Source organism: Hyperthermus butylicus DSM 5456 (assembly GCF_000015145.1).
Lineage (GTDB): Archaea > Thermoproteota > Thermoprotei_A > Sulfolobales > Pyrodictiaceae > Hyperthermus > Hyperthermus butylicus.
In genome coordinates, this window is record NC_008818.1 from 1032913 (window position 1) to 1148255 (window position 115343).

Below are 115343 nucleotides of genomic sequence, written 5' to 3' on the forward strand. Positions count from 1 at the left end.
TCATACAGAACATAGGCCTCTACCGGGGCAACCAGGTTGTACGCAGCTCTCCGCTCATAGTCTATGAGGCTCCGGGCACGAGGGGCCAGCTGCTAAACCGCACAGTCGTAAAGGATAGCGCGGACGAGGAGTTCCGTGGAAGACTCGAAGTGCGTAGAGGCGCTAAGGGCGCCACAGGCTTCATGAGTTGCAACACCTTGATAATAGGTGATAAGGCTAGGAGTGCAGCGATACCGGCTATAGCGAGTGAGGAAAGGGACTCAGAGCTATCCCACGAGGCTAGCGTCGGAAGGATAAGCTATGAGAAGCTCTACTACCTACAGCTAATGGGATTTGACGAGGAGGAAGCAACCTGGCTGATAGTGAGCGGGTTCTTCGACCCAGTGATAAAGAAGCTGCCCTTCGACATACAGATAGAGGTCAGAAAGATACTCGAGCTAGCAGTAAAAGGCCACTAGCATCAACCTCCCCCTTTTCCAAGCACAATACCGCGATACGATCCTCCCACCTCCTCTCACGTCGATAAGGAGCAGTAGTTGAGGTAGCTGGAGATCATAGTGTTGAGTCTCGTGGCTTGCAATGCTAGAAGAGCAAGTAATGACAAGTAATGGTGAAAACTCCAAGCTCCATGGAGCTTGGAGGCGTTAACCCAATAAAGCCCCCCAACACTGTTTGGGGAGAAACCGGAGCCAATAACCTGGGCCCGTAGCTCAGCCCGGCGGAGCGCCCGGCTGATAACCGGGAGGTCGGGGGTTCAAATCCCCCCGGGCCCACCACCCTCCTCCTCATCAATGCATGTTCCATAGTATTGCAGCATGCCCCTAAGTTCTCCGGGAAGTAAGAGGAGGATGCTTTGCATCAACCCCTTGTAGCTGGTCGGTGTTGTGTTTTAGAAACTAGCTTGGCTAGACTTGTCCAGCCCAGTTGGTTAGATCCCAAGTGACGAGTATGAGGTCCAATCCCCGGCATGTAGCTAGCTCCTGCTTCCGGGTCTCCGCGGGGGCCCTGATGCCATGTTATGGTGTTCGGCGTAGTGGACGGTGTAGTCTACCCGAAATTGTGGGGTAGAAGGCTGCCCGTGGCGGCTCGCCGAGGGCCTCTGCTAGGGCCCTGTATGCCTCCTCTATGCTTTCCTCGTCGTTGGGGTCTGCGTAGACTGCTAGCCTGGCGACCCTGCTGGGCTGTAGTCGAACCCCCGCAAGCCTTCCACCTGGTGCCCTCCATGCCCTGCTGGTTGCTCTCTCAGCAAGCCAGCGGAGGACCTTGCCGGCGGTCTGCTGGTCGAGGTACAGTATCCAAGCTCCGGCCCTACCGTTACCTTCCTCGTCCCTGGTGGCGACTGCTAGCTCGCCCTGCTCGTATGTGTAGGGGCCGCCCACGAGGAGCGACGCCAGCTCCTCCAGCTCCCCTAGGCAGGGGAGGCCCTCGCGCTCCAGCGCCAAGAGTACTATCCTCACGGGCTTCCTCTCGGCGGTTGCTAGGCCCCAGGCTAGCCCCCTCGCGACAGCGTCGAGGAAGCCTGGGGTGTATGCGGGCCTGTCGGTAGCCACGTGTATCGGCGCGGTGAAGGCGTAGGGGCGAAGTAGCAGGAAGCACGTGGCACAAGCGGGTAGGACATCCTCTAGTACGGCAGTGTTGTTGTCGAGCATCCATAGGCCAACAACATACTCTGCATCACCGCCGCATACACTGCAGCCACGGCCCAGGAAGCGGGCTACGACTCTGCGGAGCCCCGCGAGAGCCTCTTCCAGGCAGCTGCAGCCGCCGAGAAGGCCGCATGCAAGCCCGGAGTTCAGCTTGGCGAGAAACCAGGGCTCGGCAAGATAGAGCCAGGGTGGCATACCCGAAGCGAACACAACCCAGCCAGCATGGAGCAAGCCCTGGCCTCTATATGCTATGGCACTGGACATAGCGGGGCCCCCCGGGGGAGACATACTACCCATCCGCAATGGGGGCTAAGCCCTCTAACCCACAACACTCAGTATAGGCCGATAACCCCGGGCCAGCCAGGCTGAGGAGAGTAAGGGTGTGTGGAGCTAGACGGGGGCCGAGCCTCTGGGGCTGTGATGTGAACCCTTGTCTCCGAACCCCGCTATAATGGTTCTTCATGGTAGGTCTGGGATTGCTGGCTGGTCCCGCAGCATCTTGGGTACCGTGAACGCGTTGCGCAGGGCTAGTTCCAGCTTATCCCTCGTATCTATGAGGTATGTATAGTGAATGTTGAGTAGCCTAACGAGGCCCTTACCGGTCTCAGCTTGTATGCTTACTAGGAGCCTCTCAAACGGTCGCTGCCCACAGCCTCCATTATAGCCCTTATATCCTCGAAGGTGCCTAGCATCCTCCGCGTATACATGGTCTCCAGCGTCACCACGATGTCTGGAGCGGCTTCCAGCAGCTTCTTAATAACCTCCGCAGCTTGCTCTATATCCCGGTGATCCATCCACACCCTCCAGCCAATATGGAGGTTGAAGATCTCCGCGCCAGCCTCCCTAGCCTTCCTTACCGCGGCTACAAGCGCCTTAACCGTGCGCTCCTGTACCTCCGGCACTGTTGAAGCCACGTTATAGTATGGGGTGTGCGCGGTAACAGTGGTAAACGCCTTAGAAGCCAGCTCACGGTACTGCTAGAAGTACTCCATGCCGCGACTACGCCGGGAGAAGTCGTATGGTGGAATCTCAGTCAGCTTCATAGCCAGCGTTGCAGCTTTAACTAGGGTCGAGAGAGCATTATACGTATCCCAGTCGAAGAGTATCACGGCAACCAGCCCCACACAGCCTGGAACAGTAATAAAGGTAGTACCCTAGAGAACTAACCCTCCCGCCTTGACGTGTAGAACAGCACCAGAGCCGTAGCTCGCAGCACCCAAGACAGCGAGAAGGCCTACTCATACAGTCTACAACACTTGATACATGCTGCATTACAAACAAAAATAGGAGCCGGTACCCGCAACAATTACGAAGCCTTGTGCGACAACAGCAACCAGGCAGATAAGATAACCATGGAGAAGCTCATACTCACAATCAACACTATACACTGAATATTTGTAGCCAGCAAAAATAGGGAGAGTATGGTGCATGTCGAGCCGTGTAAACAAGCTCTCTATCCTACGCAACTGGTTTTCACACGAGTCTAGGAGCAGTGCTTCACGCTGAACCTCTCGAAGGCTGTGGCATCAGGAGCCCGTATAGCTTAGCAAGTCGTGCATAGCGTCCTTGATTGTAGTTTTCTGCTGCGAGACTCTTCCCTTCAGCGTTGCGAGGTTAACAGCTAGAACTACTCCAACGTGTCTGTTCCACATAGTTTCTTGGCGTTGTTTGAAGCTGGTTTATCTTTAACGGTTACAGTGATAACGTGCATTCGCTGATAAGTGCATGTGTTGTATCACTTGTTAATATCATGCTTGGAGGGTTTGTGCAAGCAACTCTTGGACTTTTTGATCTTGTGGAGTACTGCTTTTATGTCTCTGCGGCTGCGCAATGAGCCTAGCCTGGTACCGTGTCTCCCGGGCTGCAGCGTGTCCTGGATGTGATGGGTATGTCGGGGCTGGTTGCACTCAATATCCCCGAGGAGCCAGTTATGAGCGTTGTGGCAGTGCTCGGCGCTATACTCGGCATGGTGCTAGTACTCCCAATGGTGTCTAGGAAAGTGGAGGAGAACCTTGAACCATTCTTTCTCGTAATGGGCATAGTGGGCAGCATAGCCATATATCTAGCGGGTATTCTTCCTTCCGGCGAGGTTGGCGAGCTGGTTAAGCGTGCACTACTCACTCCAGTCATGCTGCACGGCATACCAATTGGTATAACTCAGGTCGTGCTATTGGCAGGTCTTGCATTCTACAAGTATCACGGCCCCATATATCGTGGTATTGGTAGGCTGCTAGAGAAGCTGGGTGTACGCGGCTTTCTATTAGTGATGGTAACCATTCTCGGGCTGGCAAGCAGCATAATATCGGTTATCGTGGCTGCTGTAATCTTCGCAGAAATCATGGCTGCACTTCCCCTCTCAAGGCAGAAAAGGGTAGAGGCCACGGTGCTGGCAGCGTTCGCTCTGGGGATGGGTGCAGCCCTAACACCGGTAGGCGAGCCTCTCGCCACTATAGCAGTGAGCAAGCTTTCCGGACCACCACACTATGCCGGCTTTGACTTCCTCTTGAAGCTCCTAGGTCCCTACATAATACCCGGCGTCGTGGCAGTCGCAGCCTATACTGCTGCACGCGTTACCCGAGGAGTAACCGAGCCAGTACATGGTATGGTGAAGAGCGTAGAGTACGCTGAGACCCTGCATGGCGTGATTCTGCGCGCGCTCCGAGTATACATATTCGTTGCAGCGCTAGAGCTACTGGGCACGAGCTTCATGCCACTCGTGGAATGGTACTTCACGAAGATACCATCCTACATACTGTACTGGATGAACATGATCTCAGCAGTGGTAGACAACGCTACATTGACAGCGGCAGAGATAGGACCATACCTGCACATAGACCAGATACAAGCAGCCCTCATGAGCCTAATAGTGTCTGGTGGCATGTTGATACCAGGCAACATACCCAACATAGTAGCCGCGAATAGGCTCAAGATAACCTCTAAGGAATGGGCGCGCATAGGGGTACCCTTCGGAGCAGTACTGCTAGTAATCTACTTCATACTACTATTTGGCTCGTCCATGCTGTAAACATAGGATCACTACATGTTGTCGTCCAACAGTAAAGTAGTAACAATTGGGAACGCTATGGTGGGAGGAGAGATAGGTTTGGCGTGCTTGAAAAACGGTGTAGAGCACTAAAAAGCTGCACGATGGTTTTTCACGAACTACTTGCAGACCAGCACATGGGTCTCAGTACGCCGTATAACGGTCTCGGCTGTTGTCCCTATTATCTCGTGGAGGCCGTTATTCCCGTTATGGGGGCCGATGAGCACTAGTGATGCGTTAAGCTTTTTCGCCTCCTCGACTATAGTCTTGCCCGGCTTCCCCTTGGCTAGTACATAGCTCGCCTTCACACCGTCAACCGCCAGGCTCTCTACAATCTCGGTCAGGCGTCGCGATACCTCGGATTCATCTTCGCCCTCCTCTAGCACGTGGAGAAGCACTACCTGCGCATTCGTCCTCCGAGCTATTTCTCTCGCCCTGCACACTATGGGTTCAACATATGAGCCAAAGTCTATGGCGGCCAGTATGGGGCCCCTAAATGGGTCATCAGGGGGCTGAAGCTTAACCTCTCCACCCTCCAGGCGGCTGTACGGTTTAGAAATGAATATAGGCCTATCAGCGACATGAACAAGCTCTTCAGCCGTACCCCCCAGCAGTATACGACGGATCCACCCCCGCCCTCTCGACGCAACCACGATATAATCTGCATTCATTCTCTGCGCAACCTCAGCAATCTTCTGGGCAGGCACACCCGCTTCAGGATCTACGACTTCAACATTGAACCCTTTGCTGCGCAGCTCAGCCGCGTAAGCCTCGAGCTTGCTTAGAGCCTCTCGTTCCATTTCCTCTCTGAGCCGGCCCACCAGATACCCGCTCGCAACGTGCTCCAGCACGTCTATGGGTATGATGTGCACCAGTGTTAGACGCTCAGTCCCAATCCGCCGAAGATGCGATAGCCATGGCACAAACAGGTCAGACACGCTTGAGAGGTCGAGGCCAACAACGGCATGCGCAAAACTACAGCTCTCCACTGCCAACCAGGATCCCTAAAACTTACCATTTAGCCGCTGGGAGGATAATAAGGGAACCCATACAATACCAACGTCTCAACAAGTTAGATGTTTTACTTTTGTGTTACGGTCTGCCGCTAGCCGCCCGTGATAGGGGAGGGTTTTCCAGCCCATAGTGTATAGTGTAGGGCGTGGAGGTATGGGGAAGATTTGGCGTTTCGGCAGTGTGGTCTCGAGAGGCTGCTGCGCAGGCTTGACGGTAGGGGGTATAGGGCTTACCGGGAGCTCAAGGGCTGCATTACGCGTGTAGATGGGTTCGAGATACGGGTTGTGCGTGTGCAACCGGACCCCTATGCTCCGCCAAGCGTAGTCCACGTAATGGGTAGGCTTGAGGCGCCAGACTGGGCCCTGGAGCACCCCGTAGCGCTGGCGGACTATCTCTACCGCCGGCTCTACCGTGCCCTACGCTCAGCAGCTGAGAGGATGGGAGAGGGCCGTAGCGGGTTCCTGAGCGTGCCTAGGCCGTCGCCGGTTATGCTGAGGCGCAGCGGGCTAGAAGTTAGCAGTGACGGGCGCTTCATTGCCCGTATCTGGGTTGGACTGCCGTCGAGGCGCCGCCGGGTACTCGGCAATGCCGCTATGGAGCTTCTCCTGGAGAAGATTCCAAGAGCGATTAGGCGTGTGGTGGAGGGGCTCGGGGGCCGAGATCTCGAGGAGCATATCCGGGTTTGGCGGTTGCAGGAGGAGCTGCGGTCGAGTCTTCCTCGCTACAGGCTCGTAGCATTTGTTGGCGACGGCAGCATATTGCCCAGGCGCTGCGGCACTTGCGAGGACCCTCTGCCCGGTGCTGTGCCCTTCGAGTCCCCTCCCAGCCTCCGAGTAGAGATAGAGACGAGTGTTGGCGCCGTTACGGGTATGGGTGTGCCCCGCGGCGTAACCGTTATCGCCGGCACAGCGTTCCACGGGAAGACAACACTACTAGAAGCGATACAGTACGGTATCTACAACCACGTGCCAGGCGATGGCAGGGAGAGGGTGGTCTCGCTACGCTCCACGGTTAAGGTTAGAGCTGAGGACGGTAGGTACGTGAGCTGCGTAGACATCTCAACCTTCATACACTCCCTCCCCGCGAGAATCGACACATCATGCTTTACAACCTGGGACGCGAGCGGCGCCACGAGCATGGCTGCAGCCGTCCAGGAGGCAGTGGAGGCTGGCGCTGAAGCGATACTGATTGACGAGGATACGTCGGCTACGAATCTCCTATTCTACGATGAGCGCTCAGCATCACTCATAAGGAGGAAGACAGTGACGACAATAGCTGAGCAGGCAAAGTCAATGTCTGAGAAGGGAGTCTCCCTAGTCATAGTTTCGAGCGGCTCAGCACCACTACTAGCGGCAGCCGACACCGTGGTCGTCATGGAGGACTACCGGCCCCGGGACGCAACCAGGGAGGCAAAACAGCTCGCCACGCAGCCCGGCGGGGCCGATTACAAGCCACCAAGCCCGCGGAGGCTCGTGGAGGCGCCGCGCCTCGAGAAGCCCAGGATACGGGAGACATGGCTCGTAGCCCGGAACCTGCCAAGCCCCCTCAACCTAGAGTCAAACGAGCAGCTGGTAGAGGAGGGTCAGCTCCGTCTACTGGCAGCCCTAGCTGCCAGGCTGCAAACTCTGAGAGGTATGACGTTGCGCGGGATAGCCGAGTGGCTGGACAAGACGCTGGAGGAGGAGGGGTTCGCTGGTCTCCTAGGCAGAGATATAGGCCCAGACTACGCCGAGGTAAGAGGACTAGACCTGGTCCACATGCTGAACCGGATACCAGGGGTAAGGATGGGAAAAACAATGTAGAGGGCGAGCACGCAGGGGATGGGACCCCTTCCGGCCCCCTCAGCCCTATCGGGTGGTGGCTAGGAGCCCCGCAAATACGGCAAAACCGGCAGAGACCGCAGGACTGCAACAGATCGCCAGCCGGCCCCGAGTTGCCGGAACCGGCACGGATCAAGGTGCCCACGGCATCTCGCAGCCGGTTCATGAGATGCTGGGGGAACCTAGCCGCCTCGCCCCACATAACCGCCCGCTGGAGGTGAAGGAGGGACAGCGGTCCCCCACTTGTTTATTCGGAGCTTGTTCCCGGTCCATCCTTATTACTATGTAGAAGTTCGTCCTCGGCTAGGACGCGCTTGGATGTCTGCACAGCCATAATGGCTAAAAGAGGTTTGCTGTGGCGACTGGAAGGAGTTCGTCGTTCTTCCTGGTAGAGTTTACTGATGGGATTCCGGGGGTCCCACCCGGGTAGCAGAGGGTTGAGAACCTATACTTATGCTTGTCGGTGGTTGAACTGTGGGCTCTCCTTCCCGGAGTGTTTCTTTGGGCTGTTCGGGCTCTAGTGGCGGGTAGGGTGTGAAGGCATAGCCAATCACTACCTTGTTATCGCCGGCTGGTTCTACTGAAGCAAGTCCATGGAGGGCGAGTAGCTGTAGTGCGTTGAAAACATTGTCCAGCGGGTGCTCCGAGCCACCAAATACTAGCTTTCCGTCACGGGCCTCTGCTTCAAGCACTAGGTAGCGGTAACCCTGCGGCATGCATGGCGGGTCGATGCTGCATGTGCCGGGCGTCTCCATGCATTGTTGTATCCTAGCACCCATCGATAACGCCTCCAGAACCCTGTAACCGTTACGGCCGAGTATTCTGTAGGCCCTCTCTACCGCTTCAGCAGCGGGGTCGGGTACGGCGTAGAATGCCTGGATTTCGCGTAGCTGCATTAGCCTCCACACAGCATGGTAGAGGCATGTGTAGGTCTCCAGGGGCGACCCCTTGCGCACCCGGTAGAAGCCATCCCCTACAAGCTCTAGGCCTAGCTCCACAAGCTCCCCGAGGACACCGTAGGATTCGAGATATTCCCCCAATGCAGCCCGGGAGCCTGCCAACAACATGGCCTCGCGGGAGTAGGGCGGCACAAGCCCAGCCAGGGCCTTGAGAGCTTCACCCAGAAGCTTGAGCCCCCACAAGGGGTCGTCGGTATCGACCTCGCCGGGCTCCCCAAGCGCAATGCCAAGCTGTCCAGCAAGCCTGGAGAGGAGTCCACGGATAGCCCCAAGCAGCACCAGGGGCCTGGTACTGCTAGCCCTTACCCTCACACCACGACCAGCAAGAGACAAGGGCACCCCGTCGGAGAGCCGTGCAGCCACTCTACGCGGCATAGATAGACCAAGCCCGAGCACATCGCGGTAGAACCTGGCAAGACTACCCCCAGGGTATGCATCGCCACGATAACTAGGCCGCAGCCCAGCCAGAAGCATGACCGTGACAGACTCGTCACTCAAAACCTCGCCGAGCTCGCGTCCTTCAAGACGTGAGGCGAGAAGCTCCCGGGTCTCAAGAAGCACGGCAATAGGCCGATAAGCCTCAACAACACCTCTCACAAGGAACTCGCGAAGCACAACCTGGCACCCCCGGGCATCAGCCACACTAGGGCTCCCCACAGCCCCCTGCACGGCTCGGCATTGCTACCCCTCATCACCGCGACAGTGGGGCCTCGGAGGCGGCAGGCCCGCTCACGGCCCCGCCCTGGGTGGCGGGGCTTAGGCACACTACCCCGACGATGTAGGCCACGTTGATCCCAGCACCTCACCGGCCCAGTCAGATAACAGACAAGCCAAGCCCTATATACCCGCAACACCAAGAGCTATCAACTATACTGAAATAAGACTCTACGAACACAGAACTAGGTGCTCTACATGCACTAAAATAGCAGAGATGGATGGGAACAACTTCGTTTAGGACAACAACTATAGAGTGGCTTGGGTGCTCAAGCCACGCCCGTTACCACAGCTACTCCGCGTTCTCTCGTGGAGCGTGCCCGCCGGGTGTCCGAGAAACCCGGGCTAGGCCTTGAAGAGTATGCGGTGGAGCTTCTAGTGCAGGGCCTAGATACCTGAGGATCGGGCCGGGGAGTACATTGAGGCACTGAGATCAGTAATAATGGATGGTGCAGGGTGTATAGTGCTAACCATGGAGTCTAGCTGTGAGGAAACCACAGGCCCATACAAAAAACGAGCAAAATCAGAGACCATGGGCCCCAACACTGCCGAAGATGATACGGAGCACCACACACTATACAAGACGGGGACTAGTAAGTGGAGGAGCAAATCAAACCACTAAATAGGTTCTATGCCTTGTTTGAAGCACACATTATACCCGATATGGGCCATATAATAAGAACCATGGATGATGCTGTCAACATTCTGCTGCCGGCACTGCTCTACCTTGAAAAGATGAGGGCTGAGCAGGAGAAAGCTGGGGTAAGCAAGAACAGCTAAGCACTGCACATTTTACTTGGCATTCGCATCGCCGGGAACAACGGCTTTTTCAGGCCTCTAAGCTGTTGGCTTTACATACTCTCGCCACGGCTAGTGGGCTGCTATTTGTCCTTGCTGCAAAGGACTTCAAAGTCTTGGCGTGCTTGGCGCGCGAGCTGCTCTATACCGTGCAACGTGTAGGTTTCCAGTTCGCGGCACAGCAGCCAGCACATACTAGGGTTGTCTGGGGCTACACCAGCCTCTACAATTATGACTGTGCTGTTGGAGAGGGGGTTCTTTGGCTGCCTAGTCCTAATAACCTCCCTCGTGTTTATGTGAGCATAAGCTGTAGCTGTGTATGCTGTTAGCCCAGAGCCTATGAGGGCTATCGTTGGCTGGGCTCGTAGCGGGTCGGTAGCCCTCGCGTAGCCCCTTACCTTACACCATCCAGTAATTGCTCTTGCAGCTCTCGCTGCTGCGTCAGGGTTGTAGGCTTGCACTAGGGATTCAAGATATCCGTCCCCATGTATTATCGTGGCGGCGTCTGCTACGCCGAGCCCGTATGCCTGGAGGCTCCACACCTGAAGCCATGTTAGCCAGGGCGCATCACCGGGGAGTATGACTGCTCTCGCACCAGCTTCTGCCGCGTGGCGTAGCGCGGTGTAGATGGCTACTGCTGGCCCCTCGCAGCCAGGTAGTGGGGGCTCGTCGTAGAGGCAGCTCGTCAGTTTCGCCAGGCTCATATACGTCCTGCAGCGTTCAACGCTCCTCGTCACCGCGTAGACCGCCGCTGCACCAGCCCGCCATGCCGCATCCGCCAAGCGTGCTATGGAGGCTACGCTGTCCACGAGCGCTGCAAGCTTATCCCCGCCGAAGCGGCGTCCCTCACCACCAGCGAGTATGTAGGCGTTGAAAAGAACCACGCTTGTTCCCCTAACTAGCATATCCTTGGCACTAGCTCGCCGCTCGGCGGCTCGACAATCCTAAACCCGCCAGCCATAGTCTTCGCTATCACTAGGCCCCGGTGGCGCTCCTGCCTTGGCACCCTGACCTCGCCTATGATTGTTGCCTCCTCGTACCCGAGACTCCTCATAAATTCGACAACCTCTTCTGCCATTAATGGGTCCACAGCTAGCACGGCAGCACCCTCACTCGCCAAAGCCAACGGATCGACGCCAAGCAGCTCTGCGTAAGCTCTAACCTGTTCCCTGACAGGTATCTTGGCCTCATCGATTGCTATTACCAGACCGTTCTTCTTAGCCCAGTCGTTGAGTAGCATCGCGAGACCACCCCGTGTGGGGTCGCCAGCAGCGTGTATGTAGTCGGCATACCGTTCTATGAGTGGTATCATTAGGTCTGTGAGGGGTTTAACATCGCTCTCAACCTCTAGCTTAAGCCCGATACCCTCACGGACCGAGAGTATTGCAGCACCATGGTCGCCAAGGTAGCCAGATACCACTATCTTATCGCCATCCCGTATCCTGGTATCCACTATGGGCTTCTCCGCCACCCCGACACCGGCCATTGTTATTATGACTCCGTCCAGGTCACCCTTTGGAACCACCTTGAAATCGCCACCTATTAGTGCAACCTTGTTAGCTGCAAGCGTTGAGGCTAGGCTCTCAAGTATCCTCGCCAGATCCTCTACCGGGAACCCCTCCTCAACGACAACAGCGTCAACCGCAGCGAGGGGCTTTGCCCCAGCCATGAGTAGGTCGTTGATAACACCGCTAGCAGCAAGTTTGCCCAGGTCGCCGCCAGGGAAGAATAGCGGTTTGACAGTGTAGGAGTCAACTGTGAATGCCAAGTATCGACCGTCGGGCAACGGTATCAACGCCGAGTCATCCAGGACATCGAGGCCCCAGCCACCCTCAACCCTCCACAGCTCCTCGGGCACCATCGGCCTGATAAGCTTCTCAACGATCTCTCCAGTCTCCCGTCCACCACTACCATGGGCCAGTGTTATGAATTTCCAGAGAACACGCCAGCTCTTACCCCTAGCCAAGTACATTCACCATAATAGATCTCCAGACAGCGGGGGCGGAAAACTTTTACCACGGCTAGAAAAATTAGAAGCATAGCAGTATATGCGATGATGCTGTGTCTGTTGAACGTTCAGCTAGGCTCTAAGCCCTTCAGCGACATCTAGCCCCTTATCTGGGCTGAAAACCTTCCGGGGTGTGTGCAGGTTTTGAAGCTGATCGACTCGTATGCCGTGCTTGAGAAGATTCGAGACTTGATATACAGCCTTCTAGAGGCCCGTGATAGGGCTATGGAGAATGGGTTGGAAGTTATACCTGTTCGCACTGCTACACCACTAGTACGCTATGGCTTTATCTCCATGCTTAAAGGGGGCGTAGTAATGGATGTAACCAATGAACAGCAAGCCGAGATAGCCGAAGATGCTGGTGCGGTTGGAGTCATGGTTCTAGACAAGCTTCCATATGATGTGAGGAAGGCGGGAGGCGTGGCTAGGACGGCTGACCTCAACGTTATACGAGCCGTTATGGAGACTATTACGATACCTGTTTCCGCCAAGTGTAGGATAGGCCACTACTGGGAGGCAAAGCTGCTTGAGGAGATAGGTGTCGACCTTATAGATGAGAGTGAAGTCCTCACACCTACTGATGAGAAGGCCCATATATGGAAGTGGGAATTCCGTGTCCCATTTGTCAACGGTGCAAGGTCTCTTCCGGAGGCTCTGAGAAGGATATGGGAAGGTGCCTCCATGATAAGGACTAAGGGTGAAGCTGGAACCGGTAATGTGGCCGAGGCAGTTAGGCACATGAAAGCTGTAAATCGCGACATAGCAGTGCTTAGAGGCTACTATAAAGCTGGGGATATCGAAGCCATAAGGCTCTACGCGAAGAGTAATAACGTTCCATTTGAGCTAGCCTTGCTAACAGCTAGGCTTGGCAGGCTTCCAGTGGTAAACTTTGCTGCCGGAGGGATAGCCACCCCTGCCGATGCTGCTCTAATGATGTGGCTTGGTGCAGACGGCGTCTTCGTGGGCTCAGGGATATTCAAGAGCCGTGATCCTGAACAGAGGGCACAAGCGATAGTCCTAGCGACGACATACTGGGACGACCCCGAGACTGTTGCGGAAGCCCAGTCGATGGTTTCAGAGAGGAACGCGATGCCGGGTATAGACATTACTAGGCTCAAGCCCGAAGAGCTGTTGCAGATTAGAGGTGAGTAGCCATGGTTGTAGTAGGTGTTCTCGCGCTGCAGGGGGACTGGATTGAGCATATAGAGCTTCTAAGAGAAATTGAAGGCGTTGAAGCCGTACCTGTTAAGACGGAGAAGCAGCTTGAAAGCATAGATGCGCTGATTATACCTGGCGGAGAGTCAACAACCATAGGAAGGCTCATAGAGCGTAGGGGACTCCTAGAGCCTCTACGGGACAGGATTAGGGCAGGCCTACCCGTACTTGGAACTTGTGCTGGAAGCATACTGCTAGCTAAAAAGGTTCGTGATAGGGTTGTAGGCCCCGTCGAGCAGCCCCTACTAGCTGTTATGGATATAGCTGTTCTACGTAACGCGTTTGGCAGACAGATGAACTCCTTCGAGGCAGAAGTGCACATTGAAGGTGTAGGTACTGTTCACGCAGCCTTCATAAGAGCACCAATAATTGAGGAGACATGGGGAGAGGCTAGACCCATAGCAAAGCTGAACCATCCCCTGCTGGGGGAAGTTACAGTAGCCGCTAGGCAAAAGGCAATAATCGCTACTGTATTCCACCCAGAGATAACAGGCGACAGTAAGCTCCACAAGCTTCTAGTAGCTGCAGCCAAGGGGAGGGCCTTCTAGACCTTGACATTTAGGTTGGAGGGTATCGCAAGCAAGTGTCTACGGTGCGGCTACGAGCTTCACAATGTTGTTTTGCCCCGCTGCCCACGCTGCGGATACAACATGATAGTGGCTCTCAAGGAGTTCGAATGGAGAGTAGATCACGACACACCTAGTATGTGGCGTTACCGGCACATGCTTCCACCAGTAGAACGTGTTGTAAGCTTTAGTGAAGGCTATACCCCACTTAGGAGAGTTAAAGATAGAGTCCTCCTTAAGTTGGAGAATAGGAATCCTACAGGAAGCTATGCTGATAGAGCTTCGTCTCTTGTAGCTAGCTTCATAGCTAGTACCCGTAATCATCCTAGCATGGTGACGATACCCTACACGGAAGACTACACTGTATCACTTTCACTCTACCTGCGTGGCATTACTGGGGTGCGTGTGGTAGCTGATCCGAGAACTGTTAATCCAAGTGACGTAATAATCCTTGACAGGCTTGGTGTCGACATAGTATTTAGCAGCGATGCAACAAACTTGAACAACACTAGCCTACTGGACTATCTGAGCCCGCTGACGATAGAGGGACTAAAAACAATAGCGTACGAGATTGTGGAAGCTAGACCCAATTCGTCAAGAGTAATAGTTCCTTCCGAGACGGGTCTTCTAGCATTAGCTATAGCTAAAGGCTTCTATGAGGCTAACATGGCAGGTATCGATGCAAGCTACGAGGTTGTTGCAGCTGCTGTGGAGGGTTCTGGCGAGCCCGAGCTAGCTAGATATGCGCCCATCAAGGTTAAGGTTGAGTATGTATCTTCCGAAGAGGTCGTAAAGGCGCTTGTAGAGCTCTCGCGGCGGGGACTACGAGTAAAACCCCTCTCGGCTGCAGCTTATGCTGCTGCACTCAATCTGGGTGAGGGCGTAGCTGTTATAACAAGCTCTCTAAACCCTCGACACCTGGGAATTGCTAGGAGGCCTGGCTCCCAGCTCAACAACGAGATTCGGAGAGCCCTCCAGCTACACGGCGAGGTAACAGCATATCAGCTATGGCTTGCCCTCGGGCGAACCTATAGTCTACGGGGAATATACAAAGCCCTTGAAACACTGGAAGCTGAAGGCATAGTTTGTAGCAGGTATGTAATGAAGGGTAGACGCAGAATAAAGCTGTACAAGCTGTGCACATAGCGTCTACCTGAGTAGGATACGCTTAGCCATGAATTCGGAGGATCGCTAGCACTATAGCATCCATTGAACGCCAACAATGCACGAGGGAATAATGCGAAAGAATGCACAGCTGTGGTGAACTCCAGGCCTTTCTAGGACAAGCTGTGACCGGGTAAGACTAGTGTGGGCTCTGACATGGAGGCCGTGGTAGTCAATGTGTTTCTTAGCCTGTGGACTAGGTGTTTGTTACGTTGAAGCCCTAAATATCGGCGGGATAGGAGGAAGTAGGGGGATCGATTACAATACTACTATGACTATAGTGGTTGGAGGCATGGAGCTGTGAGGAGTGAGCCCCGCATACAGTTGATGAGCCCTCCCTCTGGGCTATGATGGCCGCTAGGGGTGGGCCGAGCCCCAAGCAACTATGAGAAGTCCACGCATCTCTCGGGCAGGGGGTGCCTGATCCGTTGTACTATCTTCTACTTCCTCGCTGTGTATTCTTCAAAAATTGCTGGTGGGGTTTGCCTAGCTCTTCGTGAGGATGTACGGTATGTGGCCGGGGTATAGTCCACTTTCTTAACCCTGGAGCTACCCGTGTAGTGTCTCCGGGGCGGGTGGCTGGGTCTTGCCTTTACCTCCTTCCCGCGACGTTCTAGGATATGTTGTTAGGCGAATGTCCAAAACTATGACGCCTGGTCTCAGCCTCGCCGTGAATGCCAACAATGATATCTATGCGCGTGGCTTCGGCTACCGTAGCCTTGAGAAGGGGTTGCCTGCCACGCCCGACACGATATACTGTATCGCTTCCATAACAAAGCCCATTACAGCTGTTGCCGTCATGCAGCTCGTCGAGGCCGGAAAGCTCAGCCTTGACGACCCGGCCGATAAGTATCTCCCTGTAGAGTTGCGTGTGCGCGGTGAGCCGGTTCGGATATGGCACCTGCTCAGCCATACTAGCGGCATACCCGCGCTTGGCTATGCCGAGGCCCTTCTGACCGGGTACCTGGGGCTTGACAGACGCTGGCTTCCATTCTCTGAGCCCATGGCTGTGCTTGAATGGCTTGAGCGTGGAGCACGGCGCTGGGCTGTTGCGACTCCTGGTGAGAGGTTCTTCTACCTCAACGAGGGCTATGTAGCGCTTGGCGTTATCATCGAAAGAGTTTCCGGCGTCAAATTCGAGGAGTATGTGGAGAGGAACATCTTCAAGCCACTGGGCATGTCCTCGTCAACCCTTGACGCCTCTAGGGCCCAGTCCTCCCCTCTATATGCAACCCCCTACGATGCATCCACGACACCGCCACAGCCAGCAATGATTCCCACTGGGATAACAGCTGATGGTGGAGCCTATAGCACCGTGCTAGACCTCGTAAAGTTCATGTCAATGCTCGCTAACAGGGGGAGGCTAGGTGACACCGAGATATTGTCGCCTAGCAGTGTGGAGGAGATGGAGAAACCGAGGGTCCAGCTACCGAGCCAGATATGGGGCAACGACAGCTACGGCCTAGGCCTCATAATATACGATGGGTTCCCCGGTGGACGCCTCGTAGGCCATAGTGGTAGCGTCTACGTGCACACGGGCTTTGCCGGCTACATCCGCGGCAAGAGTGTTATTGTGAGCGTGCTGGCCAACGCTGACCCGGGCGCGACAACTATAGGCATGGCATTGGCCGCTGACGCTGCCGGGATTGACTACCATGTGCTGCCAATGGTGAGGGCTGAGGAGGCTGCTGAGAAGCTCGAGGGTATCTACCATGGCTACGAGGGCACGGTGAGGTTCCGGGTCAAAGCCCTGGGTGACGCCCTGGTCATAGAGAGTCTGAGCCGGCCGGGACTCCAGGAGGTCATGGTGCCAGAGCGCATAGAGCCGCCGGTCTACGAGTACACCGTATACCGTGGCGGCCGGAGAATGAAGGCAGTGTTCACCCGTTGACCCGGAAACAGGCAAGGTTGAGCTGATCTACGAGAGGTACCGCCTCGTAAAAGTGGCCGAGGCCAGTGCCGCCGGCGGTGTCTAACATGTCCCGTTACGCCATAGTATTGGCCGCCGGGCGTGGGGAGAGGCTCTGGCCTCTAACCTCCACGAGGCCCAAACCACTGCTACCCCTACCGGGCGGCGAGACACTACTATCGAGAATCATGGGACAGCTTAGACGGCTAGTCGACGGCTTCGTGGTCGTCGTAGGGCCGGGCTGGGCTGGCGACACGGTTAAGAGGCACCTAGAGGAGAAAGGCTACAGCGTCATCTACGCTGTGCAGGAGAGTCCCCGGGGTACCGGTGATGCTGTCCGCGCAGCAGTGGAGAAACTGCCCCGTAGCGTCGACGAGGTCCTCATCGTTTATGGCGACCTCCTAGTGTCGGGCAAGCTTCTCGAGGACGTGGCTGCTGCTGGTGCACCTGCGTTAGCCGCCAAGAGGCACGAGAGACCATGGGACTATGGCGTGGTAAGGGTTAACGGTAGGGGCTGCCTCTCGGGGCTCGTGGAGAAGCCAGCCGACGCCAAGCCGGGAGAGCTGGTGAACACTGGAGTCTACCTGCTGCCCAGGGAGATTCTCGAGGAGTCCCTCGAAGTCCTGAAGCCGAGTCCCCGGGGCGAGCTAGAGTTCACCGATGCCGTGGCACGGATTGCCGGGAAGGCCTGCCTCAGGGTGGTATCTGGAGACTGGCTATGGATGGACGTGGGGAGGCCATGGGACTTATTTGACGCCTATCGTGCTGTCTGGGAGGAGCGCTTCCCGGGGCTCCGGGAGCCCCTGGTTGAGGGCGAGGTTGAGCCCGGGGCAACTCTGAAAGGTCCCGTCTACGTCGCCAGGGGCGCTGTTGTGAGGAGCTACAGCTACGTGGAGGGGCCCGCGTGGATAGAGGGCGAGGTGGGCCCCTTTGCCAGGATTAGGCCGTGGAGCTTCCTCCACCCGGGCAGCAGGGCTGCAACACACACCGAGGTTAAGGCATCAATACTCATGAGGGGTGCCCGGGCTCCACACCTAAACTATGTGGGCGACAGCATCCTCGGCGAAGGCGTAAACCTCGGCGCTGGCACGGTGACTGCGAACCTCCGCTTCGACCATGCAACAGTCAGGATGAGGCTTAAGGGGAAACTGGTGGATACTGGGAGAAACAAGCTCGGCGCAATAATCGGCGATTATGCACAGACAGGCATCAATGTCTCGACACTTCCGGGCTTAAGGATAGGAGCCTACAGCTGGGTCTACCCCGGCATGACTGTGGCAAAGGATGTGCCGGACTGTGTGCTAGCAAGGCCTAAGCCTGGCGGCGGAGTAGAGTATGTTGATATAGCAGAGCGTGTTGGCTGTCCAGAACACCTGCGGCGTAGCCGTAGGTACTAGCCTGTTATTAGGCTGCCAAGCTCTTCTCCAAGCACTACCCTTTTCACGTTCTCCGGATCCGAACCATTAACTACTCTTACCGGTATATTGCTCCTCTCAACAATCGATATTGCTACCGGGTCTAGTAGCTCGTAGCGGCCGGGGCTCATGCTCTGCCTTACAACCCTGCGAAACTCTTCATAGCTTAGCCTCGGTATCAGCTGTGCAGACTTATCCACGGCGGGGTCCGCCGTGTATACGCCGTCAACCGTGGTTGCAAGTACGAGAAGCTCTGCCCCGATGGCTTCAGCAACGAGGGCTGCTACGCCGGAGGTGCTCTGGCCAGGTTGGAACCCGCCAGCCACCACTATGAGCCCGGTGGAGTATGCTTCGAGCAGCTCCCAGATGCTCCTCGGGGGCTCCGGGTAGGCGTTGGGGTGCAGCGCGTAGATTAGGAGCCGAGCGTTGAGCCTGGAGGCCTCTATGCCGAGGATGTCCTGGAAGCTCTTCCCCAGCCCCAGCTCCCGGGCAGCTTCAATGTAGCGTCTAGCCTCGGGACCACCGCCGACGACTACTACGAGCCGGTAGCCCACGCTATGTAGCTCATGGAGGACCTGGGCGTAGCGTTTAACGAGCCCGGGCTTCTCCGGGTTGACATACTTTCCGCTAACCTTGATGACTACGGGGCCCTTCGGCACCGGCCACCCAGACGTGTTGGCTCTACCTGGATAGGGCCCTAAAACCCTTACAGCAAACAGCGGGCGTAAAGTGACCAGCCCCGTCCGGTAGTATAGGCGGAGCTAGAGGAGCTACGGTGACGCTGTTGCGGCTGGTACTCTACATCGAAGCCAGGGATCGACCGGGCCTCCTAGCAGAGATTATGGGTGTGCTTCGGGAGCTCGGCGCGAACATTATTACAAACTTCGGCTACACAGTGGATGATACCGCGCACCTCCTATTCATCATAGACTATGGAGGAGAACCCGATGAACTTGCCGAAGCCGTAGCCTCGAGGATTAGGGAGGTTGTAGAGGCCCGCGCAGCCGAGCTGGGAGCGGGTGCAGCCGAAGTCCTGGCAGAGTTTATACGCGACCGGCCCGGCATTATCAGCCTCCTAGAGTTCTACGTCGAGCCAGTAGACCTTCTCGACGCTATCTCGGTCCTCCCTGAGGACGAGAGAAGGAGGATCTATGGCCTCCTGACGCCTGGCACTCTCGCATCAATACTCCTTCACGGCGATGAAGGCGTAGCGGGGGAAGTAGCCGAAGCCCTACCTGCAGATGCGATAGCACGTGCAATAGCTACGCTGCCCGTTGAGGATGCGGGTGAGGTGCTGAGAAAGCTCCCGGAGGAGGCTAGGAACGAGGTTCTACGTCGGCTCCCCCCGGAGGTTAGGAGGAGGCTCGCCGAGCTGCTGCGCTATCCTCCCGAGACAGCTGGCGCGATAATGACTACGAGCGTCCCCGTGCTAAGGGCCGACGATACCGTGGCGAGTGCGCTGCAGCAGCTGCGGAGCGGCAGCTACACAATACGCGACACAGTTGTTGTAGTGGACTCTGAGGGCAGGCTGGTGGGCCTAGTTCCTGTGGACGCGCTGCTGCGAGCGCAGCCTGGCGACCAGCTTGAGAAGCTGGCGCTACGCCCCAGAGCCACTGTCAGCCCCATGGTCAATAGGGAGGAGGCCGCAAGGATGATGCTACGCTACGATATCAGCAGGCTCCCCGTGGTCTCCAACGATGGCCGGTTCCTCGGCATAGTAGCCCTGGAAGATGCAGCGAGGATCCTGGCTGAGGAAGCTGGAGAGGACATAGCAAAGCTGGCGGCAATGGAGAAACCCCGGGAGAGGTACCGCTATGCCTCGCCCCTGGATCTTGTCAGACTCCGGCTCCCCTGGCTAATCCTCATATACCTAATGGAAAGCATTACAGCCAGCATAATCAAGGGCTATGAAGACCTCATAGCAAGGGTGGCAGTGCTAGCTGCATTCCTCCCACTCATAATGGACACGAGTGGCAATGTTGGAAGCCAGTCGAGCAGCATGATAATACGGGCTCTAGCCCTTGGCGAGGTCTCTGAGCGTAGCAGAATAGACGTAGCATACATAGTGTTGAAGGAACTAGCAGCTGCCTCTACGATAGCAGCAATACTCTCCTCGATAGGCTTCACAATAGCCTACATCATAGGGGGTTACAACGTGAGACTAGGCTTGGCGATAGCAGCAACTCTCTTCATAGTAGTAGTACTAGCAGACCTCATAGGCTCCCTACTCCCAATACTAGCTCGGCGCTTGGGAGCAGACCCAGCCACGCTATCCTCGCCCCTAATAACAACGATAATGGATGTAACAGTCATAGCAGTCTACTTTACACTAGCCTCAAAAATGCTAGGAATAACCTAGACCTCAACGTATAAATATAGACTAATACTTCCAGTCTTAGTCATTGCATTCATTAGAGTATGTAGTTGTTGTATTGCATGCTCCTTCGATGGAACCTTAGCTCGTATTACATAGCCTCCCCCTTCTTTCTGAATTATTGAGTAGGCCATGTTTTGTACATCCACACTAGCAGATACAGGTACTACGCTCCCTACAAGTATCCCGATTACTAGCATTACTAAAGCAATGCGTACAATTACCTTCATGTTTTCACCCTTGCCCCGTTTGGACTTTGGGACCAATTAGGGCATGTATATTTATCCCTTATATAGGTTGGTCAGATGGGCTCCTTGAGGCGTCAAGAAGACAGCGATAGAGAAATCAGAATATTACACTATATTATCGTTATTAACGTCAATAAAATACCTCTCGAAAAAATATGCATGCATAACAAATGAAGGTACTACAATGTCCTAAGTATTGCTTTCACAGTCTTTTATAATATTCGCGGCTAGTTTGTTAATTCCGGTTGGTTCCAGGCTGTAGGGGCTGTGAGGAGTGTGGCGGGCACGACCCCTCCTATGGGGGATGGTGTGAACGGACCCGCTGAGCCCCTACAAGCCGTTAAACCCTCCCAAGCGGTAACCCCTTCCTTATCGGTGAGCCACTCTATGGCTAGGAGGCTCCACTTTGGTCCCGCTGGGAAACCAACTACGCTCAAGAGTGGCGACTACGTGAAGGCTATAGAGGTCATAGCGGGGATGGGCCTGGATGCTATAGAGTATGAGGCTGTGCGCGGTGTAAGAATAAGCGAGGCCAAGGCACGGGCGATAGCAGAGGCCGCGGAGAGGTACGGGGTCATAGTCTCTATGCACGCCCCCTACTTCATTAACTTTGCCTCGCCCGACAAGCAGACCGTGGAGAAGAGCCGTGAGAGGCTCATAGCTTCTGTCCGGGCGGCAAGCTGGATGAACGCCTACGCTGTTGTCTTCCACCCCGGCTACTACAAGGGCAACAGTAGCCCCGAGGAGGCCCTGCAGAGGACCATTGAGAATCTACGCAGCGTGGATGAGTACATAGAGCAGCAGGGCATCAAGGGTGTCTGGATAGCCCCCGAGACGACTGGGAGGACAGCACAAGTTGGGAGCGTCGAGGAGGTCGTGGCTATCTGTAGGGAGCTGCGCCACGCACGCCCAGCTGTAGACTGGGCCCACATTCACGCTAGGAGCCTCGGCAAACACGTGGTATCCGTCGACGATGTTGTCAGGATCGTAGAGTACATTGAGAGGGAGCTAGGCACCTGGGCGGTCAAGCCGTTACACACGCACTTCAGTAAGATAGGGTACGGGGAGGGCGGCGAAAAGGAGCACCACACCTTGGCGGAGGGGGAGTACGGTCCTGACTGGAGGATAGTGTGCAGAGCATACAAGAATCTCGGCATAGAGGCAGTAGTGATATCTGAAAGCCCCATACTTGAGCAGGACGCGCTTGTTATGAAGAAGATATGCGAAGATGAAGGGTAAACCTAGACACAGCCGGGCTCCGCTACCGTTTTTACCTTCGTCCAAGTACGTGGCTACTATAGGCTCCTTAGGGGTGCCTAGTAGAGTCTTGGGAGGCTATCCTGTCCACTTGCTAGCAGTACTTGCAGCGTATAGCCTTACACTCCCAGCAGTCTATGGCAGGATAGTCGTTAGCTGCAGGAATATACGGGCCTGCACTCGGCAGCTTAGACTCCTCGCCATCGCATCCACATCGGTGCCAATTACCGGGCTCGTCCTACTAGCACGGATTGCACGTGATATACTGGTAGAGGCTGTTGTCGCGGCGGCTGCAGCGCCAATTGTTGTAGCTGTGGTGGCTAGGATGCTGTTCCGGCCGAGCGGCATAGTTGAGGCTTGGTATCATGGTGTGAGGGTTAGTGCCAGACTAGTCGACATACCCATCCCGGCGTTTAGCGTAGCAGTGCTCGGCCGGGTCTACCTTTCAACCCGCGCTCTGGCAGCACCAGTTCACCGTCTCTGCGTCATGATAGCCCATGAGCAGGGGCACCTGGAAGCGTTCCACCCGGTTCCCGTACAGCTCGCAGCACTAGCCCCAACAGCAGCTGCTGCAACAGCTCTCACGGTTCTACTCTCATCAGCCATGCTGACACCAGCCTGGATAGCGAGTACCTTACTCCTAGTAGCCTCCCTGGCCATTGCATGGACGGTCTATAGCTGGTCCTGGGAGCACCTCGCGGACCTACACTCGGCGAGAATCTGCAGTGTACAAGCTGCACTTGACACACTCGCGGCACTAGCTGGCTGGAGAACATGTATGATAACGCCAGCAAAAGCCTACCGGGTGCTAGTGAAAACGCTTTGGCCAAGAAGGGCGCGAGGCCCCTTCCTCATTAACCCCCATCCACCGCCATGCCTTAGGCTATGGCTGCTCAGCCGCTTCCAGCTCCTCAAGACTAGCCGGCCAGAACCTAACAGTGGCTGGGCCCCATAACGCCTCGACCACGGTTACAGCTTGCTCGCCCATCGAGACACCGCCATCTGGAGCCTCGAGATACGCCCCAAATACCACACCGTCAACCAGTACTAGGCCAGCCTGGTAACCCGACTCGTAGACTATACAGACTCTCCCAGTGAACCTTGACCCGGAAAGCTCACGCTCAAGCCGGAGCCACACATCGCCCTCAACTTCAAATTCGACTCCTGCAGTATCAGCACAGCAAACCTTAGCAGCAACATGGTCAAGGGGTAGTCCATAGAAGCTGCTCATGCTGCGAGATACGATGCTTGCCTCCAACCCGCAGCCCCGACGGGAACACTAGACGGAACAGAGCCCACTGCAACCCCCACGCCACCATAAATAACCAGGTAACACCAACCCCAAACACTGCACAGTAGCCCCTAGGCCGCTAGGCTACGCACACGAGCAAGCTAAAAATACAGCCATTCACAATCCACGGCTCCTCAAAAACACTCCTTCAAGACTGTAGCAGCACCATTTCCACCAACACTCTACCCCAATACGTATAGTGTAGCCATAAGGCGCTCAACCTCTATGCTAGCCACGCCAGAAAGCTACGTGGACAAAAGGGGGATACAACTACGTCTTTTGTACTGCTAGAGTTCTATTTCAAGCCCCGTCCGGTAGTCTATGAACACTACCTTATCAAAGCCTGCTTCGTGTAAGGCGCTCTTGGCCTTGGAGAGTATAGTTCTCCATAACTGGTTGTTGATGAATCTACAGAAGAAGCATGAAGGATCTGTACCTGTATAGTCTACGAATACCACAAGGGTGTCCCCCGACAACCTTAGCTTCCTGACAACACCCAGGCTAACTATATCTGCGTCAAATCCGGGAACTATTACCTGTCGTAGGACGCTTTCAGCTCTATGGAAAATAGGTGCTAGCTCAGCCTTAGGCTGCTTCTGCGACTCTTGTTGATGCTCGTTCCTGGAGGTAATCTTACTCAGCCAGCTGAACAGAGGCAAGCTTGACACCTATATACTTCTGTAGAGTTGCTAGGTTTTGAGCTGTGCTTTCTCTAGAAGTCTCTCGACGTCACGGATGCTGGGCAGTTCCGGTATGATCTTGGCCGTCAGTGTTATGGTTACCTCGCCTGTTTCGGGGTTATATGATACGTCGTACTCTTCTACTGCCTGGTACGTGTCCTCTGTTTCTATGATCTGCGCTATTGCTTCCTCAAGTTGATGCTTCTGTTTGCCCGTTGCTACCTGTGCCGTGTAAACTGCCTCTACGCCATCAGGACTTGCATCTATAAAGACTGTTCTCACCGTGGCAGAGGACGGTTTGAACTGGATGATTATTCTGGGGCCGTAGGTGTCTATTTCGAGGTCTTCTATCTCGTCCATGCTTGCTCCGAGCGCCTCAGCTATCGGCCTAAGCGCTTTCTCGAGAAGCCGAGCCAGCTTCTCCACGTTGTCCATAGCTCTCCTCCCCGGGGAGAATGCTGGGTTGCAGCCTTAGGTCTTCTGTATGCCTCTTCATGAGGCTAGGGGTTTCGGGCAGGAGCAGCTTCGCGGGTTTAACTGCTGCTATTTTGCACGATTGTGCCCCCAGCGTCTGAGCGCCCTGTGGTGTGGGGTCGCCTATGGGCGTCCCTCATCACACCTATTGATCAGTTGTTAAGGCCTCGCTCACCCCCATGGAGGACTACTAGTGTCTCTCTAATGGGGTCCCTTGTCTGGGTTTTCCGTGGCTGGTCTACGGCTAAGGTATTAGTAGGCATCGCGTTTCCTTCCCATAATCCCTCCTGGAGGCTGGCCAGGGCTTGGCGCTACATGATATTGTTCGTTCCGAGGTGTTGCCTGGACGTGCTACTACGTTGACGTTTATTGCTAAGGCTCGGGAGGCCGCCGCGCGTGGCCTCGACGTCATTAGTTTCGGTGTTGGACAGCCCGACGCGCCTACGTTTCCGCATATTGTTGAGGCTGGTATACGGGCTCTTGAGGAGGGGTTTACAGGGTATACTGAGACTCAAGGAATTCCCGAGCTTCGGAAGGCAATAGCAGATTATCTGAACGAGCGGTATGGGGCGGGTGTTTCGGCCGACGAGGTCATCGTTACGACTGGAGCTAAAACAGCACTGTTCGTGGCCATGGCCGCTGTGCTGAGGCCTGGCGACGAGGTATTGATACCGGAGCCTAGCTACCCCTCCTACGCCTCAACAGCCCGTATCCTCGGCGCTCGGCCGGTGTTCGTGCCGCTCCGCTGGACTGGTAGGGGCTTCGAACTCGACGTCTCAGCTGTGGAGGAGAGGCTGACAGAGCGTACGAAAATGATAGTGCTTAATAACCCACACAACCCCACCGGGACAGTGTTCAACGCGCAGGCTGTCGAAGAGCTTGTTGAACTCGCCTCCCGGCGGGGCATAGCAGTACTGGCTGACGAGATATACGACAACTTCGTCTACGAGGGCAGGTTCCGCAGCGTCCTCGAGTCCGCCAGATGGAGGGATGTTGTTCTCTATGTTAACGGACACTCTAAGACATTCTCGATGACAGGGTGGAGGCTTGGCTGGCTCGTAGCCGACCGGAGGCTCATCCCGCTGCTCCGCTTTATAGCGGAGAACGTGTACAGCTGCGCGCCGAGCATCAGCCAGCGCGCTGGCGTAGCCGCGCTACGGGGTCCGTGGGAGCCGGTCCGGGAAATGGTTGAGGAGTTCCGCCAGCGCCGCGACATCATGGTCGAGGAACTCTCGAAGATACCCGGCGTCGAGACCTACAAGCCGCAGGGCGCGTTCTACGTATTCCCTCGGCTTGCCCGGCTGGTAGAACAGCTCGGCATGACTGTTGAGGAGCTGGTTGAACACATGATCTACTCTAGGGGCGTCGTAATGATACCGGGCAGCGTGTTCCCCGACAAGGCCGGGGCGTTGCATGTACGGCTTAGCTATGCGCTGCGGCCAGAGAGGATAAGGGAGGGCATGAGGAGGTTCCGGGAGGAGGTCGAGAACCTCCTGGAGGAGAAGGCGAAGAGATAAGCGGGGGAGGATAGGCGTAATTAAGGCGCCAGGCAACCCCTCCCCTCCAATGGCGACTGTTGACAAGCTGCATAGTAGGATAGCCGGGGTGACAATAGGTGTCTGCTCGCGGCGTCGAGCCAGTGGTTCGTAAGCCGTGCCGTGTAGTAGCAGTTGTGAGCGGTGGCCCGGACAGCACAGGGTACATGGTGCAGTGGCTAGCTAGGGGGTGTATGGTTCACGCGCTGAGCTTCAACTACGGCCAGAAGGGTAGCAAGGAGCTGGAGGTTGCGGAGAAGCTCCTAGCAAGGATAAACGAGATGGCTTCCTCGCGGCCAGGCTGGGGCCGCATCCTAGAGCACCGTGTAGTCGACATGTCGTTTATGAGGGAGTTGTGGAGAGGCACACAGCTCACCGATGAGACCGTGAAAGTTGAGGAGGAGTACCAGCCCACCGTCGTGGTACCGATACGGAACGTCGTAATGCTATCCATCGCCACGGCCTACGCCTACAGCCTCGCTGAGCGCTATTCCGGCGAGAACATCTACGTGGCCTATGGCGCCCACTACAACGACATCGCACCCCGGAGCGATACCTGGGAGCCACTCTACCCCGACTGCAGCCCCGAGTGCATCGAGGCGCTGCAGACAGCGTTTAGGCTATGCCACTTCCGCGGCAGCAGAAGAATAGAGGTATGGAGCCCGTCCAGGGAGGGTCTAACCAAGGCTGAAAACTTGAAGCGCACCTACCAGCTGATAGGCAATCTCATCTACGAGACTTGGAGCTGCTACGAGAGTGGCAGGTTCCACTGCGGCCGCTGCAAGAGCTGCAGAAACAGGCACCGCGCCTTCAAGGAGGCTGGGATACCCGACTGCACCCCCTACCTGCACCCGCCAGGAGACCCGAGCGAGTTCGAGGAAAGGGTAATCGATGGCGTTAGAGTCTACGTGCATCGCAGCTGCAGCCGTGCCAGGGAATCCTAAGGGCTAGGTTTATGGGGGCCAACCGGACCACTACTAGAATCCAGACTGGGGGCACAGCAAACCCTAGGCCCCCACCTCTTTGGCTCAGAACGGAGGGTCAAGGGTGCAGCAATACAGCCGCGGAGAGGAGCTCCCCTTAACGCCGCCCAGACCGGACATCGGCGCGCTAGTAGTCGCCGTCATGGTTGGCGCATTGCTCGTCGCTGCTGGAAAGCCCACTGGGCTCGCCTTCTTCCTCGCCGCCGTGGCCGGGCTGGTTGCGCTCCCCATACTTTTCCTCGCCCGCGAACTAGCCGTATTTCATGCAGGTAGGAAGCCCCTTGAGCCCAGCAAGGCTGGCCTTGTGGCTGACTGGGTGGCCGCAGTTGCGAGGGAGGCCGGAGCCCAGAAGACATCGATACTCTACGTATACCGTAGAGGCGTGAGCCTCCAGGTGGTACAGTTCGGCGAGCCCATAGCCAGGGAGAGAAACCCCAGGCTTGAGGCAGGACTTACCTGGCTCGTCCACCGCGCAGCTTGGAACGGGCTACTAGCAACAATGCTCCACCGTGGCCTCCTCATAGTGGCGCTTCCCGCCCGGACTATGCATATGCTTTACAGGCTTGTCGGCTGGGATAGGCACGGCCCATACGTAGTCCTCAAGGGAAAAGAGGCCGTCATAACTGTATACAGGGCGCTGAGGGAGATGTTGACAGCACTATCCCAGGGAGCAAACCGTGCATACATAGCCTACGCCGCGACAAAGCTCGCTACAAGGCTGCTGGTCCGGGGGCTCCTGCGCATAGACCCTACCGAGGCTGAGCGCCTCGACGCACTGCTACCCGCGGAGCCCCCATGGGTGCGGTGGAGGGTGCAGCGCCAGCTAGCCGAGGAAGCCGTTGAGGCCATAGGAGCTTAGTATTTATGCGGAGCAGAAACAGTATAACTACCATGCCGGGCTGTGAGGAGGTGCTTTTCACCCGACCCCACGGACGGGGCTGCGGAGCGCTTGCCGCTCCGAGCCCTCCACGCGCCTCTAGCGGGCTGATGAGCCCACCCTTGGCTTAGCCCCTTTGCAGGTGCTGAGCTGCTTTTAGGCTGACCCGCCGCATCTTCCCGATGCTTCAGCCCTCATACCTACGGGACCGTGATACCCCTCGGTAACCACCTTTACCTCGCCACCTCCTAGTGCTTCACAGAAGTCCCTGACAATTGTAGCTGTCAGCTCCTCTTGCAGTATCTTCCTGCCCTTGTAGCTCTGTAGGTAGAAGTGAAAGCTCAAAGCCTCAATGTAGCGGCAAACCCTGCCCGCCGATGACGGCTTATACTCTACTATCACCCTGTACAAGTCAACCATACCCGTAACCGGGCATACAGCCTCAACACTACCCGTAAGCACAACCTTTTCAACGCAAGCCTCGCCTTCAACAACCCTTAGCTCCTTGTGCTGCATTGTTCCCGCCCAAGCAGGGAAACAATGCTTGCTCCCCTTATGACCCTAGAGGTGCACAGCATTCGGCGCTCCCAAGCCTTGAAGCAGGGCGCCAACGCTACAATGGATGTGGAACTGTATAACGCTACATTAGACTAGCTCCACCATACCCTCTGGCCTGGTGTCTGTGGAGCCTTGAACAGCCCCCTTGACGAGGTTCTAGCTGTTAACCCGGCAGCACTAGAGGAAACATACCGCAGCAGAGAGCTCTTCCAGGGATACCGTGTAGAGCCGCCCTTCGCACTACGGCTCGACGGTGTTGGGTGGGGACACCGCCTAGAGGGCTTCACGCAGCCCCGCGACCTCCGCGTGCACCGCGCACTGGTACACGCTGTTATGGAGGTTCTAAGACTGCTGGGGGGCTGCTGTGGCTACGTGGTCAGCGACGAGGCCAACATTGTCTTCCTAGACGAGGCCCCCTACGGTGGCCGCGTCGAGAAGCTAGCCAGCATATCTGCCGCCATAGCCTCAGCCACTGTATCCCTGGAACTCGGCCGCAGGCTATTCCTAGACTCCCGCGTTGTGAAGCTCTACAGCAAACGGGACGCCTACCGCTACCTACTCTACCGCGCACGGGTCGGCTTCAACAACTACGTCTCAACACTCTACCACCAACACCTAGGCTCCAAGAAGTACACGCCACCACTACACGTAATGCTACACGAACTACGAGAGAAGACAGACCTCGACCCCCTCAAGGGGCCGCACTGGCGTAGCCTGGGCAGCTGCATAGCATACCTAGAAGCCGAAAGACAATCCAACAACACCATGGCTCTGAGGAGACGAATAGCAGCAATGGACGGCCTCGAACTCTGCAGAAAGAAGCTACTAGAAAACGAGGGCAAGGAATAAAAACACCCCACACACCAGAACACTGAGGAATCATGGATTGGTGGGCCGGTAGCTCAGCCTGGAAGAGCGCTCGGCTTGCACCCGAGAGGTCCCGGGTTCAAATCCCGGCCGGTCCACCACCCTCTACTCAAATCTCCTTCGCTTAGTTGCTGCTTTTACATGAGCCGCTCGTTCACGATTCTGTCGAGAGGCCCAACACACTTGGTGACTACTCTACCATTCTCTCGGCCTTGCGGGTAGACGTATATTCTTCCCTTGATCTTCTTAACTACAGGCTTGGGAGGCAAGGACTAGACCCGTATCAGAGGCACATCAAGCATCTGTTATGTAGTTAACACGTAGACAGCTAACCCTGACAAGCAGAAATGGGCAGCCAAGAGGAGTCTACAATCAACTCCTTGTAGCTGAGGACACAAGTAGTTAAGTTACCATGTTTTGTTACACCTCTATATGAGGTTAAGAATTCCACATTAAGGTGGATTAGGTAGAGGGGCACCATGTTTACAGACTATAAAATAAGGTATTACTTCTGCGAGAGGTATGTTACTGACTCTACGCTTCTTCCCAACTCCATACTTCAAGACTTTAGCTATCAGCATGAACTCATAATAAACTTGCTTAGGGAGATAAAGGAGAGAATTGGCATAGATTACGAGCTTTACCCGTTAAGATGTAATGACGAGGAGATTATTTATAAAGAGCACTTTGTTAGGAGAAGCAGAATACAAGATTCACGACCTTACAGTTTCCCAAGCTCTTAAATCAAATAGAGGAAACGTCTACATACATGGAGTTATAGCTCTTGTAAAGAATGGAGAAGTTGTATGGTATCTCAAGGGTTGGAAACGCGACTATAATTTATGGCACGAGAAGACCGAGGAAATAAAGCCGTAAGAAGAGGCTTAGGTTCCTAGGCCTACAAGTAGGCTTTCTTATGCTTGTTCTTGAGAATCCACAGTACCTCACAGACATTATAGAATACCTCTTGGCGTTAAGCTTATTAATACCGCTAAACCTCGTACCACAGTAACTCCATATGCTTATTCAATAAAGAGCGTAATGCTTGCAGCGTTTCCTCTACGCGCAGACATAGTAGCAATCAAAGATCCTTCGAACATACAACCAGGCATATACCTCTTTGCACGTGGATTAAGACAGGCATATAGGCTTAGCAGGCTGCAAGAGGAGTATAGCATGTTTCCCGACACAAGAGTTAGTACCTTACTTGTTGATGATCTTGCAGAAATGGAAATACACGGCAGAAAGGCAGTAGTAGTTGAGGTTAAAGCCGATAGAGTGAGCGAGCAAGCTATAGGCCGGCTTCTAACATATGAAGCTCTATTAAGAATTGAGACCTGGATCCAATACATAGATAAAGTCATAGCTGCACCAAAGAATGATGCACTGAGCATAAAGCTGATGGAACTCTAGTGCAACAGTTTTAATGGCCTCATCCTATAGTATTTGATCTCAAATATTTTGGTTATCTCTCCATCTTCTCTAAGTTGCACTAAGCAATCCCCACATATCTCCACATAAGTAGATAGTTTTTAGTGTGCTTCTTGCCAAGGGGCCTTCCCTCATCATCAGTTTTATATCAGTTTTATAATGGTGGCGGTTTATACAATAGAAGCTACGTCCGCATAGCTCGCAACGAGCTATATAATCAGTTACGTGCTTAACTTGGAACTGGCATCAATACAAACCCTCTATACTACTGCTTTATAGTGTCCCATTACGTCTGTTTCTTCAACTCTTTTTACTAACAAAGCGTTGAAATAGCTCCCAGCACCCTGAAATACGGATCAAGGCTTTCATTCACTAAACGGTCTATCCCTCATACCTAGAAGAAGCTAAGACATAGCACGTTTTCACTCAACGGGCAAACTCTGTCCTAGCCACAATACACGCTCCACGCTTTTAAGTATTGCAATAATTGTAAGGTGATAATTACTAATGTGTATAGTTTCGTGTGAACTGCTTGTCCTTCGTCTGGAATGTAGGGATAAGTTACCCAATATCATATGATGCAAAGCGTTCTTATGTTTCGGAACTAAATTGTAGATTGTATTATTGGTGGGTGTATTTTACATAGTACCCTTTACATAGTTAAACACGTGTTATATAGTCTATTTGCTTCTTCAGTGTAAATAATTTTTAATATTGCTAAACTCAGATATTTTAAACAGTGATATCTTAAACAGTGTGGAGGCTTGAGGCGATAGGGGTATGCAGAGGACTGACAACAATTCTCTTAAGCTCTCTAGGCGTGCGCTGCTGCGTGCTGCTATCGTTGGCGGTGTAATGGCTGTTCTCCCGAAGGCTTCTCTACGTGCGCTTGGATTTGCTGCTCCTAAGCGCTATCGTCTCGGCGAGATTGGCAGCCTAGATCTCGAGGAGACTGTTGAGGTTCGCGGCGTCTGCACCTACTGTAGCGTTGGCTGTGGCATAATATTCTACAGGAGGGGTAACCGCGTAGTCTACCTTGAAGGCGATCCTGACAACCCGCTTAACGAGGGTAAGCTCTGTGCTAAGGGTAAGGCTGGCATCCAGCTGTTCGGCGCACAGAACCCGCTGAGGGCTAGGAAGCCGCTGATCCGTGTTAGCCCGAAGCCTAAGCCGGAGGAGATCCTGGCGGCAAGGGATAGCAATGAGCTAATGAAGGTTCTCGAGAAGTACAAGCCTGTATGGCGAGAGGTTACGTGGGAGGAGGCATTCGCCTACATAATGAAGAAGATGAGGGAGATACTGGAGGAGAACCGTGACGCTATAAGAGCCTACCACCCCTACGACGGCAAGGTCTGTGACAGCAAGAAGGGCTGCTGGTTCCGGCTGGGCAACCAGTACCCAGTCATGATAATTGCCGGTGCTAAGCTGCTAAACGAGGAGGCATACCTCATAAGGAAGATATCGATGCTCATAGGGAGCAACAACATAGACCACGATGCTCGGCGCTGCCACTCAACCACCGTGGCGGGTCTCGCCGGCACCGTTGGCTTCGGTGCGCAGACCCAGAGCTTCCCCGACACCCAGTACATCAGCGTCTACCTTATCCTCGGCGGCAACCCTGCAGAGGCACACCCTGTTAGCATGAGGCATGTAATGAAGGGCGTGAATAGGGGTACGCTAAAGCTGGTTGTTGTGGACCCGAGGTACGGTAGGACTGCTTCCAAGGCTGAGCTGTTCGCATTCCACAGGCCGGGCACTGATATAGCGGTTCTCTACTACCTGCTGCACTACGCGTTCTGGGAACGCAACCCACCCATAGACCAGCTGCCAGAGTTTAAGGAGTATGCCAAGAGGTTCAACATAGACCTCGAAGAGATAGAGGAGATTAAGGATATTGCCAAGAGGTTTACCGCCGAAGAGGTATCAAGGATAACTGGTATACCGGTAGACAAGCTGAGGGAGATAGCAAAGCTATTTGTCGAGAATAGCGGTGTAACCACAGGCTTCAAGAGGTTTGCCTCGATAGAGTGGGCTATGGGTCTTACACAGCACCATGTAGGCACCCAGAATACCAGGCTTGCGACACTAGTACAGCTAGCCCTCGGCAACGTTGGATTCCCGGGCGGTGGCCTCAACCCATACCGTGGCCACAGTAACGTGCAGGGCACCACTGACCTCTGTATACTGAGCCACATATTCCCAGGCTACATCAAGATACCGACCAACAGCAAGCAGATACGTGCATATCAGGAGTGGAAGCTGAAGGGCTTCCCAGACGCGTTCAACTGGAGGCCAAGCATGAATACTTGTAAGGCTCTCGGCCTAAAGTGTGAGGAGTGCGACGAGAATGGCGACAACTGTAAGCTACGCGTTGATAGCAACGCACTACTCTGGTCATGGTGGTTCATGAACTGGCGCCGCTACGAGCTGGCAATGGGCATCTTTGTTGGCACCGACCCGGAGGACAAGCCATGGGACGAGAATAGTGCTGTGATAAGTGATCTACCACTCAACAAGGGCTACACCGAGAACACATGGTGGATGGGTGTCCTAATGCCAGACGACCCGAGGACTAAGAAGATAGGAGGCAAGATAGATGCTATGTGGATATTCGCTGAGAACATAGCTGTAAGCAATGCAGATGCAAAGATGACCATGGCCGCACTGTCGGCTCTAAAGCTGCTAGTGGTTGCAGACATATTCCTAAGCGAGACCGCGTGGTTCGCCGACGTATTCCTCCCATCGGCATTCCAGTACGAGAAGGAGGGCAGCATAACCAATAGCAACCGCTGGATACAGTGGCAGCACCGCGTCGTAGAGCCGCCGGGCGATGCCAAGCCAGACCTATGGATAATGTACAAGTTCTGGGAGTACATGAGGCGTAGCGGGCTCGTAAGGCTACCCAGCGAGGAGTATGGAAAGAGGGTTGAGAGGGTTCTAGTGAAGCACCCCGACGCTGACACCGTCGTCGAGCTGTACAGGAGGAAGATAGAGCCATTCATGAACTATGGCAGCTCTAGATACCCGTGGCGCGACTATCAGGAGGTAGATCCCGTCCTGGTATACAAGGAGATTGACGCCGCTGTAGACCTCTACTATGGCCAGTACGACTGGGCTCACGACAAGATTCTAGCAATGAGGCGTATCAGTGCGCCACGCGTACCCGGCCAGCCCGACGGCCTCATCGATAGCGGCGAACTGGAGCACCCAGGTGGTAAGGCTCCGCTAAGGCTCTACAAGGACTGGGGCTGGAGCTGGCCTAGGAATGTTAGGATACTCTACAACCTCTACACACTAGACAAGACCTTCGGCATTAAGGATAAGTTCACCTTTGAGTCTGGCAAGTACGCTGTAGGCCCCGAGCTAGATGGCAAGACTGTAGAGATTTGGGGCGAGACTGGAGAGATCATAGATGCGAAGACCAAGGAGCCAAGACCAGCATTCATACCGGGACACAACTTCTTCATCGGCAAGTACTATAAGAGGGCATGGACCTGTCTCACCGAGAAGTGCCGCGAGAAGTCTACAGCTGACATATTCACCGGCGCTGTATCCGCTGAGGAGCTGATAAGGGAGGGCAAGACTGCTGGCAAGATAGTCGTCTGGAGGCTTGACGGCAGCTACGAGGTGAAGACGGTTGACGAGCTAGGTATAAGGTGTCCAATGTGCGAGAGCTTCTACTACGATGAGGAGCTAGTAATAGGCTATGGCAAAGCTGCATTCAACAAGCCGTACTTCAAGGGCTCCAAGACAGTTAATGGCAAAGTGGTAGTCTACAAGGACTGGAAGGAGTGGCGCCAGGTGCACGACAAGTTCATCGAGGAGTTCAAGAGCTGTATGGCTGGCAACCCTGAGAACTACAGGAAGTGTGTCAAGCAGATGATTGATAAGTATGGCGAGTGGTATGCCACAATGGGCCCCGACGGCAACGTATGGGCATACAGTATAAACTATCCATACCACTTCGAGCCCGTTGAGAGCCCAAGCCTCGAGCTAGCCACAACATACCCTGCAATAGCATGGAGAAGGATAGAGAACATGTTCTACATTGAGCCGCCAGAAAAGATGCCAGAACTCTACAAGGCTGTCACCGCTACCATGGAGGAGCTGCAGCGCATAGCACCAGAGGGCGCTGCCATAGTTGTTGTCACCGAGAATAGGCTTGAGGAACACTGGCACACAGGCATGATGAGCAGGAATGTGCCCTACCTAGCAGAGCTAATTCCAGAGCCATTCATAGAGATACCGAAGGAGCTAGCAGACAAGCTAGGGATTAAGAGTGGCGACGTAGTAGAGGTTGGCAATAACAGAAACGTGATCTACCTGAGGGCACTTGTCACCCATAGAATGCCAAAGCTAAACATCGCTGGCAAGGAGGTCTACGTAGTCAACATACCATGGCACTGGGGCTGGAGCGGGGCACACAACAGCTTCGACGTAGCCAATACAATATCGATACTAGCACTGGACATCGTAACAACAATGCAGGAGACCAAGGCGTTCCTGGCGTGGCTGAGGAAGGCGCCGCCAGAGAAGTACACGTACAAGTCAGAGCCTAGGATAAAAACAGCTATTGCTTAACCCACCAACAATGTTTAACCCATACACATGGTCCATGTAGGGGGTGTGGATAGGCTTGACCGAGTACGCAATAATGGTGAATATAGACAACTGTATAGGCTGTAGAGCCTGCCAGATAGCATGCAAGGTGTGGAATGGGCTTAAAGCAGAACTCACAAGCTTCAACCCTGAAGGCTATACAAACCCTGTGGATCTCACGCCAAACACGTGGATGATAATCGAGTTTATCGAAGGTACACGCGGCGGAGAGCCCTACTGGATATTCAAGAAGTTCCAGTGTATGCACTGCAGCGAAGCACCATGCGCCAAGGCATGCCCTGTAAACGCTATAGAGGTACACCCTGAGGGCGCCGTGGTGATACGTTCCGACAAGTGTGTTGGCTGCCAATACTGCATAGAGGCGTGCCCGTACGATGTACCACGCTACGACCCGGTGACGAACAAGGTGTACAAGTGTACACTGTGTATAGACAGGATACAGAATGGACTAGCTCCAGCATGTGTAGAGGCTTGTCCAACGGAGGCACTCGTATTCGGCCCCTACGACGAGCTTGTAAGGAAGTATCGCGAGGCAGGCTTCGAGATCTATGGCGACAAGGTTAACAGCTATGTTGGTAGGACACACTACCTCTACGCTACGAGGAAATACAAGGATATCGGTAGTGATGAAGGCAAGAAGTGGCACGAGGTTCTGGGCCTACCAAGCAATCCACAGGCTGGACTACCGGTCATAAAGGCTGGACGCGATATTGGTGCTGGGCTTGCCGTAGCAGCACTCGCCGGCGCAGTACTACACGCTGTATACTGGCGTGCTAAGAGAATTGAGGAGAGAAAGAAGCAGTCATCGTAACCCCATGGAGCTGTTTTAGGCTAAAGCTCGCGTGGGGGTGGAACCATGGCTGGTGAGAGAGAGGTAAAGCTGTTTAGCGAGCTAGAGATATGGGTTCACAAACACGTAATACACATAGCTGTAGTACTGATAGTCACTGGTCTCGCTATTAGCGCCTCAACCCTGCCATCGTGGATAAGGTGGACCGTCGACTGGATACCGTACCTGCTAGGCACACCAGCAGCCAAGGCTGCTGCACTGCTAGGTGGCTCGCCGATAGAACAGAGCTACGACGCATACAGTCTAGGCGTGCAGATTGCAAGAATCATCCACAGGATAGCTGGTGTAGCACTAATAGCCTTCGGCATAGTGTGGCTTATCGGCGAGCTGCCTAGGGCAAGGCAGTGGCAGATATGGCCTGAAGGCGGGCTCGGCGAGGCAATCAAAAACCTCATGAACTACTATCTAGGCAAGAAGCCGGCAAGGTTCGGCAAGTACAACATCGGCCAGAAGCTCTGGATAATAGCTGTGGTTGTGGGCTCAGCACTGCTAGCAATTACAGGAATAATAATGTGGTTTAGGACAAGCTTCTCGCTAGAAACAGAGACACTGGCACACCAGCTGCACGTGTGGCTAGCATGGCTCGGCATCGCTGGGCTAATAGTACACGTCTACCTGACTATAGGGATTCCAGAGCATAGGCCAGCAGTGCGTGCAATGTTCCGTACCGGTACAGTGCCAGAGGAGTTCGTTAAGGAGCACCACCCACTATACTACGAGAAGCTAAAGAAGACAGCCACAAGTGGGAAGAAGTAAGGCTTCATCACCCCACACCTTGTTTTTCTCATTAACCTCTGCGCCGGGGGTTCTCCTCGGCCCAAAACGCTTCGAAGCTTAGAGTTGTGGAGTGCTATGAAACTCTACTGAGAGTGTATAGGTGCATAAACCCATGGCCCACGGAAATGGCGGAAATGCAGCACTTAGCGCGCTGCGTGAGTGCAGCCTAGCAACCGTGCTGGCCTATGGCCACCATGTGGCTGCAGATTATGAGTACGAGATCATCGTCGATGGAAACTACCTAGGCATCATACATGCAAGCCCAAACTATCTTGACGATGCTGTTGCCGGGCTTTTGCTACGTGAGGGGGAGGCTAGGCTCGGCGATCATGTTGTGATTGAACATGTTGAGCTTGTAGGCCCTCTGAGGTACCGCGTAAGGGCGCGCCGTGTAGAGGCCGTCTCTGCATCCCTGCCACGTGATGGCACCGTTGAGTGGGATACCGTGCAGATTATCTACCGCGACTTTGTCTCGAGAATTCCGAAGAAAGTCTGCCCCTATGCACTTCACACGATAGCCGTATACATGCTCGGTCAGGCTGAGAGGATTGAGAGACTGCTCGTGGTTTCCGACGCTAGCAGGCATAGTGCAGCACTCAAGGTTGCTGGTGCACTTTCCAGGCTTGCAAGCGAGGGAAAGCTTGAGGGCTTACAACTGGTTGCTGTAAGCACTGGGAGAATTTCAGCTGATGCTGTAACAGCGCTATCAGCTGCAGGTGTATGGATTATCATTAGCAATCACCACCCGCTACTAAGCGGGCTCGTGGAGGCGCTAAAGCGCGGCGTAACGCTCGTCTTGAGGAGGCCTGATGGTGTAGGGCTTGCAGTCTACACCTCGTCCTGGAGGGTAAAGAATGCTCCAACCATAGAACTCGAGCTTAGCGCCAGTACTCCCGGCGTGGGGGAGGTCGAGCGAGCTGCTCCACAAAGGGTTAGAGGTAGGGTAGCTGCACCTACATGCTAGGCACACGTATAGCTTCTCGCCGTGGAGGTGTCACGAATCCCTTGACTGGCTCCAAGCCGGGAGGTAACCGGGATAGCCTCGGGGAGAGTATAGGGCCGCAGCCTCCAAGGCCTCTATCCGAGGCTCTTCCCGAGCTGCTCGAGTGGCTAGAAAAACTATCCTCGAAGGACCTAGAGAATGCCACGGCATACCATATACTAGGAGAGGTCTACAGGGTTCAGGCTGAGATTGAGAGGGAGGCCCTGGAGAGGCTGAGAGGGCTAAATGACTACCTGGCATCGACAGCTAGGAGGGTTCACCGGGAGAAGCGCCCACTATTAGAGCTCCTGGGCGGTATTCCGGAGGAGCTACTTGACGAGGAGTGGCTCCGCAGATCGATGCTGAAGATTATCGAGGCTACTAGGAGGGCTGGAATGGATCTATCCGCTGCAGCAGCACCTGTAGAAGCCCCGGTAGCTAAAGGCCTTATCAGCATAGTCAATGTCGTCAGGGAACTCGTAGAGGGTAAGGAGGATACTCTCAATGCATGGGCAGGGGCAGTCTCTATTGAGAGGGATAAGCTGCGCGCCCTAGCACTGTGGCTCCTACAGCCGCTACTCTCAGCTGTGAGGCTTGCAGCTGCAAACGGGCTCAAGTGGTCCGCGGAGTTTTGGCAGCAGGGAGTGTGCCCCGTCTGTGGTGCCCCGGCGAGGCTTGGCTACATGCGGGGTGAGGGGCGCCACCAGTTTATGAGGTGCCAGGTGTGCGGGTTTGAGTGGAGATTTCCGCGGGCACGCTGCCCGCGCTGTGGAGCCGACAAGCCTGGCGACATCGTGTTCCTGACGCCTCTACCCGATGCAAAGTGGCTCCGTCTATACCAGTGCAAGCGCTGCAACTGGTACTGGAAGATAGTCGACGAGGAGGATTCTGAGGCCCTAAAGCACGGCCTGCCGCCACACGAGCTATACGACGTCTACACATACACCCTAGACCTTATCGCGGAGCAGCTCTCCTCGAAGAAGAGCGGAGTGAACGGACAGAGGAGAGGTGGGAAGGATTGAGCACAGAGCAGAGGGACTCCACGGTGGACCCGGAAGAGGAGACGGGCTTCGCAGAGGAGATGCCTGAGGACTTCTATGCTGCTGAGGAGCTGATGCTGGGAGCTCTATCGAAGTGTAGAAGGCCGGGTGCTGGGAAGAAAAAGAAGACTGTGGATAAGTACATGGACTCGGAGTCCTAGGCCCCCACTTTGACCTCTACTGCTACGAGCTTACGGCAGCGTACTGGTTGATGAGCTTTAGTGTTTCCGCGTCAAATGCTTTTACCATTGGCATACCTGGCGGATTCTGGGACGCTACAGTGTAGATGACGTCGCCTATGTATAGGGTTCTGAGCACGTTCTCGTGCTCCAGTATGGCTTTGAGCCCTAACTTGCCGCTGGTGGGGTCGTAGCTTATTACTGCCACTCCGCTAAATTGACCCTCGCTCCTCGCAAGGTAGCCCGTTACCGGTATCAGCATGTAGTGGTGCCGCGTATCTAGGGTGAATGCGCGGTGGCCTGTACGTGGCTCCAGTACTGGGCTAGTAGCGTAGCCTTCAACGTTCCTGCTGGGTATGTATACCGTTGATATCTGCTCTATACTGTCGTCAGGGTTCACCCTGTAGGTCGAGATGCGGAGGCTATTGTCCTCTCTGCCGACGCCGACTAGTAGTGTCTCGTTGAGCGGGTGTAGGTACTCGTCGAAGCCTGGGCCCTCACGGTAGCCAAGCGATTTGGGATTTTCTTGGGTCGAAGAGGTCTATAACAAAGAGCGGGTCGATGAACCGGAAGGTTACCAGGTATAGGCGGCTGCCTAGGAATCGGACTGCGTGTACCTGCTCATCTACAGCTATCCCGGCTAGTCTCGCTACTTCCTCGAGCGTTTCTGCGTTGAGCACGTAGAGGTCCACGCTTGTACCCTTCTCGCCTCTTGTGGTGACCACTATTCTGAGGTAGTCGTTGTACTCATCTAGCTGCCACTGCTTCCCGAGTACACCGCTTATCGTTTTGTGGGCCTCAATGCTTAGCTTTGGTCCCTCCTCCACCGCTATCCTCACTATTGTGGTCTTATTCCAGCTCGTTAACTCCATAGCTTTCTCCAGGACCTCGGCCAAGTTTGCACGCTCGCCCATCATCGCGTGTAGATCCTCTATGCCCGGCAGTGCGAGGTATAGCGTCCCGTTAGCAGTCATGTAGATTACGCGGGGAGAGACACCGAGCAATACCAGGGTGTCATAGGCTCCCGTCTCCAGGTTCACGGCCGCGACCACGGTCTCGCCAGAGGCGCCAACAAGTATCGGCGGCTGAAACGGCACAACCACGTCCACACGGCAGGTCTCGGAGCTCCACACGACCAGCATTGGTTTTACAAGCTGGTAGCCACCAGTAACTGCTACAACAACCCCACCAGCAAGACGTGCATCATAGAACGAGCCAGGTAACGCTAGGGCCCACTCGATACTACCAGTTCCCGGGTCCACCTTCAAAATCCATGTTCTAGGCTCCAGGAGTGGCAGCATTGAGTACTCGTCTACGAAAATGACCACACTGCTATCAGCTATGAAGAGGCTGCTTATCCTAAACATCTTCCCTAGCCTGCCAAGGCTTCTAGACTCGTTGCCTTCGACAACTATCAGCTCGGCGGGCGGCGATAGCTTCTCCATGAGCTTCCCAGCATCAATAACCGCCACCGGCTTCAGCTCCTCCGGCGGGTAGGCATGGAAGACTACCAGCCTCTCGCCATTAACGACGAATATGTGCGTACCATTAGTCTTAACTATGTCCGGCTCGTCGACACCATAGACCTGGACGTTTGTCACGCTGTACTCGGGCACACCGGCTCCAGCCTCAGCAGGCACCTGTGATGGGGCGGCAGTTGTCTCTACAACAGCCACTTCTGGCGCCCAGCGAGCCACCAGCTTGTAGGCCTCGTAGATGTACGGCATGCCGAGTAGGTACAGGCCCGCCCTGAGCTGGTCAAGCGCCTCGACGGGCACCTGGTACCCTAAACCTACACCAGCCACACCCAGTATTGAGCCAGCAGAGCGGTGGGACCAGCTTGGGTTTATGAGGTTCCTAGTACCGGTAGTAGCTGGAGCTGCGGCTGCTGCTGTGGTGACGCTTTCGTGGAGGAGAAGGATACAAGGATAAACGACCCGATAAGGGGCTCTCGGTGGCACAGCACTCCGGGTCTACCTACTACTCCTCCGCTCTAAGCGGCCCCTTGGGGTAAGGGAGGTTCAGAGGCTTGTTGGCCTAAGGAGCCCGAGCACTGCACGCCACCACTTGGAAAGACTTGTCTCTCTGGGCCTGGCAGAGAGGAGGCCAGATGGCTACGTCGCTGTTAGACCCCGTGGCTTCCTATCGCTATACATTGCTGCCCAGGGACGCTTACTCCCAAGAACAATGGGGTTCGCAGCCTTTGCTGCCGCAGCTGCAGCCGTATACCCTTTCATGCCGGGCGCTGACCCAGCTGCAGCTGGCTTCCTAGCAGTCACCGCCGCGATAGCTGTGTGGCGCGCAGTGGACGAGTACCGGGCCGTGAAAGCACTGCTCGGAGAAGATGGAGGAGAGAAAAAGGAACAGTAGATGCCGATTTATGGTGGTTTAGGGCTTACCCCTACCGCCTCCCTGCTTGCCTACACTTGCTAGAGCCTCCTCTAGGAGCTTACTGGCCTCGTCGTAGAGCTGACCAACCTTCTTCATAAGCTCGAGCGCCTTAGCCACATTGCCCTCGTAAAGGGCCTTTCTGGCCTCCTCTAGGAGACCTAGGGCCTTCTCAACGAGTTCTTCTGCACTGCCGAGCAGCCGGCTGTCAGCACCATACATCTTAGCCCTCATAATCTTCATCTGGAGTTCCATAAGCGTTCTGGTAGCATTTGCAACCATCCTCATTAGCTCGCCAACGCCCGGCGCCTCGCCTAGCTTGTGGAGGTGTAGCGATAGCTTAGTCTCGAGTTCTACTCTGAGCTGCATAGCTTCTATGATAGCCTCGTGTAGCATAGCCTCGATAGTCTTTAGGGCTGTAAGATTGCCAGCCGCTGCGGCCTCGAGAGCCTCTTCGTATAGTTTCTTGGCCTCATCGACTGTCTGCACGAGCTTCTCGTAGAGCTTCAGCACCTCCGTTGTATTCGTCTGCATCACCGCATCGCTGAGTGCTGAGACCGCTACAGCCAGCCTATCAAGCATTACTCCGAGCTTCTCTAGTACCACCGTCGTGTCAATCGAGGCTGTCACGTTGCCAGCTGCAAGGCCTGGGCCAATGAGGCCCCGAGTCCTAGCTAGCAGGGCTGTGGCAGTAGCAATGTGTCTCTCGGCCTCAACGGCGTAGGATATTGCTGAGTGGAACTCGTTCCTGGACAGCGCATCGTAGGCCTTGCCTACAAGCTCCTCGGCCCTATCAAGCGCCTCCAGTGCCCTCTCAACCAGCGCTAGAGCGTTAGCATTGTCCCTTACCTTCTCATGGATGGCTTCGGCCTCTGCACGGAGGACTGTTATACGGGTCTTTAGTGTTGATAACCAGGCTAGTAGTGCCTCCTTCCTAACCGTCTCGTTGGCAGCTATGTTGGCATGCCCTATCATCATCTTCCCTAGTATCTTGGCATTGAGGAACCCTATGTCCTCGCGCAGTCTAATCCTCAGCTCGTCAATTATGTCGGCCACATGGCTCATGTTAAGGTGGCGCGCCCTTGCCCCAATAACCTCTGCTAGATGCTCAAGCTTCTCCATAGCTTTGGCCAGTTTTTCAGCAACAACACGCGGGGCTACCGTGTTGTTTGCTTTGAGTCCTGCTGCAAGCATTTTCTTGAGCTGAACGTTGAGAGCTAATATCTTGGCCGCGCGGAGCTTCAAGGTTAGCTCTCTCAACAGCATCCGGGCCTTGGCCATGTTGCCCTCGGCTAGGGCTTTCCGCAGCTCTTGTAGCTCATCCTGGTCTACAGCATCCTCGCCCAGCACCTTGGCGAGAACGCTAACTGTGAGCTGCAGCTTCTCAGCAGCCCTCTCCATTATCCTCTCACGTATCTTCTCAGCCTTCACAGCTGCGATCCTAGATACTGCCCCGGATAGCAGCTTGCACGCTTGATGCGCCTGGCCAGCTAGCTCCTTTAGCTCCTCCAGGCTCATATTAGCGAGGCTCGCTGGGCCAAGGCTAGCTATCTTCAGTATGAGTTCTGCATCGTTGGCAGATATGTTGAGCTTTGCTGCTATCTCATCAGCTGTAGCGCTTAGTAGGCCTAGCCTCTCGAGCCCACTCCTAACCATAAAACTGCAAGCAACAATCTTACCGCGTAGACTTGCAAGCTTAGCAGCATCCTCTACTGGCGTCTGGGCCTCCGCTGGCTGCAGCAGCGGCGCTGCAACCGGTACTAGTACAGCTACCACTAGTAGTAGGGCCATGATGGATCCGAGCTTCTCATGGACCACCATACCGGGCACCCCACCCGGGCTGACCTGTCTGGGGGTCTGGTTCTGATAAGGGGGGTGCCTGGGACGCTGGCAGCACATGTTTCGTTTGTTTCTGGAACAACCTGTTCAGCTTATGCAAAACTACACCATGTGCTAGGCTTATATGAGTCTCTTCGCCTAGCCAGCCTTGACCGGGGTGGCTGGAGCTGTGCGCTTTGTCTGGCTAGCCGTAGTGGCTGTTGTCTTGCTAATATTTGGCTTTGCCGTGGCAACTGTGGGGCAGGCTGAGCCCTCTATAGTGGTGACAGTGCACTCTGACGGCACGGTGACTGTTGCTGTTAGGGCGCTAGTTGAGCCTGGGCTTAACGAGTTACCCGCACCGGTTGAGGCTATACCTGCAACAATCGAGGCAATGATTGATAATGTGGAGGTGCCCGCGATATATCATAACGGCTCTATCTACATCGCCTCGGACAGTAGCGCTACTGCAACCGTGACATACATAGCGAATGTAACCATGTCCGACGGTATTCTAGAGTTCTACATCAACTATAGTGGGGTGTATGAATTGCACATAGAGCCAGGCATAGTAACGCTAACACTACCCGAGAATATTCTTGGAGCAGACATCGTTAACGATACACTCGTACTGCTTGTCTCCGGACCCGCCGAGGTAAGATACGTGATCGTACCAGCCGAGGAGTCGACAGGTGGGGAGGCGGCGGGGACTGCTAGCCAGCCAGCAGAGACTAGCGAGACGCAGCAGCCCAGCGAGCAGCCCACCCCCACCAGGGAGGAAGAGGAGTCCAGCACACTGCTATGGGTTGCTGTGGTTGTCGCTGCGGCAGCCGTAGCTGCTGCCATTCTTGTGCTAGCTAGGCGCGGAGGGAGCAGTGAAGGAGGCAGCTCGTCCCCTACGATGGTATCTGCAGTCCTCGATGATACCGACAAGCTGATACTCAAAAGACTGCAGGAGGCCGGCGGCTCAATGTTACAGAGCGAGCTACAGAGGGCTACCGGGCTCCCCAAGACGACACTCTGGAGGCATGTGAGGAGGCTGGCTGAGCTAGGCTACGTGAGAATCGAGAAGGAAGGTAAGGCTAACAGGGTCATACTGGTAAAGGAGCTGGAGGATGCTGAGGCCCCGTAGGGACATAACATTGGCGATACCGAGCAACAGTAAAACGTGTTTACGGGTTTGTAGCTTCTTTGGGGTCAACATAGACAGCCACATCGTACTATTGCCATGTACACGGTTTTACTACCATGGTTCCACTAGCTTGGCCTTACACCCTCCAGCTTCAAAGCTATCTACGGCTTGTTTTTTGCAAGATAGTTTACCGGCCGTCCAACAGCCACTTCAGCTGCCAGCGCTATTGCCTCAGATATTGACGGATGCGGGTGGATTAGGTCTGCTAGCTCTTCCACTGTGACACCCCTCTCCACGGCTAGAGCTGCTTCCCCCGCCACCTCGCTAGCGCCATGAGCAGCAAGGTGTAAGCCTAGGACCCTCCCGCTACTAGCATCATAGACTATCTTTGCAACACCATATTCGGCACCCTTGATCACCGCCATGGAGATTGCGCCTAGCCTTATGCGTGCCTCCTGCGCGTTGTAGCCCCTCCTCCGAGCCTCATCCAGCGTGTAACCCACCTGTACAGCTTCAAGCCCTGTATAGACCACTAGAGGTATAGCCTTGGGGCTCCATTTCCTCTCCTCGCCGGATACGTTGAGTCCCACCGTGACTGCCTGGGAGTACGCCTTGTGGGCGAGTAGAGGCGGCCCTGCTACATCACCAGAGGCGTAGACATCCTTTGCAGCCCTGAGGTACTCGTCAACAATAATGTAGCCCTTCTCGTCAAGCTTAACACCAAGAACATCAAGACCTAGACCACTAGTTGCGGGACGGCGGCCCGTGGCAACAACTACAATGTCAGCCTTGATCCTGTCGCCGCTTGAGAGAACAACCTCCACGCCGTTGGCTAGTTTTTCGAGTCTACCGATAGTAGTCTTCGTGTGTAGTTTTACACCTATGCTGCGCAGGTACCGGGCTACAGCCCGAGAGAGGTCGACATCCATGAATGGTAGTATGCGGTCGAGAACTTCTACGAGGTGTACCTCGGCGCCAAGTCTGGCAAATAGATCCGCGTACTCGACCCCTGCTGGGCCTCCACCGACAACAACGACTTTCGAGGGCTCACCATCGTAGCTCAGTATCGTACGATTATCATGGACTAGCTTGCCGTCAGGCTCTAGGCCGGGAGGATAACCGGGATCGGTGCCAGTAGCGATAACGAGTTTCTCGTATTCCACATCTCCGTAGCCTTCAACGTGTACTACACCAGGTGCACGGATCTTCGCGCGACCACGTATGACTGCGACACCGTAGCCTTCAAGCACCGTCTCGATGCCCGACCTAACCCGCTGGGACACCTTCAACGCATACTCTAGGGCCTCGCGGAACCTCTTGTCTACGCTAAAGCCGCGGCTAAGCACGGCAGCAATCTCGGATGCCTTCGAGAGCATGGCCTTAACTGGGATACAGGCATAATTCGCACACTCGCCGCCGAGTAGGCGGGCCTCGACAACAGCCGTCTTTAGACCACGCTGGGCAGCAACAACCGCTGCTGGATAACCACCAAAACCTCCACCTATGACTAGGAGGTCGAAGCGCGGCAAGGGGTTCTGAACCCGGGAACTAAACCTAGGGGTTTGAGGCTACAAAACTACTAGCTTGCAGAGGATAGGGGCAGGTGGGTCAGCCTAGGTGTTGCACCGCATCCCCCACACCTTGGGGGTCGGCCTCGGCTGTACTCAGCAGCCCCAGGATTAGATGACTGTTTAGCAGCTAAGGGTTATGGTTTACGGGCTACATGTTAGCCCAAACCACCATACTTGGCTGTAGCGTGGCAGCCTCCATGTTTCACGCCGCCTATTCTGTCGGGATAGGCGCCTAAAACACATTTAGGCTACTATTCTTGCTGCCCCGTAAAGCGCTGCTGCATAGGCTAGGAGAGCTATTGTACTCTGCATGGGCCATAGCGCAGCAGCTACTAGAGCTAGCGCTAGTGGTACTAGTCTGTAGGCTCTGCGGTGCCCTGTACCGAGGATTACCGGGAGCATCATGGGGGCGTGTATAAGCACATGCACCGTGATGAAGCCAAGGGTGTAGGTGTGGAGTACACAGAACAAGCTACAGTAGCCCATAGCATAGAGTGCCGTGTACACTGCCACGAGGATGGAGGAGGCTGCGGCAAAGTAATGGCCCTTTAGGAAATACTCCTGCGCTAGCCGTGCTGCTGTGCCCGGCTTCAGCCTATCCATAGCCTGGGAGAGGTATCTCGGGACGCGGTAGATTCTTGCAGCATAGGGGTAAACGAGGGTTCCGAGCGCAGTCACAGCCAGGCCGGCCCGGAACTCCATGCGTAGAAGTAGAGCTGCAGCCAGAGCATTGAGTAATGGAAGGGCCAACGCCACCAGCTTCGAGGGCTTGTCCCGGTAGGTTGCGGGAAGCGAGTGCACCGTAACAGCATAGATCAGCGTGACCGGGTAAGCTATAGTGAGCACGAGAGCGAGCAACACCAAGCCGCCAGGCTTGCCCAGACTAAGCCAGGCCAGGGCTGCACCACCCGCCAAAGCGTAGGACGCCGATACCAGGAGAAGGCTGAGACCAACACTACCCCCGTCAACCCGGTTCGAGGCGAGAAACGCTGTTAGGGAGGACACGGCAGTCACACCAACAACTGCCAACACGGCGGTCTCAACACTAAGCCATAGCCCCATAAACACAGCCAACACATAGGCTGGAGCACTCAGCGCCATACAAGCAAGGCATAGCTTGACCACGAAGCTGCTTACCCGCACAGCGCCAGAAGCGACATAAGCTACAGCTACAGCGTGGGGAAAGAGCATCAACACACCAAACAACATGAGGTACATATGGACGTGAACCTGGCCTAAAACCAGCAACAACAACCCCGCAACGAGGTAGACAAGACTGGCCACAACACCGATACGGGTGCACGTCTTCACAACAACGGTGGTTATGGCTGAAGGCATTCTCTCTAGGCCGGGCACCGGGACTGCAGCCTAGAGGATAAGTCTAGTTGGCCGCACAAGACAGGCTGGGCTATGACTGTAACAGTCTAAGCTCACCCCCACACTTAGCCAGGTCTACCCCGGCTACATAACCCTGGAGCAAGGAACCGTCGGTACCTGCAAGCACCCCAACCTATTGTCGGTCATCCTGCCTGGAGCACCAATAACTGTACGGGGCATCCTATTATGCGCTGGGTCTGCAAGGTAGCCTAGGAGGTGTAGCGTCTCCCCAAGCTCTAGACCCCGCTTCCCCGCAGCTCTACGGGGTTCCAGGATGAAGCCCAGCTGGTACATCGTGCAGTCTGGTTGTTCTCCTCACACGAGCAAAATGTAGGCTAATGCTACAAAACATGAAGACCCAGATCCAGATATGGTATGTGACGACACATAATGTGTGTCGGGGCGTTTTGCGGGCTAGTTTTATGTGTTAGTTGTTGCATATTAAATAGTCTTGGGTGGGTTGTCTGTGCCTACTGTTTCGATAAAAGTTATACCTATTGGTGTTGGGCCAAGTCTCTCCAGGTATATTGCTCGGGTTGTTGCACTGCTTGAGGCTAAGGGGTATAAGCCCCTGGTGACTCCCGATACGACTGTTATCCAGGTCAATGATGTTAGTGAGATCGGGCCCCTGGTCAGGATGATCCATGACGAGCTTTACAGCATGGGTGTAGCTAGGGTGCTTACCATTATTATGATTGATGAGAGGAGGGATGTTGCTGAGGCTCCGCCTCAGGCTGCTGTTGAGAAGGTGCTTGCCCGGCTGCAGGAGGAGCGTAAGAAGTTTACGCGCGACGTGCACGGCGTGATCTAGTGTTTTGTCTTGGGGAGCAGGTAGTAGGTGTTATTGTACTGCAGTAGCCTAGCCTCACCTCCGATCTCTATCCTACCCTCTATCTTTACCCTTGACCTTGGGAGTTCCTCGTAGTTGTATGCTCCGTCAAGATACTGTATGTGTATCCAGCCGAGCTCCACGGCTGCTACTATGACGGGGTGTTCTTCTATATCTGGCTTTTTCAGCTTCTTCCATGCCTCTTCCACTGTTAGCCGGTGCTGGCGTCGGGTGCCGAGCCTGCGTATGTGTACATAGCCGTTTGCTATGCGCTCCACTATTGCTAGTGATCCGTTGTAATCTACGAGGCTTCCCTCCCTGAAGAATGGGAGCCGTACGGATAGCGTGAGCCGCGAGAATCGTTTGCCGTCGCTCCTCCTGCCGACGACCTTGTGGCTCTCCTTGACCATTGCTGCCATCTGGCTCCTCATCTTTGCCGCTAGGTGCCTTGCAAGGTTTGCATCCAACATCTTATAGTCTATACCCTCCCTCAGCTCCTCAACAGAGATTATCGCGTCTACCACACCTGGCATTGTCTGCACCATGTCCTCTACCGCTACTCGGTCCTCCTCGCTTAGTCTTCCATCGTAGCCTCGTATCTGGACTATTGCCGCTGGCGTCCCAGCCGCACGCTGGAAGCACGCTGGGCACAGCTGCTTCTTCGTCTCGAGAGCTACAGTATATGTTACCCGATGCTCCCCTTGTATGCCGCGCAGCTTGCCGGTGACGACTAATATTGCCCGCTCGTTCTCATAGTCTACCTCAACGCTCTCGACGCGGTAGTACTCGACGTGCTCTGCCGGCTTGAAACTGGCCTGAGCTATGAGCAACACCACGTCCTCTATGCCGCCGTCGCCCGGCGGGGGGTACCAGCGGCCCTGGAACCGGTAGCTGCCACAGCGGGGGCAAATGGTTACTACTAGCTTCTGAGGCAGCCTGCCGAGACCGTATAGCTCCAGGTAACAGTCAGGACAGAGCCTTCCATCAACCAGTACCGCTACGTCGCGGCCACAGCGTATACACATAGGCACTGCTCGGCGCCACCCGCCGGTGAAGGCTCTAGCCGAAGGGGGCGTATCTAGGCTACTCCTATCAAGGGCTCCCCGGGCCTTCCTAGGGTTTGGCGGGTGTCTGGGTGTTGTCTTGCCCTGTACTTGTTACTGCTAGGAGGATCTATGTAGGGTTTAAGCCTACGAGGCTTGTGGAGGCTATTGTCGCGGTTAACGGGCTCGTAGTCTACGCGGGGTCTAGGAACGATGCCGAACGGATTGCGCGTGGGCTCGCTGTGGCTGTTGGATGTAGCCGTCCACGGGTGCTAGAGTTCACTGACTCGTACGCGCTGCCGGGCTTCGTTGATGCTCATTTGCACTTGCGAGGCGTGGGGGCTAAGCTCTATGGTATCGACCTCTCCGATGTGAGGAGCATTGAGGAGTTCAAGGCTGTTGTTGCAAGGGAGGTTGCGCGGTTTGAGTCATGGATTATTGGACGTGGCTGGGACCAGGAGAGAATGGGGGCATGGCCCACCCGCTATGACCTGGACGAGGTTGTACCAGATAAACCCGTCGTGCTGATGAGGATTTGTGGCCACGCAGCCGTGCTCAACACTGTTGCCCTCAAGGAGCTTGGGTTCCTCGGGCGGAGGAGCCCGGACATCGACGTTGGCTGCGACGGTGAGCCTACAGGCCTAGTCTTCGAGAAGGCTGCTGAGGAGGCCTATAGGGAGGCTGTACGTAAGCTCGACCAGGTTAAGCTGATACTTGAGGCTGCGAGGCACGTGTTGTCCTACGGGGTTACCCTTGTCGGTGATATGGGTGTTGACAGCGAGGAGATTTACGGGCTTGTGAGGGCTAGGTTTATGGGCTTGCTGCCGCTGCGTGTCCGCATCTATCTCTCCCAGAGCCTCTTCGAGCAACTGGAGCGGGCTGGTGTTATCCCAATTTTTGGCGATACGTTTCTCGCTGTGAAGGGCGTCAAGATGTTTATGGATGGGAGCCTAGGCGCTAGGACTGCTTGGCTAAGGGAGCCCTATAGCGATGCATCGGAGACCAGGGGTAGGAGCCTAGCAGGCTGGAGGGACGTCGCGAGGCTCGCGGAGGCTGCGAAGCGGTGGGGCGCCGATGTAGCAGTCCACGCTATAGGTGATGCGGCTCTCGCGGAGGCTCTCCATGGCATGGAGGCTGCCAGGTGTCGCTGTAGGATAGAGCATGCGAGTCTCGCGCCTCCAGACCTGCTGAGTGTTGCTGCAAGGCTGGGGGTTAGGATTGCTGTTCAGCCACGGTTCCTAGTTAGTGACACATGGGCGGCAGACCGGCTTGGTGTTGAGAGGGTTCGATGGCTCTACCCGTTCAAGACAATGATATCCATGGGTATACAAGTGGGCTTCTCTAGCGACGCGCCTGTAGAGCCCGTGAACCCGTTCGAAGGCATCTACGCCGCGGCTACCCGCGGCGCGGTAGCAGGCTATACCCGGGATGAGGCGTTGGATGTGGAGACTGGACTCCACCTCTACACAGCTGGCTCCGCCGCGATACTTGGCGACCGGAGGGCGGGTTGCCTCGAGCCGGGCTGCTACGCGGACATAGCCGTGGTCGACCATGACCCGTTGGAGGTTAGTGTCGAGGAGCTACCGGGGATAAGGTTCGAAGCGAGTATTGTTGGCGGGGAGCTTGTGTGGAGCCGGTAACGGCGTGCCACCAGCAGGCATATGCTTGCGCCGAAGCCGTTGTCATTGATGCTGCTGTGACACGACCAGGGCTCACTAGCTTCTCTAGGCCGCGGAGCGACCTCGATCCGCTAGCATTCGCTGCCCTGGCGCCGAGAGCTTATGAGGCCTGTCTCTGTAGCTGCCTGAGGAGCACTGCGAAAGACCATACCGGCTGGCTTGGCTGCTGGCTAGACGCCATAGAGTCTCTCACCGCTGCCGAGTGGGGCAACCCCGGAATGGGCATGCTGTTCCTCTTGTCGCTACAAGCCGCCGCGCTCGGCTACACGGTGGAGAAGCTTGGCAGCGACGACGACATGCATGTTATGGGGGCCGCCCAGCTCCTCGTAGAACAGGCAGGGGTAGAGGGTGCCAAGGCTTTCTACAGGGCGCTGCAACTCGTAGCGCCAAGTTACCTTGGTAGGTTATCGTGGAACGGGCTACCAGACGCCACAACGGGAAGACTTGCACTGGCAGAGCTGTGGGAGAAGCAGGTCACACTACGCGAACTGCTTGCCGCCGCCTCTCTCTATGACCCCGTAGCCCGCGATGCCGCTACTGGTTTCTCGCTCAGCTTCGGCGAGATCATACCACTACTACTAGAGCACGCTGATGACCTAGCAACGGGTGTTAGGAGGGCCACGTACTATATTGCCGGGTTCCACGGCGACTTCCTCCTGAGAAGAAAACGTGGGGGCTTCCTCGGAGAGCTGTGGCGCCGCGCATACATGGGTGACCAGGCTGCCGAGGAGGAGCTGTACCGACTGCTAGAGGGGGCAGCGGGGCCAGGCTCCTCGGCCGACGTGGTAGCTAATGCTGTGGCAAGGCTCCTCTACCTCGCCGAGGCTGGGAGGATTACTGTCCGCCTCTACCCGCCCTAGATATACGGCCCTTAGTTGCCGCAAGGGCTACTAAGTAGACGGCCCTAGCCATTGACTCCACGAGCACCTTAGAGGCCTCCTCCAACTCCTCTACGTCTCTCCTAGCCTTAGCCTTGTTTACCCATTCGAGGTAGCTCCTTAGCCTCGGCTCAACTAGCGTGAGCAGCGGCAGGGGACCCACACGCTTCTCAGCCTCCTCCGCCGCGTCACGCAGCCGACCATCTTGCTCAGCAGCCCTTAGAGCCATTACACCCATGTAGCTTCCCGCAAGCATTCTATGAGGAGGTCGCGCTGCTCCCTACCATAGTAGTATATCGTCATGCCCTGAGAAAGGGCACGGTCAATGTGGGCTAGTACTCGGTGAGCTATCTCCGACGCCGAATCGAGCGAAACCCTGCCCTTGATAACGTCTATTCGGGGTTCCTCGCCATCAAAGCTAGCCACAGCAGCCACAACAGCTGAGCCAGCACTGGAGTCTATGGTTTCGTATACGGCTGCTATACTGGTTATCCCGTGGCTCCTACTCGGCCTCGGGTACTCGACCACAACCTCGCCGGCACGTAGCACTTCGCTTCCAGCAATAACCCTTGCAACCTGGGCTGCCAGCCTCTTCGCGCTCTCGAGGCTTACCTCGCCACGCATAATCCTCAGCGCAGACACAGGGTCAACAGCAGCTATGAGGGGGAGCGCTATGCCGGGCAGCTCGTATCTCTCAACATTCTCAGCCACCTCCAGCCAGTCAAGCTTGTCAAGAAGCCCTGCCGCCTCCCTCTCCCAGAGGTGTACGAGTTTGATAGGTCCAGCTGACACGACGCGGTAGCGGAGGAGGCCTAGGGGTATCGAGTAGCGCTCGTCGAGCCGGAGGTAGACTATGAGTAGGGCTAGTCCGAGCCTCAAGTCCTCGGCCCGGAGGGTGCCCGGTGCCTCGAAGACGTAGCCATAGGTGTAGTCGCGGTAGCGGCCAGCCACCGGCGCGTTAAGCTCTATACTTGCAACCTCATGGTAGACCCTCACACCATTAGGTGTCCTCGACAGCCTCGGCCTTGCACTCTCAACGAGCCACTCGACCTCGATAGGCTCCTCTACAAGCTCACCAAAGCCAGACGTTGGTGCCGAAACATTGAGCACTATGGCTGCTGTAACTCTGCCATAGCGGATGTCATCAGCTAGCCTTGGTGCCTCGCCCCATGCCTTTTTAATATCCTCGTACCTAGCTGCCGCCCTCGCCAACCACTCGTGGCCAGCTACTGCATCCTCAACGGGCTCCTCGTAGACACGGTACTCCCGCGGCTCGACACGCACCACTAGAGCCTCCGTCATTGGGTCGAAGGCTCCCGGCTGATACTTCTCCACAACATCGCGGAGCGATGCTTCCTCGCCGCGGAGTACTATTTCGCGGTCGCCACGCACGAGTACCTTCCGATACCCATACGGTGGGCCGTGCTCGTAGAAGCCTATGTCGTTCCAAAACGCCTTACCCCTCTTGCTCAGCGTTAGCCTCCGCTCGCCGAGCGCAGTAGTGTACTCCTCTACGAAACCGAATTTACGAAGAAGCTTCTCTTCATCACTGCTCAGCTCTAGACCGCGGAGAAGCCTCCACATAGCCTTGAATATCGTAGCGTAGGCGTTTGACGGGTTTATGTATAGCTTCTCGAGGGGCAAGCCAAGCCACTCGCGTAGCGCACTACTACCGGTCTCGAGGAGCTTTCTATCCCAGAGACCGGAGGGAATAACTATGGACTCCGTTACGCCTAGTTCTTTCCGGCGGCCCTTGCGGCCCTCCCTCTGCATGTACTCTCTCAGGTCGGCAGGAAGCCCTACATGTACGACCCGGTACACCGTACCTATGTCTATTCCCTGGGCTAGCGTCCTCACAGTAATTATCAGCGCTACCCGGCCCTCCCTCGCCGCCGCCTCCAGCTGTTCGCGTTTCTCCTTCGACACGAGGTGATGGTGTATGCCGACTAGGCCACGCTTCCCGGGGGGAAGCCTTTCAAGAAGGCTCCGGTAGAGCCTCTCAGCCATCCGGATACTCCTGGTGAACACCAGGGTAACCCTGCCTGGCTCAGAGGCATCCAACACGGCCTGGAGGATCTCCACTGGGTCCATGCCGGGCCTGGGCGGTCTAAGCCCTATGGCTTCCAGAGCCTCGTATATCTCGTACATGTGCTCCCTAAACTCTTCGTCGTCCCCCACAATGTCTAGTATCCATGGAGCCCTAGAGGCTATGACTGACGCGTAAGCCCTCACATAGTCCCGTAGCGCCTCGAACCCCTTACCTAGGACTATTATGGTCCTATTCCGTGTCTTGAACGGCTTACCCTCTATGATGCTTGTATCCCTACCCGTAATGTCCGTGAGGAGTTTCGCCAACTCGCCAGGGTTGCCTAGGGTAGCTGAGAGCACTACTACTCGGGGAGACTTGGAAGCTAAGTGCTTTGAGACCAGCTCCACTATCGCTAGGAGGAGATGAGCACCGCGGGGCCCATAGAAGTCTAGCTCGTCGAAAACCATGAGGTCTACCGACGTAAGGAAGTCCTCTAGGAGGGCGCGGTTAGGGTGCATAGCTAGCCTCTTCATCTCCGCGAGGAGGAATGCTGGGTTTGTAACTACAACCATAGCCTTGGAGAGCTGGCGTAGCAGCTCGTCGCCGCGTCGCCCCCGCTTCTCGATACTAGGCCTATCAATACGCACTACCGCATCCCGGTAGCCGGCGGCGCGATAGTATTCTTCGAGCCTCCTTATCTGGTCAGCTGCAAGTGCCAGGGTAGGGTAGACGGCGAGCACTCTCCAGCCGTGGCGGAGGGCTGCGAGAGCCCACGCCTCCGTTTTTCCGGAACCCGTGCGTGCCGTTAGTATTACGTTCCTACCCTGCTCGAGAGCCTCTATGGCCTCTAGCTGGTGGCGGTAGAGTTTCAGCCTGGCCTTTTCATGACCGGAGAGTCGCGGGACTATATCCGAGAAAGTCTTGTCGGACTGCTCGGGCTCCTCGGGAGGCTCCTCCCACACGAGAACCTCGTAGCCCAGGCTCCTTAGCAGCGATGCAATCCTTCCATGCCTTGCCAAGGCCTACTTCATGCCCCTAGGCTCTCCTAGGCTTGAATACCATATGAACCCTACCCGTGCGAAAACCCGTGGCCAAAGGAGGGTCTAGGACAACAGGCCAGGCCGCCACCCGTGTATAGTGTTGCGTTGGCATGTGAGGCTCCCGGATGCCTACTTCTCCACAGGTAACTTGACCGTGTAGGTGCTGCCATCACAGTACTGTATGACTATTGTGAGCATGTCTGGTAGTACAGGCCTTGATATCAGCGTTATGGGTATTGGCTCAACGGTCTCGCTTATACCCGTCAGTGTTAGCCATCCCTCCATCCCGGCTGGAGCCGATATATAGACCTTGACTGGAAGCTTCATGTCCTGGAAGTATAGGCTGCAGATTCTCGCCTCGCCGCTACCTTCAACCCTTACGTGGAGGTAGATCTCGAGCGTGAAGGGAACCTCGGACTTTACCCTTGCAAAGCTGGTATCAGCCATGACTATTATGTATGCCTTCTCCGTCGCCTGCTGGTGAAGGAGAACATTCGAGTATAGTAGAGGTATGAAGCTTATCAGTATAGCTGCAGCCAGCGCCAACACTATAGTCTTCATCCTCATAGTTTCTCACCGCGTGGTTCACGCGTAGTATTGGGCCCAGCTACTCTCTCATAGATTGATTGGGAGCTTTCATCCACTTATAAGCGGAGCTGCTTTAATCCTAACCCTGCCCTAGCGCTGGAGCTGCTGGTGGCTTGTTGATGCCGCTTGCATGCAGCATGTTTAGCGGAGGCAAGGATAGCACCTACGCCTTGCACTGGGCTGTGCTACACGGCTACGATGTGTGCTGTCTTATCTCGATAAGGCCTAGGGCTGGCTGGGATAGTATGCTCCTCCATTACCCAGGCATAGAGCTTACAAGGCTCCAGGCTAGAGCGCTGCGGCTCCCGCTGCTTGAGTACGAGCTTAGCACTAGGGAGGAGGCGGATCTGGCTCGCGTGTTTAGAGATGTGCGTAGACATGGTTGCCGAATTCTCGTGGCTGGCGCGCTTCTAAGCGATTACCAGAGACTGAGATTTGCAGCTGCTGCAGAGGAGGCTGGACTGGAGATTATGGCGCCGCTGTGGAGGAAGAACCAGGAGGAGTATATGAGGAGCCTTGTCCGCGAGGGGTTTAAGATCCTAGTGCAGAGCGTTCAGGCCTACGGACTTCCACCAAGTCTCGTGGGGAGGGTTCTCGACGAGGATACCGTCGAGGAGATTATTAAGCTTGCTAGGCGCTACGGTTTCAACCCTGCCTTTGAGGGCGGAGAAGCCGAGACATTAGTCCTTGACGCTCCACTTTTCAGAGAAGAGCTTAGAGTCTATGGGAGGGTTATGAGGCTCGGCCCAGACCACTACTTCTACCAGATCGTGCGTGCAGAGCTTGTCCCTAAGCCCAGCCTCGGGGGGCAGTAGCTCGAACAGCTTGCAAGTCAGTACTAATAGGCCTCGTAAGTGCCTCACAATGGTCGCCGGTAGCCCGATAACACTGACGCCTACCGTGTAGTCTCCCACGCTCAGCCCTAAGCCTCTACTAGCTGCCAGCTCCTCGACGCCCCTACGGAACCTCCTAGCCGACTCTGGCTCGTAGGCTGCTAGAACTGCATCACCTAGCTCTAATAGCCACCTGATATTGGCGAGGAGTAGTAGGCTTGCGACCGGCGGAGCTAAGATGGGTAACGTGAGCGAGACGGCCGGGCTCGTATAGGGTCTCGGAGGCGGAGTCTCCAAGGGTGGAACCTTTGAGAGTATGAGGCGTGCAAGCCTGTAGCTATAGAGTGTTGCAGGATACACTGCTGCTCCTGCAAAGGCTCCAGAGGCTAGCCAGGCTAGTAGAGCATAGTCTGTACGGCCTAGTAAAAGGCTGGCAAGCGAGACATAGAAAAGTACTCCTGCAACACCAGCGGCAGCTATGGACGCCTTAAACGCCGCGTGGAACGGCTGTATCGGCGTTCCCTTCAACTCTGCACCTCCCTCGAACCCCCTACAGCGAGACCCGATGCTAGCCTCCTTATCTCCGCCAGCTCGTCCCTAAGCTGAACCATGAGTGTGTATATGTTGTAGGCCTGCCCTCTAACCCGACCACCACACTCCTCAACAGCTTGGAAGAACATGCCTAGCCTACGCTCAAGCTCCTCTAGTATGGAGAACGCCTTGTCTACCCTCTCGTAGAGAGCATCAATATTCTCCAATGCCGGGACACCCTAGAAACCGCTATTGAAGCCCTTGCCGTGCCCGGTACCAGCTCTCATTGACTGGAGGCTCTTCATCTTCTCGACGTGGAGTGTTAGTGACTCAAGTATCGGCTGTATCAGCTGCCCCAGAGCATCTAGAACCTTCCTTCGCAGTTCCTCCCGCTCCTCCTCGAGGAGTAGCGAGCCCCTCTCAACACCCTTTGGTAGACTCGACTCTATGACGAGAACAGATGCCGCCATGAGCTTCTTGCTCATAGCTACAGTGAAGAGAGATGCCGTATCCATGTCTAGCGCGACAGCTATCTTGCCGTACTTCTTAACGCCCTGCTCTAAGACTTGCTCACTAGCATAGAACATATCCATGCTCCATACAACACCGGTTAGCGTCTTGATATTGTGTATCTCGAGGGACTGCTGGATGTGTCTTAGCAGGGTATAGTCGGGTATTGCTGGCACCTCTATTGGAGCATAAGCCTTTGAGACACCATCACCCTTTATTGCTGCTGTAGCTAGTACCACGTCGCCTATGGCGAGGGATGGTGATAGTGCTAGGGCAGTGTCAAGATGTAGTATGACCTTTGCGCCAAGCCTAGCAAGCTCCTCAACGAGTATGGCTAGCGCAGAGGGCCCCACTGGGCGAAGTGCAATCGATATACTAACCTTGTGTATCAGCCCCGTGGCTAACTTGAAGCCATACCTGCCAGGCCTCTCGTTAACCTCGTGCAGCTTGCTAACAGCCTCCTCGTAGACTTCCTCAAGACTCGTTACAAGCACGTGTGTGGACACATCACCTTTTGATGCACGCGTAAACGGCTGGACACGCGGCAAACGCTCCTACCCCTTCCGCTACCGCTCATACCCTCCCTGGGCCGCTGCCAGCGGTAACACTCCAAAAGACTACCAGCTAATTAGCTGTTAGAGCCTACGAGCACCCCCCGAAGTAATTAGCTCTAAACCCTTGCCGAAACGGGGCAGGAGGGTCTTCGCGTTATACAACCATTACAAGGCTGAGGAGGGGGGGTAACCCTTAAAGCTGATGCATAGAAGTCCCCTCCCCCTCGGTGGGGGGTATGAAGACTATAGCAACTATACGGCCAAGGCCTAAGCCTGCTGAGGGCGAGCCAAGAGTATACGGCATGCACGTGTTCGGCAACCTCTACGAGTGCAACGTAGAGACTCTCCGTGACGAGAAGCGGCTCCGCGAAATAGTCGTCGAGGCTGCCAAGGTTGGCAACATGACACTGCTAGATGTCAAGAGCTGGAAGATCGGGGAAGGCGTTAGCGTAGTAGCGATAGTCCTTGAAAGTCACATAACAATCCATACCTGGCCGGAGTACGCCTTTGCCACAGTTGACGTTTACAGCTGCGGCAAGCACACCAACCCGGAGAAGGCCTTCAACTACATAGTCTTCGCGCTCGGCGCTAAGAGGGTTGAAAGGCAGACCGCTACTAGGCATTTGGAATAGGATTCCCCTACCTCAAAACGTTTTTATAGTAGGTTGTTAGGCATACTACCCCCCTCCTTCCCTCCTACAGCTGCCGAGCCTATCATAGGCCTCGGCTAGTACGCGAGCAGCCTTCCCGGCAGCATCAACACCTAATGCTAGGTGCTCCCCATTGTCGACTACGAGTCTTCCGCCGGATAGCAGCGTCTCTATGCGCGGCCTAGAGGATCCTAGACGCCAAGGCTTAGCAGCTGCTGGCTGCGGTGCCCATCCAGGAGGCTCGGTGAGATCAACAACTTGTACGTGGGCCTGCCCCTGGAAAGCCTCATATCCACTATCCACAAGCCTATGCATATCGCTGACTAGTACCTTGTATACAGCCTCTCCTCCAAGGGCTATGAGGCTCCAGGGTGACACCCAGGGCTCCGGTGTCAACGTCGAGACATCAACCGCCGTGTTCCCTGCTAAGAGCTTACCGTTGGATAGCCTTACAACCACGTCTAGATCTGCGCTTGACGGTGGCTCCCCCTCGCAGACAAGGACGCCTCGACGCAGCCTAGCACTTGAAGGTATCGAGTCTAGAGCATCGATTGGCTTATCTACGCTGACACCCCGGCAGCCAAGGGGGACGAGTATAACGCTGCTCATCTCGGCGGCCTCGGACGCCCTGGCAGCAGCCCGAGGGTTAGCAGTGACGATGACGGGTCTTGATACACCATTTAGTGCCGCCTCGTAGAGCCACATGAGTGCCGAATAGTAGGCCTCTTCCTCATCAATGTCGCTTAGTAGGCTTAGTAGGCAGCCCCCGCCAGCTGCGATGCTAGCATAGCTTATCCTCTCGTCGGAGAGGAAACGGAAACCATACAGCTCGGCTAGGACTGGTGGGGATGCAAACCCGGGCATGGCCAGTCTGTTATCGCCGCCAAGCACGAGCTCTGCTAGTGAAAGCTCCTCGGGCGGCTCGCCCTCACCGACAGCCTGGATAGCACCGTCACGGATATATATGAAGCCTGGCCCCCGGATAGAGCCGTCTACATCAGCTATGTAGACCCCGTGTATGAGAAGCCTAACCAAAACACGGCACCCACAAAAAGCTAGAAGATGAGCAGGCAGAGGTTAAGTCTCCTCCCCAGGGCAGATCCAGTCCGAGACAACTACCACCCTGCCGGGCCGCAGAGAGCCATACAGACGAGACACACCAGGCACTTCGACGGGTCAGTCTCCACCCGTCCATCCCTAACTACTAGGGCTGAGGAGGGACAGACATCGCTACACTCCTCGTCTAGTACTCCACGCACAATTATTTCGCGCACAACAATCCTACACGGTGTTTCGGGCCGACCACGCCACGCCAAGGCTCTTATTCGCTCCACACTAGTCCGAGGAGAGGAGGAGTTCTGGGAGGGTGTGTACCCGAGGTCGGACCCGGCGCCATGTCCCCCGGGGCTCCGGGTTCATCTTGTCCGCCGGGCCACCACCCCCGTGTAGAGGCCTTGTATCCTACTATTGGCTACTCTTATGTCCTCCCGTCATGCCGTGCTTACTGTTGCACTGGTCTGTGCCCTGAGCGCACTTTCTGCAGCTTGTATCATGGGTTTAATGTTTTCGACCACTGCTGCCCACTCGCCCTCCTTTACATTGACGTTTAGCGAGAGCGGCGTTATCGCTATTGCCTTCTCGACGTGGACTACATAGACGTCAGAGCCTGGTTCTGGCTCAACGAGAGTACCGTAAAGCCAGTAGTACTTCCGGCCACGGGGGTCATAGAGGACGCTAACCTTCTGGAGGAACTTAATCCGCGCCGCAGGGGCGATCTTCACCTTGGTGTCTTTGCGCACCTTTCTCGGGAAGTTAACACTAATTAGGTCAACCCCCTCTGGCATGCCGTGCTCAAGTACCCAACTCGTAATAGCCCTTATCACCCTCTTCATATTCTCCCACGTCTCCCTATCCTCTTCCAGCTGGCTGGCCTCGTCTATGTCTGCCGAGAACGCTATGCCGGGTATTCCGAGTAGTGCGGCTTGTGCCGCCGCCCCAATGGTGCCCGATGAGAGTATGACTTGTATGCTTGTGTTATCGCCTATGTTGACGCCAGAGACTACTACGTCAAACCTTGGAGAGAATTCCTCTATTGCTATGTAAATCACATCGCTTGGAGTACCATTAGTTATATATACCATGGTGTCGCCCCATATTTTAACCTTCCCGATACGGAGCGGCTTGTGCAATGTTATGCCGAGGCCACTGGCGCTCTTCGGGGTTTCCGGTGCAAGCACGTAGACGCGGCCAAGCTCCTTGACGGCCTCGTAGAGCAGCCTGAGGCCTGGGCTGTGAATGCCATCGTCATTAGTAACGAGTATCTTAGCAGTCGAAGCCATTACATTACACCCTCGCAGTGCTGGGTAAGGGCATGAGAGTTGGATTTATCTCTACTGTCTACTGTTCGGGGGAGAGCTGCCCCCTATTAGCTATGCATGGAGCTAGCCTCTGGCGTCCCTCCTCCCGCACCTTCACCGGATCCGCCGCCTCCGGGTCGCCTCGGCCAGCCATGCGTAGGTCTTCCTCGAGGTCTAACTCCGTATAGACACCAGCCATGTTTAGCCTCCGTCTCGCCTCCTCGAGGCTCGTAGTGCCCCGGACAAGCTTTGCAAGGGTATACTCAGCAGCCACAACAGCGTCGAGGAAGAACGTTGCAGCTTGCACCAGGCTTATGCGCACCATCCGTGTACCCCGCCGGATACTAAGCCTGCCATAGTGACCCTTGACTGCTAGTAGTGGCATGCGACTTGCTTCAGTATATACAACGGTGATCAGTTTCTCAAGTAGCTCTACATCCTCCCCGTCAAGACCACGGATCCATCGGTAACCCTTTTGGCGCGCGACCAGAGCCATTTTCTCTAGCAGCTCCTCCTCCGAGAGCTCTCCATCAGCTCCTAGACCATGTATAGCTAGTACTGCCGGGAGCCCAGACTCAAGCACACCAGCTAAACCCACACTATCGCCCAGGGGACTCCATAGGCCCTTCTCGCAGCCAGATGCAAGTATGTCACCACCAACATCGACTACTAGTGCTGCATCGCAACCGTGAAGTCCTGCAAGCTCTTGAAGCGCCATTGCTATACCAAGCGAGCCTCTCCACATATCCACCGCATAGACTGTAGTATCGACAACCCTCAGCGCGTTACATGCCGAGGGGAGTACATACCTTCCAGAGCGTATGGCATAGCAGCCCCTCAGCAGCCTCGCAACATGCTCTCCACGCTCTACACCAACGAGACTTTCAAGCGGTACGGGGCCCGGCTCTGGATCGCGTACAAATCGCTCCCAGACCCCAACAGCTGTCACCACCGCGACGCCAGTCCTCCCAAGTGCTCCGGCTAGCACCAGTGCCGACGTTACATCACCACCGCCGCCCGTAGAGACTACGAGCACACAGTGTGGCTTGAATTCGAACAGGCTCTCAGCAATGCACAACCAGCCACACCCAGAGCCAAGGGGCTCCAGTGCAAGGGTTGAGCACTGGAGGCTCAGCATTAGGGCTTTCTAGGACGGTGAGGCAACATACCTATCTGGCCCGGGAATTCTGGGGGTGGAGACTCTGGGCAAGCTCTTCGGCACGGACGGTGTTAGGGGTGTTCTGAACCGGGAGCTTACGCCAGAGCTAGCGTTACGGCTTGGCCAGGCGATAGCTACGTACTTTGGTGAGGGAGCAACAGTTCTCGTCGCTAGGGACGCCCGTGCCGGCGGCGAGATGATACTAAATGCTGTTGTTGCAGGCCTGCTCTCTGCCGGAGCCAGGGTTCATGTCGCATGGCCGGACGGCTATGCTACCACGCCAGCCGTACAGTATGCCGTGAAGGAGCTGGGCTACGACTATGGCGTAATAGTTACAGCTAGCCATAACCCGCCAGAGTATAATGGCGTCAAGGTCGTAGGCCCTCTAGGCATAGAGGTTGACCGGGAGACAGAGGCGAGGATAGAGGATATATTCTTCTCAGAGAGGTTCCACAGAACACCGTGGCACCGGGCAGCCTACGAGGTGCCACGCGAACACCGCGTAATTGAAACCTACGTGAAGGGCGTTGTTGAGAAGGTTGATGCTCCCGCTATACGCAGGAGGGGGTTCCGCGTCCTCGTAGACTGCGCCAACAGCGTCTCATCGCTTACAACACCCAAGATACTGCGGGCGCTAGGCGTTAAGCCATACACGCTAGGCTGCAACCTAGATCCCTACCCATACCGGGAGCCCGAGCCTACGCCATCAAGCCTAGCAGAAGCGGCAGCTATCGTGCGGAGCCTAGGCCTAGACTTTGGTGTGGGCCACGACGGGGACGGCGACCGAGCAATAATCATAGATGAGAGGGGCGAGGTCTGGTGGGGCGACAGGACGGGCACCATACTAGCAGAATTCATTGCCGAGCACAAGCTCCCAGCAGCACCTAAGAAGCTCTACACCGCTGTCTCTAGCAGCAAGCTGGTAGAGGATTACCTCCGGCCCAAGGGGATTGAGGTTGTCTGGGTTCCCGTAGGCACGATAAATATCAGCTATCGGATGCTCGAGGAGGGTGGCATAGCAGGCTTCGAGGAGAACGGCGGCTTCATATACCCAGCACATCTCCTGGCAAGAGATGGTGGCATGACCCTAGCACTATTCCTGGAGCTGCTAGCCAAGGAGGGCAAGCCAGCCTCAGAGGTCCTCGGCAGGTTGCCGCGGTACTATGCTGTTAAGCTCAAGGTGCCGATGGACCGGCAGAAGGCGCTAAGGGTTGTCGAGGCGCTGCGCGAGGAGTATAGCGGAAAACCAGGCTACCGCGTCATAACAATTGACGGTGTGCGAATCGAAGCGGAGGACTACTGGTTCCTTGTGAGGCCTAGTGGCACAGAGCCAGTGCTAAGGATAATGGTTGAAGCATCCACACCCGAAAAGGCTAAGGAGATAGCAGAGGCGCTTAGAGAGAAGGCTAGGAGGCTGGCAGGGGGATGAAGTATAGGTTTATGGATCTCGCAGCCTGCCCCGTCTGCAAATACTTCCCCCTAGAACTCTACGTCATCGAGGAGCGGGTGTACCCGGAGCGCGAGCAGCAGATACGAGAACTGCTGGAGCGCTACAAGCCGCCGCTATGCGAGCTATACTGCTATCGCCTGCAAACACCAGTGGGCAAGAAGATAGAAGAGGTTAACGGTAATACTCCTTGCGCTGAATGCCTAAAAGTCGAGGTGGTTACGGGCATATTATACTGCCCTAATTGTGGCCGCTGGTACCCGATAATAGACGAGATACCCAGGATGCTACCCGACAACCTCCGCCGCAAAGACGAGGATCTGAGGTTCCTACGGAAGTACCAGGATAGGCTACCGGAGAAAATAGTGAAACACGGGAAGCCCTGGAACCTCGGCGAGAAGAGCTAGCCGGAGTCCTATTTGTACACCACTATTACCAGGCGGCCACGCCACTCACTCATCTCAATCTTTACCTTGTCACCCTCCTTCCACCTTAGGCTAGCCATAAGCTCGTCAGGGAGCCTTATCAGATAGCCTTTCTCATCCTTCTCAATCACACCTTCATAATGCGCCATATCGCGTCCACCACGGTAAGGCTTGCGGGGGGGAAGGTGATAAACATACTGGAGTACATACAGGGGCTACTGCCTCCTCTTCGGTATGATTATCTCAACTATCTTGTTTGGCCTCACTCTAACACTGATAGCTGAGGGATCAGCGTCTGGCGGTAGCGGTAGCTCATGGCGATAGTGGCGGAATGTTACACTCCTACCGAGGCTCGTACCGTAGAGGTCGCTGAAACTCACCTCCCGCTCTAGCCTAGCCTCTATCACGAGCCTAGTCTCGGTAGCCTTTACCTCTAGGGAGGAGGTATCAGCAGCTGCTAGGTCGACAAGCACTATGTATCTGTCCGGGTACTCGTACATCGTGTAGAGGGGCTGTATGCTGCCATCGGGTGACCAGCTAAGCCTCATAACCTCCTCCATCTCCGAGAATGCCTGGTCTATCTCCCTAACAATCCTCTCACGTAGCCTTTCAAGCCTCCTTCTAATATCCTCGTAGACCGACATCACATTCCACCCCCACCGCGTCTAGGTGTAAATGAGTGGTGATGGAGTTCTCATCTCGCTCATTGCCTGCTTTGTCTGCCTCATCAGGTTGCGTAGCCTGAGCCTTACCATCTCTGCTTGCTCGAGCAGCTTATTCACATCTATCGATACACCGGTTATCTTCGAGACTATTGAAAGTACTGCTGCCGCTGCCTCGGGGTCGGGGAACTCGATGTAGGCGTCTGCTAGGAGTACCAGGTTTGCCACTCTACTCCTAATGGCGTTCTTGAGTATTAGGGCGTAGGGACCAACGAGGTATCCGTTGATGAATCCTTCGATTCCAATGTTTTCGACTAGCTTGCGTGCCTTTTCGTTGCTAGCTATCCAATAAACGTTCGGCTTCTCCATGTTAACCCTGTTTGGCGACGCTATGCCAACTATTGATATGAGGTAATCTATACCTCTCTTCAATGCGTAGTCTACTATGAGTTTTGAGAGAGGATAGACTGCTTGGGGCGGTACTGGTGTCTCAGCAGAGAGCGCCATGATGTTGTCCTTAACGTATATCCTTAGCGGCGGTCTAACAATCCCATTGGAAATAACCGCTACCGGTGGCATCATCGATGCGAGGTCGATCCCCGCAACCTCCTTCATCGATAGCACTTCTACAAGGTGGTTCGACGATATTACACCAACCAGGCCCGTGTCGGGCAGGCCTAGGATCAGGAAGCTCGGCTTCTTAACCTCAAACTCCTCGTACTCCACGAGTAGAAGACCGTCATACTCCTCCTCGTAGACCGGCCGTAACAAGGGACTACTGCCCTCAGCTAGAGAGGGAGATCATGTCACGCCCCCTAATGGGTTTCCCCGAACAGCATCACGGAAGCGTGGGGTACTAGTTAGCCCAGTTCTTCCAGGAGGAGTCGTAGTGTGAGGCTTGCATCCCTAAGACCGTCTATCAGCCTTCCAGACCGGTATAGTGTTGCTAGCAGTGTAGCTGTCTTGGAGAGAGCCGTGGTTAGCGGTGCTCCGAGGGCTATGCTTGCTGCTGTAAGTGGTATGGTTGCAATGTTTGCTATTAGACTTGCTCTCTCGGAGGGCGTGAGGTGTACTACTCGGAGGCCATTGTGTATCTCCCTAACAGCTCTACCCAGCTCCACAAGGCTTGCCCGGGCTTCGCGATAGCTATCGATCCTCTCTGAGAGCCTCCTTGCTAGCAGTCTTACACTAGTGTCTAGCTGTGCCTGCATTTGCGGGCCCCACTACTGCTAGGTTCTGGTGCAAGGCTATTCCCAGCTGTGGGCCTGCTAATACCTGCTGTGTTTCATGGTCTCCCGGTGTTACTAGGGTCTGGGAGACGGGGGCGGGGGGCTGGTTGCTACCCGGCTCCCCGGAAATCATGTTGTAATGTGGATGTCCACAATACATCTTTCAACCGTTAATACGTTTATATTCCCCCACAGGTATAGGTGGGAGCCGTGGGAGCCCCACTTGACCGAGGTAATTATAGTATCTAGCGAGGACGATGGAGCTGCATGGTTCAAGAAGGGCAAAATATACATCAACGTTAGGTGGCTAAATCTGGAGGAGGAGGCAGAGTGGTTTATCGATGAGAGCTTTATGCATGAGTATATCGAACATCTCCTCGGTCTCGGCCACAACAGTGCTATCTACGTCGAGAAGGTGCTGAGGAAACTGCTCTACAGCGAGTGGTATGGGTTCAACCCAGTAAACCTACTATACGGCCGCACTGTTAGGAGGCACCGCTGGGAGCAGGGAGTTAGTAGAGCATCCTCACGGCCTGTGCATGTGGCACCCCGGCAATCCTTATGACCGCGTCAGGGTGTATGAGGCCCTCTTTTATGGCAGCATTAACAGTGTTTTCGCCAACGAGGTTTAGAATCGTAGCCTCCCAAGCTCTTTGCATGGCATAGCTTAGCGGTACTAGCTGGCCACGGTAAAACTCCTCGTTAATGTGGAGCACTAGTTCCCCCTCGACAAACTTCTTGCCCAGAAGTTCCTCGTCACAGATGGCTACTATCTTCTCGCCATGAACCTCCATCACTTTCATGTAAACCATTGGCTCACCGCTAGACCCCATGACTGCTGCACACCCTTCCAGACAGGGGGTGGATGGGGTCTCCTAATATTAGGGACGGGTGTCACACCCATTTTTAGGGATTGTAGCCAGTAGAGGAGGATCCTGGAGGGAGATAGGTGTGGTTGACCCGGAGGCTAAGCTGCTCTACGACTACGACCACCTGCTTAGCAGACTGTATAGTAGACTGCCAACTAGGACGGGTAAGGCTTCGAGATTCGAGCTTCCGAGACTGCAGGTAGAGCGCATAGGTTCGAAGACCATTATCAGGAACTTCAAACAGCTAGCAGATGTTATGAGGCGTGAGCCACGGATACTCATGCGCTACCTGCTAAAGGAGCTTGGCGCTAGTGGCAACTACGACGAGGAGAACGGTATGCTAGTGATAAACGTCAAAGTCTCAATCACGACACTCAATAACCTCATGCAAAGGTTCGTTAAGACCTACGTTATATGCCCAACCTGTGGCGCCCCTGACACCAGGCTTGAGAGGAGGGGTAAGGCCTGGGTACTCATCTGCGAAGCTTGTGGCGCAGAGCAGCCCGTACCACCACTATAGCCCGAGCCGCCCAGGCCTACGGGATGGAGTAGTCATGCTTAGGAGTCTAGCTGCAAGGTTTCTAAGAGGCAAAGTTTCCAGGGGGAGACTCCCCCGCCACATAGCCATCATACCTGACGGCAATCGTAGGTGGGCGCGCAAGCAAGGCCTTCCAGTTTATGCCGGCCACGCTGCCGGGTATCGTGTGGCACGGCGTACCCTCGACCTCCTCTGGGAGCTAGGCGTGGACTACGTGACGTTCTATGCGCTCTCCCGTGAGAACTGCCTACGGAGGCCCCTTGAGGAGCGCGAGCACCTCTACAAGCTCCTGCTAAGGGCTATAGATGACCTTCTCACGGATCCCCGTGTAGTCAACGGTAGTGTCCGCGTATACTTTGTTGGCGACTTTACACTACTGCCGGGTCAGCTCGCTGAAAGGCTAGAGGAGGTTAATGCTGCCACAGCCACTAATGGACCCAATGTACTGACTATAGCGACTTGTTATGGTGGCCGTTGGGAGGTTCTCGAGACACTACGCAGCCTAGCCACAAAGGGATTTGTGCCCAACGATGAGGAGGAGCTGCGGAAGCTTATGCCTCTCGGCTTGCTCCCAGAGCCGGATCTGCTCATAAGGACTGGTGGAGAGTTACGGCTTAGCGGCTTCCTGCTATACCACGTAGCCTATACGGAGCTATACTTCACTCGGCGCTTGTGGCCCGAGTTTGACGAGTTTGAGCTTCTTCGTGCTCTCCGCTCTTACCAGATGAGGGAGCGTAGGTTCGGGCGATAGCCTTCTCCAGGCTCTTGGCTAGCCTCCACGTCACCGCCACCGCTACCACTGAGCCTATCGCATACATATGGAAGTTAACCCTCACGAGAGAGGCTATGAACTCCGTCAGTGTAACGGTCTCAGTAGCTTCTAGCGCATCTGCGATACTGTCAGCTAGTGCGACAGCAGCGATTATGACCGCTATGGCTGTTATCTCGCGAGCGAGCCGGATACTGCCAGAGATAAACTTTGATGCAGCATGACCTAATATTGCGATGCTCGCAGAGAAGCCTAGAAGTGCAGTTACGCCACGCACAAGGGAAGCCATATCATGCGGCGTTAACTGCTCAGAAGCGTGTAGCTGAGCTGCTGTTAGCCCTACAGCTATTGCAGCCGAGATCCCTGCAACAACGTAGGCTACAAGGGTCACCGGGGTCTCGGTTAGCGCATGCACTATCTTGTCCTCTATGTCGAAGCCCCGGACAACCATTGCAAGTCCGGCAATCATAAGACCTATGAGAAGTGCTTGGCGAAGCATGTTCATGAGGGCTAACATGGAGAATACCACGAGTATAACACCGGGAACGCCTAGGAAGAGCCGAGAGAACCTCGGCTCGGTAAACGCTTTCCTGATATACCTTGCCAATAGGACGTAGGTCTCCTCCACGCCTCGGTGCTGCTTTACAACCACCCGGTGGACCCCATAGACCGGCCGTATCGAGGATATCATGTGTAGTAGCAACTCGTCCTCGGAGCCATCAGATACCAATACTATACCGTCAGGGTTATACTTAGAGACCAACTCCTCAAGCTGCGAGCGGGCGATAAGCGTAGCCTCAACACCGCCAAGCTCGCTTCCAGCCACAACGGCTGGTTCCGCCTCATAGCCCTGTCTCCTAAGTTCATCAGCCAGCTTTACCGCTGCGAAGAGGACATTTGCGTCAGAATCCTCCGGGTCGTAAAGGGCGAAGCGTACAGCTGTGTCTAAAACCTCTCTTCTACCCAGTATGGGGGTTTGTAGGCCAGCTTTGCCAAGGTCGTTGTCTATGTCAACTGCTAGCACTAGCAGCTTCTTCCTCTCCGGCATTACCCTCTTCCTCTAGCTCCTCGGGGCTGCTAGCGTAGAGGAGCTTCAGCTCATCTATAGTGAGCGGCTCACCCCGTTTAAGCTTCTCCTCAACTATCTTCTTCCTCTCCCTCAGCACTTGTAGCGCTCTAGCCTTCTCACGGTTCATCCTTAGCTCCTGCAGCTGCGTGAGAGCCTCTCTGAGAGCTGTCACACGGTCAGCTATTTCCTGGGATAGCTTGTCTATCTCGGCTGAGAGATCCTCAATCCTCTTTGTGAGCTGGTCTATTTCGGGGCTAAGCTTTTCTATCTCCCCCCTTATCGACGCTATTTTCTCGTCTATCCGTGATATAGCAGCGCTCCGCGACCTAATCTCCTGGCCATAGCTTCGAAGCTTAAGCCGAAGGGCTATCAGCTCAGCCCGCTTAGAGGCTAGCTCCTGGAGAACCTGCCTAGACTGCAGGGTCTTCTCTAGGAGTTCCTCGAGCCGTGCTATCTCGTCTATAATCTCCTTTTCCTCCTCCGGGGTGAGTATCTGTGTCTGCTGCCGCCACTCCAGCTCCTCTATACGACGCCTTATAGCAGCAATACTCTTCCTCGCCAGGGGCCTTAGCTCAGCAGCTATCCTACGTTGCTTCTCGAGTTCCACCACAGCCTGGTTGATCTTAGCAAGGAGTTCACGGCGCTCCTGCCTCAGCCTCCGAACCTCCTCCACTAACTGCCTCCTTTCCTCCCTCAAGCTACGAAGCTCATCCCGCAGCTGCCTGACCCTCTCTATAAGCCCTCTCCGCTTCTGGCGTAGGCTGCGAACCTCCTCGATGAGATGATAGCGCTGCTCCTTTAGCCTCTTGATCTCCTCGCGTAGCGCCGTAATCCTCTGCAGCAACTCCTCCTCGCTTAGACCCATAAGCTCGCTGCTCAAGGCTTTCCCAACCCTTAACTGCTCAGGGGCTTGGTGTGCCGGGTCTCCGCGTGGGAGGAGGCTACAGCTATATTTTACTCCCGTTGCCTGCTCCGCTCGAAGCCGTAGAGGATGCGTCGCAGTGTTACCGTCCTAGCACCAGCCACTATTTCTAATACTATGTCAGCAAGCTTTTCGGGTAGCAAGGTCTCGGAGAGGTCGTGGAACCTACCGGTTCTCCTTGCAAGCTCTACTGCTACGAGGTGATAGCAAGGTTCCAGCTGACCCATGCCTAGAACATGGATCATGAAGTGGGGGCATGAACAATAAGTCCCCGGTACTACGAGGTAGTCGGACTCCCTGCCAAGCACAACCCACAGCTCAACAGGCATCCTTGCAAGCCTTACTACACGTAGCTCGCCCTGTGCTGCCCGCGCCTCGGGCGAGGGACTCTCGATTGCCCTGCGGAGCCTATCTCTCAGCTCTCCTAGCCTTCGCGCCAGCAGATAGCCTTGTGCGTCTACACCTCCACTCCTCGCTTCTACCGTCACCGTAGCCCACCACTATAGCGTCCATGTAGCCTATGAATAGACCGTGGCCCATTACGCCGGGAAGAGTGTCAAGCAGCGACTCATACTGTATGGGGCTCATAACGCCCCAGGGCCACGTGTCTATGACGATGCCATAGTTGTCAGTAAAGGCTGGGCCATCCCTACAGCTACAGTTTGTCCTCACTTCCGCACGTATACCCCTTGATTCGAACTCCTCTACTATGGTTTCAACCGCTGGCGGTACAACCTCAACGGGTACCGGCTTCCCCTTGTCACCAAGGTTTCTCGAGACCTTAGACTCGTCGACCACTAGCAGTGTATAGGCGCTGTTGAAAGCTAGTAGCTTCTCCCGCAACATGGCCGCCCCGCGGCCTTTAACGGCCATACACATATCCGAGACCCTTGCAACTTCGTCAGCCCCGTCAAAGTATACGTCTAGACCGTCCCGAGGCAGGAAATCATAGGCCTCAATGCCAAGTCTGCGTAGCTCGAGCAGCGTGTCGAAGCTCGAAGCGTATACCTTGGCGCGGCGCAACGCGGATGCAGCTGGCGACTCGATAAGGAATCTAAGAACGAGCCTCACTGTGGAGCCCGTACCAATTCCTATCCTTTCAGCTCTCTCTATGAGGGGTTCCAGAATCTCGGCTGCACGTCTAGCTGCCTCCACCTTTGCAAGTGCAGTCAACCACGCGTCCCCGTAGGTCGTACCAGGTTGCGTCTACTACTTCAATGCACCTCCACTCACCCGGCCTAGCCGAGCCCTCTGGCAGTATTACTGGCATGTAGTTGTAGAGCTTAGCGTCTAGGCCGCCGCGCTCGCCCCGTGAGACAACCAGTGCGCAAGCACGGGAGCCTATGTAGCGTCGATGCTCCTCGAGCCCAATCCTCATCACAACCTCTGTGAGCCTCTTAGACCGCTTCTTCTTCACGGGATCCGGCACTTGTGGCAGACCTGCAGCTACCGTGCGCTGGCGCGGCGTATACTGTGCAAGGTGGACACGTTCAAACCTCAACTCCTCTATGAGGCGGACCGTGTTTTCAAACGCTTCCTCATCCTCGCCTGGATGACCAACAATAATGTCTGTAGCTATCATTACCCCGGGAACCTTGTTGCGGATCTCCCTCACGATAGCACGGTATTCGTCGACAGTATAGTTGCGCTTCATAATCCTTAGAACTCGGTCGTCACCACTCTGCACCGGAAGGTGGACAAACTTGAACACCTTTGGATGGCGGAACACCTCCAGGAACTCGTCCAGTATCGGCTCCAGCTGATCCGGGCTCATCATGCCTATGCGAACCATGAAGTCACCCTCAACCTCTATAACTCGCCGAACTAGCTCTGGCAGCAGCCTCTTACCGTAGAGGTCTATGCCGTAGACTGCGATATCCTGACCCGTAAGCCTTATCTCGACGGCTCCGAGCCGGACAAGCTCACGAACAAGCTTCACAATATTCTCCACGGGTCTACTGTATACTCTTCTCCTAGCAATTTTCGTGATGCAGAAGCTGCAGTCCCCGAGGCAGCCCTCTGCTATTGGTACTTCGGCTATTTTCCCGCGAAGCATTAGCCGAGGAGTTGGCTTGAAGAGCGGCTTCGGCTTCTCCCTCGGAGGGGTGAGAAGGTCTAGACCCCTCTCAACAGCTATGTCCACGAGGTGCACATTATAGGTTGAGACTAGCACTGCTTTCGGTGCTATACGCTTCACCGTATAGGGCTGAGCACTAGCCATGCATCCTGCAACAACTAGCCTCGCCCCGGTTTTCTCGGCTATTGCTGCCAGCTCTGCTATCCTCCTCTTCATCCTGGCTTCTGTATCCAGTCTCACCGTACACGTATTGATGATAATCACGTCTGCCTCATCAACACAATTGGTGAAGCTGTAGCCACGGCTACTCAACACACTCCGCATAATAGCCGTGTCAGCCATGTTTAAAGCACAGCCATAGGTTTCAATGTATACCCTGCCACGCTGCATAAGGCCCCCCGATAACCGCCGTAAACACGTGTTAAACCCTAATAGCTGCTACCCGCCCGAGGCAGGCGGCAAGATAACAATCTCGTCGCCATCACGGACTTGCTGGTCGAGCCCGGAGAACCTGCCATTAACCAGGTATACAATGTCGAGACCACGAGCCTCCAGCTCCCGCACAAGCTTCTCGAGGCCCGGATAGCGGGTGAACAAGGTCTTCAGCACGTCACGTAGCGTAGCGTCCTCACCAACCTCAATAACCACCTCGCTGCCACCAACAGCTTCCCTTAGCAGCGAAACAAGTCTAACCCTCACCCGCACCATGCCTACACCACCCAGGCCTGGAGACGGATAGCGTGAACCCTCTAATCAACTACACAGAGAACCAAACCAGCACACCTCCGCACCGGCATGTAGGGTGGGAAGGGGCTAGCACGAAGCTAGCTCGCTTTTAAGCATTAGAACCGCGGGAGCTGGTACTGAAGCTGCCACTGCAAGCTGAAGGGGCCGTATAGGCTTCGCCTAGAACAGCATGCTTACAGCCACCAGTTATGACAGTACTAGGCTTGCAGCTGGGAGACAAGTACCCCCAAAGACCGAGTATAGAGACGATACGGGACAGTTTCTATGCGCCGTTTGCCCCATACTGGGCGATGAGTACTCGAAAGAGCTAAAATACATCGTCTCGCTATAGCATGAAGCACGCTGCTACATATCCATACCCTCATGGAACTAGTGTGTCAACCTAGTTGTTTACTATGCACTTAACTTGCTCCCTGAGGGTGATGCTGCTTCCCGCCGAGAAGCTGCTTGCGAGGCTTATACGTATGCGGGTGGATATGGGTTTAGAGATGCAATATTCCACGAAAGCTACGAGGCCTACAAGCTCTTGCTAGCTATGTACCTCTAACGTATACTCAGGACGGTCAACTTCTGGTGTCACAGACCGGTACGAGCTAATTGTCGGCAAATGTTACAAGCTACTTGCACAGCTACAGCAAGGAAATGGAAGCATCGTTACACACTATCATGCAGAGAATGGAGAAGTGATGCCGGTAGGGGACATAATCATCGAAACTACAAAACATCACCATGTCAGCTCTCCACCTCAAACTACCTACCATTTCTGTTAAGAAACCCTAGAACAGGAATGACAGAACAACCCCTTGAGAATGGAGCTTTCTCAGTCCTGCCGACTTGCCTCCACATGTTGTGCCGCTTCGGATATTGTTACCAGCGTGTAGCCTTTCCCGCGGAGGTATCCTATGAGCTTCCTTAGCAGCTCTAGTGCAGCCTCCCCAGTGTTGTAGCGACAGTCTACTCTTACCCTCGCCCAGCTCATATCTATGTACTCCCAGGGATGGGCAAAGTATATCCTTAGTCCTCTTGGCAGCACGTCGTGTATCCTCTTTTGGATGCGCCACGGCAGCCGCAGCATAGAGGATGTAACAGTCACTGGTAGCCTTACGATGCCATACTCTACCCTTGGCATGGCGCGGAACGGAGGCTTGTAGAGGGCTATCGACGAGTCCACCTGGTAGCCGAGTTTGTGGAGGACCGGTAAGAGGCTCTGTGGGAGCTTAAGGTTGGGGGCTCGAAAGCTTGTAAGCTGGTCCGTGAACCTTCTGAGCTTAGCTGTGGCCTTCTCAAGTAGGCTTGCCACAGTACTTCCGGGTAGCTTATCTAGGCGTTCGTGGGCATAGCTATGGCAACCCAGCTCATGGCCCTCATCTACTATCCTGCGTATTAGCTGGGGGTACCTCTCAGCTACGCGCGCTGTTGAGAAGAAAGTTGCCCTAACCCTCTCCTGGGATAGTATGTCAAGGATGTATGGGAGCCCTTCCTCTACCCCGCGGTAGCTCTCGCCGAGGTATGGCGGACAGTCCTGCTCCACGTCAAAGCTGAGTACTGCTATGCGCAAACCGGACTGCTCACCTTCCAAGAATCCTTGATACCCGGAGCCAGGCACGGTATAGGAGGTAGCGTTTATCGCTGTCCATAGCCGCGTCCATGGTAGCCCTATACACCTCAACGATGCTTCTGGCTATCCTCGTCCAGGAGAAGTTCTCTGCAGCATGTAGCGGGGCTGTCTCTGCGAGTCTACGGTGCAGGTTAGGATCTAGGGCTAGCTCGGCTATCCTCTCCGATGCCTCCTCATCAGAGGATACAAGGAACCCGGTACGACCATCAGCTACAACGTCCTCTATTCCGCCATCACGGAACCCTATTACTGGTCTGCCACAAGCCATGGCCTCGAGGGCTGCTATCGAGAATGCCTCCAGCCTCGCCGGCACGAGTAGAAGATCCGAAGCCCAGTAAGCCTCTCGCAGCCCAGCACGACCCATAAAACCGTGAACGGTTACCCTTACACCATCCAGGCCATAGAGGTGCTCCTCAACAGCTCGTAGAACCTTGCTGCGCAGCGGACCATCACCAATAATGAGGAGGTGAAGTCGCCTCCTCCCAGCAACTATCTTGGCAGCGTAAGCCACGATTGCAGGAGCTTGGTGTATCCGTTTGCGCTCCGTAAACCTCCCAACCACTAGGACCACAAACTCGCGCTCATCTAGGCCAAGCTTTCTCCGGGCAGCCCTCTCCTCCTCAGCTTCTGGCGGCCTCCAGAACCCCGTGTTAACCCCATTGGGGATAATGTAGAGGGGAACCTTGCCATCGACTATGCCTAGGAGCCGCCTCGTATCCTCCGCTACCCGGCGGCTAACAGCTATGAATGCATCCACCCGTTTCAGCGTATTACGAAGGAGCGGTATGAGGGGCTTAGTGACGGGAGACCAGTAGTAGAGGGAGTGGTTGGTAGCGACTACTGGTACGCCGCGGATACCCCTGGAGAGATTGGCCGCTGCAACAGCGAATGGCGAATATATGCTGTGTATATGCGTGATGTCAAAGCCTATAGTCTTGTAGAGCCGGTTGAGCTTGAAGAGCGTATCCACTCCGAGGCTTACATGGCTCTTGCGAAAGTAGAAGAAACCCTTAATCCTGTGCACAGCATAAGGGAAATCATCACGATAGGGCTTCATGTAGCGATAGTCGTGGGTTATAACGTGAGGCTCATGACCCATCTCGAGGAGTTGGAGTGCAAGCTCGTGTATATGTGTCTCGATGCCTCCTATCTTTGGGTAGAACCAGTCTGACGCCAACGCAACCTTAAGAGCGTCCAAGCTTGCCGGCCTCCACCAATAGCAACAGCCAGCCCGCCCAATAGCGAGGCAAATACATAGGAAATAAGCCTCTCTACCATGACTATAGCTAGTGCAGTACTAGCCGGTGCACCCAACGCCGTAAATACCGCTGTAAGACCACCCTCGACTATCCCTAGTCCGCCTGGCGTAAAGGCTACAAGGCCGATAACGAGATACATTACCGAGGCCAACACTATCCTGTAGACAGACGTATCCCACCCAACAGCTACAGCGATAAAATAAAACCTAGCAACATCAAGTAGCCAGACACCCGAGCTAAGCAACGCAGAGACAATAACGGCGACGCGGTCGCCGAGAAGCTTGCTGAGCCCAACGCTATTGCCTAGCTGTAACTTTTCGCGTGCACGAAACTTGTCGGCAATATATTCGAGAATACGATCCCAGTACTTGACGCCGACGAAAACACCAACTACTATGAGTATCAGCGCAAAAACAATACCAAGCGGTAGGTCACCAGCGGCAAGTTCACCCGTAAGTGCAACTACTGCAATCACTGCAACAGGTATAGCCTCCACAACACGTTCAAAGACTATACTGTTAACAATTGTGGGTATCGGCGCCTTCGTCTGAAGGTAGGCATAGGTTACGCGGATAACCTCGCCGCCGGCACGCATGCTCGGCGTAATATTGTTCACTAGGAACCCCATAAGATACCCCAGGAACGAGTCTTTAACGGGAAACCTTACACCCATCCGTGACAGTATAAAGCTCCAGCGCAGGGCATAAAGTAGCACCGAGACGATATAGGATACGAATGCTAGCCCGACATAGCGATGGTCGGCGTTGAGCATGATCCTTAAGGACTCGCTGAGACCTTGCCATAGTTCCTCGAACAAGGACCCTCATCCCACTGGAATCAATGGGGCAGTGCCTTCCCTTCGCCACCAGGCAGGCTGAGAAGTGGCGGTATTGCTTATTTTAAACCTATCCTATGGGAAAAATAGCGGTTTTACCAGGGACACACGTTTACAGCGTTATTATCACTGCTTTTGGTATGTAGTCCTGGAAAATGACACGTATACGTGTCTCCACATCTATCTGTGCAAGCCTCTCAAGGCCTCTGCGTATAGCATGTAGCCTGGTTATCTTAGCATTTATGCTTTCAGCTATCTCTTCAAGCACTTCAAGTTCTGTTTTTGCCGTCGGGTTTAGCATTATCTTAACCTTCTCTATCTCTATAACCGTCTCCTTGGCTATTGGACTCTCCTCTATGGTGCCCCCAGCAAGGAAAGCTATGAGCTTAAGTAGCTTCTCATCACGCTCGCTCTTCGCCCTAAGCTCCTCTATGAGCCTTAGCAGCTCGCCCAGCTTGCGCCTCAAATCGTTTAGCATGTTGTCTATGTACTTTAGTAGCTCCTGTGGCGAGGAAAACTCTTGAATACCAATAGTCAAGATCCTTTACCCAGTGCACTTAGCTGGCGTCGGGCCTCCTAAAAACTTATAGCTCTACGGGTAAAAACATATAACGTAAGACCTACCAGTGGGCTTTTTAACGCTGCTAGAACTCCTCCTCTGCAGCAAGCCTCATCATTAGTTTGGATAGGTAGTGCCTTATCACTATGAGTATTACTGCCGAAATTACTATCATTATTATGACGTTGAGGTAGCGGAGTAGTAGCGTCTGTATCGTCGGCTGCAGGGCTAACGTTACCGTGTCATCGGTCGTCAGTAATATGCTGGTACATGCCTGCCGGTAGCCCTTAGCCACTGCACAGACTTGGTAGTTCGCGTTAGATGGCAATACTGCGTCAACAGTTCCATCTACTCCTGTCATAAGGGTGGAGGAGAATACTACGTCCATACCAGCAATGTTTACTGTTGCTGCTGCAAGGCCTTTACCCTGATCGTTTTCCACTACTATGTGCAGTGTCCGCGGGGTTCTGGCTAGAGCTATTTCTAGCGTAGTGTTTGAAGGCTTTATCGTTATATTTACTGGCTGGTAGAAGTTCCTAGCAGACTCTATTGTTAGTACGGACCCGTTAACGTGTACCAGCAGTGTTAGGGTCTGTGGGGGGCCCGGGCTTATTCTTGCTACCTCCACCCCGTCGAGACGGACCACTATGCTATCGACTATCCTGTTCTCGAGCGCCAACTTGTCTAGAATTTTCGCTGTGACCGGCATCCTTACTGTTGGAAGCCTAATGTCTAGAACACTGTTATCCCTTGCAAGGTATACTTCTCTCTCAACAACATCGAATATCTTAAACCCAGTGTTGTCATACGGTAGTGGGTCTATATGCAAGCGATAAGTGCCCTTGACGAGTGTAATAGTTGCTGTTGCATTCAGTACTAGCACGCTGCGGATCTTTTCGTCCTCGACGCGGTCTATTGTAACCCTTGCTGTAACAGGTATGGTTTCATTGCCTACTACGCCGGTTAGTCGCAGCGTTAGCCTATATGTTACTGGTTCGAGCTGTATCTCGACTGCTGCACCATTGTCGGTTACGTTTACTGTCCTGGTTAGAGGCTTGAAGAATGGGTCCTCGCCCGCGGGGTGCAGCGGTGTTACCTCTATCGTCGCGCTGCCGCGGTGCTGTGTCTGGAAGGAGATCAAGTAGGGTCTATCAGCCTCAATACCGTAGAACTCTTGCTCGTATAGTACGCGGTTGTCGCCCACCACCCTTAGCCTTATACCATCGCCTTTCGGTGTTGTATATTGCGATGCCAGTGTCACTATGACTGCAACGTTTATCCTTTCAAGGGTTACTATTACGTCCCTATCAGAGTCCATGCAGATTCTCGTTGTTGCCTCCCGGTAGAGTCCACCCCCGACTTCTCGCACGACGATAGTGTAGTTGCCGGGAAGTAGTTCGCTTAGCTCTATGCTCCTTGTGCCCGAGGGGTAGGTTGCGCTTATGGTTCTGGATCTCTTTTCGTCTATCAGCTGTACTGTGAGGTTGCGTATTGGCGGCTTATTGGTATAGCTATCTACGAGGTGTAATACCAACGTGAACCTCTTATAGGGGACTGTGAGTGTTACATTACTCTTGCCCGCGCATAGTATTTTGTAGCTGCTTGGCTCGTAGATAGGCTCTTTAGGAGCTACAGTGATCTCTAGTATGCCTGGCTCCATGCATGGTGCTTCTATTGTTGGTCCGGCCTCCACGTATGATATGCTGTCTACAACCGTATTGTTTACGTAGAGTGTTGCCGCGACTGTGAGGTTTTCAAGTGGCTCGCCGTCTTCGTTAACGAAGCTTATTGACAGCGTTCTAAGCGTATAGTTCGCTATGAGCTGCTCCGTTACAATGTGTCCGAAGAGGAGGTTTGCGAAGCTGTTAACCACTACGAGGCCTGCACCAGTACCCACTGCGAGGAAGTTTGCCTCGGGGCCTAGGATCGCAGCCACCGTGCCCGGCCATGGTGATATGCAAGTGGTGCAGTGGCTGCTCTCAGACTCTACCCTAACCTCGCCACGCTCGGTGTCTATTACCACGAGGCCTATATTACCTCCTTCATCAACTGCTGCTACTACGTAACCTCTCGTTGTCTTTGCGATGGATACATGCTTTATTGCTGCATGGAGCTGGAGACTCCAGAGCAGTCTATACGTGTCACCGTCGAGGCCCGCTACGAGTAGACTACCACTGCTTGTGCCGATGGCGACTATGTTGGCGTCAGGGGAGATTGCCGCTGTTCTCGCATAGTCGCCCAGGACGTAATAGCGCCAGAGGTTCTCGTAGGCTACCGCTCCATCGGGGCTAAACACTGCCAACACGAGGACTATTCTATCAAGCTTTGTAAACTCCACATCACGACCTGTCACCCAGAGGTAAAGCTTGCCGTTGAAAATGTATGCTAACAGTGCAGTACTGTTCATCAGCTTATAGCTTGATGCGAGCTCGCTGACCCTAGGCGGGTAACCACCACTAACGAGGTAGTATGCATACTCGCGTCTCGGGTTTATACATACGGTCTTGTTAAGCAACGTTATATCCATTGGTTCAGGATAGTTTAGCGTATTGTCAACCTCTATGGCTTTCGTAGTGTTAACTACTGCTATGTAGCACGTACCGCCATAGCTTACTATAATGTCTATGAGCTGAGCCAGCGTAGGAAGCTGCAGTATGGCGTAGCCGTTCTCGTCAGTTATACTCTCGGGCGTAAACTGACTAGTACTAGGTATATAGCCAAACACTGTTACGCCTTGAATAGGCGTGCCATTGTAGAGTATTTGGAGGCGAAGCTTAGCCTTGGCAGACACCGTAGCTGTTGGGAGTAGCTTAACTATAGCCGAGCCAGCTGGCTCTATAAGGCTTCCTGTGGGCTTGTAGACTGGCACTACCTGCTGCACAATGCTATTCTCTAGCCTTTCTCCCAGCAAGCTGCCTACTGCGTCTCCTGCCTCGAACCAACCCAGCCTTATGCGGCTAACAATGTATAGGCGGTAGTCATTGTCGAGTTCTGTGAGGACCGCTATACTGGGCCTACCTAGATTAAGATACGCCATACCCTTTGGATTACCCTTACCGGCAAACACGTAGTGGCCCGGCTCCTCGAGGTCTAGTATTAGTAAGTCTCCACGCCGGGAGACTACGAACACGTACCTTGGGTTTGACGGATTGTCAAGTGTTGCGTAGACAGGCTCAGAGTCCATTGTCGCCTCATAGAGCGGTGTTAGGGATGGCTTTAACTCCGTAGTATTGATGTACGCTAGGTATACCTTGTAGGCCTCTCCATCCTTTACAGCGTAGACTATGTAATTACTACCGAATGCTTCAAGCATGACTACAGGCCTACTATCAACAATATGGATTACTGGCACCTCCTCTGCCGCTGCCATGACTGAGAAGCTGTAGAGGATAGCTGCAGCTACTACTGCTACCAACAACGTATTCTTCAAGTCCTCTACACCCCATATAGCTTGGACTCTAGCCTGCCTACACTAATACCCTGCTATGTGAACGCTGTTAGTGATTGACATGTGTCACGTTTAGCTTAAAGCCCTGGAGTAAAAAAGGTATTTAGAGGCCACGAGATATGGAATGAGAGCTAGGAGGAAAAGGGTAGATGTTTCTGGCGAAACTGCTCAGCAAGATTAAGCTGCGTAGGCATGAGGAGAAGAAGCCAGAGGCAGACTTTGAGGAAGAGCTGGAGCCGCTAGATTATAGGAGGCGGACACTATCATCGGTATGTCCCCAAAAGGAGTGTGAGGAGCTGGAATCATATCCCCTAGAGGATCCATGGGTGCACGCGATAATACTGAGGAATAAGCGTACCGGCGAGATCATATACTGGATAGACGAGATACCCCTCTCCCCCGAGGAGAAGAAGATCTACGACAACATAATGGACATACTGTACTGGGAGCTTAAGCCACCAACAAGAGAAGACGTGGACGTCTTCGCATACTTTGCAAAGGAGGCTCGCAAGGTTGTAGAAGTCTTCCAGATTAGGCTTGGCCGAACACCCGGCATCTCATGGGGCAAGATCCTCTACTACGTTCTGCGTGACGCTGTAGGCTTCGGGCCCATAGACCCGCTGATGAAGGATCCCAACATAGAGGATATATCTTGTAACGGTGTGGGTAGGAGGGTGTATGTGTGGCACCGCCGCTACGAGTATATACCAACAAACCTCATCTTCCACTCATCCGAGGAGCTGGATAATCTCGTCGTAAAGCTTGCCCATATGGCTGGCAAGCATGTATCCGTTGCATTCCCTATAGTTGATGCTATATTGCCTGGCGGCCACCGTCTCGCAGCCACCTATAAGAAGGAGGTTACAACAGGAGGCTCCACGTTCACCATACGTAAATTTAGGGAGGACCCAATAACAATTGTCGACATGATAAGGTTTAGGACTATAAGCGCCGAACTCGCTGCATACTACTGGCTGCTCATGGAACACAAGATGCCTGGCATGGTGCTTGGCGTAACTGGTTCCGGTAAGACCACAACGCTCAACGCCTTGTTAACACTGCTGAAGCCCTCGGTAAAAGTTGTAACTATTGAGGATACACCGGAACTCAAGCTACCGCTTGAGAACTGGGTTCAGCTAATCCCAAGGATGAGCTATGGCCTTGGCATGGAAAAGATTGGAGAGATAAGCCTCTACGACCTGGTAAGGGTTAGTCTGCGATATAGGCCCGACATAATCGTTGTCGGTGAGGTACGTGGCGAAGAGGCTTACGTGCTATTCCAAGCCATCGCAACAGGCCACGGCGGCATGACTACACTACATGCAGAGTCCATTGACGCCGCTGTTAAGAGGCTTACAAGTCCACCAATGAATATCCCGGAGGGCTATATACCACTGATGAACTTTACACTACTAATACGTAGGGTCGAAATCATTGATCCCCAAACCGGTAGGCCTAAGATCACTAGGAGGATTACCTATACTTGGGAGATAGCAGATTATGGTAAGTACATCGTGTCCCATAAGTGGGACGCGCGTAGGGATAAGCACATAGTAAAACTTAAGGACAGCGTGCTCATGAAGAGGATTATGGAGCTGCACGGCTGGGATAAGGAGTACTTGCTCCAGGAGTTCAATAGAAGAGCTACAGTCCTGAAGTGGATGGCAGCTAAGAACATGAGGAGCTATGTTGAAGTTGCAAGGATTATACGCGAGTACTACATGGATCCGGAGGGCACCCACAAGATTGCCATACGCGACCTAGGCGGGGAGGCTGAAGTAGAGGCTACAGAATACCAGCCTGGAAGCCTGATGTAGAGCTGTTGGCTACCGAGGGATGTAGCCATATGCACTACGTGGTTTATCCGGTAGTCTCGCTACATCTGACCTAACTGGCAAGAAGCTAGCAGTGACACCCATAAGAGTTCTAGGGTGGTGCTTGGGCCTTGTCTCTGCTTCGCCGCTTCGCGAGGAGGTTTCGTAAGAAGCGGGAAAGCACTGCTAGAAGAAGAACTGTAAAAAAGGTTCCATTGACACTTATCTATGATAGCTTGGCTTTAACTGTTCTCGGGAAGTACCCGGAGAGATTTGCGAAGGCCTTCCAGCTCTATGAGATGATTGATAAGGCTGGTCTCAATACACACCCAACCCTCTATGCTGCGCGTATCCTCTTCGCCGTTGTGCTGTTACTTTCAGCCGCTGTGGTGGCTACTATATATCTCGCCTTTCTACCGATAAGCTTCACCGTGAAGGTTGTAATTAGCCTTGCCCTCTTCTTTGCACCCGTGATAGTGTTTGTTGCTGGCCTCATGTACCCGGCCTCTAAGGCTTCTAGTAGGGCTGAGCGTGTAGACATGGAGTTTCCATTCTTTGCGGCTTACATGACTGCTATGGCTTATGGTGGTGTGCCTCCGGAGAAGCTTATTGAGAGGCTTGCCGAGATAAGGATGTTCCGTGCCCTCCGAGAGGAAGCAAGACGTATACTCAGGGACGTAAAGATCTTCGGCAAGAACATCCTATCGGCTCTTGAGCACAACGCGCTACACCACCCTTCAAGGCTTTACCGCGACTTCATGCTCGGTTATCTTACAGTGATACGTACCGGCGGTAATGTGCATCATTACCTGGAGGTTCGTACACAAGAGGTTATCCAGGCAAGGATGGAGGATCTCAGAAACCGTGCCGACCGTGTTGGCCTCATAGTTGAGGCCTACGTTGCAGTAGCAGTGCTTGGAACATTATCGTTCTACATATTCTTCATCGTGAGCGGCCTCATAGGCCGTGCAGTAGGCGGCGGGCTTGGAGGCACTACGGGCCTCATACTCTATAGCTTCATAGTGCTGCCACTGATAACAATAGCAATACTAATGCTCCTTAACACCACCATACCAAGCTACGAGAATATCCGTGAGCCATACATCTACATGGCTATCAGCGTTCCAACCGCGTTCGTCACGTCACTAATACTCCTCCAGCTAACCGGTGTCTACCGCATACCAACAGCTACAGTTGATATCAAGGCTATATCCATGGCTTCTGCCATATTCGCACTAGGCTTAATGATAGCTAGTTTGGGTCCCGCAATAGTCTACATGAGGATTGCAAGGAAGGAGAAGAAGATAAACCGTAGCCTGCCAGCATTCTTCCGTGATCTCTCCGAGGTTAGGAGAACCGGGCTCAGCCCTGAGCGCAGCATCATAGTACTGTCGGAGCGCGACTATGGTGAGCTTAGCAACGTCATACGCCGCATAGCCGCCGCGCTGTCAATGGGCCTCCACGTAGAGAGGGCGTTCAGGACCGCTATCAAGGGGTACAAGAGCTGGATACTCCGTGTAACCATGAGGTTCCTCGTTGACGCCATAGATGTTGGTGGCGGTAGTCCAACAACAATAGACTCGCTGGCCAGGTTCGTGTCCACATTGATAGAGCTAAACGAGAATCTTAAGAGGAGGCTTAAGCCCTTCATCATAATGCCTTACTTTGGCGCCGTGATAGTTGCTGTTGCGAGCATACTGACCCTAGCAATGCTCGTAAACGCTATCGCCGCTACCGGCCTCGGTACTACACAGTATAGCTTTGGCGGACTCCAGGTGAGTCTCTCGCCGGCACAGATTGGCAAGCTACTACTACTAGCGTCAATTGCGTCGATACTGAATGGTTGGCTTAGCGGCCTGGTGGCTGGAAAGCTTGCCGACCTGCATACGGCAGGCGGGTTCCTCCATGCAACACTGCTAACCGCTATAGTACTCGTTTCGATAATAGCAGCGTTAACGGTATCTGGTTCGCTACTACAGTCTGTAGCTGCTGGCTAGCTTTTCGCTCTACCACCGCCGAGGAAGTCTAGTAGTGAGCGGCTCTGCAAGGGCTGGCCTTTCTGCCTCCTGATGTCACGGAAGAGCTTCTGAACATCTATGCGGCGGTACTCTAGGCCTAGGCTCTGGAGAAGAGCTAGAGCCTCCTTCGATATCGATGGGGCGACAAGTATGCCGCGTATCTTTGCGCCTGGGTTTAACTGTTTGAACGCCTCAACATAGCTTTGGAGCTGTTTTACCGCTTCCAGCCCTGCGTTGACACGCTTAACCTCGATGACAACATAGTTCCCATCCTTGTCAACGGCCACTATGTCGGCATACCCTGTCTCTATGGGTCTCTCCCTGCGGAGGACACGGAGCCCCTCTTCGACAAGTTCTGGATGCTTAGCCAGGTAGTCTGCTATTTCCTTCTCGTCGAGATACTCTATGAAATCTGCCTCATCGACTAGCCCATGAACGGCTAGTAGTGCATAGACCTCCTCTATATGTATTTCTAGTACCTCGCGTGGCCTCTTCCTCACGCTCCGGAATAGTAGCACACCATCCCTCTCCTCAACGCTGAGAACCTGGCTCTCGGGCTGCCAGTTTACCGGCGAGTAGCCCGTGGGCCTGTGCACCAGTACCGCCCCATCAGGCTTGACTACTATAAGGCGGTCGCCGTCGCCGAGCTTGCTAGCTCCACGGCCCTCATAGTAAACACGACACCGTGCAAGCATTACTATGACATCATGTCTCTTGAGAGCTTCGTGGAGGATGCTGCGGGCCTCGCTCAGGCTCGGCGACGCAACATAGACTATTCGGGGCTTCAACAGCTCCACCTTCCGGAGCTTCAGCCAGGCTACGGGGCCTCCTCCTCATAAACAGTCTAGTGTTAATACCATGCCCTTATGGGGGTTTGGGGAGCCCCTAGTACTGGCGTCGGGTTGACGCCAATGACTGTAGCATATGCTAGAGCGGTTATTGTGAGGCTTGAGAGGTATCCGTTTCTAGCCGACGTGGATGCTGTTGCAATGAGGCGGTTTGGCCTAGGCGTTGTTGAGGTTGCACGTATCCGCCGGGACCTCGTGGAGCGAGGCGTTGATAGGCTCCTGGAGGCTATTAGGAGGGGACGCCTCGGCGACAGTGTTGACCATGTTGAAGAGGAGGTTTTATCCTTCGCCTATGCTGCAATAATCGCCTACGCTACCGGCAACAAATGGCTCGTTTCGAGACTCGCTCTTGCCGAGGCTGAGAGGGCCTACAGCCTAGCCCAGAGCGAGAACGATGAGACTATTGCACAGCTAGCAAGGCTTGTCGGCTTGGAGAGCCTAACCTATGGGAGGGGGTATCGTGAACCCATAGCACTGCTAAGGGGGACAATAATATACCGAGTCTACCCCTACTCCATGAAGCTGATAGACTATCTGCGTGTTGCCCGTAGGCTCCTAGGCGATGATGCATGGAAGCCTATAAACTTCCCAGTACTCCGCGGCATCATATTCCTCGATAAGAGCCATGTACTGCGACTATTCAAGGAGGCTGCTACCGAGTATATCGAAGAGAAGGTGCGGAGCATAGGGGAGGCCTATGCAGGCCAGCTAGTCGACGTTGTCTCGGAGTATGTGAAGAAGGTTGAGGAGAAGCTTTCTGAGCAGCGGCGCCCCCGCATGGTTGGTAGCTCGCGGATAGAGGTTCCAAAGGGTGTCATTGTAGAGGAGGCATTACCCCCATGCATGAGGGATCTCATCGAAAGGACGCGGAGAGGCGACAATCTCAGCCATCATGAGCGCTTCGCCCTAGCTACATTCATGCTAAACATAGGAGCCGAGATAGACTATGTTGTCGACTTGTTTAGGAATATGCCAGACTTCAACGAGAAAATTACGAGGTACCAGGTGGAACACCTTGCTGGACTACGCGGCTCCGGCAAGAAGTACCGTGTGTATAGCTGCGAAAAGATGAAGACCCTAGGCATTTGCAAAGCTGACTGTGGAACAAGAAGCCCGATCCAGGCCTACTACCAGAGCCTACGCGGTCTCCTCGCACAGCGGCGGGGCAGACGCGGAAAAAGCAATAATGCTTCCTAAGGTGCTGCCAAGGATTTACCCCTTATTCCTTTGCTGTAAAGGTTTAAAACCTTGCACAAGAGTACCCCTAGACCAGTTATGGAGGTAGACTAGTCTAACTGGGGGTGCAGGCAGCAATGCCTGCATCCGCCGTACTAGATGAGGTTGACAAGGCGATACTCAAGGCACTAAAGGAGATTGGCGGCCCTGCAAAGCCAAAGGATATTGCTGCCCGTGCAGGCCTAGACGCGAGACGCGTAGCAGCTAAGATGAGGAAGCTTAGGACGCTAGGCCTCGTCGAGAGGCTTGAGGAGGGCCTCTACAAGCTAACCGAGGAGGGCGAGAAGGTAGCAAGCGAGAGCTGATCCATCACCACGTCACTTTACACACTTGTTTTGGGTGTTTTTGCTTCCTACATTTCTGCCTTGCCAGTCCCGTAACATATTGCCTGGCTGTATTTTCAGCCCTATCATTCTGTAGAGTATTACGTTACTATAGCACCCCTACAAATAAAATATATGTGCTAACAGCTGCCAGCTGCCCCTCAGCCTGGGGGTGTGAGTATGTCCGAGAGGCAGGGAAGGGAATATACTGCCTACGTTCCTGAACAGCTATACAAGAGGATTGCAAGAGAGGTAAAGAGAGAGAGCTTCGTCACACCATACATGCTCGCCGAAAAATACAACATGACTATCAGTCTTGCTAGACAAGTGTTGAAGCGCCTAGCAAAAGAGGGTATTGTTGAATTATACTCGCCTAGCCGTAGAGCACCAATATACGTCGTCAAGAAGTAGACTCTCTACATGTCTACATGATTTAATACATCCACTTGCTGCACCTACTACAGCCCTGTTTTAATCGTTGGCACACTGCCTTCTTCTTTGGGCTCTCCAACTCTCAGTCTTGGGGGTAGGGTAGATGATTAAAAGAAAGACATCCATGACTGCTTTCGATGTCGCCGCCGTAGTTCGGCAACTTAGTGGACTTCAAGGGAGCAGGCTTGCAAACATCTACGCCTACAATGGCGGGTTTCTGCTCAGGTTCAAAGGCGCTGAAGATGCACGAGTTGTCGTTGTTCCTGCAGTAAGACTCCATGCAACAAGGTATGAGCCTGCAGAGAGGGGGACTCCTCCCCCGCTTGTTATGGGCTTGAGGAAGTATATTCGTGGAGCCCGACTTGAAAGCGTTGAACAGCACGGGTTTGACCGTATTGCAGTATTCAGGTTTTCCCGCGGCAATGGCTCCTATGTACTTGTTACCGAACTCCTTCCTCGTGGTGTTGTTGTTCTCGCTGACTCGTCCTGGAAAATTCTACACGCTAGTGAACAGCGCGAAATGAGAGACCGTGTTATCAGGAGAGGTGTTGAGTACCAGTTTCCTCCGAGCAATACTATACATCCCTCCCAGCTTGCAGGAGAAACCGTTGAAGAAGCCTTATCGAGTGGTAGTGGAGAAGCAATTCGTATTTTAGCTCGTAGATTAGGTTATCCCGGCGAGGTTCTCGAAGAGGTTTTTGCAAGGCTCGACATACCTGTAGACGCTAGTGCAGACAGTCTTGCTGGCCGCGGCGACGAGATAGCCGAGGCTATACGCAGACTATATGAGGAGTGCATGCAGCTGAAAGGCTACATAGTGTATGATAAGGGTGTTCCATTAACCGTAACTTGCTTTGAGCCCCGCGGGCTAGCTGCTCGTTACGGATTTGAGTACCGGGCATTTAACGACCCTAGTACAGCTTACGACGAGTACTTCCTCACGGTTGCACGAGAGGCGGCTGGAGCTAGCACTGTTGCAGCTGAAATTGAGGCAGAGAGAAAGAAGCTGCTCGCCTCTCTTGAGGCCGCCCGCCGCAACCTTGAGCACTTACGTAAGAAGCTTAGAGAGCTTGAAGAACTTGCAGAGATAGTGTCAACAAACATAGCCGACGTATATGATGCTGTGGAATGCGCCCGAAAAATGAGGGAAACTGCTGGCTGGGAGCAGATACCTGGCAACTGTCCAGGCGTAGTCGACGTTGAACCGAACAAAGGTATCATTAAGATATCAATTGTCGGGAACATAGTACCAATCGATATACGTATGGAGCCAGGCAGACTCGTCGTCGACTTATACAAGAGGATTGGCGAGGTGAGAGCAAAGATTGAGCGTGGCGAGAAAGCAGTGAAAGATATTGAAGCTAGACTCGCCGAGCTCGAGGAGAAAGTTAGGCAGCGCTTGCTCCGTGCTCGTGCAATGGTACGGAGGAAGGAGTGGTACGAGAAATATCACTGGGTAATAACGAGCCATGGATACCTAGCCATCGGCGGCAGGGATGCCAGCCAAAACGAGTCCGTGGTTAAGAGGTACCTCAATGATAAGAGGATATTCATGCACGCAGATATACATGGTGCACCAGCTGTAGTCTTCTTCGCTGAGGGCCAGACACCGCCAGAACAGGATCTGCGTGAAGCTGCAGCCATAGCTGCTGCCTACTCTAAGGCCTGGAAGGCTGGTATTGGTAGTGTGGACGTGTACTGGGTTTGGGGGAGCCAGGTTTCGAAGGCTGCTCCTGCGGGCGAGTACCTTGCTAAGGGCGCATTCATGGTGTACGGCAAGAGGAACTATATACGTAACGTTGAAGTCAAGATAGCTATCGGGATTGGCCTAGAGGACGAGTATAGCCCTGTAGTCATAGTAGGCCCTGATAGCCTCGTGAGGAGGAGGAGCATCGTGTATGCCGTGCTAGCCCCAGGCGATGAGGACCCCTCAAAGCTCGCCAAGAGGCTTCGGAGCCTCCTCGCGGGGAAGGCGGGAGAGTATAAGCCTATAATCGAAGCTGTAGGAGTTGAAGAGCTACGTGAACGCATACCGGGTCGGGCGAGGGTCCTCTATGTCGGTAGGGGGAGCAGAGAAGAGCCGCCGAGACCTCTTCGAATACTACATGGAGAGGAGAGTTGAGCGGCTTAAGCTCTCAGCAGTGAGGATAATATCAGGCCTCGTGCTTGGCATTGCTGCAGCCCTAGCAGAGTCAACCACAATCGCATATGCGCTCTTCACGGCATACCTTGGCATTATACTTGTTTCGGGAGAGTACGCTAGGGCGAGATATAAACTGCTAAGAAGCCATGAACCATATACAGCCGGGCTAATCAGCGGATTAGCTGCATTCGTCTTGGGCGTCATCCTTGGCTCGGCGCTGTAGCCCCATTGGTGGGAAGTAGTTGCCAGCAGCTTGGCAATCCCTGCCCCTTTATTTCCCGGAGTTCCTCAAGGGCCAGACCTGCTGCCAGCAGTTCCCGCAGCTCCGGAGCCATCAATGGTTCTCCATTAACTTTTGGGTACGCGTAGGGCAGTTCAACCTCAATCACGCCAAGATCTCCCAGGTCGATGCTTACCACGGGATTTAATACGACCTCAAGTCTGTCTGGCGCCACTCCTTCTAGAGTCTTAACTGCAGCATAAACCGCACCATCGATGCTGAATTGGTGGGGGCCCAGGCTTCTAGCTTTCATTCCGCTTGCACGCCTTGTCAGCAGCTCTCTCGTTCTTCCCCGTGGCGGGTGGTCCCCGAGAATTCCACCAATAACTATTGCCTCCGCATTAGCTGCCTCCTGCGGGTCCAGCAGTTTTTCCGCTTGGGGATCAAGGATTATCACATTGCTCCGAGAAGTGTAGAGAGTACCTTCAAGCTCTACTATACTCTTCTCGTAGCATGGAGCTATCATGCTTAGCTCTTTACAGCAACGCCCCGCATTCGTGAATACAAGCCTGCCATGGGCTAACCGAGCTGCGTGGCGGTACTCTGCAAGTATCCAGCGGGATAGTACGGGCTCAAGATGCTCTATCACTATTAGCGGCTTCTCTCTCCTTTTCACGGCTCCACAGCTCCCTCCGAAGAGCCTCCAGAGGCTCGTAGGGTACGCCCATAAACTCTGCCGCAGAGATCACTCTTGCTGCAGCACCTTCTGCCAGCTGACGTAGACGGTGTAGATATTCAATATCTCTTGCAAAGTGGTGGTCTGCAACTATTATGGAGCCTGGGAGTTTTAGGGCTAGTTGACGCAGGTTTTCAAGTCCTCTATGGACATCCTCTTCTGGCACCTTTACACCTTCAAAGTAGGTTGGAGGCCCACTAATGAAAACAACATCAGGCTTGAGGGATAGTATTGTTTCGAGGGCCCTCACCGATATTGGGCCTTGCACGTCTGATGCATGCAGGAAACGCTCTCCGCAACATTCGACTGAAACCATTACCACGTAGCCTAGTTTGCTTCCCTCAGCGCCATGCGGTACGGGCTCCGACCCGGCTATTACGAGATCACCGTCGATCTTGTAGCTTTTCGCGTCGAGGATATCTATGCGCTTTGCCAGCTGGCTGACGTCGTAGCGGGATAGAAGACGGTGAGCCCTAATTCTTTGGCTAACATTAATACTCGCCTTAGGATCCTTTATTATCAGCCACTTGTCCCGATATACCTCTGCGTCCTCGGGCTTGTAGAGGTAGTGGTCATAGTGGTAGTGTGTTATGATGATAATATCCGTGTCCTGTAACTCGTCAATTATGCGTTCTCTGACTTTCTCAACTCTCTCAAGCTCTATGGGGTGGGGTGGAAGCCCGTATCTTCGAGGGGCATAGCTAACACCAGGGTCAATAGCTATCTTTACGCCGCCAGCGTCAACGAACGTGGCCATCGACCGTACTCCAGTACTATCGGATGCGATTATCTTCACCCTAAGCTCCACGCCACGTGCACCCTTTAGCTAGCAGTTGAGGGCCTCGGCGGCGGCCACCAGGCGTAGGGGTGTTCCACACCTTCAGCCATGGATTTCGGATGAGGGGAAGGATCCCCATCGGCCCCATTTCCTAGTCTACTGGTTCTACTCTATAGCCTTTAAAGAGCCAGCTAAACCTCTGGTATGTCTTCTCATCAAGAATTATATCCTCGCCCTCAGCTGCGAAGCGAAGCCCTTCTATCGGATGGCGTGGGGGATCCGGGTAGTTTTGTAGTTCTGGAGGCTTATCTCTACCGACATAGATCCAGCGTATCCGCGAGGTCTTGCCCTTCTTTCCAGCATAGCTTACTTTCCACCAATACCTGCCTATGTAGATGTACCGCTTGAAGCCGTTCTCGGTTCTCCTTGTAACTATGTGCATGGGCTTTAAGTAGTAACCGGTTCCGGCTATGAGGCTGTTATAGTGGTATATCATTCTCTTATACTCTTCAATGATTGCTTCTACTGCTTTGAGACCACCTATAATCCGTAGCCGGCGCGGCACCTTAACACTGCCCCGAGGCGAGGACTTAATGTTGAGCTGAGCCTAGGCTGGGGCAAAAACAGTTCCGTGCCCCACAATTCCTACCAGCGTAGTAACGGCGGCCTCTTCTCCATGACTTTTCTCCTTATCTCCTGTAGCTTACTTGCTATCTCCTTGTCGAAGCGTGCTGGGAGCTTGCGGAAGAGCTGTTCTGGCTTACCTATCCTGTGGCCTGGCTTTATTATCATCTCACCAGCCTGCTTCCAGCGCCCTGGCTCATGCACGCTACCTGGAAGATTTAGCATCTTCCAGAGCCTCTCGGCAGAGTCTGGCGTGAACGGCGCCAAGAGTATCGCTAGAGTAGCTACAGAGTTTACTGCGAGGTACATTGTTGTAGCTGCATCCTTTGGATCAGTCTTTATCTTATCCCAGGGTGCCTTGGTGTTCAAGTACTGGTTGCCCTTACGGGCTAGCTCTATAACTTCTCCTAGGGCCTGCTTGAGTCTGACTTCTTCGAAATACTTCTCGGCCCTTCGCGGGGTCTCTCTTATAGCCTTCTCGAACTCCTTGTCTGCATCGCTATAGGAGCCTGGTTCTGGCACTACAGAGCCAAACTTTGATTCTATGAATCTAAGTACTCGATGGACGTAGTTGCCTATGTCGTCATTCATTTCGGTATTAACTATTCTCAAGAACTCACTCCAAGTAAAGTTTGTGTCCTTAGCCTCAGGCCTCATCCTTATGAGGGCAAACCGCCAATAGTCAGCTGGAAGTATCTCTAGAGCCTCATCTATCCAGATGCCCCATCTGCGGCTCTTTGAGAACTGTTCGCCCTCGTACATCAAGTACTCTGTAGCAGAGATGTAGCTTGGTAGTACGTATGGATCACCGCTACCGATTAGCATTGCTGGCAGGATTATTGCATGGAAAGGTATGTTGTCCTTGCCTATGAAGTACACGGTCTTTGTCTCGGGGTTGAACCAATACTTCTTCCATAGTTCGGGATCTCCCTTCTTCAGCCCATACTCTTTTGTGGCTGAAATGTAGCCTAGGAGCGCGTCAAACCAGACGTATATTGTCTTGCCCTCGGCGCCGGGGAATGGGGCTGGAATCCCCCACTTGTTGTCCCTTGTTACGCTCCTAGGCTTGAGACCTTCCTTAAGCATGTTAAGGCTGTAGTTTTTGACGTTTGGTGGGAGATTTGACTCGCGGAGCCACTTCTCAACCTTCTCTTGGAGTTTTGGAAGATTGAAAAACCAATGCTTACTCTTGCGGAACTCTACGGGGCCACCACATATTGAGCAACGTGGGTTTTTGAGCTCTGTGGGGTGAAGTAGTCTGCCACAGTTGTCGCACTGGTCCCCATAGGCTTTCTCGAAGCCACAGTATGGACATGTACCTACGACAAAGCGGTCTGGGAGGAACATTTTGTCGCGTGGACAGTAGGGTAGTACGTCGTCCTGCTCGAATATGTAGCCGTTCTGGTAGAGCTTCATCATGAATTCTCTCACAAACTCCTTGTGTACAGGGTTCTCGGTGCGCGTGTAATTGTCAAAGCTTATCCTAAATTCTTCAAAGAGCTTCTTCACGTACTCGTGTGCTTGGTCGGTGAGCTGCTTGGGGTGTACACCCCTCCTTATGGCTTCAACCTCTATTGGAGTGCCATGTTCATCACTACCGCTAACGAATACTACGTCTTCGCCCTTGAGGCGCAGGTAGCGGGCGAAGACGTCGGCAGAGAGTATGGAGCCTATGAGGTTGCCGAGATGTGGAATGCTGTTAACATATGGCCATGCAGAGGCTACTATCCACCTACCCATAACAACTCACCGCTACTACTACCCTGGAAGGGGCTATGTGCTACCTATCTCTAGCGCGGCTTGTTTTGGCTCTTTATTAACTCTGCCCGGTACCAGTCTATAGAGCGCGTAGTGTACCCAGGGGTGTGGGGCCGAGTATGGTGGTAGTACACGCCGCTGTAGGCAACATCAACGTTGACATATACCTTGTCGTAGATGATCTGCCGAGGCCTGGCGAGAACATTGTAGCACGTGAAGCCTACATAGGCCCTGGAGGCGCGGCTGCAAATTACTCTGTCGCGGTCAGGCTCTACGGGCATCAAGCAATACTTGTAGGACATACTAGTGTGTTCGCTGAGCGGCTCGGCATCCTTGACGCGCTTAGGGGGAAGGGAGTCAGCCTCAGCCTTGTAAGGATACATGAAGGTGAGTTGCCGGGCATAGTAGTGGTGCTCGTTACACCCAACGGCGAACGTACCATGCTTGCGCTGCGCGGCGCCAATAACATGCTTACAGGTAACGAAGCTAGGTGTAGATGTGACGTGCTCCACGTGGCTAGCCGTGACACCAACGTGCTTAGCAATGCTTCTACAGCCGCCTCGGCGGAGCTGGTGTCGTACGACCCAGGCTCCTCGGTTGCACGTAGTGAAGGTGCAGGCATCATTGAGGCTGCTAGGAGGCATGTGTCAATACTCTATCTCAACAAGCTAGAGTACGAGTACGTAACAGGTACAAGTGAGCTGGATAGCGTTGCAAGGCTCCTCGGTGGAAAGCTCCGCTACGTTGTCGTGAAATTGGGTGCTGAGGGCGCGTTAGCTGCAACTCCCGATGGTGTATATCGTGTAGAGGCGTATAGGCATGGAGCTGTTGTTGATCCCACAGGGGCTGGTGACGTATTCGCCGCATACTTCAACTCCGCGCTGGCCGACGGCTACAGTGTTACCGAGGCTCTACAGTATGCTTCCGTAGCTGCGGGAGTGAAGGTTTCGAGACGTGGAGCCCAGAGTGCCCCTTCAAGGAGGGAGGTTGAAGAGATCATTGCTAGCCGTCCGCCGAGGGTCTGGAGGATCGCCTAGGCTGCCAGAGCTTAGGCTTAACTGCAGACTATCCGATGACAGATACTGTGCGAAGTGCTGCTATAATACCGAGATGCCGCTCACAAGGGAGGATATAGAGAGAATTGAGATGCTCGGCTATCCCCGCAGCTACTTCATTGTAGTCGGGCCCGACGGGGTTCCGAGACTGAGGAACATTGACGGCCACTGCATTTTCTTAGATCCTGGAACGGGTAGGTGTAAGATCTATGAGCATCGTCCTCTCGGCTGCAGGCTGTATCCCCTGGTCTATGTGCCTGGCGAGGGTGTCGCTGTGGATCTGGAATGCCCTCTAGCCCACGCGGTTCCGAGGCATGTTGTGAAAAAGTTTGAAAGGCAATTGGTGAGACTCGTAAGGGAGATCTATGGAGAGCTAGAGGACTAGCTTTTCGCCCCTCTGCCGCCGCCTTAATACACGGTATGTAGGAGTAACCGTGCGTGGATGGTTAGCATAGATCGTGTCTAGCCTTGTGACGCTAGTATTTCTCGGAGCCCTCTTTACCTCCTCGGGGTTCTCATAGGCTTTCTCCGCTATCTTCCGTAATGCCTCTGCATATCTCTCGATTTCCCTACGTGGCTCGGACTCGGTAAATTCTATCATTAACGCCTCCTCTACTATTAAGGGGAAGTATATTGTTGGAGCGTGGAGCCCATGGTCTAGAAGGGCCTTAGCTACGTCCTCTGCTGTGACACCCGTGTCTCTCTTTAGCGGCTTTGCTGAGAGTACCAGCTCGTGCTTCCGCGGCCGGTTAGGATCGTAGGGTAGTTCGTAACCACGGACATCCTTCATGAGGGCTATGAAGTAGTTTGTATTTATGACGCTCTGTATTGCTGTCTCCCTTAGCCCTTCGCCACCCAGCATTGCTATGTATACGTAAGCCTTGACTAGTGGGATTATGTTGCCGTAGAAGGCCCTCACGCGGCCTATACAACGTTCACAACTATAATCCCAGTAGTACTTTCCTCTACGCTTTTCTATGAGGGGCCTCGGGAGATAGTCTACAAGCTCTCCCTTGGCACACACCACGCCCGCGCCTGGACCCCCACCGCCGTGGGGGGCTGAGAAGGTCTTGTGGATGTTTAAGTGGACTACGTCGAAGCCCATGTCGCCGGGCCGGACAATACCCATTATCCCGTTGAGGTTTGCACCATCATAGTATAGTAGTGCGCCCTTTGAGTGGAGCAAGTCTGCTAGCTCGAGGATACGATCCTCGAAGATGCCAAGGGTATTAGGATTTGTAAGCATTATACCTGCAGTCCTCTCAGACAATACTGTCCTGACAGCCTCAAGATCCACTGTGCCATGTTCCGACGTGGGTATCTTGACGACTTTGAAGCCCGCCATCGCTGCGCTTGCGGGGTTTGTACCGTGAGCCGAGTCTGGCACTAGCATCTCATCACGGGTTTCTCCCCGGTCGAGGAAGTACTTGCGTATCATGAGTGCACCAGCTAGCTCCCCAGCCGCACCCGCTGGTGTTTGTAGACTGCATCGATCCATGCCGGTTATCTCTGCCAGCCAGCGCTCTAGCTCGTAGAGGATCTCTAGGAGGCCTTGTACGGTCTCTTCGTCCTGGTATGGATGTAGGAGCTTTATCCTAGGGTCTGATGCTATTTCCTCGCTTATCTTGGGATTATACTTCATTGTGCAGGAGCCTAAGGGCACTGGGCCGACATCTACACCGTAGCTCATCTGGCTTAGCCTGGTAAAGTGTCTTACAGTCTCTACCTCGCTTAGGCCTGGTATCCCCGGCAGCTCCCTACGATAGTATTCTCCGAGATCCTCTTCCGGGGTTGTACCGAGATACTCCATGATCTCCTTGTCGTCACTGCTGTAGGGTACTATATAGCCGGTATTGCTGGGCGAGCCTAGCTCGTATACAAGTGGTTCCTCCCAGCGCGCCTGCCTCCAACCACGTCTAAGCTGCAAGTATCTCACCCACAGCCTCCACGAGTCTGTCTATGTCTCTACGGCTATGTGCCTCGGTTACGCAGAAAAGTGCAAGATGCTCATCGCTGTGGAATCCTCTAGCAGATAGGTCTAGGCCTCCCATGATGCCGCGTTCGAGTAGCTTGCTGTGGATCTCCCTGTAAGGTCTTGGGAACCTCACCGTAAACTCTTTGAAGAACTTGCCAGTGAAGGCGGGGGCCTCTACTCCGGATAGCTCGCCTAGCCTCTTAGCTGCATAGTGGCTTCTCAGCCATATACTCCTCGCCAGTTTTTGTAGCCCCTCGCCGCCGAGGAGTGTGAGGTACGCCGCAGCTGCAAGAGCCATTAGTGCCTCGTTGGTTGTTATGTTGGATGTTGCCTTCTCTCTGCGTATGTGCTGCTCCCTAGTCTGTAGTATCATCACAAACCCGTAATCCTCGCCATCGAGTGTCCTTGTTAGCCCTATGAGCCTGCCTGGGAGCTGACGTACCAGCTGTCTATCCCATCTTACCGCGAATATGCCGAGATACGGGCCGCCGTAGTTTAGGCCTAAGCCCAGTGGCTGCCCATCACCAACAGCTATGTCTGCCCCATACCTTCCCGGAGGCTCGAGTATCCCGAGACTCAGCGGGTCCGAGCCCACAATGAAGAGGGCTCCATGTCGATGTGCTATATCGGCTACAGTCTTTGCCTCCTCGACTATCCCGTAAAAAGTTGGGTGTCTCTATGTAAACTGCTGCCGTCTCAGCGTCTACAAGCTTCTCCAGCTCCTCCACACTTGTCGTTCCGGTCTCGCTGTCTACCGACACCTTAACAAGCCTGACATCCTTACCGATAAGCCACGTCCTTATAGTCTCAAGTCTTTCTGGATGCACGGCGCCGCTCACAACTACTTTGCGGCGCCCTCTCTTGACTCGTAGTGCCATTAGAACTGCTTCTGCTGCAGCAGTGCTCCAGTCGTAGAGCGACGCATTAACTACATCCATCTCGTAGAGGTCTGCTATGAGACTCTGATACTCGAAGAATACCTGGAGAAGACCCTGATTTATCTCAGGCTGATATGGAGTGTACGCTGTGTAGAACTCTGACCGTGATATAATAGCATTCACAGCTGCTGGGATTGTATGGAAGCACACACCACCCCCGAGGAATGGCGGTGGACTCGTATAGATGGTGTTTCTCTGCAATTTCTCCTCCATAATCCTCCGTATCTCCCACTCGGATAGAACTCTGCCAAATCCGACTCTTGGCGGCTCCTTTAGGATGAGCTGGCTTGGCACATCACTATACAGCTCTAGGGGATCGCTAACACCTATACGCTTGAGCATCTCCTCCCTATCACGCCTATTGGCAGCTGGAGCCCATGGCAATACCAAGGGGGCCAAGCCTCCGATGTTTATAGCTACAGAATACCAGTATTAAGCCAATATTCTTCCAGACCTGCTACCCGGAGGGGCTGTGAGGAAAGTCATGCCTACTGATACGGTGATGCATTAACCCTGGGGTAGCTGAGCCCCACGACACATAGCACAACCTACATCACCGATCATTATTGTTACAGCGAAGCGAAAGAACTAGTGTGAGTGTAGGAGTGGAAAGGCCCGCAGAATTATGGAGCCGCCGCCGGGATTTGAACCCGGGACCCCCGGCTCCCTCGGAACCCGCGGGACACCAGGCGGGCTTACGAGGCCGGTGCTCTGCCAGCTGAGCTACGGCGGCACATGTTTTGCCGTGTTGTTATGGATAAGCTTGTATCACCCCCTTATAATGATTTACTCTAGGTGGTTGGGCCGGTGATGTATCACGCAGGCCTAGCATAGCCCCATCCTCAGGGGGATGCTATAGCCCGTCCAGGCTGAGGCCCCCAATGCCTCCATGTAGAGGAGAGCTTGCAGGGTCTCGGAAGGAGGGCTCAGCGCTCAGCCTTCTCCTCACAGCCTATATACATGTGTCGCCGTAGGACGCCCTCCCCATCGACTGTCATGGCGTGTCGGTGAATCCGGGTTCCTGCTCATCCACGACACATGCTCGGCCCGGCTCTCCACATCACCGCCCAAGACAAGTTACATGACGGGCTCTAGCTGGGGTGGAGCCCAGCCTAGCCTTATGCCAGTGTAGAGTAATATTAGGCGTTACTACTAGGGCGCTAGGGTGGCTAGTGAGGGTGTGCGGACGTGCTCGACACCAGGTCTATGATGCTCGTTAGCCAGGTGTACTTCGTTATACTGGCGATGGTTCTGGCTATTGCACCCCAATACTATATGCTAGTGTTCCTTATATACTTCGTAGCGATTATGGCATTTTCCATGTATACCTCGAAGAGAAGAATGAAGGGTGCAAGGATACCACGGGAGGAGGTTGAAGCGGCAAGACAGCTATTTCGCGAGGATAACTCGTTCCAGATAGCTGTAGAGGATGAAGAGCTTGTTCGACAGCTTACCGGCCAAGCAAAGACTGCTATAATGACATTCCTCTTCCTTCCAATCTACATTACGATATTCGAACTGGTTCGACGAAACTATAGCTCGCTTATTTCAGCGCTACAGGGAGCCGGGCTTAGCGAGACGCTGGCAGGCTTTGTCGTGTGGTTTGCAGCATTTGAGACAATGTTCCTTATCAGCATGGTGTCCCGGAGGGTTGTAAGGCAAGCCAAGCAACCCCCCATGGTGCCTAGGGGCTTTGTGGTGACTGAGAAGGGTATACTGCTGAAGGGCTCTATGGGTGGTGTTATTGGTTTCCCCCTGCCGGAGGGTACCGAGGTAAAGCTTGACGAGAAGAGAAACTGTGTTGAGATAGTGTTTCCTGGAGGGAGTAGGCTGAGGCTCTATACGAGGAAGGCTAGGAGGGTCTACGAGCTTATTCAGAGGCTTGGGCTTCGTGGAGCTAAAACGGGGGGTTCAGGCTAGATTTTCTGCTCCAGTACCATTCTATATTCAGTTTCGTCTATGTCCTTCTTGCGCTCAAGGAGTTCGAGCAACTGCTCTACGCGTACTTTCTCTCGCTCCCACCCCTCCTTGCAACCCTTGCCGACACGGACGGGCTTGTCGAGCCTTGAGAGGAGGACCACCCTGCTTTCGATCTGCTGCGATACTATCCTATATCCGGTCATGTCTGCGAACTTCTTCGCAAACATGAATACCTCCAGATGCTTAGCCATATCGCTTGCCGAGAGTCTCTGCCGCGCAGCACCAACATGCATGTATGACTTGAACTCTATGTAGGTTGGCTGAGAGATCTCTACGAGTTTAGCCCAAGCCTTTAGTGCTTCATCATGCATGTTGAAACTCTTTACCAACGTGAACCTTATAACAGTCATACTTGAGAATGATGGTAGTAGCTCTAGCGTCTTGAGTGTCAACTCCCACCCCCTAGGAACCAGCGGCTTGTTGAAGTAGTTGAAGCTCTTCTTATCCCAGGCCTCGAGGCTCACATAGAGCTGTGTAGGCTCCTCCTCTAGATTAGCGAGAACATCCGGCCTTATTCCGCGAGTTACGAGGAACGTTGTTAGTCCTCTCTTGTGGTACTCCTTTATCAGCTCGCCTAGCCTCGGATAGAGTGTGGGTTCACCCGTCAGACTTATCGCTACATGGGCGGGGTTCATTGCTTCCTCGAGCCTCTTCTTCATTCGCTCATCCATTCGTGGGTGGCCACGGTAGCCCATGAGGGCTTCTCGGTGGGCCTCAATGCTGCCCTCGACTATTAGATCTGGGTCGTCAACCCACGGTATCTTTGTGTCATCCCATCTCATGGTGTCGGTAGGCCTTAGCCTCCAGCAGTGCATGCAGGCATTCCAGCACCAGAGCGCCGATGGGCTCATCTGGATGCAACGGTGGCTCTCTATGCCGTAGAACCGGCACTTATAGCAGAACCTCTCCTCTACAAGCGCCGCGTGCGTCCAGTGACACTTCTTGTATACGCTATGCCTGCCTATAATGATGTAGCCTTGCTTCTGGAGTATCCGGTACAGTGTCCGGTAGGGCTCGGGAAAGTCCTCTATCCTGTACTTCCAGCGCTTACCCCTAACTGTCCTAGGCCTGAACTCTGCTAGCGTAGAGCTACTCATTACCCTGCCGGCCCTCGGAGTGATTAGCAGCATAGGCTAGTTAATAAGGTTTAAACAATACCCATAACCTACTTAGTGTCACTCTACCTATTACATTAACGACGCGGGGATGTGGAGCACACCCTTAACCCGACGGGTGCAGCGGCCCGTGTGGGGAGAGTGGCCAGGGCCGAACCTCCACACGTGTTCCTCAGCGCTCCGCTCATCTCCACACGCAGGGGATTTAGCTCGGCCCCAAAGATCCTCATCATTGGATATGCTGAGCTAACACCTAGCTGAGGCCAATGAGCAGCGTGATGAGTTCCCTGTGGGCTGAGGCCAGTCTCTCCCTAAACATTCCTAAACATCAATACTACAACACGTATAGCCTTGCTCCTCTAACACTCTCCAGTAGTCCTCTACGCTGGTGATGCGCCTCAATACTCCACCATCACTGCTAAGGGCTCCCTCGAGCCTTAGGAGCTTCTCCTTAAAACTGAGCCCTCTACTGTAACCTCCAAGCCCTCTAACACTCACTACGCGATGACACGGGACAACTATCAGGTCACGGTTTTGCCTCATGAACACCCCTATCGCTCTAGGCGACGTGCCGGCCAGTCTAGCCAGCACCGAGTACGTAACGGTATACCCCAGCGGCACAGCCGACAATAACACGTAGACTATGTCGCGAAGGCTACGGGGGTCCTTCCAGCTCACCCAGTCATCACCATACAAGAACATTCAGTCTGACGGGGAGGCCAGTCACCCCCACATATTATATATTAACTACTTACCGCCCGTGAATATAGCTATGCTAGCCATAGAAATCACCGATAAGCACACCTCTAAGCGAAACCCTAATAAGGGGCTAATATCACATGATAATGTTACGTCACGGAGCACCTGGGTGGCGGGGTAGCATAGCGGGGTAGGGTAGCCTGGTAGCCCGCGGGGCTCATAACCCCGAGGTCGGTGGTTCAAATCCACCCCCCGCTACCACAGCCCGCAAGCCGCGGGCCCCCGCCGCCACTACCTTCTCCGTCCTCTCCTCCTAGCGGCTGCACCTCTCTACAGCTTCCGGGTTGTACACGGCCGTTATACATACCAACACGAGTGCATGATCTTGGTTAAGAGGTTTGGATACGTGCTAAGCCTTAACTGTAATACTACCCTTTACTGCTTCTAGCCTGGGTCGCTGTGCCGTGCAACAGAGTTTTGGCGTTACAGTAACGGATAGAGGCGCTATCATCCTTTCAAAAAGTATTAGTGTTGACGGCTACGCTGATGGTGCTATTGTTAGGGTCGTAACACATATTCATAGTGATCACTTGTTAGACCTGAGTCGTAGTATACGTTATGCCGAGTTTATCGCTGCAACACCACTTACACTAGATCTTCTTGGGGCGCTTGGACACCGAATACCTGAGCATAAGAAGCTACCCATGCCTATAGGTATGAAGGTCCAGGTCGACGATGGCGTGCTTAGGCTTGTTAGGGCCAGGCATATTCCTGGCTCTGCATCTGTGGTCTTTGAGTCTAGCGAGTTCTCAGCGGGATATACTGGTGACTTCAAACTGCCTGGTACAGATATACTCAGAGGCCTGGATGTGCTTGTCATAGATGCTACTTATGGGCTTCCAGAATGGGTTAGACCGTGGCAGGAGGAAATCGATTACTTGCTCGCCGATATTGTACTCGATGAACTGAGAAAGGGGAGCCCCGTCCACATCTACGCCTATAATGGAAAAATCGAGGAAGTTATGCTTCTGCTTCGCGAGATGGGAGTTGACGCACCCTACCTTGTAGGGGTGAGACACTACCGCGTACTTCGCGTTCTCGAGAAGCATGGCTACCGTATAGGCGATGTTGTTTTGGAAAGTTCAAGAGAGGGGTGGGAGGTTAAGCGTAGCCGATGGTATATCAGGTTTAGCCACTATAACGGATGGCGCCACAGTAACGGTAGGGATGCTGTACACATACTGCTTACAGGTTGGGAATTTAGCGAGCCGTACAAGAGGCTGAGCACAAATAGGCTTATTGTATCGTTTAGCGACCATGCCGATTTCAGCCAGCTAGTCGAATATGTTAAAGAAGCTAAGCCTAAGCTGTTACTTGTAGACTCGTACCGGGGCGGACGGGCTGCTAGAGTATTTGCACTCTATGTTTCAAGGAGGCTGAATATACCCGCTCTAGCTGTACCCTAAGGTGGCGGGGTTGGACTGTGTTGGGCGATGTTGATGTAAAGCATGTGGCCTGGCTTGCCCGTATACAGCTTAGCGACGAAGAGGTCGAGCTGTTCAAGAGACTCGTAAATAGCGCTATGAAGCTCATCAACAAACTTCTAGAAGCACCTGTAGAAGACGTAGAGCCCCTATACCATGCGCTTGATAAAGAAGGTTTGCTGCGCAGCGATAAGCCAAGCATACACCTTGACAGAGAAAGAGTCCTAGCCAATGCTGCAAAGAGCCAGGAAGGTTACATAGTTGCTCCTCGCACTGTTGAAGAGTAAGACGTTTTCTAAACCTTTAGCCCTAGCTTTTGGTAGTCCTTCACGCGCAGTTCGTTCACAAGTTCTGCAAGCTGGCGAGCCCTCCGCTCATCTACGGGGTTTAACGTTTTACCATTAAGTTTTATTGATGTTCCAACTATGAACCCATCTGCGACTCTCCAATAGGCCATAATGTTATCTATGCTTATGCCACTTCCAATTATAATCGGCTTGTAGGGTACCATGGCCTTTATTGACGCCACATAGCCTGGGCTTGGTGGCTCGCCCGTTGCAGACCCAGATACGATTATGGCGTCAGGCCTGCCTCGTCTAGCACAGTCATGCAGGATTTGCTCTAGGCTAGCTGTTGCCAGTGGGGCTGAATGCTTAACATCAACATCTGCAAATACGAGTACAGGAGCTCTGAGCTCCTCGCGGATTCTTTCAATAATATATGCTGCTGGCGTTAGGATACCCTCCATCGATACTCGTAGCTCGCAATAGCTGTTCACTCGTATAAAACTAGCACCAGAAACTAGTGCTGCTTCTAGAGCTTGTGGGGCAGCATTGCGGAGAATGTTAATGCCTACTCGTAGCTTACCACTATAGGTTCTGGCTACTTCTGCTGCTATCCGCGCAATGGCTAACACGCTAAGGCTTGGCGCTGTTACTGTGTAAGGATGGTCACCATAGTTTTCAATTATAACCGCGTTAAATCCGGCGTCCGCTAACTTGCCAGCTTCCCATAAGGCGTAGTCTACTAGCCTGTCAATGTCTACGCGGTCCTTCACGTAACTCGGTGTTGGCGGTAAATGTATCATACCTATGAGCGGCTTATAGCCCAGGAGAGGGATTACAAGCAGCTCAGCGCCATCCTCTTTCCTCACGGTATCAGTCCTCGGCCTTTACTCATCACTGCAGATTGTTCCGGATAGGGGTTAAGCATATGGGTGCTAGCCTAAAATCCTGCTTCCCTGATGGGTGTGGAGTCGCTGTCCCCGAAAGGACCGGCGTATGGGATGACGTAGCCTCCCCCTTTGCCGAAACAACTATTCCTAAGCAAGCGGCTATTTCTCACCGCGTAGTAATTCCTTGACTATGTTCTGTACTCTCTCTGTTAGCTTGGATTCCTGGGTTACGCCGAGTATGACATCTGCTACGTGACCGTTTACGAATATTATTGTTGTTGGTATATTGTCCACGGAATATCTATCGGCTATGTCAGGAGCTTCGTCCGTGTCTAGGTATGCAAAGACTATGCCCTTTTCAGGGTCCGCGAGGCGGCGAGCTACCCGTTTGAATACAGGTGTATAGGCTTTGCAAGGGTTGCACCAGGGTGCCGAGAACTCTACGACTACAACCTTGTAATTTTTGAGGACTTCATCGAAGTTGTCCTTGTTTAGGTAAATTAGAGGGTCACCGAGTTCCTTGTCTAGCTCGTTAACCTTTTTCTCGATTAGGCTTCTCAGCTCTCTTACTATGTCGTTGCTCAATCCTACCACCAGCCCTGCTTAATACCGCTGATTTGTAATGCCCTTAAATCGGTTTTAGCCAGGACAACTATAGCGCTTGTCTACCCGTGGCTTCCAGCTTATTTTCCAGCTACGCATAACTGTCTACGTGGGGGTGCCTCTTCCCTTGAGGGTTTTTGTAAAAGAGTTCACTGTTCGCAGCTCCGAACGTCTCCAGGTCATCGATATTACTGAAAAGGTTGAGAAGGTTGTTAAGGAGTCGGGCATAAGTAACGGTATTGCACTAGTATTTGTTCCACATGCCACTGCTGCAATTATAGCTAACGAGTTTGAGCCGAGGATCGTCGAAGACTACCTTGAGCTAATTAGGCAGGTTTTCAAACCGGACTATCCGTGGAAACATAATACTATCGATAATAATGCCCATGCACATCTTGCCTCTGCTCTTATTGGTCCTTCGCGCTGCTTCCCGGTTGCCGGAGGTAGGCTTGTGAGGGGTACATGGCAGAGTATTTTACTGCTTGAGCTTGACGGACCTCGGAGTAGAAGGATTATTGTTGAGGTTATGGGTGAGTAGCAAGTTGAAGGAGCCTCAGCTGTATATTGCTGATGCGGACTCTATTCGGAGTGGTGCTGTTACAGATATTTACTTTGTTAGGACTAGGCAGGTACTTGCTGCTAAGGGGCTCTGTGATACATACGTTCGTGCGGAATTACATGCTTATAGTCTGCCAAGAGGATATGAATGGGCAGTTTTTGCAGGGCTAGAGGAGGCTCTCGCAATTCTTAGGGGGAGACGCGTCAACGTCTATGCAATGCCCGAGGGAACACTCTTTAAACCTATGGAACCTCTCATGGTTATTGAGGGGCCTTACTGTGAGTTTGCTGAGCTTGAAACAGCTATCCTCGGTGTTTTAAGGCACGAAACGAGTATCGCCACTAAGGCTGCAAGAATACGACTTGCAGCCGGCGATAGGACGGTATTGTTCTTCGGCCTTAGAGCGCTCCATCCCGCAATAGCACCAATGGCTGATAGAGCCGCGTATATAGGTGGCTGTGACGGTGTTTCGGGCATTATGTCCGAGCGGTTCCTTGGAGTAAAGCCTACAGGCACTATGCCTCATGCATTGATAATAGTGTTCGGTGACCAGGTTAAAGCATGGAAAGCCTTTGACGAAGTTGTTGATGAAACTGTGCCGCGGATAGCGCTTACAGATACTTTCTACGATGAACGCGTAGAGGCGTTAATGGCTGCTAAGGCTCTAGGCTCCAGACTGTATGGGGTTAGGCTTGATACGCCAAGTAGTAGAAGGGGCAATATGAGAAAGATAGTTCAAGAGGTTAGATGGACACTAGACATTAACGGATTTAGGCATGTCAAGATATTTGTTAGCGGCGGCCTAGACGAGGATGAGGTGAGAGAGCTAAGGGATATCGTTGATGGGTTTGGTGTCGGAACCTCAATAGCGTTTCCACCGAGCATAGACATAAGTATGGATATTGTTGAGGTACGGCGTGGAGATAAATGGGAACCCATAGCTAAGCGTGGCAAGCTGCCAGGATTTAAGCAAGTGTATAGGTGTAGACTACTCGAAGACTACATTGTACCATGGGATGCCAAGCCACCAAGCTGTCCTGACGGCAGTAAGCCTAAACCTCTGCTAGAAAAGGTTATGGAGAACGGAGAAATCATCAAGGAGCTTCCAACAGTCCATGATATAAGGTCATACGTGCTTGAGCAGCTTAGAGCTTTTAGCCAGTAGACTTGCCGAGCGCACCGCTAGGCGAAGTATAGCCTCCACTATCTCTGCTGCACTGTAGGTTTTTCTTCCACGCGAAGTATATGTCACAACATTACAGTACGTTAGGTCCTCAATATTTATGGTGAAGTGCCTACTACCTCCTGCCTTGAGGCCACATGAATATAGGCAATAGTCTATACATTCAATTATTATTTTGTCGTCCCTAACACTTACATTGATGGCCGGGTTAGCTGGTATTTTGAACCTATAAGTCTCAACGCCCCCTGCATGCTCCAAACTAAGAGCTATATTGCCTGACGGAAGTCTTATCGCGAGCTGCCCCTTAACAATAAATGTCTCATCGTTAATTCTCGCAACGATATATCCGTCGTCGACGGCAACAGCCTTGAGAAGCTCAGCAGAATTATCCGTGTAGACCTCAACGCGTGCTAGCTTAGCGTAGTGTGGCTCAGTAAATTTCTGCTCCACTAATATTGGTACAGGTATATCCCAAGCCTTAAGCAACAGCGGAATTGCACATATACTAGCCCCTCCCGCTAAACTGGAATTGCGGTTCCAGCGGATCGTTAGCGATAACTCATACCCGTTATCATCCCTTGTCAACCTATGCTCGCGCAACAATATAGCACAGCTTGGCGGGAGAACGTCTACCCTAACAGAGCTACTAAACCCAGAAAGCCTATAGCTTACTTTAGCCTCACATACCCCTACATCTATAGGCCTTACCCTTACCACTCTAGGCTTAACCTCAAGCTTTACATGTTTTAGTATATTAAGCCTAGCTTCAACGTCACCGATAACGAGTGTAGAGCTGGATTGGAGATTATGGTTAGCCGGAAAATACGTTCTTAGCGTTGTACCGGAAGCCTCATACCGTATAGGCTTAACGCATAAACTGTTACTACAAAGCAAAGGTAATGGCCCAACACCGCTATCACCACGTATCAAGGGATAATCTTCAATAACAACTTCAACAAGCCCACTAACGCAACGCCCATCACTGAGGAAAAAGCAGCCGCCCTCAATTCTAAGATAGCGGGCGGTTTTAATGCGTGGGCCAGACATACAGCAGTCTATGACTTCTGCTCCATCCTCAACAGAAAGCCTAGTTAATATATCATGCCTAGTGGTAAGGTAGCTAGTGTATCCGTCGAAATCAATGACTATATATGATTCAGTACCATTTGCAGCCTCGGCTATGACAAGCTTGTCATTATCATCTACATGAATTATATAGGGATGTACAACTAGTGTATTGTTACTACTGAGTAGTCCTAGAAGTTTCATGGCAAGCCTCTCATTATCCACACCAAACACTTTTATCCCGTCACATACAACTACTCCATGACCTTTAACTGTTAAGAAATACTTTATATCTCTACATGATGCAGCTGGCTCTACAAGACCACCACTATCGACCATGTATAGCATCCTGCTTGAAACGTCGTAGAGATACACATAGCCCTCACCGCTATATCCTATCGGTCTTAAGTTATCATTTGATGCAGGCAGTTCCACAACACTACCCACAGGACTAACAATAGTCATATACTCATTATAATATAGCACAACTACGCCAAGCCCCTCGGAAATCTTCTTGGGTTGCCTCCGGAGCTTAATGTGAGTATACGTTATCAGCGAGTCAAAGAGCATATATGTGTCATTTCCTCGACGGTAAACAATTGAGAGAAGCCACGGACTCCTAACACTACCTATAACCTTTGAAAACCTAATATTATCAAAGATGTCACAATTAAACCCACGGTTATAGACGTATAACTCGCCACCGAGGATGCGACGTGACATAGCTACTACAACATGTATACCACGTACAATACTACTCTTAGAACCCCCCATGCTTATTCGGCACTTCCCAACAGGCGATAAAAACTCGTCAAAGCGTAGCTCTGTCAACCCAGCTGAGCCTATGTAAGCTAAGCTGCCCTCCATTCCAGCCTCGACGGGTAATGGTATAACCGCTACGCTATCATTACTTTCAAACACCTCCAAGAAGAGAGATGGCCCAATCTTGCTCACAACATACTGCTTTTCCCTAAATGCCCTGGCATAGCTACCAGCTAGAGGTATAATACTACGTAGCTTAATGTCGGTTCTAAACCTAGCAAACCTGCGCAAAATCACCGAGTGTACCCTAGTCACGCAACACATAGGAGAGCACTAAGTATCTGTGTTGAGCGAAACTATACACATTGAATACAGTAAGCTGGGGGGCAACTAGGTTGCCGTGATGAGGCTAAAGTTGAAGGAAATACAGGTTGCTTGTTTAAAAAACAAAAACAAGTAATTAGCGTATGGAGCTATTATTGCCTTGGTTAGCCCTGCTTTGTGAAGCCAAATGTTAGGTTGAATAGCTCGTTGAACTCCTTTTGTATCTCTTCGCGCTTCTCCTTGACGGACTTCACTACTGCCTCGAGCGCTGTATAGGCTCTGCTTGGTATCTTGCCGCGGAACCAGCTTACATCATTAGCGCCAACACCAAGCTTGTCGTACTTTAGCCCGGTTAGTGGGTCCTCCTTCCTCTCATTAATTATGTGGTCCAGCTCGAGTACTAGCGTGCCGCGAGCGAGCATGTAGTCGCCGTACGGGTCGACTAGCTTTAGTACCTGCTTCTTTATCTTGCTTAGGATCCTAATGCCTAAGATTTTGTCTGGCGATGGCCTTATCTTAGCAACTTGTAGTGCACCAAGTAGGGCAACTATGCCGCTTAGATCGCTAAATGGCTCATACCATGGCCGACCCCTGCCTCCAGCAAGCATTTGCTCAGCTGTGGCCCTAAGCAGTACCTGCCCGCTAAGCACCATGTTGTAGGCGTAAGCCTTCTTGAACTTCTCGTCAAGAGCTATGTCTATAATGCTCTCTGCGTTGCTTCCAACGAATAGTACGTGGCGTGCAGGTGTGTCAAATACTACGCCCATGTAGAAGCCGAGCATTGTTGCTGCTTCAGGTCTGCCGGCCGCCTTGAATACCAGGTCGCCCAGCAAGGTCCTCTGCAGAGCAACATCATTGAGCCTCCTTGGAGCCTCGCTATACGCGATAACCTTTACCAGGCCGAAGCTCTGTAACATTCTTAGGTAGTAGAGTAGGTCGTTCATACCAAAGTTCTTTAGTGCAACATACTTCTCGCCTAGCATCTCAACACGTACAATGGCCGCCAACATTATCGCTAATCCTCTTAGGCTCCTGGCCTGGCTCAGCAGCACCTGCCAGCATGTCCTTATAGAACTCTATGAGACCCGAAATGCCGCCAAGCTTACCCTGAGCTGCAGCTGCCAGCTCCTTAAACCTCCTTGGAACCCTAGCTTCTAGAGTCAGGGGTGGTAACAGCATACTCCCACCACTCCACGTACACACAGCTATGGAGGCCGGAGTTAAAAATTGTCCCCTTAAACACGCTATGCTCCGAATCCCCCTCTAGCATGTTGAACATAGTACTACCTACAGTGAACGGACATGACACTACTGGATATGGCTAAAGCAAGCAATACAGTTCACTACAACGCCGCAACCCTCAATCAAAATTAAGAATGCCTATGAGCAAAAACACCTGCATCTACAGTCAAGCCCAGCCACTTACAACACGTGACCACACCGATAAAACCCATAGACACCACAATCCTAACAGAATAAAGTTGATAACCCCCATATATCACTTAGAAACCGACTAACATGGCCGCCGGTGCAGATGCCGCCGTAGCTCAGCGGGTAGAGCGCCGGGCTGTTAACCCGGTGGTCGGTGGTTCGAATCCACCCGGCGGCGCCACAATCCCTTCCCTCTCCCAATCCTCCAACACGAATAACTCAAACCCATCTGGCTACATTATCAACATGAGGTATGGATAGAAGGAAGAGGAGCAACCCAAAATGCTTGTGGGGAAAAAAATACTGGGGGAGAAGAAGATCTACATCACTCCCTAGGCTTAGCTGCAGATTGGGTAGTCGTCTGGTACCTTGGCTCTGAAGTACTTGCCTGTTTCGGGGCTCTTGAATAGGCCTATCTTGACGCCCTTCCTACCCCTGGGTGCTAGCTGCCACACCTTGATTGGTACCAGCTCTACCTCCTTACCAGTAGTAGGGTCACGAACCTTAACAGGCTTCTCACACGCCAACCCAACACACCCCACTGCTCGCTGTTCCAGGAATGTAGTTGTGGGCTTAGGTATAGTATGACGATATTGCCACAACATATCGGCGTAATACCTTATTGCTATACGCTATAACGGTATTTCGTTATGGCCAGGGTGCTACCACGTATCCGAGAACATTTCCTCCACGAAAGCCCCCTTCAGTGTAGTACACTTAGAATGTGGGCCAGGTAGCGTTAAATTGATAAACACCAGTACCCTAACTTCCTACCACAATACATGGATGTGTCGGGCCCGTAGCTCAGCCCGGTAGAGCGCCCGGCTCATAACCGGGTGGTCGGGGGTTCAAATCCCCCCGGGCCCACCACCCTCCTCCTCAGCTGGCTACAGGCGGTGAATCCTTGGTTTGCAATAGTGGGTTACAGCATGATCTCCTCTGGACAATTCCACCACTATTCTACACGTATACGAGGCATTGTATCCTAGTCCAGGATCTAGCGAAACTGCTAGGAGTGCCAGCAAAGACTGCAAAATCGGTTATGTGGGCACTAGCGAGACGTGGGCTCGTTGAGAGGGCTGAGTGCGGCTATACCATTACGTGCCGCAAGATGCTCGATTGGATAGAGGTTGTCGCTAGGTCGAGTAATAAATTTGTGGCATACGGCAATGGAGTTATTGTACTCAGCTATATTAGATCGAGGGGTATACGTGCATACCAAATACCCATAAATCTGGCTTGCAGAGTACAAGCTGAGCTTGAGAATGCTGGCTTAGATGCTGCACAATGTTGGCACATGAAGAACTGTATACGCATGATAGCTGAAAAGCTGGGAGTACATGCTAAAACGGTATCACTAGCATTGCGCAGCCTAGCACTACTATCATGCCCCAGCACGATATGCCCAATAACTTGCAGCGAATATCAAGGTAATTAACCCCCAACCATAACCTCCACACGTGGATGAACCCCCGGCAGACCCGCCCACCGGGGCGGGGATGAGCGGCGTGGTGGGCCCAGAGATGAATAGGGTGGGCCCGTAGCTCAGCCAGGCAGAGCGCCGGGCTCCAGACCGGCACCTCCGGTCCAGGCGCCGGGTCTGTCGAAAACGGGATGAGAGGGAGAGACCCGGAGGTCGGGGGTTCAAATCCCCCCGGGCCCACCACGCACCCCTAACACACTACTCCCTAGTTGTCAGCTCCTGTCTCACACAGAATCCGACAGCGTAATCCTCCCTCTGTATTGTTTACAATTGCTTACTGCTTTTAGAGCGTCGGAGAAGAGGCTTCAAGTACCGCGGTTTCCTCTTCGGTGTCTGCTGGGTGGCTAGGCGTGGCTAGCAAGATAAAGCATCCCGAACTTGCTGATAGGGGCAGGCTTCAGATCGAATGGGCAGAAAAGCATATGCCTGTAGTTGCCAAGTTTATCCGTGAAAGATTTGCTGCCGAGAAGCCACTTAACGGTATCAGGGTTGGAGCCGTACTACACGTCACCAAGGAGACTGCTGCATTAGTACGCACACTTGTTGCTGGCGGCGCTGTAGTAAGACTTGCAGCTAGCAATCCTTTAAGCACACAGGACGATGTAGCTGCTGCACTAGCAAGCGAGGAAGGTATCGAGGTCTGTGCTTGGCGCGGCATGAGTGAGGACGAGTATTTTGACTGCATACGCTGGATTGCATCCTGGGAGCCAAACATAGTCATAGACGATGGAGGAGACCTACACGCTACACTACATAAGGAATACCTTGACATCGCTGCAAGGGTTTGGGGCGGCACGGAGGAGACAACAACAGGCGTCATAAGACTTAGAGCTATGGAGAGGGAGGGTGTGCTAAAGTACCCCGCGATAGCGGTCAATGATGCAAAAACCAAAATGATGTTCGACAACCGCTACGGTACCGGCCAGAGCGCAATAGACGGGATACTGAGAGCTACAAACATACTGCTTGCAGGCAAGAGGGTCGTCGTTGCAGGTTATGGCTGGGTTGGACGGGGTATAGCTATACGTGCACGTGGCATGGGTGCACGTGTCATAGTCACAGAGGTTGACCCCATAAAGGCGCTCGAAGCAGTAATGGATGGCTTCGAAGTCATGCCAATGAAGGAGGCGGCAAAGATAGGCGATGTATTCATAACTGCCACTGGTAACAAGAAGGTTATCCGTCGCGAACACTTCGAGGTAATGAAGGATGGCGCGATACTAGCCAATGCTGGCCACTTCAACGTGGAGATATGGGTGCCGGACCTGGAGGAGCTAGCAGTTTCGAAGAGGCAGGTTAGACCCTACGTAACCGAGTACACGCTAGCCGATGGAAGAAAGATATACCTACTAGCTGAGGGAAGGCTCGTAAACCTCGTGGCTGCCGAGGGACACCCAAGCGAAGTCATGGATATGAGCTTTGCAAACCAAGCACTCTCCGTGGAATATCTCGTCAAGAGCCGTGGAAAGCTAGAACCCAAAGTATACAATGTACCGAGAGAGATCGACGAAGAGGTAGCAAGACTAAAGCTCAAAGCTATGGGCATAGAGATTGACAAGCTGACAGAAGAACAGAAACAATACCTTGAGAGCTGGAAACTATAAGGCTGTTGTCAATGCTCTCTAACCAACCACTTGGGGGCTGTGACGCCTTACAGCCGAGCCGAGAGACTATAACTCTATGAGGAGTTTCGCCCCTCGGGAGCCCCCTACATGCCTATGAAGAGTACGCCAGCGACCGACGCCTCTAATAGCATTGATGGGGAGTGACTTGGCTCTGAGGCCCTTTACCTTCCACCAACTTCTCCCACGAACTTCCATGTCCTCCTCGTAGCGTCAAAGTATATGAGGCCAGCCTCCTTGAGCTTTTTGAACAAGGCGTACTGCTGCTCTGTAAGCAGCAGTTTCACCTCGTCATCGTTTGCAGTAGGCAACTTCTCAACCTTATCCCTAAAGTTTTCCCAGAATTCGGGGTCAACAGCAACCCTTTCCCCTCCAACATCAAGTATTATTGCACCTTCACGGCGTAACCTTTCAAAGAATGCATCCCTATCCCGCAGCCACTGCACCTCGTGCTCAAATACTACACCCTGCTCTCTAAGCCTCTCAATAGCTGAGCGGCGGCGTAGTTGCCTAGCAACTGTTTGTTCACGGCGCTCGGTAACCATTCTAGTCTGCTGAAGGTTCTGCAGCGCTTCGCGTAGCGATCGTGTCTCATCCTCTACACTCTTAATCCTAACCTCGAGTTGTTCAATTCTCTCAATAACCTCTGCAAGCCTTGCAGACAACTGGTCTACCTTAGCGGTCCACGGGTTTACTAGGTCCTGCAGCCTCCTCTCAAGCCTAGCAACGAGTTTATCAACATTAAGTCCAGAGCCTAGCCTTGAAAGCTTCTCTTCAACTATGCGCTCAACATCAGTTAGTGTAACCCTTATACTCTCCTCCTTGTACCCAAGCTCGCGGAACACTATGTCGCGGAGATAGTCAGAGACTAGGCTGTAGCCGAGCCGCCTAGCCTTCCTTTCAAGTTCTCGGTATATGTCGTCTGGAAGGCGTAGGGCAACTATGCGTGCCACACTATCCACCTACACTGCTACTCAAGTAGAATGATTTATGCTGGTAACTCCTATTATTTGGGTTCACACTGTTGACTAACTCGGGCTATGCTGAGGGCTGTACTCGCCGAAACCCGGGGATGTGGACGCCTTTAAGTACTGAGCCCCTACCACCTCCCGCGCGGCTAAGTCTCTAAGCGGGTGAAAGCATGACGGACAACATCATAGTCGTAATCCACGATGTGTCAAGCGCACAAAGACTAATTGACTTCGCAAAACTAGTCTATGGACTAGGACTCCGTGTACTCATAGCCACGAAAGTCTATGGGAGCTGCCGCTTCAAGCGGCATACCCGAGGTTGCAAGGTTAGCGCTAAAGCTTGGAGCAAGCTTTACAATACTAGGCACAGTCAAGGAGGCCATAGAGGTGTTTAAGCCAGACCACGTTGTCGTAGTCTCACGCGACTATGGCGAGCCCGTGGTGCCCGAGGAGTATGCATCAAAACTGCTAGAGAGGAAGGGTAGGATCATGCTTGTATTTGGTGGCATAGACCCGGCGCCCTCAAAAGACGTTGCAGGACTAGGAGATGCCATCTACCCGGCAAATACACGGTCCCGTCTTGGTCCTATCGCCGAAGCAGCATTAATACTGTATCCTATTGCAAGGATTTCTCAAGGTACCGCCTAACCTCCCATGCTATAGCCTCAGCCAGCGGTACCGGTACAGCCTCCCCAACCTGGTTGTATTGCTCGTCGCGGCCACCCAGAAAGACATGATTATCAGGGAACCCCATTAGCCTAGCTTGTTCTCTGACGGTGAGGAATCGATCCTCATAGGGGTGTATGAAGCGGCTTGAGCCGAGTACCGTTGGAGCATGCCTCCTAGGGTCAAGCCTTATGAGGTTTGGCAGTCGCTTACCCTCAGCACCCTCGTAGTATATGAGAGCTTGCCCCCAGCGGAGCCTTGCGATACGCTTAACCTTCCTAGGACTCATACTTGGAGGCTCATGGTTTAGCACTATTTCAGCTCCAGGCTCGGGGAGCCCCCTTAGGGCTTCTGCAACTGTTATCCTCCTACGGTGGGGTCTCGGCTTGATGCGTATGTTTGATATGAATACTCTTAGACGATGACTCGGTGTGCCATAGTCTTCCGCTTTGAGCAGGTTAAAGTATATTCGGTTGTAGCCAGCCTCACGGAATATCTTTTCAAGCTCATCCTTTACGTCCATAATTGCCGGCACGTTCTCCATAACGAATACCTTCGGCTTAAGCTCCCCGACTATCCGGGCAAAGTGGA

111 protein-coding genes, 7 tRNA genes and 3 pseudogenes (2 of these 121 only partly in view) are annotated in these 115343 nt (G+C 53.7%); 58 read left to right on the forward strand and 63 right to left on the reverse strand.

Going from position 1 to position 115343, the window contains the following annotated elements; all coding sequences use genetic code 11:
• Nucleotides 1-458, forward strand: partial view of a SufD family Fe-S cluster assembly protein gene (locus HBUT_RS05335; RefSeq protein ID WP_228546797.1) — the 3' portion only. The gene continues 853 nt to the left of window position 1, outside the view; 458 of the gene's 1311 nt are visible here — the last part of the coding sequence; its start codon lies off the left edge, out of view; it ends in the stop codon at nucleotides 456-458.
• Nucleotides 459-699: 241 nt separating this feature from the next.
• Nucleotides 700-776 (forward strand) — tRNA-Ile (locus HBUT_RS05340).
• A gap of 240 nt (nucleotides 777-1016) precedes the next feature.
• Here the strand turns inward: HBUT_RS05340 and HBUT_RS05345 are convergent.
• The 3 genes from HBUT_RS05345 to HBUT_RS09550 all read right to left on the reverse strand — a co-directional run bounded on the left by HBUT_RS05345 (nucleotide 1017) and on the right by HBUT_RS09550 (nucleotide 2770).
• Nucleotides 1017-1910, reverse strand: a complete 894-nt coding sequence (locus HBUT_RS05345; protein ID WP_011822186.1) for a hypothetical protein — start codon at nucleotides 1908-1910, stop codon at nucleotides 1017-1019.
• 356 nt (nucleotides 1911-2266) lie between these two features.
• Nucleotides 2267-2611 (reverse strand): TIM barrel protein, encoded by a 345-nt coding sequence (locus HBUT_RS08960; RefSeq protein ID WP_083756341.1) that lies wholly within the window; start codon nucleotides 2609-2611, stop codon nucleotides 2267-2269.
• Between the two features lie 12 nt (nucleotides 2612-2623).
• Nucleotides 2624-2770, reverse strand: coding sequence for a hypothetical protein (locus tag HBUT_RS09550; protein WP_153801397.1), 147 nt, complete (start codon nucleotides 2768-2770; stop codon nucleotides 2624-2626).
• Nucleotides 2771-3534: 764 nt separating this feature from the next.
• On the opposite strand from HBUT_RS09550, the gene HBUT_RS05355 reads away from it, so the two are divergent.
• On the forward strand, nucleotides 3535-4671 hold the full coding sequence (locus HBUT_RS05355) for a DUF1646 family protein (RefSeq protein ID WP_011822188.1): 1137 nt from the start codon (nucleotides 3535-3537) through the stop codon (nucleotides 4669-4671).
• A 137-nt stretch (nucleotides 4672-4808) separates the two neighbouring features.
• Here the strand turns inward: HBUT_RS05355 and HBUT_RS05360 are convergent, their stop codons facing one another.
• Complete coding sequence (locus HBUT_RS05360; protein WP_228546798.1) at nucleotides 4809-5678, reverse strand: universal stress protein; 870 nt, start codon at nucleotides 5676-5678, stop codon at nucleotides 4809-4811.
• 189 nt (nucleotides 5679-5867) lie between these two features.
• Here HBUT_RS05360 and HBUT_RS05365 point away from each other — a divergent pair, with 189 nt between their 5' ends.
• Complete coding sequence (locus HBUT_RS05365) at nucleotides 5868-7505, forward strand: ABC-ATPase domain-containing protein (RefSeq protein WP_011822190.1); 1638 nt, start codon at nucleotides 5868-5870, stop codon at nucleotides 7503-7505.
• A 413-nt stretch (nucleotides 7506-7918) separates the two neighbouring features.
• Here HBUT_RS05365 and HBUT_RS05370 read toward each other — a convergent pair whose 3' ends face one another.
• Nucleotides 7919-9097 (reverse strand): hypothetical protein, encoded by a 1179-nt coding sequence (locus tag HBUT_RS05370; protein ID WP_048061489.1) that lies wholly within the window; start codon nucleotides 9095-9097, stop codon nucleotides 7919-7921.
• Nucleotides 9098-9832: 735 nt separating this feature from the next.
• On the opposite strand from HBUT_RS05370, the gene HBUT_RS05375 reads away from it, so the two are divergent.
• Nucleotides 9833-9976, forward strand: a complete 144-nt coding sequence (locus tag HBUT_RS05375) for a hypothetical protein (RefSeq protein WP_153801398.1) — start codon at nucleotides 9833-9835, stop codon at nucleotides 9974-9976.
• A gap of 101 nt (nucleotides 9977-10077) precedes the next feature.
• On the opposite strand, the gene mobA is transcribed toward HBUT_RS05375, so the two are convergent.
• Together mobA and hypE are read right to left on the reverse strand one after the other, a co-directional pair.
• On the reverse strand, nucleotides 10078-10878 hold the full coding sequence (gene mobA / locus HBUT_RS05380) for a molybdenum cofactor guanylyltransferase (RefSeq protein WP_194840467.1): 801 nt from the start codon (nucleotides 10876-10878) through the stop codon (nucleotides 10078-10080).
• 14 nt (nucleotides 10879-10892) lie between these two features.
• Nucleotides 10893-11966 (reverse strand): hydrogenase expression/formation protein HypE, encoded by a 1074-nt coding sequence (gene hypE / locus HBUT_RS05385; RefSeq protein ID WP_011822193.1) that lies wholly within the window; start codon nucleotides 11964-11966, stop codon nucleotides 10893-10895.
• 180 nt (nucleotides 11967-12146) lie between these two features.
• On the opposite strand from hypE, the gene pdxS reads away from it, so the two are divergent.
• From pdxS to glmU, 5 genes are all read left to right on the forward strand, one after another.
• The gene (gene pdxS, locus HBUT_RS05390; protein WP_011822194.1) at nucleotides 12147-13154 is read left to right on the forward strand and encodes a pyridoxal 5'-phosphate synthase lyase subunit PdxS; all 1008 of its coding nucleotides are present in this window, start codon (nucleotides 12147-12149) and stop codon (nucleotides 13152-13154) included.
• Nucleotides 13155-13156: 2 nt separating this feature from the next.
• A complete protein-coding gene (pdxT, locus tag HBUT_RS05395; protein ID WP_011822195.1) occupies nucleotides 13157-13765 on the forward strand; it encodes a pyridoxal 5'-phosphate synthase glutaminase subunit PdxT in 609 nt (202 codons plus the stop codon).
• A 3-nt stretch (nucleotides 13766-13768) separates the two neighbouring features.
• The gene (locus HBUT_RS05400) at nucleotides 13769-14929 is read left to right on the forward strand and encodes a pyridoxal-phosphate dependent enzyme (protein WP_011822196.1); all 1161 of its coding nucleotides are present in this window, start codon (nucleotides 13769-13771) and stop codon (nucleotides 14927-14929) included.
• A 604-nt stretch (nucleotides 14930-15533) separates the two neighbouring features.
• Nucleotides 15534-16838 (forward strand): serine hydrolase domain-containing protein, encoded by a 1305-nt coding sequence (locus HBUT_RS05405; protein ID WP_011822197.1) that lies wholly within the window; start codon nucleotides 15534-15536, stop codon nucleotides 16836-16838.
• 86 nt (nucleotides 16839-16924) lie between these two features.
• A complete protein-coding gene (gene glmU / locus HBUT_RS05410) occupies nucleotides 16925-18253 on the forward strand; it encodes a bifunctional sugar-1-phosphate nucleotidylyltransferase/acetyltransferase (protein WP_011822198.1) in 1329 nt (442 codons plus the stop codon).
• On the opposite strand, the gene pyrH is transcribed toward glmU, so the two are convergent.
• Entirely contained in the window at nucleotides 18250-18930 is a 681-nt protein-coding gene (gene pyrH, locus HBUT_RS05415; RefSeq protein WP_011822199.1) for a UMP kinase, read from the reverse strand. The genes glmU and pyrH overlap by 4 nt on opposite strands.
• Before the next feature lie 116 nt (nucleotides 18931-19046).
• Here pyrH and mgtE point away from each other — a divergent pair, with 116 nt between their 5' ends.
• Complete coding sequence (gene mgtE / locus HBUT_RS05420; protein ID WP_011822200.1) at nucleotides 19047-20630, forward strand: magnesium transporter; 1584 nt, start codon at nucleotides 19047-19049, stop codon at nucleotides 20628-20630.
• On the opposite strand, the gene HBUT_RS05425 is transcribed toward mgtE, so the two are convergent.
• Entirely contained in the window at nucleotides 20627-20875 is a 249-nt protein-coding gene (locus tag HBUT_RS05425; protein ID WP_048061492.1) for a hypothetical protein, read from the reverse strand. The two genes, mgtE and HBUT_RS05425, sit on opposite strands and share 4 nt — an antisense overlap.
• A gap of 405 nt (nucleotides 20876-21280) precedes the next feature.
• Here HBUT_RS05425 and HBUT_RS05430 point away from each other — a divergent pair, with 405 nt between their 5' ends.
• Both HBUT_RS05430 and HBUT_RS05435 read left to right on the forward strand, forming a co-directional pair.
• The gene (locus HBUT_RS05430) at nucleotides 21281-22132 is read left to right on the forward strand and encodes a TIM barrel protein (protein ID WP_011822201.1); all 852 of its coding nucleotides are present in this window, start codon (nucleotides 21281-21283) and stop codon (nucleotides 22130-22132) included.
• Nucleotides 22133-22220: 88 nt separating this feature from the next.
• Nucleotides 22221-23105, forward strand: coding sequence for a M48 family metalloprotease (locus tag HBUT_RS05435; protein ID WP_011822202.1), 885 nt, complete (start codon nucleotides 22221-22223; stop codon nucleotides 23103-23105).
• Here the strand turns inward: HBUT_RS05435 and HBUT_RS09555 are convergent.
• The 3 genes from HBUT_RS09555 to HBUT_RS05445 form a co-directional block, all read right to left on the reverse strand.
• Nucleotides 23034-23408, reverse strand: coding sequence for a hypothetical protein (locus tag HBUT_RS09555; RefSeq protein WP_011822203.1), 375 nt, complete (start codon nucleotides 23406-23408; stop codon nucleotides 23034-23036). The two genes, HBUT_RS05435 and HBUT_RS09555, sit on opposite strands and share 72 nt — an antisense overlap.
• Nucleotides 23409-23728: 320 nt before the next feature.
• Nucleotides 23729-24100 (reverse strand): iron-sulfur cluster assembly protein, encoded by a 372-nt coding sequence (locus HBUT_RS05440; protein ID WP_011822204.1) that lies wholly within the window; start codon nucleotides 24098-24100, stop codon nucleotides 23729-23731.
• 30 nt (nucleotides 24101-24130) lie between these two features.
• Entirely contained in the window at nucleotides 24131-24556 is a 426-nt protein-coding gene (locus tag HBUT_RS05445) for a hypothetical protein (protein WP_011822205.1), read from the reverse strand.
• A gap of 344 nt (nucleotides 24557-24900) precedes the next feature.
• Here HBUT_RS05445 and HBUT_RS05450 point away from each other — a divergent pair, with 344 nt between their 5' ends.
• The 3 genes from HBUT_RS05450 (at nucleotide 24901) to HBUT_RS05460 (ending at nucleotide 27972) form a co-directional block, all read left to right on the forward strand.
• Complete coding sequence (locus HBUT_RS05450; protein WP_048061493.1) at nucleotides 24901-26112, forward strand: pyridoxal phosphate-dependent aminotransferase; 1212 nt, start codon at nucleotides 24901-24903, stop codon at nucleotides 26110-26112.
• A 98-nt stretch (nucleotides 26113-26210) separates the two neighbouring features.
• Complete coding sequence (locus HBUT_RS05455) at nucleotides 26211-27074, forward strand: 7-cyano-7-deazaguanine synthase (RefSeq protein ID WP_011822207.1); 864 nt, start codon at nucleotides 26211-26213, stop codon at nucleotides 27072-27074.
• Between the two features lie 103 nt (nucleotides 27075-27177).
• The gene (locus HBUT_RS05460) at nucleotides 27178-27972 is read left to right on the forward strand and encodes a hypothetical protein (RefSeq protein ID WP_011822208.1); all 795 of its coding nucleotides are present in this window, start codon (nucleotides 27178-27180) and stop codon (nucleotides 27970-27972) included.
• A 174-nt stretch (nucleotides 27973-28146) separates the two neighbouring features.
• Here the strand turns inward: HBUT_RS05460 and HBUT_RS05465 are convergent, their stop codons facing one another.
• On the reverse strand, nucleotides 28147-28506 hold the full coding sequence (locus HBUT_RS05465; protein ID WP_011822209.1) for a GTP cyclohydrolase I: 360 nt from the start codon (nucleotides 28504-28506) through the stop codon (nucleotides 28147-28149).
• Nucleotides 28507-28680: 174 nt separating this feature from the next.
• Here HBUT_RS05465 and HBUT_RS08965 point away from each other — a divergent pair, with 174 nt between their 5' ends.
• Nucleotides 28681-29397, forward strand: coding sequence for a tRNA(His) guanylyltransferase Thg1 family protein (locus tag HBUT_RS08965; protein WP_011822210.1), 717 nt, complete (start codon nucleotides 28681-28683; stop codon nucleotides 29395-29397).
• Nucleotides 29398-29439: 42 nt separating this feature from the next.
• Nucleotides 29440-29516, forward strand: a tRNA-Ala gene (locus tag HBUT_RS05475).
• A gap of 36 nt (nucleotides 29517-29552) precedes the next feature.
• On the opposite strand, the gene HBUT_RS09350 is transcribed toward HBUT_RS05475, so the two are convergent.
• A complete protein-coding gene (locus tag HBUT_RS09350) occupies nucleotides 29553-29684 on the reverse strand; it encodes a putative integrase (protein ID WP_110138754.1) in 132 nt (43 codons plus the stop codon).
• Nucleotides 29685-30456: 772 nt separating this feature from the next.
• On the opposite strand from HBUT_RS09350, the gene HBUT_RS05485 reads away from it, so the two are divergent.
• The 7 genes from HBUT_RS05485 to HBUT_RS05515 all read left to right on the forward strand — a co-directional run bounded on the left by HBUT_RS05485 (nucleotide 30457) and on the right by HBUT_RS05515 (nucleotide 39276).
• Entirely contained in the window at nucleotides 30457-30828 is a 372-nt protein-coding gene (locus HBUT_RS05485; protein ID WP_011822211.1) for a hypothetical protein, read from the forward strand.
• Between the two features lie 798 nt (nucleotides 30829-31626).
• Nucleotides 31627-35427 (forward strand): molybdopterin-dependent oxidoreductase, encoded by a 3801-nt coding sequence (locus tag HBUT_RS05490; RefSeq protein WP_011822212.1) that lies wholly within the window; start codon nucleotides 31627-31629, stop codon nucleotides 35425-35427.
• A 55-nt stretch (nucleotides 35428-35482) separates the two neighbouring features.
• On the forward strand, nucleotides 35483-36277 hold the full coding sequence (locus HBUT_RS05495) for a 4Fe-4S dicluster domain-containing protein (RefSeq protein WP_011822213.1): 795 nt from the start codon (nucleotides 35483-35485) through the stop codon (nucleotides 36275-36277).
• A gap of 45 nt (nucleotides 36278-36322) precedes the next feature.
• The gene (locus tag HBUT_RS08970; RefSeq protein WP_011822214.1) at nucleotides 36323-37072 is read left to right on the forward strand and encodes a formate dehydrogenase subunit gamma; all 750 of its coding nucleotides are present in this window, start codon (nucleotides 36323-36325) and stop codon (nucleotides 37070-37072) included.
• 133 nt (nucleotides 37073-37205) lie between these two features.
• Nucleotides 37206-38057: a formate dehydrogenase accessory sulfurtransferase FdhD gene (locus HBUT_RS08975; protein WP_011822215.1), complete on the forward strand. Its 852-nt coding sequence runs from the start codon at nucleotides 37206-37208 to the stop codon at nucleotides 38055-38057.
• Nucleotides 38051-39097 carry a formate dehydrogenase accessory protein FdhE gene (locus tag HBUT_RS05510; RefSeq protein WP_083756342.1) on the forward strand — a complete coding sequence of 349 codons (1047 nt, stop codon included), beginning with the start codon at nucleotides 38051-38053 and terminating at the stop codon, nucleotides 39095-39097. Before HBUT_RS08975 ends, HBUT_RS05510 begins: the two co-directional genes overlap by 7 nt.
• The gene (locus HBUT_RS05515; protein WP_048061495.1) at nucleotides 39094-39276 is read left to right on the forward strand and encodes a hypothetical protein; all 183 of its coding nucleotides are present in this window, start codon (nucleotides 39094-39096) and stop codon (nucleotides 39274-39276) included. The genes HBUT_RS05510 and HBUT_RS05515 overlap by 4 nt, the downstream gene beginning before the upstream one ends.
• Nucleotides 39277-39298: 22 nt before the next feature.
• On the opposite strand, the pseudogene HBUT_RS10030 reads toward HBUT_RS05515, so the two are convergent.
• Nucleotides 39299-39745, reverse strand: a pseudogene (locus HBUT_RS10030) (beta-propeller domain-containing protein); the annotation flags it as partial.
• Nucleotides 39746-39791: 46 nt separating this feature from the next.
• Nucleotides 39792-41072, reverse strand: coding sequence for a beta-propeller domain-containing protein (locus HBUT_RS05525; protein WP_011822218.1), 1281 nt, complete (start codon nucleotides 41070-41072; stop codon nucleotides 39792-39794).
• Nucleotides 41073-41313: 241 nt separating this feature from the next.
• On the opposite strand from HBUT_RS05525, the pseudogene HBUT_RS05530 reads away from it, so the two are divergent.
• Nucleotides 41314-41664 (forward strand): annotated as a pseudogene (locus HBUT_RS05530) (hypothetical protein); the annotation flags it as partial.
• Nucleotides 41665-41682: 18 nt separating this feature from the next.
• On the opposite strand, the gene HBUT_RS05535 reads toward HBUT_RS05530, so the two are convergent.
• The gene (locus HBUT_RS05535) at nucleotides 41683-43503 is read right to left on the reverse strand and encodes a coiled-coil domain-containing protein (protein WP_011822220.1); all 1821 of its coding nucleotides are present in this window, start codon (nucleotides 43501-43503) and stop codon (nucleotides 41683-41685) included.
• A gap of 187 nt (nucleotides 43504-43690) precedes the next feature.
• Between HBUT_RS05535 and HBUT_RS08980 the strand changes: the two genes are divergently transcribed.
• Nucleotides 43691-44632, forward strand: a complete 942-nt coding sequence (locus HBUT_RS08980) for a helix-turn-helix transcriptional regulator (protein ID WP_011822221.1) — start codon at nucleotides 43691-43693, stop codon at nucleotides 44630-44632.
• Between the two features lie 161 nt (nucleotides 44633-44793).
• Here HBUT_RS08980 and HBUT_RS05545 read toward each other — a convergent pair whose 3' ends face one another.
• Nucleotides 44794-46161 carry a dihydrolipoyl dehydrogenase family protein gene (locus HBUT_RS05545; protein WP_011822222.1) on the reverse strand — a complete coding sequence of 456 codons (1368 nt, stop codon included), beginning with the start codon at nucleotides 46159-46161 and terminating at the stop codon, nucleotides 44794-44796.
• Nucleotides 46162-46446: 285 nt separating this feature from the next.
• Nucleotides 46447-47559, reverse strand: coding sequence for a hypothetical protein (locus tag HBUT_RS05550; RefSeq protein WP_011822223.1), 1113 nt, complete (start codon nucleotides 47557-47559; stop codon nucleotides 46447-46449).
• A 487-nt stretch (nucleotides 47560-48046) separates the two neighbouring features.
• On the opposite strand from HBUT_RS05550, the gene HBUT_RS05560 reads away from it, so the two are divergent.
• Nucleotides 48047-48391, forward strand: coding sequence for a thiamine-binding protein (locus HBUT_RS05560; protein ID WP_011822224.1), 345 nt, complete (start codon nucleotides 48047-48049; stop codon nucleotides 48389-48391).
• Here the strand turns inward: HBUT_RS05560 and HBUT_RS05565 are convergent.
• Nucleotides 48388-49434 carry a 60S ribosomal export protein NMD3 gene (locus HBUT_RS05565; protein ID WP_228546799.1) on the reverse strand — a complete coding sequence of 349 codons (1047 nt, stop codon included), beginning with the start codon at nucleotides 49432-49434 and terminating at the stop codon, nucleotides 48388-48390. The genes HBUT_RS05560 and HBUT_RS05565 overlap by 4 nt on opposite strands.
• A 113-nt stretch (nucleotides 49435-49547) precedes the next feature.
• On the opposite strand from HBUT_RS05565, the gene HBUT_RS05570 reads away from it, so the two are divergent.
• Both HBUT_RS05570 and HBUT_RS05575 read left to right on the forward strand, forming a co-directional pair.
• A complete protein-coding gene (locus HBUT_RS05570; RefSeq protein ID WP_011822226.1) occupies nucleotides 49548-51092 on the forward strand; it encodes an amidohydrolase in 1545 nt (514 codons plus the stop codon).
• Entirely contained in the window at nucleotides 51080-51991 is a 912-nt protein-coding gene (locus HBUT_RS05575; protein WP_011822227.1) for a triphosphoribosyl-dephospho-CoA synthase, read from the forward strand. Before HBUT_RS05570 ends, HBUT_RS05575 begins: the two co-directional genes overlap by 13 nt.
• On the opposite strand, the gene HBUT_RS05580 is transcribed toward HBUT_RS05575, so the two are convergent.
• From HBUT_RS05580 to HBUT_RS05590, 3 genes are all read right to left on the reverse strand, one after another.
• On the reverse strand, nucleotides 51966-52238 hold the full coding sequence (locus HBUT_RS05580) for a hypothetical protein (protein ID WP_048061498.1): 273 nt from the start codon (nucleotides 52236-52238) through the stop codon (nucleotides 51966-51968). The genes HBUT_RS05575 and HBUT_RS05580 overlap by 26 nt on opposite strands.
• Nucleotides 52238-55057 (reverse strand): DEAD/DEAH box helicase, encoded by a 2820-nt coding sequence (locus HBUT_RS05585; protein WP_011822229.1) that lies wholly within the window; start codon nucleotides 55055-55057, stop codon nucleotides 52238-52240. The genes HBUT_RS05580 and HBUT_RS05585 overlap by 1 nt, the downstream gene beginning before the upstream one ends.
• A gap of 150 nt (nucleotides 55058-55207) precedes the next feature.
• The gene (locus HBUT_RS05590) at nucleotides 55208-55645 is read right to left on the reverse strand and encodes a hypothetical protein (RefSeq protein ID WP_011822230.1); all 438 of its coding nucleotides are present in this window, start codon (nucleotides 55643-55645) and stop codon (nucleotides 55208-55210) included.
• A 140-nt stretch (nucleotides 55646-55785) separates the two neighbouring features.
• On the opposite strand from HBUT_RS05590, the gene HBUT_RS05595 reads away from it, so the two are divergent.
• Nucleotides 55786-56481, forward strand: a complete 696-nt coding sequence (locus HBUT_RS05595) for a diphthine--ammonia ligase (RefSeq protein ID WP_011822231.1) — start codon at nucleotides 55786-55788, stop codon at nucleotides 56479-56481.
• A 542-nt stretch (nucleotides 56482-57023) separates the two neighbouring features.
• Here HBUT_RS05595 and HBUT_RS05600 read toward each other — a convergent pair.
• Together HBUT_RS05600 and HBUT_RS05605 are read right to left on the reverse strand one after the other, a co-directional pair.
• The gene (locus tag HBUT_RS05600; protein ID WP_011822233.1) at nucleotides 57024-57257 is read right to left on the reverse strand and encodes a hypothetical protein; all 234 of its coding nucleotides are present in this window, start codon (nucleotides 57255-57257) and stop codon (nucleotides 57024-57026) included.
• 12 nt (nucleotides 57258-57269) lie between these two features.
• Nucleotides 57270-58088, reverse strand: a complete 819-nt coding sequence (locus HBUT_RS05605; RefSeq protein WP_011822234.1) for a nucleoside phosphorylase — start codon at nucleotides 58086-58088, stop codon at nucleotides 57270-57272.
• A gap of 242 nt (nucleotides 58089-58330) precedes the next feature.
• On the opposite strand from HBUT_RS05605, the gene speD reads away from it, so the two are divergent.
• Nucleotides 58331-58726, forward strand: a complete 396-nt coding sequence (speD, locus tag HBUT_RS05610; RefSeq protein ID WP_011822235.1) for an adenosylmethionine decarboxylase — start codon at nucleotides 58331-58333, stop codon at nucleotides 58724-58726.
• 45 nt (nucleotides 58727-58771) lie between these two features.
• On the opposite strand, the gene HBUT_RS05615 is transcribed toward speD, so the two are convergent.
• The 4 genes from HBUT_RS05615 to HBUT_RS05625 form a co-directional block, all read right to left on the reverse strand.
• Nucleotides 58772-59779, reverse strand: coding sequence for a hypothetical protein (locus HBUT_RS05615; RefSeq protein ID WP_011822236.1), 1008 nt, complete (start codon nucleotides 59777-59779; stop codon nucleotides 58772-58774).
• 80 nt (nucleotides 59780-59859) lie between these two features.
• Nucleotides 59860-60060 (reverse strand): hypothetical protein, encoded by a 201-nt coding sequence (locus tag HBUT_RS09560; protein ID WP_153801400.1) that lies wholly within the window; start codon nucleotides 60058-60060, stop codon nucleotides 59860-59862.
• 174 nt (nucleotides 60061-60234) lie between these two features.
• The gene (gene surE, locus HBUT_RS05620) at nucleotides 60235-61083 is read right to left on the reverse strand and encodes a 5'/3'-nucleotidase SurE (protein WP_011822237.1); all 849 of its coding nucleotides are present in this window, start codon (nucleotides 61081-61083) and stop codon (nucleotides 60235-60237) included.
• Nucleotides 61084-61141: 58 nt separating this feature from the next.
• Nucleotides 61142-62179 carry a DUF1152 domain-containing protein gene (locus HBUT_RS05625; protein ID WP_011822238.1) on the reverse strand — a complete coding sequence of 346 codons (1038 nt, stop codon included), beginning with the start codon at nucleotides 62177-62179 and terminating at the stop codon, nucleotides 61142-61144.
• A gap of 124 nt (nucleotides 62180-62303) precedes the next feature.
• On the opposite strand from HBUT_RS05625, the gene glmM reads away from it, so the two are divergent.
• Nucleotides 62304-63689 carry a phosphoglucosamine mutase gene (gene glmM, locus HBUT_RS05630; RefSeq protein WP_048061820.1) on the forward strand — a complete coding sequence of 462 codons (1386 nt, stop codon included), beginning with the start codon at nucleotides 62304-62306 and terminating at the stop codon, nucleotides 63687-63689.
• A complete protein-coding gene (locus HBUT_RS05635; RefSeq protein ID WP_011822240.1) occupies nucleotides 63686-64114 on the forward strand; it encodes a Trm112 family protein in 429 nt (142 codons plus the stop codon). The genes glmM and HBUT_RS05635 overlap by 4 nt, the downstream gene beginning before the upstream one ends.
• A gap of 8 nt (nucleotides 64115-64122) precedes the next feature.
• Here HBUT_RS05635 and HBUT_RS09715 read toward each other — a convergent pair whose 3' ends face one another.
• The 4 genes from HBUT_RS09715 to HBUT_RS05650 form a co-directional block, all read right to left on the reverse strand.
• Entirely contained in the window at nucleotides 64123-64281 is a 159-nt protein-coding gene (locus HBUT_RS09715; RefSeq protein ID WP_011822241.1) for a hypothetical protein, read from the reverse strand.
• A 66-nt stretch (nucleotides 64282-64347) separates the two neighbouring features.
• On the reverse strand, nucleotides 64348-64776 hold the full coding sequence (locus HBUT_RS05640) for an Hsp20/alpha crystallin family protein (RefSeq protein WP_011822242.1): 429 nt from the start codon (nucleotides 64774-64776) through the stop codon (nucleotides 64348-64350).
• Nucleotides 64777-64797: 21 nt separating this feature from the next.
• Nucleotides 64798-65565, reverse strand: a complete 768-nt coding sequence (locus HBUT_RS05645) for a proteasome assembly chaperone family protein (RefSeq protein ID WP_011822243.1) — start codon at nucleotides 65563-65565, stop codon at nucleotides 64798-64800.
• A gap of 89 nt (nucleotides 65566-65654) precedes the next feature.
• The gene (locus HBUT_RS05650) at nucleotides 65655-66005 is read right to left on the reverse strand and encodes a hypothetical protein (RefSeq protein WP_011822244.1); all 351 of its coding nucleotides are present in this window, start codon (nucleotides 66003-66005) and stop codon (nucleotides 65655-65657) included.
• Between the two features lie 241 nt (nucleotides 66006-66246).
• Here HBUT_RS05650 and HBUT_RS05655 point away from each other — a divergent pair, with 241 nt between their 5' ends.
• Complete coding sequence (locus tag HBUT_RS05655; protein ID WP_011822245.1) at nucleotides 66247-66588, forward strand: hypothetical protein; 342 nt, start codon at nucleotides 66247-66249, stop codon at nucleotides 66586-66588.
• On the opposite strand, the gene HBUT_RS05660 is transcribed toward HBUT_RS05655, so the two are convergent.
• Complete coding sequence (locus tag HBUT_RS05660) at nucleotides 66536-66856, reverse strand: DUF424 domain-containing protein (RefSeq protein WP_011822246.1); 321 nt, start codon at nucleotides 66854-66856, stop codon at nucleotides 66536-66538. The two genes, HBUT_RS05655 and HBUT_RS05660, sit on opposite strands and share 53 nt — an antisense overlap.
• 118 nt (nucleotides 66857-66974) lie before the next feature.
• Here HBUT_RS05660 and HBUT_RS05665 point away from each other — a divergent pair, with 118 nt between their 5' ends.
• Together HBUT_RS05665 and uppS are read left to right on the forward strand one after the other, a co-directional pair.
• Nucleotides 66975-67412 (forward strand): translation initiation factor IF-2 subunit beta, encoded by a 438-nt coding sequence (locus HBUT_RS05665; RefSeq protein ID WP_011822247.1) that lies wholly within the window; start codon nucleotides 66975-66977, stop codon nucleotides 67410-67412.
• 34 nt (nucleotides 67413-67446) lie between these two features.
• A complete protein-coding gene (gene uppS / locus HBUT_RS05670; protein ID WP_011822248.1) occupies nucleotides 67447-68181 on the forward strand; it encodes a polyprenyl diphosphate synthase in 735 nt (244 codons plus the stop codon).
• Here uppS and HBUT_RS05675 read toward each other — a convergent pair.
• The 11 genes from HBUT_RS05675 to HBUT_RS05725 form a co-directional block, all read right to left on the reverse strand.
• The gene (locus tag HBUT_RS05675; RefSeq protein ID WP_011822249.1) at nucleotides 68090-69247 is read right to left on the reverse strand and encodes a DUF373 family protein; all 1158 of its coding nucleotides are present in this window, start codon (nucleotides 69245-69247) and stop codon (nucleotides 68090-68092) included. The genes uppS and HBUT_RS05675 overlap by 92 nt on opposite strands.
• Nucleotides 69210-70148, reverse strand: a complete 939-nt coding sequence (locus tag HBUT_RS05680; protein WP_011822250.1) for a coiled-coil protein — start codon at nucleotides 70146-70148, stop codon at nucleotides 69210-69212. Before HBUT_RS05680 ends, HBUT_RS05675 begins: the two co-directional genes overlap by 38 nt.
• Nucleotides 70149-70222: 74 nt before the next feature.
• Complete coding sequence (locus HBUT_RS05685) at nucleotides 70223-70678, reverse strand: hypothetical protein (RefSeq protein ID WP_011822251.1); 456 nt, start codon at nucleotides 70676-70678, stop codon at nucleotides 70223-70225.
• Entirely contained in the window at nucleotides 70599-71363 is a 765-nt protein-coding gene (rpiA, locus tag HBUT_RS05690; protein ID WP_011822252.1) for a ribose 5-phosphate isomerase A, read from the reverse strand. Before rpiA ends, HBUT_RS05685 begins: the two co-directional genes overlap by 80 nt.
• Nucleotides 71332-72657, reverse strand: coding sequence for a tRNA (N(6)-L-threonylcarbamoyladenosine(37)-C(2))-methylthiotransferase (locus HBUT_RS05695; protein ID WP_011822253.1), 1326 nt, complete (start codon nucleotides 72655-72657; stop codon nucleotides 71332-71334). Before HBUT_RS05695 ends, rpiA begins: the two co-directional genes overlap by 32 nt.
• Nucleotides 72658-72705: 48 nt before the next feature.
• A complete protein-coding gene (locus HBUT_RS05700; RefSeq protein ID WP_011822254.1) occupies nucleotides 72706-72975 on the reverse strand; it encodes a MoaD/ThiS family protein in 270 nt (89 codons plus the stop codon).
• Nucleotides 72976-73834: 859 nt separating this feature from the next.
• Nucleotides 73835-74572 (reverse strand): polysaccharide deacetylase family protein, encoded by a 738-nt coding sequence (locus HBUT_RS05705; protein WP_011822255.1) that lies wholly within the window; start codon nucleotides 74570-74572, stop codon nucleotides 73835-73837.
• Between the two features lie 10 nt (nucleotides 74573-74582).
• The gene (locus HBUT_RS05710; RefSeq protein WP_011822256.1) at nucleotides 74583-75830 is read right to left on the reverse strand and encodes a glycosyltransferase family 4 protein; all 1248 of its coding nucleotides are present in this window, start codon (nucleotides 75828-75830) and stop codon (nucleotides 74583-74585) included.
• Entirely contained in the window at nucleotides 75779-76708 is a 930-nt protein-coding gene (locus HBUT_RS05715) for a lysylphosphatidylglycerol synthase transmembrane domain-containing protein (RefSeq protein ID WP_011822257.1), read from the reverse strand. The genes HBUT_RS05710 and HBUT_RS05715 overlap by 52 nt, the downstream gene beginning before the upstream one ends.
• A 130-nt stretch (nucleotides 76709-76838) precedes the next feature.
• Entirely contained in the window at nucleotides 76839-77264 is a 426-nt protein-coding gene (locus HBUT_RS05720) for a hypothetical protein (RefSeq protein WP_011822258.1), read from the reverse strand.
• Between the two features lie 106 nt (nucleotides 77265-77370).
• Complete coding sequence (locus tag HBUT_RS05725; protein ID WP_011822259.1) at nucleotides 77371-80715, reverse strand: hypothetical protein; 3345 nt, start codon at nucleotides 80713-80715, stop codon at nucleotides 77371-77373.
• A 167-nt stretch (nucleotides 80716-80882) separates the two neighbouring features.
• Here HBUT_RS05725 and HBUT_RS05730 point away from each other — a divergent pair, with 167 nt between their 5' ends.
• Together HBUT_RS05730 and HBUT_RS05735 are read left to right on the forward strand one after the other, a co-directional pair.
• Nucleotides 80883-82550, forward strand: coding sequence for a type II/IV secretion system ATPase subunit (locus HBUT_RS05730; protein ID WP_011822260.1), 1668 nt, complete (start codon nucleotides 80883-80885; stop codon nucleotides 82548-82550).
• A 128-nt stretch (nucleotides 82551-82678) separates the two neighbouring features.
• Nucleotides 82679-84544, forward strand: coding sequence for a type II secretion system F family protein (locus HBUT_RS05735; protein ID WP_011822261.1), 1866 nt, complete (start codon nucleotides 82679-82681; stop codon nucleotides 84542-84544).
• Here the strand turns inward: HBUT_RS05735 and nucS are convergent.
• Nucleotides 84541-85353 carry an endonuclease NucS gene (gene nucS, locus HBUT_RS05740; RefSeq protein ID WP_011822262.1) on the reverse strand — a complete coding sequence of 271 codons (813 nt, stop codon included), beginning with the start codon at nucleotides 85351-85353 and terminating at the stop codon, nucleotides 84541-84543. The two genes, HBUT_RS05735 and nucS, sit on opposite strands and share 4 nt — an antisense overlap.
• A 123-nt stretch (nucleotides 85354-85476) precedes the next feature.
• Here nucS and HBUT_RS05745 point away from each other — a divergent pair, with 123 nt between their 5' ends.
• From HBUT_RS05745 to HBUT_RS05765, 5 genes are all read left to right on the forward strand, one after another.
• Nucleotides 85477-86610, forward strand: coding sequence for a hypothetical protein (locus HBUT_RS05745; protein ID WP_011822263.1), 1134 nt, complete (start codon nucleotides 85477-85479; stop codon nucleotides 86608-86610).
• Nucleotides 86611-86726: 116 nt separating this feature from the next.
• On the forward strand, nucleotides 86727-86954 hold the full coding sequence (locus HBUT_RS05750; protein ID WP_011822264.1) for a DUF2250 domain-containing protein: 228 nt from the start codon (nucleotides 86727-86729) through the stop codon (nucleotides 86952-86954).
• A gap of 198 nt (nucleotides 86955-87152) precedes the next feature.
• A complete protein-coding gene (locus HBUT_RS05755) occupies nucleotides 87153-87383 on the forward strand; it encodes a 30S ribosomal protein S25e (protein WP_011822265.1) in 231 nt (76 codons plus the stop codon).
• 124 nt (nucleotides 87384-87507) lie between these two features.
• Nucleotides 87508-89526, forward strand: coding sequence for a ribosome rescue protein RqcH (gene rqcH / locus HBUT_RS05760; protein WP_011822266.1), 2019 nt, complete (start codon nucleotides 87508-87510; stop codon nucleotides 89524-89526).
• Nucleotides 89459-89770, forward strand: coding sequence for a hypothetical protein (locus tag HBUT_RS05765; protein ID WP_011822267.1), 312 nt, complete (start codon nucleotides 89459-89461; stop codon nucleotides 89768-89770). Before rqcH ends, HBUT_RS05765 begins: the two co-directional genes overlap by 68 nt.
• Here the strand turns inward: HBUT_RS05765 and HBUT_RS05770 are convergent.
• The 4 genes from HBUT_RS05770 to metG all read right to left on the reverse strand — a co-directional run bounded on the left by HBUT_RS05770 (nucleotide 89748) and on the right by metG (nucleotide 93645).
• Complete coding sequence (locus HBUT_RS05770) at nucleotides 89748-90443, reverse strand: SAM-dependent methyltransferase (protein ID WP_011822268.1); 696 nt, start codon at nucleotides 90441-90443, stop codon at nucleotides 89748-89750. The two genes, HBUT_RS05765 and HBUT_RS05770, sit on opposite strands and share 23 nt — an antisense overlap.
• On the reverse strand, nucleotides 90400-91311 hold the full coding sequence (locus HBUT_RS05775) for an MBL fold metallo-hydrolase (RefSeq protein WP_011822269.1): 912 nt from the start codon (nucleotides 91309-91311) through the stop codon (nucleotides 90400-90402). Before HBUT_RS05775 ends, HBUT_RS05770 begins: the two co-directional genes overlap by 44 nt.
• A 121-nt stretch (nucleotides 91312-91432) precedes the next feature.
• Nucleotides 91433-91846: a UBP family nucleoid-associated protein gene (gene ubp, locus HBUT_RS05780; RefSeq protein WP_011822270.1), complete on the reverse strand. Its 414-nt coding sequence runs from the start codon at nucleotides 91844-91846 to the stop codon at nucleotides 91433-91435.
• A gap of 80 nt (nucleotides 91847-91926) precedes the next feature.
• The gene (gene metG / locus HBUT_RS05785; RefSeq protein WP_011822271.1) at nucleotides 91927-93645 is read right to left on the reverse strand and encodes a methionine--tRNA ligase; all 1719 of its coding nucleotides are present in this window, start codon (nucleotides 93643-93645) and stop codon (nucleotides 91927-91929) included.
• A gap of 137 nt (nucleotides 93646-93782) precedes the next feature.
• On the opposite strand from metG, the gene HBUT_RS05790 reads away from it, so the two are divergent.
• Together HBUT_RS05790 and HBUT_RS05795 are read left to right on the forward strand one after the other, a co-directional pair.
• The gene (locus HBUT_RS05790; protein ID WP_011822272.1) at nucleotides 93783-94700 is read left to right on the forward strand and encodes a carbohydrate kinase family protein; all 918 of its coding nucleotides are present in this window, start codon (nucleotides 93783-93785) and stop codon (nucleotides 94698-94700) included.
• Complete coding sequence (locus tag HBUT_RS05795; RefSeq protein WP_011822273.1) at nucleotides 94663-95103, forward strand: YkgJ family cysteine cluster protein; 441 nt, start codon at nucleotides 94663-94665, stop codon at nucleotides 95101-95103. The genes HBUT_RS05790 and HBUT_RS05795 overlap by 38 nt, the downstream gene beginning before the upstream one ends.
• On the opposite strand, the gene gcvPB is transcribed toward HBUT_RS05795, so the two are convergent.
• The 3 genes and pseudogenes from gcvPB to HBUT_RS05810 form a co-directional block, all read right to left on the reverse strand.
• Nucleotides 95092-96645: an aminomethyl-transferring glycine dehydrogenase subunit GcvPB gene (gene gcvPB, locus HBUT_RS05800; RefSeq protein WP_048061501.1), complete on the reverse strand. Its 1554-nt coding sequence runs from the start codon at nucleotides 96643-96645 to the stop codon at nucleotides 95092-95094. The two genes, HBUT_RS05795 and gcvPB, sit on opposite strands and share 12 nt — an antisense overlap.
• Nucleotides 96635-97973, reverse strand: a pseudogene (gcvPA, locus tag HBUT_RS05805) (aminomethyl-transferring glycine dehydrogenase subunit GcvPA). Before gcvPA ends, gcvPB begins: the two are co-directional and overlap by 11 nt.
• A 284-nt stretch (nucleotides 97974-98257) precedes the next feature.
• A tRNA-Thr gene (locus HBUT_RS05810) sits at nucleotides 98258-98364 on the reverse strand.
• 455 nt (nucleotides 98365-98819) lie between these two features.
• Here HBUT_RS05810 and HBUT_RS05815 point away from each other — a divergent pair.
• A complete protein-coding gene (locus HBUT_RS05815) occupies nucleotides 98820-99551 on the forward strand; it encodes a DUF2208 domain-containing protein (protein WP_011822274.1) in 732 nt (243 codons plus the stop codon).
• Here HBUT_RS05815 and twy1 read toward each other — a convergent pair.
• The gene (twy1, locus tag HBUT_RS05820; RefSeq protein WP_011822275.1) at nucleotides 99548-100708 is read right to left on the reverse strand and encodes a 4-demethylwyosine synthase TYW1; all 1161 of its coding nucleotides are present in this window, start codon (nucleotides 100706-100708) and stop codon (nucleotides 99548-99550) included. The genes HBUT_RS05815 and twy1 overlap by 4 nt on opposite strands.
• A gap of 339 nt (nucleotides 100709-101047) precedes the next feature.
• Nucleotides 101048-101404, reverse strand: coding sequence for an MGMT family protein (locus HBUT_RS05825; protein WP_011822276.1), 357 nt, complete (start codon nucleotides 101402-101404; stop codon nucleotides 101048-101050).
• Between the two features lie 205 nt (nucleotides 101405-101609).
• Here HBUT_RS05825 and HBUT_RS05830 point away from each other — a divergent pair.
• The 3 genes from HBUT_RS05830 to gatC all read left to right on the forward strand — a co-directional run bounded on the left by HBUT_RS05830 (nucleotide 101610) and on the right by gatC (nucleotide 103196).
• Nucleotides 101610-101686: transfer RNA gene (locus tag HBUT_RS05830), tRNA-Met, on the forward strand.
• A gap of 203 nt (nucleotides 101687-101889) precedes the next feature.
• Nucleotides 101890-102891 carry an MBL fold metallo-hydrolase gene (locus HBUT_RS05835; RefSeq protein ID WP_011822277.1) on the forward strand — a complete coding sequence of 334 codons (1002 nt, stop codon included), beginning with the start codon at nucleotides 101890-101892 and terminating at the stop codon, nucleotides 102889-102891.
• Between the two features lie 20 nt (nucleotides 102892-102911).
• Nucleotides 102912-103196: an Asp-tRNA(Asn)/Glu-tRNA(Gln) amidotransferase subunit GatC gene (gene gatC / locus HBUT_RS05840; RefSeq protein WP_011822278.1), complete on the forward strand. Its 285-nt coding sequence runs from the start codon at nucleotides 102912-102914 to the stop codon at nucleotides 103194-103196.
• Nucleotides 103197-103204: 8 nt separating this feature from the next.
• Here gatC and HBUT_RS05845 read toward each other — a convergent pair whose 3' ends face one another.
• Together HBUT_RS05845 and HBUT_RS05850 are read right to left on the reverse strand one after the other, a co-directional pair.
• Nucleotides 103205-104062, reverse strand: a complete 858-nt coding sequence (locus tag HBUT_RS05845) for a BtpA family protein (protein WP_011822279.1) — start codon at nucleotides 104060-104062, stop codon at nucleotides 103205-103207.
• Between the two features lie 180 nt (nucleotides 104063-104242).
• On the reverse strand, nucleotides 104243-104668 hold the full coding sequence (locus HBUT_RS05850; RefSeq protein WP_011822280.1) for a thioredoxin family protein: 426 nt from the start codon (nucleotides 104666-104668) through the stop codon (nucleotides 104243-104245).
• Nucleotides 104669-104813: 145 nt separating this feature from the next.
• On the opposite strand from HBUT_RS05850, the gene HBUT_RS05855 reads away from it, so the two are divergent.
• Nucleotides 104814-105224, forward strand: coding sequence for a secondary thiamine-phosphate synthase enzyme YjbQ (locus HBUT_RS05855; protein WP_011822281.1), 411 nt, complete (start codon nucleotides 104814-104816; stop codon nucleotides 105222-105224).
• Nucleotides 105225-105228: 4 nt separating this feature from the next.
• Nucleotides 105229-106410 (forward strand): nicotinate phosphoribosyltransferase, encoded by a 1182-nt coding sequence (locus tag HBUT_RS05860; RefSeq protein ID WP_011822282.1) that lies wholly within the window; start codon nucleotides 105229-105231, stop codon nucleotides 106408-106410.
• Here the strand turns inward: HBUT_RS05860 and HBUT_RS05865 are convergent.
• The 3 genes from HBUT_RS05865 to HBUT_RS05875 all read right to left on the reverse strand — a co-directional run bounded on the left by HBUT_RS05865 (nucleotide 106372) and on the right by HBUT_RS05875 (nucleotide 109758).
• Entirely contained in the window at nucleotides 106372-108546 is a 2175-nt protein-coding gene (locus tag HBUT_RS05865) for a hypothetical protein (protein ID WP_011822283.1), read from the reverse strand. The two genes, HBUT_RS05860 and HBUT_RS05865, sit on opposite strands and share 39 nt — an antisense overlap.
• Before the next feature lie 197 nt (nucleotides 108547-108743).
• Complete coding sequence (locus HBUT_RS05870) at nucleotides 108744-109589, reverse strand: hypothetical protein (protein ID WP_153801401.1); 846 nt, start codon at nucleotides 109587-109589, stop codon at nucleotides 108744-108746.
• The gene (locus HBUT_RS05875; RefSeq protein ID WP_048061504.1) at nucleotides 109564-109758 is read right to left on the reverse strand and encodes a hypothetical protein; all 195 of its coding nucleotides are present in this window, start codon (nucleotides 109756-109758) and stop codon (nucleotides 109564-109566) included. The genes HBUT_RS05870 and HBUT_RS05875 overlap by 26 nt, the downstream gene beginning before the upstream one ends.
• Before the next feature lie 357 nt (nucleotides 109759-110115).
• On the opposite strand from HBUT_RS05875, the gene HBUT_RS05880 reads away from it, so the two are divergent.
• Nucleotides 110116-110191: transfer RNA gene (locus HBUT_RS05880), tRNA-Asn, on the forward strand.
• Nucleotides 110192-110348: 157 nt separating this feature from the next.
• Here HBUT_RS05880 and HBUT_RS05885 read toward each other — a convergent pair.
• A complete protein-coding gene (locus HBUT_RS05885) occupies nucleotides 110349-110537 on the reverse strand; it encodes a chromatin protein Cren7 (protein ID WP_011822285.1) in 189 nt (62 codons plus the stop codon).
• 266 nt (nucleotides 110538-110803) lie between these two features.
• Between HBUT_RS05885 and HBUT_RS05890 the strand changes: the two genes are divergently transcribed.
• The 4 genes from HBUT_RS05890 to ahcY all read left to right on the forward strand — a co-directional run bounded on the left by HBUT_RS05890 (nucleotide 110804) and on the right by ahcY (nucleotide 113097).
• Nucleotides 110804-110880, forward strand: a tRNA-Ile gene (locus tag HBUT_RS05890).
• A 34-nt stretch (nucleotides 110881-110914) separates the two neighbouring features.
• Entirely contained in the window at nucleotides 110915-111448 is a 534-nt protein-coding gene (locus tag HBUT_RS05895) for a hypothetical protein (protein WP_011822286.1), read from the forward strand.
• Between the two features lie 96 nt (nucleotides 111449-111544).
• A tRNA-Trp gene (locus tag HBUT_RS05900) sits at nucleotides 111545-111676 on the forward strand.
• Nucleotides 111677-111843: 167 nt separating this feature from the next.
• The gene (gene ahcY, locus HBUT_RS05905; RefSeq protein WP_011822287.1) at nucleotides 111844-113097 is read left to right on the forward strand and encodes an adenosylhomocysteinase; all 1254 of its coding nucleotides are present in this window, start codon (nucleotides 111844-111846) and stop codon (nucleotides 113095-113097) included.
• Between the two features lie 182 nt (nucleotides 113098-113279).
• On the opposite strand, the gene HBUT_RS05910 is transcribed toward ahcY, so the two are convergent.
• Nucleotides 113280-114068 (reverse strand): hypothetical protein, encoded by a 789-nt coding sequence (locus tag HBUT_RS05910; protein ID WP_011822288.1) that lies wholly within the window; start codon nucleotides 114066-114068, stop codon nucleotides 113280-113282.
• A 303-nt stretch (nucleotides 114069-114371) separates the two neighbouring features.
• On the opposite strand from HBUT_RS05910, the gene HBUT_RS05915 reads away from it, so the two are divergent.
• Nucleotides 114372-114734 carry a RecB-family nuclease gene (locus tag HBUT_RS05915; RefSeq protein WP_011822289.1) on the forward strand — a complete coding sequence of 121 codons (363 nt, stop codon included), beginning with the start codon at nucleotides 114372-114374 and terminating at the stop codon, nucleotides 114732-114734.
• Here HBUT_RS05915 and HBUT_RS05920 read toward each other — a convergent pair.
• On the reverse strand, nucleotides 114703-115343 hold the 3' portion of the coding sequence (locus tag HBUT_RS05920) for a DNA cytosine methyltransferase (RefSeq protein ID WP_048061506.1). Its footprint extends 325 nt past the window's final position; the window shows 641 of its 966 coding nt (coding positions 326-966); its start codon lies off the right edge, out of view; its stop codon occupies nucleotides 114703-114705. The two genes, HBUT_RS05915 and HBUT_RS05920, sit on opposite strands and share 32 nt — an antisense overlap.

Coding starts and splice junctions, on each gene's coding strand:
- HBUT_RS05345 (WP_011822186.1), bottom strand. CDS start 1,910: ATGTCCAGTGCCATAGCATATAGAGGCCAGGGCTTGCTCCATGCTGGC.
- HBUT_RS05355 (WP_011822188.1), top strand. CDS start 3,535: ATGTCGGGGCTGGTTGCACTCAATATCCCCGAGGAGCCAGTTATGAGC.
- hypE (WP_011822193.1), bottom strand. CDS start 11,966: ATGTACTTGGCTAGGGGTAAGAGCTGGCGTGTTCTCTGGAAATTCATA.
- pdxT (WP_011822195.1), top strand. CDS start 13,157: ATGGTTGTAGTAGGTGTTCTCGCGCTGCAGGGGGACTGGATTGAGCAT.
- glmU (WP_011822198.1), top strand. CDS start 16,925: ATGTCCCGTTACGCCATAGTATTGGCCGCCGGGCGTGGGGAGAGGCTC.
- HBUT_RS05425 (WP_048061492.1), bottom strand. CDS start 20,875: ATGAAGGTAATTGTACGCATTGCTTTAGTAATGCTAGTAATCGGGATA.
- HBUT_RS05430 (WP_011822201.1), top strand. CDS start 21,281: ATGGCTAGGAGGCTCCACTTTGGTCCCGCTGGGAAACCAACTACGCTC.
- HBUT_RS05445 (WP_011822205.1), bottom strand. CDS start 24,556: ATGGACAACGTGGAGAAGCTGGCTCGGCTTCTCGAGAAAGCGCTTAGG.
- HBUT_RS05465 (WP_011822209.1), bottom strand. CDS start 28,506: ATGCAGCACAAGGAGCTAAGGGTTGTTGAAGGCGAGGCTTGCGTTGAA.
- HBUT_RS05485 (WP_011822211.1), top strand. CDS start 30,457: ATGCTTGCAGCGTTTCCTCTACGCGCAGACATAGTAGCAATCAAAGAT.
- HBUT_RS05490 (WP_011822212.1), top strand. CDS start 31,627: ATGCAGAGGACTGACAACAATTCTCTTAAGCTCTCTAGGCGTGCGCTG.
- HBUT_RS08970 (WP_011822214.1), top strand. CDS start 36,323: ATGGCTGGTGAGAGAGAGGTAAAGCTGTTTAGCGAGCTAGAGATATGG.
- HBUT_RS08975 (WP_011822215.1), top strand. CDS start 37,206: ATGGCCCACGGAAATGGCGGAAATGCAGCACTTAGCGCGCTGCGTGAG.
- HBUT_RS05510 (WP_083756342.1), top strand. CDS start 38,051: ATGCTAGGCACACGTATAGCTTCTCGCCGTGGAGGTGTCACGAATCCC.
- HBUT_RS05535 (WP_011822220.1), bottom strand. CDS start 43,503: ATGGTGGTCCATGAGAAGCTCGGATCCATCATGGCCCTACTACTAGTG.
- HBUT_RS05565 (WP_228546799.1), bottom strand. CDS start 49,434: ATGTGTATACGCTGTGGCCGCGACGTAGCGGTACTGGTTGATGGAAGG.
- HBUT_RS05580 (WP_048061498.1), bottom strand. CDS start 52,238: ATGGCTCTAAGGGCTGCTGAGCAAGATGGTCGGCTGCGTGACGCGGCG.
- HBUT_RS05590 (WP_011822230.1), bottom strand. CDS start 55,645: ATGAGGATGAAGACTATAGTGTTGGCGCTGGCTGCAGCTATACTGATA.
- HBUT_RS05595 (WP_011822231.1), top strand. CDS start 55,786: ATGCCGCTTGCATGCAGCATGTTTAGCGGAGGCAAGGATAGCACCTAC.
- speD (WP_011822235.1), top strand. CDS start 58,331: ATGAAGACTATAGCAACTATACGGCCAAGGCCTAAGCCTGCTGAGGGC.
- surE (WP_011822237.1), bottom strand. CDS start 61,083: ATGGCTTCGACTGCTAAGATACTCGTTACTAATGACGATGGCATTCAC.
- HBUT_RS05635 (WP_011822240.1), top strand. CDS start 63,686: ATGAAGTATAGGTTTATGGATCTCGCAGCCTGCCCCGTCTGCAAATAC.
- HBUT_RS09715 (WP_011822241.1), bottom strand. CDS start 64,281: ATGGCGCATTATGAAGGTGTGATTGAGAAGGATGAGAAAGGCTATCTG.
- HBUT_RS05640 (WP_011822242.1), bottom strand. CDS start 64,776: ATGTCGGTCTACGAGGATATTAGAAGGAGGCTTGAAAGGCTACGTGAG.
- HBUT_RS05650 (WP_011822244.1), bottom strand. CDS start 66,005: ATGCAGGCACAGCTAGACACTAGTGTAAGACTGCTAGCAAGGAGGCTC.
- HBUT_RS05660 (WP_011822246.1), bottom strand. CDS start 66,856: ATGGGGTCTAGCGGTGAGCCAATGGTTTACATGAAAGTGATGGAGGTT.
- uppS (WP_011822248.1), top strand. CDS start 67,447: ATGCTTAGGAGTCTAGCTGCAAGGTTTCTAAGAGGCAAAGTTTCCAGG.
- HBUT_RS05675 (WP_011822249.1), bottom strand. CDS start 69,247: ATGCCGGAGAGGAAGAAGCTGCTAGTGCTAGCAGTTGACATAGACAAC.
- HBUT_RS05695 (WP_011822253.1), bottom strand. CDS start 72,657: ATGCAGCGTGGCAGGGTATACATTGAAACCTATGGCTGTGCTTTAAAC.
- HBUT_RS05700 (WP_011822254.1), bottom strand. CDS start 72,975: ATGGTGCGGGTGAGGGTTAGACTTGTTTCGCTGCTAAGGGAAGCTGTT.
- HBUT_RS05730 (WP_011822260.1), top strand. CDS start 80,883: ATGTTTCTGGCGAAACTGCTCAGCAAGATTAAGCTGCGTAGGCATGAG.
- HBUT_RS05745 (WP_011822263.1), top strand. CDS start 85,477: ATGACTGTAGCATATGCTAGAGCGGTTATTGTGAGGCTTGAGAGGTAT.
- HBUT_RS05750 (WP_011822264.1), top strand. CDS start 86,727: ATGCCTGCATCCGCCGTACTAGATGAGGTTGACAAGGCGATACTCAAG.
- HBUT_RS05755 (WP_011822265.1), top strand. CDS start 87,153: ATGTCCGAGAGGCAGGGAAGGGAATATACTGCCTACGTTCCTGAACAG.
- rqcH (WP_011822266.1), top strand. CDS start 87,508: ATGATTAAAAGAAAGACATCCATGACTGCTTTCGATGTCGCCGCCGTA.
- HBUT_RS05765 (WP_011822267.1), top strand. CDS start 89,459: ATGTCGGTAGGGGGAGCAGAGAAGAGCCGCCGAGACCTCTTCGAATAC.
- metG (WP_011822271.1), bottom strand. CDS start 93,645: ATGGGTAGGTGGATAGTAGCCTCTGCATGGCCATATGTTAACAGCATT.
- HBUT_RS05790 (WP_011822272.1), top strand. CDS start 93,783: ATGGTGGTAGTACACGCCGCTGTAGGCAACATCAACGTTGACATATAC.
- twy1 (WP_011822275.1), bottom strand. CDS start 100,708: ATGAGTAGCTCTACGCTAGCAGAGTTCAGGCCTAGGACAGTTAGGGGT.
- HBUT_RS05870 (WP_153801401.1), bottom strand. CDS start 109,589: ATGTTGGCGGCCATTGTACGTGTTGAGATGCTAGGCGAGAAGTATGTT.
- HBUT_RS05875 (WP_048061504.1), bottom strand. CDS start 109,758: ATGCTGTTACCACCCCTGACTCTAGAAGCTAGGGTTCCAAGGAGGTTT.
- HBUT_RS05915 (WP_011822289.1), top strand. CDS start 114,372: ATGGGAGCTGCCGCTTCAAGCGGCATACCCGAGGTTGCAAGGTTAGCG.